At 62.3% G+C, this 99,297-nt stretch carries 100 protein-coding genes; 66 read left to right on the top strand and 34 right to left on the bottom strand.

The window, feature by feature from the left end; all coding sequences use genetic code 11:
* The first annotated feature begins 325 nt into the window (after positions 1–325).
* Entirely contained in the window at positions 326–1,510 is a 1,185-nt protein-coding gene (locus ASE71_RS08895) for a serine hydrolase domain-containing protein (protein WP_060517379.1), read from the top strand.
* Positions 1,511–1,557: 47 nt separating this feature from the next.
* Here ASE71_RS08895 and ASE71_RS08890 read toward each other — a convergent pair whose 3' ends face one another.
* Positions 1,558–1,827 (bottom strand): hypothetical protein, encoded by a 270-nt coding sequence (locus tag ASE71_RS08890; RefSeq protein ID WP_060516830.1) that lies wholly within the window; start codon positions 1,825–1,827, stop codon positions 1,558–1,560.
* 52 nt (positions 1,828–1,879) lie between these two features.
* Entirely contained in the window at positions 1,880–2,389 is a 510-nt protein-coding gene (locus ASE71_RS08885) for a peptide deformylase (RefSeq protein ID WP_060516833.1), read from the bottom strand.
* Positions 2,390–2,711: 322 nt separating this feature from the next.
* Between ASE71_RS08885 and mgtE the strand changes: the two genes are divergently transcribed.
* A complete protein-coding gene (mgtE, locus tag ASE71_RS08880) occupies positions 2,712–4,133 on the top strand; it encodes a magnesium transporter (protein ID WP_043624851.1) in 1,422 nt (473 codons plus the stop codon).
* A 71-nt stretch (positions 4,134–4,204) separates the two neighbouring features.
* Positions 4,205–4,591: a MerR family transcriptional regulator gene (locus tag ASE71_RS08875; protein ID WP_089044566.1), complete on the top strand. Its 387-nt coding sequence runs from the start codon at positions 4,205–4,207 to the stop codon at positions 4,589–4,591.
* Between the two features lie 80 nt (positions 4,592–4,671).
* On the opposite strand, the gene ASE71_RS08870 is transcribed toward ASE71_RS08875, so the two are convergent.
* From ASE71_RS08870 to ASE71_RS08860, 3 genes are all read right to left on the bottom strand, one after another.
* Entirely contained in the window at positions 4,672–5,145 is a 474-nt protein-coding gene (locus ASE71_RS08870; RefSeq protein ID WP_034796004.1) for a methyltransferase family protein, read from the bottom strand.
* Positions 5,146–5,148: 3 nt separating this feature from the next.
* Entirely contained in the window at positions 5,149–6,156 is a 1,008-nt protein-coding gene (locus ASE71_RS08865; RefSeq protein WP_060517381.1) for a heparan-alpha-glucosaminide N-acetyltransferase, read from the bottom strand.
* Between the two features lie 130 nt (positions 6,157–6,286).
* A complete protein-coding gene (locus tag ASE71_RS08860) occupies positions 6,287–6,979 on the bottom strand; it encodes a DUF599 domain-containing protein (RefSeq protein WP_034795992.1) in 693 nt (230 codons plus the stop codon).
* 746 nt (positions 6,980–7,725) lie between these two features.
* Here ASE71_RS08860 and ASE71_RS08855 point away from each other — a divergent pair.
* Together ASE71_RS08855 and ASE71_RS08850 are read left to right on the top strand one after the other, a co-directional pair.
* The gene (locus ASE71_RS08855; RefSeq protein ID WP_034795990.1) at positions 7,726–9,126 is read left to right on the top strand and encodes an L-serine ammonia-lyase; all 1,401 of its coding nucleotides are present in this window, start codon (positions 7,726–7,728) and stop codon (positions 9,124–9,126) included.
* A 120-nt stretch (positions 9,127–9,246) separates the two neighbouring features.
* Positions 9,247–9,684 (top strand): DUF1489 family protein, encoded by a 438-nt coding sequence (locus tag ASE71_RS08850; RefSeq protein WP_034795986.1) that lies wholly within the window; start codon positions 9,247–9,249, stop codon positions 9,682–9,684.
* A 181-nt stretch (positions 9,685–9,865) separates the two neighbouring features.
* Here ASE71_RS08850 and ASE71_RS08845 read toward each other — a convergent pair whose 3' ends face one another.
* The 7 genes from ASE71_RS08845 to ASE71_RS08820 all read right to left on the bottom strand — a co-directional run bounded on the left by ASE71_RS08845 (position 9,866) and on the right by ASE71_RS08820 (position 15,597).
* On the bottom strand, positions 9,866–10,135 hold the full coding sequence (locus tag ASE71_RS08845) for a hypothetical protein (protein ID WP_034795983.1): 270 nt from the start codon (positions 10,133–10,135) through the stop codon (positions 9,866–9,868).
* Between the two features lie 76 nt (positions 10,136–10,211).
* Positions 10,212–11,744, bottom strand: coding sequence for an SPOR domain-containing protein (locus ASE71_RS08840; protein ID WP_060516837.1), 1,533 nt, complete (start codon positions 11,742–11,744; stop codon positions 10,212–10,214).
* A 181-nt stretch (positions 11,745–11,925) separates the two neighbouring features.
* Entirely contained in the window at positions 11,926–12,660 is a 735-nt protein-coding gene (locus ASE71_RS08835; protein WP_060516839.1) for a hypothetical protein, read from the bottom strand.
* Between the two features lie 286 nt (positions 12,661–12,946).
* A complete protein-coding gene (locus ASE71_RS08830) occupies positions 12,947–13,555 on the bottom strand; it encodes a transglutaminase-like cysteine peptidase (RefSeq protein WP_034795974.1) in 609 nt (202 codons plus the stop codon).
* A 219-nt stretch (positions 13,556–13,774) separates the two neighbouring features.
* The gene (locus ASE71_RS35680) at positions 13,775–14,032 is read right to left on the bottom strand and encodes a hypothetical protein (RefSeq protein WP_156400714.1); all 258 of its coding nucleotides are present in this window, start codon (positions 14,030–14,032) and stop codon (positions 13,775–13,777) included.
* 217 nt (positions 14,033–14,249) lie between these two features.
* The gene (locus ASE71_RS08825; RefSeq protein WP_034795971.1) at positions 14,250–14,858 is read right to left on the bottom strand and encodes a PilZ domain-containing protein; all 609 of its coding nucleotides are present in this window, start codon (positions 14,856–14,858) and stop codon (positions 14,250–14,252) included.
* Positions 14,859–14,967: 109 nt separating this feature from the next.
* On the bottom strand, positions 14,968–15,597 hold the full coding sequence (locus ASE71_RS08820; RefSeq protein ID WP_244497360.1) for a PAS domain-containing protein: 630 nt from the start codon (positions 15,595–15,597) through the stop codon (positions 14,968–14,970).
* Positions 15,598–15,964: 367 nt separating this feature from the next.
* Between ASE71_RS08820 and ASE71_RS08815 the strand changes: the two genes are divergently transcribed.
* Both ASE71_RS08815 and ASE71_RS08810 read left to right on the top strand, forming a co-directional pair.
* Entirely contained in the window at positions 15,965–16,696 is a 732-nt protein-coding gene (locus tag ASE71_RS08815) for a rhomboid family intramembrane serine protease (protein ID WP_060516843.1), read from the top strand.
* A 261-nt stretch (positions 16,697–16,957) separates the two neighbouring features.
* Entirely contained in the window at positions 16,958–17,386 is a 429-nt protein-coding gene (locus tag ASE71_RS08810) for a CBS domain-containing protein (protein WP_034795965.1), read from the top strand.
* Positions 17,387–17,519: 133 nt separating this feature from the next.
* On the opposite strand, the gene ASE71_RS08805 is transcribed toward ASE71_RS08810, so the two are convergent.
* The 3 genes from ASE71_RS08805 to folE form a co-directional block, all read right to left on the bottom strand.
* Positions 17,520–18,479: a patatin-like phospholipase family protein gene (locus tag ASE71_RS08805; RefSeq protein WP_034795962.1), complete on the bottom strand. Its 960-nt coding sequence runs from the start codon at positions 18,477–18,479 to the stop codon at positions 17,520–17,522.
* Positions 18,480–18,877: 398 nt separating this feature from the next.
* Positions 18,878–19,330 carry a phosphoribosyl-AMP cyclohydrolase gene (gene hisI / locus ASE71_RS08800; protein WP_060516845.1) on the bottom strand — a complete coding sequence of 151 codons (453 nt, stop codon included), beginning with the start codon at positions 19,328–19,330 and terminating at the stop codon, positions 18,878–18,880.
* A 24-nt stretch (positions 19,331–19,354) separates the two neighbouring features.
* On the bottom strand, positions 19,355–19,972 hold the full coding sequence (folE, locus tag ASE71_RS08795; RefSeq protein ID WP_034795957.1) for a GTP cyclohydrolase I FolE: 618 nt from the start codon (positions 19,970–19,972) through the stop codon (positions 19,355–19,357).
* A gap of 340 nt (positions 19,973–20,312) precedes the next feature.
* On the opposite strand from folE, the gene ASE71_RS08790 reads away from it, so the two are divergent.
* The 6 genes from ASE71_RS08790 to ASE71_RS08765 all read left to right on the top strand — a co-directional run bounded on the left by ASE71_RS08790 (position 20,313) and on the right by ASE71_RS08765 (position 25,237).
* Positions 20,313–20,759 (top strand): iron-sulfur cluster assembly scaffold protein, encoded by a 447-nt coding sequence (locus ASE71_RS08790; RefSeq protein WP_034795955.1) that lies wholly within the window; start codon positions 20,313–20,315, stop codon positions 20,757–20,759.
* A 1-nt stretch (position 20,760) separates the two neighbouring features.
* A complete protein-coding gene (yidD, locus tag ASE71_RS08785) occupies positions 20,761–21,135 on the top strand; it encodes a membrane protein insertion efficiency factor YidD (protein ID WP_060516847.1) in 375 nt (124 codons plus the stop codon).
* Positions 21,132–21,560, top strand: coding sequence for a DUF2267 domain-containing protein (locus ASE71_RS08780; RefSeq protein WP_060516848.1), 429 nt, complete (start codon positions 21,132–21,134; stop codon positions 21,558–21,560). Before yidD ends, ASE71_RS08780 begins: the two co-directional genes overlap by 4 nt.
* 11 nt (positions 21,561–21,571) lie before the next feature.
* Positions 21,572–22,111, top strand: a complete 540-nt coding sequence (locus ASE71_RS08775; RefSeq protein ID WP_060517383.1) for a DUF1697 domain-containing protein — start codon at positions 21,572–21,574, stop codon at positions 22,109–22,111.
* Positions 22,112–22,335: 224 nt separating this feature from the next.
* Entirely contained in the window at positions 22,336–24,318 is a 1,983-nt protein-coding gene (gene thrS, locus ASE71_RS08770) for a threonine--tRNA ligase (protein WP_060516849.1), read from the top strand.
* 79 nt (positions 24,319–24,397) lie between these two features.
* A complete protein-coding gene (locus tag ASE71_RS08765; protein ID WP_060516850.1) occupies positions 24,398–25,237 on the top strand; it encodes a lysophospholipid acyltransferase family protein in 840 nt (279 codons plus the stop codon).
* A gap of 33 nt (positions 25,238–25,270) precedes the next feature.
* Here the strand turns inward: ASE71_RS08765 and ASE71_RS08760 are convergent, their stop codons facing one another.
* Positions 25,271–26,284 carry a hypothetical protein gene (locus tag ASE71_RS08760; RefSeq protein ID WP_060516851.1) on the bottom strand — a complete coding sequence of 338 codons (1,014 nt, stop codon included), beginning with the start codon at positions 26,282–26,284 and terminating at the stop codon, positions 25,271–25,273.
* Positions 26,285–26,384: 100 nt separating this feature from the next.
* On the opposite strand from ASE71_RS08760, the gene ASE71_RS08755 reads away from it, so the two are divergent.
* Complete coding sequence (locus ASE71_RS08755; RefSeq protein ID WP_034795936.1) at positions 26,385–26,969, top strand: nitroreductase; 585 nt, start codon at positions 26,385–26,387, stop codon at positions 26,967–26,969.
* The gene (locus ASE71_RS08750; protein ID WP_034795932.1) at positions 26,969–27,571 is read left to right on the top strand and encodes a flavin reductase family protein; all 603 of its coding nucleotides are present in this window, start codon (positions 26,969–26,971) and stop codon (positions 27,569–27,571) included. The genes ASE71_RS08755 and ASE71_RS08750 overlap by 1 nt, the downstream gene beginning before the upstream one ends.
* Before the next feature lie 22 nt (positions 27,572–27,593).
* Here ASE71_RS08750 and ASE71_RS08745 read toward each other — a convergent pair whose 3' ends face one another.
* Positions 27,594–28,292: a hypothetical protein gene (locus ASE71_RS08745; protein ID WP_060516857.1), complete on the bottom strand. Its 699-nt coding sequence runs from the start codon at positions 28,290–28,292 to the stop codon at positions 27,594–27,596.
* 74 nt (positions 28,293–28,366) lie between these two features.
* On the opposite strand from ASE71_RS08745, the gene ASE71_RS08740 reads away from it, so the two are divergent.
* On the top strand, positions 28,367–29,503 hold the full coding sequence (locus ASE71_RS08740) for a DUF2336 domain-containing protein (protein ID WP_060516859.1): 1,137 nt from the start codon (positions 28,367–28,369) through the stop codon (positions 29,501–29,503).
* Between the two features lie 30 nt (positions 29,504–29,533).
* The gene (locus ASE71_RS08735; RefSeq protein ID WP_244496859.1) at positions 29,534–30,241 is read left to right on the top strand and encodes an NAD-dependent epimerase/dehydratase family protein; all 708 of its coding nucleotides are present in this window, start codon (positions 29,534–29,536) and stop codon (positions 30,239–30,241) included.
* Here ASE71_RS08735 and ASE71_RS36870 read toward each other — a convergent pair.
* Both ASE71_RS36870 and ASE71_RS08730 read right to left on the bottom strand, forming a co-directional pair.
* Positions 30,238–30,438 carry a hypothetical protein gene (locus ASE71_RS36870; RefSeq protein ID WP_244496858.1) on the bottom strand — a complete coding sequence of 67 codons (201 nt, stop codon included), beginning with the start codon at positions 30,436–30,438 and terminating at the stop codon, positions 30,238–30,240. The genes ASE71_RS08735 and ASE71_RS36870 overlap by 4 nt on opposite strands.
* A gap of 128 nt (positions 30,439–30,566) precedes the next feature.
* Positions 30,567–30,980: a hypothetical protein gene (locus tag ASE71_RS08730; protein ID WP_060516861.1), complete on the bottom strand. Its 414-nt coding sequence runs from the start codon at positions 30,978–30,980 to the stop codon at positions 30,567–30,569.
* Between the two features lie 221 nt (positions 30,981–31,201).
* On the opposite strand from ASE71_RS08730, the gene ASE71_RS08725 reads away from it, so the two are divergent.
* Positions 31,202–31,669, top strand: a complete 468-nt coding sequence (locus tag ASE71_RS08725; RefSeq protein ID WP_060516863.1) for a GNAT family N-acetyltransferase — start codon at positions 31,202–31,204, stop codon at positions 31,667–31,669.
* 99 nt (positions 31,670–31,768) lie between these two features.
* Here ASE71_RS08725 and parE read toward each other — a convergent pair whose 3' ends face one another.
* Entirely contained in the window at positions 31,769–33,829 is a 2,061-nt protein-coding gene (parE, locus tag ASE71_RS08720; protein WP_034795915.1) for a DNA topoisomerase IV subunit B, read from the bottom strand.
* 212 nt (positions 33,830–34,041) lie between these two features.
* On the opposite strand from parE, the gene ASE71_RS08715 reads away from it, so the two are divergent.
* The 6 genes from ASE71_RS08715 (at position 34,042) to ASE71_RS08690 (ending at position 40,958) form a co-directional block, all read left to right on the top strand.
* The gene (locus ASE71_RS08715; protein ID WP_060539244.1) at positions 34,042–34,962 is read left to right on the top strand and encodes an alpha/beta hydrolase; all 921 of its coding nucleotides are present in this window, start codon (positions 34,042–34,044) and stop codon (positions 34,960–34,962) included.
* Between the two features lie 230 nt (positions 34,963–35,192).
* The gene (locus tag ASE71_RS08710) at positions 35,193–36,635 is read left to right on the top strand and encodes a UbiA family prenyltransferase (protein WP_060517386.1); all 1,443 of its coding nucleotides are present in this window, start codon (positions 35,193–35,195) and stop codon (positions 36,633–36,635) included.
* The gene (locus ASE71_RS08705; RefSeq protein WP_060516867.1) at positions 36,632–37,954 is read left to right on the top strand and encodes an FAD-binding oxidoreductase; all 1,323 of its coding nucleotides are present in this window, start codon (positions 36,632–36,634) and stop codon (positions 37,952–37,954) included. Before ASE71_RS08710 ends, ASE71_RS08705 begins: the two co-directional genes overlap by 4 nt.
* A gap of 93 nt (positions 37,955–38,047) precedes the next feature.
* Positions 38,048–38,488, top strand: coding sequence for an EamA family transporter (locus tag ASE71_RS08700; protein ID WP_060516869.1), 441 nt, complete (start codon positions 38,048–38,050; stop codon positions 38,486–38,488).
* Positions 38,485–39,495, top strand: coding sequence for an NAD-dependent epimerase/dehydratase family protein (locus ASE71_RS08695; protein WP_060516871.1), 1,011 nt, complete (start codon positions 38,485–38,487; stop codon positions 39,493–39,495). Before ASE71_RS08700 ends, ASE71_RS08695 begins: the two co-directional genes overlap by 4 nt.
* Positions 39,496–39,506: 11 nt before the next feature.
* The gene (locus tag ASE71_RS08690; RefSeq protein ID WP_060516873.1) at positions 39,507–40,958 is read left to right on the top strand and encodes an aspartate aminotransferase family protein; all 1,452 of its coding nucleotides are present in this window, start codon (positions 39,507–39,509) and stop codon (positions 40,956–40,958) included.
* 36 nt (positions 40,959–40,994) lie between these two features.
* Here ASE71_RS08690 and ASE71_RS08685 read toward each other — a convergent pair whose 3' ends face one another.
* Together ASE71_RS08685 and ASE71_RS08680 are read right to left on the bottom strand one after the other, a co-directional pair.
* Positions 40,995–41,594 carry a YceI family protein gene (locus tag ASE71_RS08685; protein WP_060516885.1) on the bottom strand — a complete coding sequence of 200 codons (600 nt, stop codon included), beginning with the start codon at positions 41,592–41,594 and terminating at the stop codon, positions 40,995–40,997.
* Entirely contained in the window at positions 41,591–42,211 is a 621-nt protein-coding gene (locus ASE71_RS08680; protein ID WP_060517388.1) for a cytochrome b, read from the bottom strand. The genes ASE71_RS08685 and ASE71_RS08680 overlap by 4 nt, the downstream gene beginning before the upstream one ends.
* A 193-nt stretch (positions 42,212–42,404) precedes the next feature.
* On the opposite strand from ASE71_RS08680, the gene ASE71_RS08675 reads away from it, so the two are divergent.
* The 6 genes from ASE71_RS08675 (at position 42,405) to ASE71_RS08650 (ending at position 47,814) form a co-directional block, all read left to right on the top strand.
* Positions 42,405–42,884 carry a hypothetical protein gene (locus tag ASE71_RS08675; RefSeq protein WP_060539243.1) on the top strand — a complete coding sequence of 160 codons (480 nt, stop codon included), beginning with the start codon at positions 42,405–42,407 and terminating at the stop codon, positions 42,882–42,884.
* 184 nt (positions 42,885–43,068) lie between these two features.
* The gene (locus ASE71_RS08670; RefSeq protein ID WP_060516887.1) at positions 43,069–43,554 is read left to right on the top strand and encodes a GNAT family N-acetyltransferase; all 486 of its coding nucleotides are present in this window, start codon (positions 43,069–43,071) and stop codon (positions 43,552–43,554) included.
* A 60-nt stretch (positions 43,555–43,614) separates the two neighbouring features.
* The gene (locus ASE71_RS08665; RefSeq protein WP_060517390.1) at positions 43,615–44,508 is read left to right on the top strand and encodes a class I SAM-dependent methyltransferase; all 894 of its coding nucleotides are present in this window, start codon (positions 43,615–43,617) and stop codon (positions 44,506–44,508) included.
* Between the two features lie 136 nt (positions 44,509–44,644).
* Positions 44,645–45,415 carry a triose-phosphate isomerase gene (gene tpiA / locus ASE71_RS08660; RefSeq protein ID WP_043617974.1) on the top strand — a complete coding sequence of 257 codons (771 nt, stop codon included), beginning with the start codon at positions 44,645–44,647 and terminating at the stop codon, positions 45,413–45,415.
* 131 nt (positions 45,416–45,546) lie between these two features.
* Positions 45,547–46,038, top strand: a complete 492-nt coding sequence (gene secG / locus ASE71_RS08655; RefSeq protein WP_034795875.1) for a preprotein translocase subunit SecG — start codon at positions 45,547–45,549, stop codon at positions 46,036–46,038.
* A 138-nt stretch (positions 46,039–46,176) separates the two neighbouring features.
* Entirely contained in the window at positions 46,177–47,814 is a 1,638-nt protein-coding gene (locus ASE71_RS08650; protein WP_082566349.1) for a CTP synthase, read from the top strand.
* A gap of 94 nt (positions 47,815–47,908) precedes the next feature.
* Here the strand turns inward: ASE71_RS08650 and ASE71_RS08645 are convergent, their stop codons facing one another.
* From ASE71_RS08645 to ASE71_RS08615, 7 genes are all read right to left on the bottom strand, one after another.
* Complete coding sequence (locus ASE71_RS08645) at positions 47,909–48,556, bottom strand: SdpI family protein (protein ID WP_060516895.1); 648 nt, start codon at positions 48,554–48,556, stop codon at positions 47,909–47,911.
* Positions 48,553–48,822 carry an autorepressor SdpR family transcription factor gene (locus ASE71_RS08640; protein WP_197067148.1) on the bottom strand — a complete coding sequence of 90 codons (270 nt, stop codon included), beginning with the start codon at positions 48,820–48,822 and terminating at the stop codon, positions 48,553–48,555. Before ASE71_RS08640 ends, ASE71_RS08645 begins: the two co-directional genes overlap by 4 nt.
* A gap of 152 nt (positions 48,823–48,974) precedes the next feature.
* Complete coding sequence (locus ASE71_RS08635) at positions 48,975–50,162, bottom strand: DUF418 domain-containing protein (protein ID WP_060516897.1); 1,188 nt, start codon at positions 50,160–50,162, stop codon at positions 48,975–48,977.
* A gap of 243 nt (positions 50,163–50,405) precedes the next feature.
* The gene (locus ASE71_RS08630; RefSeq protein ID WP_060516899.1) at positions 50,406–51,062 is read right to left on the bottom strand and encodes a CDP-alcohol phosphatidyltransferase family protein; all 657 of its coding nucleotides are present in this window, start codon (positions 51,060–51,062) and stop codon (positions 50,406–50,408) included.
* Positions 51,046–51,444, bottom strand: coding sequence for a hypothetical protein (locus tag ASE71_RS08625; RefSeq protein WP_060516901.1), 399 nt, complete (start codon positions 51,442–51,444; stop codon positions 51,046–51,048). Before ASE71_RS08625 ends, ASE71_RS08630 begins: the two co-directional genes overlap by 17 nt.
* Positions 51,441–52,391: a phosphatidate cytidylyltransferase gene (locus tag ASE71_RS08620; RefSeq protein WP_034795857.1), complete on the bottom strand. Its 951-nt coding sequence runs from the start codon at positions 52,389–52,391 to the stop codon at positions 51,441–51,443. The genes ASE71_RS08625 and ASE71_RS08620 overlap by 4 nt, the downstream gene beginning before the upstream one ends.
* Positions 52,388–53,032 carry a lysophospholipid acyltransferase family protein gene (locus ASE71_RS08615; RefSeq protein WP_060517392.1) on the bottom strand — a complete coding sequence of 215 codons (645 nt, stop codon included), beginning with the start codon at positions 53,030–53,032 and terminating at the stop codon, positions 52,388–52,390. The genes ASE71_RS08620 and ASE71_RS08615 overlap by 4 nt, the downstream gene beginning before the upstream one ends.
* A gap of 534 nt (positions 53,033–53,566) precedes the next feature.
* Here ASE71_RS08615 and ASE71_RS08610 point away from each other — a divergent pair.
* The 16 genes from ASE71_RS08610 (at position 53,567) to ASE71_RS08540 (ending at position 67,790) form a co-directional block, all read left to right on the top strand.
* Positions 53,567–54,379: a class I SAM-dependent methyltransferase gene (locus ASE71_RS08610; protein WP_060516903.1), complete on the top strand. Its 813-nt coding sequence runs from the start codon at positions 53,567–53,569 to the stop codon at positions 54,377–54,379.
* Positions 54,380–54,575: 196 nt separating this feature from the next.
* Positions 54,576–54,746 (top strand): hypothetical protein, encoded by a 171-nt coding sequence (locus ASE71_RS35675; protein WP_156134117.1) that lies wholly within the window; start codon positions 54,576–54,578, stop codon positions 54,744–54,746.
* Between the two features lie 181 nt (positions 54,747–54,927).
* Positions 54,928–55,818, top strand: coding sequence for a VOC family protein (locus ASE71_RS08605; protein WP_060516905.1), 891 nt, complete (start codon positions 54,928–54,930; stop codon positions 55,816–55,818).
* Positions 55,818–56,660, top strand: coding sequence for a 3-deoxy-8-phosphooctulonate synthase (gene kdsA / locus ASE71_RS08600; RefSeq protein WP_034795847.1), 843 nt, complete (start codon positions 55,818–55,820; stop codon positions 56,658–56,660). The genes ASE71_RS08605 and kdsA overlap by 1 nt, the downstream gene beginning before the upstream one ends.
* 137 nt (positions 56,661–56,797) lie before the next feature.
* Positions 56,798–58,072 carry a phosphopyruvate hydratase gene (eno, locus tag ASE71_RS08595; protein WP_060516907.1) on the top strand — a complete coding sequence of 425 codons (1,275 nt, stop codon included), beginning with the start codon at positions 56,798–56,800 and terminating at the stop codon, positions 58,070–58,072.
* A gap of 146 nt (positions 58,073–58,218) precedes the next feature.
* Positions 58,219–58,539 (top strand): FtsB family cell division protein, encoded by a 321-nt coding sequence (locus ASE71_RS08590; RefSeq protein ID WP_034795840.1) that lies wholly within the window; start codon positions 58,219–58,221, stop codon positions 58,537–58,539.
* Between the two features lie 136 nt (positions 58,540–58,675).
* Positions 58,676–59,722 carry a pyruvate dehydrogenase (acetyl-transferring) E1 component subunit alpha gene (gene pdhA, locus ASE71_RS08585; protein WP_034795824.1) on the top strand — a complete coding sequence of 349 codons (1,047 nt, stop codon included), beginning with the start codon at positions 58,676–58,678 and terminating at the stop codon, positions 59,720–59,722.
* Positions 59,723–59,739: 17 nt separating this feature from the next.
* Positions 59,740–61,110 carry a pyruvate dehydrogenase complex E1 component subunit beta gene (locus ASE71_RS08580; RefSeq protein ID WP_060516909.1) on the top strand — a complete coding sequence of 457 codons (1,371 nt, stop codon included), beginning with the start codon at positions 59,740–59,742 and terminating at the stop codon, positions 61,108–61,110.
* A gap of 15 nt (positions 61,111–61,125) precedes the next feature.
* Positions 61,126–62,463 carry a pyruvate dehydrogenase complex dihydrolipoamide acetyltransferase gene (locus ASE71_RS08575; protein ID WP_060516910.1) on the top strand — a complete coding sequence of 446 codons (1,338 nt, stop codon included), beginning with the start codon at positions 61,126–61,128 and terminating at the stop codon, positions 62,461–62,463.
* 66 nt (positions 62,464–62,529) lie between these two features.
* A complete protein-coding gene (locus ASE71_RS08570; RefSeq protein ID WP_034795815.1) occupies positions 62,530–63,171 on the top strand; it encodes an SGNH/GDSL hydrolase family protein in 642 nt (213 codons plus the stop codon).
* A 2-nt stretch (positions 63,172–63,173) separates the two neighbouring features.
* Positions 63,174–63,755, top strand: a complete 582-nt coding sequence (locus ASE71_RS08565) for a GNAT family N-acetyltransferase (protein ID WP_060516913.1) — start codon at positions 63,174–63,176, stop codon at positions 63,753–63,755.
* Positions 63,756–63,773: 18 nt separating this feature from the next.
* Positions 63,774–65,219, top strand: a complete 1,446-nt coding sequence (lpdA, locus tag ASE71_RS08560; RefSeq protein ID WP_034795808.1) for a dihydrolipoyl dehydrogenase — start codon at positions 63,774–63,776, stop codon at positions 65,217–65,219.
* A 74-nt stretch (positions 65,220–65,293) separates the two neighbouring features.
* Positions 65,294–65,545, top strand: coding sequence for a GlsB/YeaQ/YmgE family stress response membrane protein (locus ASE71_RS08555; protein WP_034795805.1), 252 nt, complete (start codon positions 65,294–65,296; stop codon positions 65,543–65,545).
* 131 nt (positions 65,546–65,676) lie between these two features.
* On the top strand, positions 65,677–66,648 hold the full coding sequence (gene lipA, locus ASE71_RS08550; protein ID WP_034795803.1) for a lipoyl synthase: 972 nt from the start codon (positions 65,677–65,679) through the stop codon (positions 66,646–66,648).
* A 92-nt stretch (positions 66,649–66,740) separates the two neighbouring features.
* The gene (locus tag ASE71_RS08545; protein WP_060516916.1) at positions 66,741–67,331 is read left to right on the top strand and encodes an AAA family ATPase; all 591 of its coding nucleotides are present in this window, start codon (positions 66,741–66,743) and stop codon (positions 67,329–67,331) included.
* Positions 67,332–67,340: 9 nt separating this feature from the next.
* A complete protein-coding gene (locus tag ASE71_RS08540; RefSeq protein ID WP_060516918.1) occupies positions 67,341–67,790 on the top strand; it encodes a type II toxin-antitoxin system RatA family toxin in 450 nt (149 codons plus the stop codon).
* Here ASE71_RS08540 and ASE71_RS08535 read toward each other — a convergent pair.
* On the bottom strand, positions 67,778–68,275 hold the full coding sequence (locus tag ASE71_RS08535) for a CinA family protein (protein WP_034795789.1): 498 nt from the start codon (positions 68,273–68,275) through the stop codon (positions 67,778–67,780). The two genes, ASE71_RS08540 and ASE71_RS08535, sit on opposite strands and share 13 nt — an antisense overlap.
* On the bottom strand, positions 68,275–69,480 hold the full coding sequence (locus tag ASE71_RS08530) for a bifunctional 2-C-methyl-D-erythritol 4-phosphate cytidylyltransferase/2-C-methyl-D-erythritol 2,4-cyclodiphosphate synthase (protein ID WP_200949870.1): 1,206 nt from the start codon (positions 69,478–69,480) through the stop codon (positions 68,275–68,277). Before ASE71_RS08530 ends, ASE71_RS08535 begins: the two co-directional genes overlap by 1 nt.
* A 148-nt stretch (positions 69,481–69,628) precedes the next feature.
* Between ASE71_RS08530 and dusB the strand changes: the two genes are divergently transcribed.
* The 9 genes from dusB (at position 69,629) to hflX (ending at position 81,172) form a co-directional block, all read left to right on the top strand.
* Positions 69,629–70,672, top strand: coding sequence for a tRNA dihydrouridine synthase DusB (dusB, locus tag ASE71_RS08525; protein WP_060516921.1), 1,044 nt, complete (start codon positions 69,629–69,631; stop codon positions 70,670–70,672).
* Complete coding sequence (locus ASE71_RS08520; RefSeq protein WP_034795779.1) at positions 70,669–71,820, top strand: two-component system sensor histidine kinase NtrB; 1,152 nt, start codon at positions 70,669–70,671, stop codon at positions 71,818–71,820. The genes dusB and ASE71_RS08520 overlap by 4 nt, the downstream gene beginning before the upstream one ends.
* Positions 71,817–73,271 carry a nitrogen regulation protein NR(I) gene (gene ntrC / locus ASE71_RS08515; protein ID WP_060516923.1) on the top strand — a complete coding sequence of 485 codons (1,455 nt, stop codon included), beginning with the start codon at positions 71,817–71,819 and terminating at the stop codon, positions 73,269–73,271. The genes ASE71_RS08520 and ntrC overlap by 4 nt, the downstream gene beginning before the upstream one ends.
* 221 nt (positions 73,272–73,492) lie before the next feature.
* Entirely contained in the window at positions 73,493–75,763 is a 2,271-nt protein-coding gene (locus tag ASE71_RS08510) for a sensor histidine kinase NtrY-like (protein WP_034795774.1), read from the top strand.
* The gene (gene ntrX / locus ASE71_RS08505; RefSeq protein ID WP_034795770.1) at positions 75,753–77,117 is read left to right on the top strand and encodes a two-component system response regulator NtrX; all 1,365 of its coding nucleotides are present in this window, start codon (positions 75,753–75,755) and stop codon (positions 77,115–77,117) included. Before ASE71_RS08510 ends, ntrX begins: the two co-directional genes overlap by 11 nt.
* A 48-nt stretch (positions 77,118–77,165) precedes the next feature.
* Positions 77,166–78,542 (top strand): Trk system potassium transporter TrkA, encoded by a 1,377-nt coding sequence (trkA, locus tag ASE71_RS08500; RefSeq protein ID WP_034795767.1) that lies wholly within the window; start codon positions 77,166–77,168, stop codon positions 78,540–78,542.
* 10 nt (positions 78,543–78,552) lie between these two features.
* A complete protein-coding gene (locus ASE71_RS08495; protein WP_060516926.1) occupies positions 78,553–79,416 on the top strand; it encodes a D-amino-acid transaminase in 864 nt (287 codons plus the stop codon).
* 109 nt (positions 79,417–79,525) lie between these two features.
* Positions 79,526–79,768, top strand: coding sequence for an RNA chaperone Hfq (gene hfq, locus ASE71_RS08490; RefSeq protein WP_003535434.1), 243 nt, complete (start codon positions 79,526–79,528; stop codon positions 79,766–79,768).
* A gap of 78 nt (positions 79,769–79,846) precedes the next feature.
* Positions 79,847–81,172, top strand: a complete 1,326-nt coding sequence (hflX, locus tag ASE71_RS08485; protein ID WP_060517394.1) for a GTPase HflX — start codon at positions 79,847–79,849, stop codon at positions 81,170–81,172.
* Positions 81,173–81,259: 87 nt separating this feature from the next.
* Here hflX and mazG read toward each other — a convergent pair whose 3' ends face one another.
* Positions 81,260–82,093 (bottom strand): nucleoside triphosphate pyrophosphohydrolase, encoded by an 834-nt coding sequence (gene mazG, locus ASE71_RS08480; RefSeq protein WP_034795753.1) that lies wholly within the window; start codon positions 82,091–82,093, stop codon positions 81,260–81,262.
* A gap of 5 nt (positions 82,094–82,098) precedes the next feature.
* Positions 82,099–82,686 carry a nucleoside deaminase gene (locus ASE71_RS08475; protein ID WP_060516928.1) on the bottom strand — a complete coding sequence of 196 codons (588 nt, stop codon included), beginning with the start codon at positions 82,684–82,686 and terminating at the stop codon, positions 82,099–82,101.
* A gap of 230 nt (positions 82,687–82,916) precedes the next feature.
* On the opposite strand from ASE71_RS08475, the gene cysG reads away from it, so the two are divergent.
* The 6 genes from cysG to ASE71_RS08445 all read left to right on the top strand — a co-directional run bounded on the left by cysG (position 82,917) and on the right by ASE71_RS08445 (position 89,644).
* Entirely contained in the window at positions 82,917–84,377 is a 1,461-nt protein-coding gene (gene cysG / locus ASE71_RS08470) for a siroheme synthase CysG (RefSeq protein ID WP_060516930.1), read from the top strand.
* A 10-nt stretch (positions 84,378–84,387) separates the two neighbouring features.
* Positions 84,388–84,702, top strand: coding sequence for a DUF2849 domain-containing protein (locus tag ASE71_RS08465; RefSeq protein WP_060516933.1), 315 nt, complete (start codon positions 84,388–84,390; stop codon positions 84,700–84,702).
* A gap of 14 nt (positions 84,703–84,716) precedes the next feature.
* On the top strand, positions 84,717–86,387 hold the full coding sequence (locus tag ASE71_RS08460; RefSeq protein ID WP_034795728.1) for a nitrite/sulfite reductase: 1,671 nt from the start codon (positions 84,717–84,719) through the stop codon (positions 86,385–86,387).
* Between the two features lie 17 nt (positions 86,388–86,404).
* The gene (locus ASE71_RS08455; protein WP_034795725.1) at positions 86,405–86,905 is read left to right on the top strand and encodes a DUF934 domain-containing protein; all 501 of its coding nucleotides are present in this window, start codon (positions 86,405–86,407) and stop codon (positions 86,903–86,905) included.
* Positions 86,906–87,052: 147 nt separating this feature from the next.
* Positions 87,053–87,865, top strand: a complete 813-nt coding sequence (locus ASE71_RS08450) for a ferredoxin--NADP reductase (RefSeq protein ID WP_034795721.1) — start codon at positions 87,053–87,055, stop codon at positions 87,863–87,865.
* Between the two features lie 258 nt (positions 87,866–88,123).
* Complete coding sequence (locus tag ASE71_RS08445; protein WP_060517396.1) at positions 88,124–89,644, top strand: acetyl-CoA hydrolase/transferase family protein; 1,521 nt, start codon at positions 88,124–88,126, stop codon at positions 89,642–89,644.
* Between the two features lie 69 nt (positions 89,645–89,713).
* Here the strand turns inward: ASE71_RS08445 and ASE71_RS08440 are convergent, their stop codons facing one another.
* Positions 89,714–90,331 carry a GntR family transcriptional regulator gene (locus ASE71_RS08440; protein ID WP_060516935.1) on the bottom strand — a complete coding sequence of 206 codons (618 nt, stop codon included), beginning with the start codon at positions 90,329–90,331 and terminating at the stop codon, positions 89,714–89,716.
* Positions 90,332–90,702: 371 nt separating this feature from the next.
* Between ASE71_RS08440 and ASE71_RS08435 the strand changes: the two genes are divergently transcribed.
* The 5 genes from ASE71_RS08435 to ASE71_RS08415 are packed head-to-tail and all read left to right on the top strand — an operon-like array spanning position 90,703 to position 99,223.
* A complete protein-coding gene (locus tag ASE71_RS08435; RefSeq protein WP_060517398.1) occupies positions 90,703–91,962 on the top strand; it encodes a ferric reductase-like transmembrane domain-containing protein in 1,260 nt (419 codons plus the stop codon).
* A 47-nt stretch (positions 91,963–92,009) separates the two neighbouring features.
* Positions 92,010–95,237 (top strand): c-type cytochrome, encoded by a 3,228-nt coding sequence (locus tag ASE71_RS08430; RefSeq protein WP_060539241.1) that lies wholly within the window; start codon positions 92,010–92,012, stop codon positions 95,235–95,237.
* Between the two features lie 10 nt (positions 95,238–95,247).
* Complete coding sequence (locus ASE71_RS08425; protein WP_060516939.1) at positions 95,248–96,147, top strand: OmpA family protein; 900 nt, start codon at positions 95,248–95,250, stop codon at positions 96,145–96,147.
* A gap of 2 nt (positions 96,148–96,149) precedes the next feature.
* Complete coding sequence (locus tag ASE71_RS08420; protein ID WP_162251814.1) at positions 96,150–97,697, top strand: caspase family protein; 1,548 nt, start codon at positions 96,150–96,152, stop codon at positions 97,695–97,697.
* A gap of 2 nt (positions 97,698–97,699) precedes the next feature.
* Positions 97,700–99,223: a caspase family protein gene (locus ASE71_RS08415; RefSeq protein WP_060516943.1), complete on the top strand. Its 1,524-nt coding sequence runs from the start codon at positions 97,700–97,702 to the stop codon at positions 99,221–99,223.
* Positions 99,224–99,297 lie beyond the last annotated feature (74 nt).

Below are 99,297 nucleotides of genomic sequence, written 5' to 3'. Positions count from 1 at the left end.
GCGCAGCGTTGAGGTCGCTGTGGGGCAACCCGTGGAAGTTCGAGTCTTCTCGACCGCACCAAATACCCGGCTTCGGCCGGTTTTTTGTTTCAAATCCATGTTTAGCTTCCCCGTTCTGGCACGCCCTGATCGGCGGCATCGTGTTGCCTTCTGGCAATCTGAGTCTCGCTCGTTTCGCGCTGAGTTGGCCGACGGCACTCTTTTTCCACAGCCGTTAGAAAATGGCTTGGGCCGCCCTTTGATGTTAAGATTTGCGCGGCGGTTCAACGTGAAGGGTGGCACGACCGCCACGCGTGTCGAAGCCTTGGCTGTGCGGGAGGTTCCTTTGTCCGGCGATCTCAAGACTGCTGCCGATGCAATCCTCAATGCCGCGGTCGCTTCCGCCGATGGCGTGCCAGGCGTTGTCGCAATCGCCACGGATCGCCATGGCAATTTTTACGCGGGCGCCACCGGAAAGCGCTCTTTGGCTGGCGCGACGGATATGACCATCGACAGCGTCTTTGCGATCTTCTCGATGACGAAGGCGATCACGGCGACGGTCTGCCTGCAATTGGTCGAGGAGGGCAAGCTCGATCTCGACGCTCCCGCCAGGCAATACGCGCCCGAAATCGGCACGCTGCAGGTGATCGAGGGGTTTGACCTCGCGGGGAATCCGAAACTCCGCCCGCCCAAACGGGACATCACCACGCGCATGCTGCTCCTGCACACGGCCGGTTTTGGCTACGATTTTTTCAACGAGACCTATGCCCGGTTGGCGCGGCAACATGGACAGCCGAGCGTGATCACCGCGTCCCATGCATCCATCCGGACGCCTTTGCTCTTCGATCCCGGCGACGACTGGGAATATGGGAGCAGCCTGGACTGGGCCGGGCAGGTCGTGGAGGGCATCACCGGCAAGCGGCTTGGCGCTGTGATGGCGGAACGCATCCTCCAGCCGCTTGGTATGGAGGACACCGGCTTTGCAATGACCGCATCCATGACATCCCGCGTGGTTACCTTGCACCAAAGGGACGATGCCGGACGTTTGTCGCCGTTGCCTGATTTCAGGCTCCCGCAGGCCCCGGAGGTCCAGATGGGCGGGCACGGTCTCTATTCGACGGCCGTCGACTACGCCAAATTTATCCGCATGTGGCTCAACGACGGGATGTCACCCGGCGGTCGCGTCCTGAAGGCCGAAACCGTCGAAATGGCGGCAAGGAACGGCCTCGGAGAAAGGAAGATCAAGAAGCTTCCGGGGGTGATAAAAAGCCTGTCGCACGACGCCGAATTTTTCCCCGGCATGCCCAAGTCCTGGGGGATAAGCTTCATGATCAACGATGAAGCAGCACCGACGGGGCGGCCAGCCGGTGCGTTAGCCTGGGCGGGGCTTGCGAACCTCTACTACTGGATAGACCGCCAAAACGGTCTCGGTGGCCTGTGGGCGACACAAATACTGCCCTTTGCCGATCCCGCTTCGTTCGGGAGCTATCTCGATTTCGAAACGGCGGTGTACGCGGCTCGAAATACATAGCGGCGACGGGCGACAGAGGTCGCTGCGCCCGTACGCCCTGATCCGTGTCAGTTGTTGCCGGCAGGTCCGCTCTGGTCCATGCGGCGGCGGACGAGCTTGTAGGTGCGGTCGGGCTGAACCTCGTAGGTCTCGTAGACCATCTGGCCTTCATACATGAAGCGGTTCTGGATCATGGCGCCCGGTGAGGCCTGTGTCTTCCTGTTGGCCGCGTTCTCGCCATAGGTCAGGCTCTGGGGCAGGGGCTCGAGATCTTGCTGGGCGCTGTTGCAGCCGGCGAGCGCGAGGAGGCCGATGAGGGCGAGATAGGTCGGTTTCATGGTTCGGTCCTTGGTGATTATGACGTGATGTTGCGAGCAGGGAATCGGTGCGCTAGCCGCGCGCCTGCTCCCTGGTCAGCTTTTCGAACTTCTTGATGGCGCGGTCGCGCTTCAGGCGCGAGAGCCGTTGTGTCCAGAAGATGCCGTCGAGCTGGTCGATTTCGTGCTGCAGGCAGGTGGCCATGAAGCCGTCGGCTTCCTCGTCGATCGTCTCGCCGCCAAGCGTCTGGTAGCGGACGCGAACGGCGCGGGGGCGCTCGACCTCTTCCAGGATGCCCGGCATCGAGACGCTGCCTTCCGTATGGGTCGCCTTCTCGTCGCTATACCAGATGACCTCCGGATTGACGAAGGTCCTGGCGCCGCTTTCGCGGTCGAGCTCGATCACCGTCACGCGCTCCAGGATGCCGATATGCGGCGCGGTAATACCGACGCCGGGGGCGCCCCGCATCGTGTCGAGAAGGTCCGCGGCCAGCGCCTCTAATGCCGCGTCGAAGCGGGTGATCGTCTCCGCCTTCCGCGTCAGCAGCGGGTTGGGAAAGCGGACAATGGGGCGAATGGCCATCAGATCTTCCTTGGCGGCGCCAAATGGGTGTTGCGCCTCCGATATCTCGACTGAAGTGCTAGCCGATCGCGCAGTCGATGTCGACTGTGTCGAGAAGCAGCCGGTTTTTCATGTATTTGCAACAGCTTGAATAAATCTGTTGTTGCGGCGCGCCCGGTGGTATCTGTGCTGTGGACCTCGGCAGGGCTTTGCGCTAGCAGGCTGTAAGGCCAGAATTCCCGCCCATGGCGGCGGATGAGGGTGAGGCAAACGTCAGTGGACGCATTCTTTCCGGCTCGCGAGGCGGACGGCCGGGAAGCAGCAAATCGTTTCGAGGGCGCGCATGAGCAATACTGGCGACGAAGACCGCGGCTCAGAAGACGTCAAGGCCTTTGACGGCTCGGACATTTATGCCGACGACGGTTCTATCCGCTCTGATTTTCTCATGCATGTCGGCGCGGCAATCGCCGACCGCGATACGATCTATCTGCGCCAGCACGTTGCCGGCCTGCACTCGTCGGAAATGGGTGACCTGCTCGAGGCGATCCAGCCCGATCAGCGCCTGGCGCTGGTTTCGCTGCTCGGCAAGGAATTCGACCTTTCGGCACTGACGGAGGTCGACGAAGCGATCCGTCTCGATATCGTCGAGCACATGCCGAACGAACAGATCGCCGAGGCCATCGGCGAGATGGATTCGGACGATGCGGTCTACATTCTGGAAGACCTGGACCAGGAAGACCAGGACGAGATCCTGGCGAAGCTGCCGTTTACCGAACGGGTTCGCCTGCGCCGCTCGCTGGATTACCCCGAAAGCACGGCCGGCCGGCGCATGCAGACCGAGTTCGTGGCGGTGCCGCCATTCTGGACCGTCGGCCAGACGATCGACTATATGCGCGAAGACGAGGACCTGCCGGAGAGTTTCACGCAGATCTTCGTGATCGACCCGACCTTCAAGCTGCTCGGCGCCATGGACCTCGACCGCATCCTCCGAACCAAGCGTTCGGTCAAGGTCGATGCGATCATGCACGATACGAGCCATGCCATTCCGGCCGAGATGGACCAGGAAGAGGCGGCCCAGCTATTCGAGCAATACGACCTTCTTTCTGCGGCCGTCGTCGATGACAATGGCAGGCTTGTGGGCGTGCTCACCATCGATGACGTCGTCGACGTCATTCAGGAAGAAGCCGAGGAAGACTTGCTGCGCCTGAGCGGCGTCGGCGACGAAGAACTCTCGGACTCCGTCGGGGAGGCATCGCGCTCGCGCGTGCCCTGGCTGTTCATCAATTCGATGACCGCCTGCATCTCCGCTTCGGTCATCGGCCTCTTCGACGCGACGATCCAGCAGATCGTGGCTCTCGCCATCCTGATGCCGATCGTTGCGGGCATGGGCGGCAATGCCGGTTCGCAGACGATGACCGTTACCGTGCGCGCGCTCGCAACACGGGGTCTCGACATTCACAACGCGCCGCGCATCATCCGGCGTGAAGCCGGCGTTGGACTGCTCAACGGCATGATCTTCGGCACGCTGATAGGGCTTCTTGCCGGTCTCTGGTTTCAGGACCCGAACATCGGCGGCATCATCGCAACTGCGATGCTGATCAACATGATGGCTGCGGCCCTTGGCGGCATCCTCGTGCCGCTCTGCCTCGATCGCTTCGGCGCCGACCCGGCGGTCTCTTCCGCCGTCTTCGTGACGGCCATTACCGATATCACCGGCTTCTTCAGCTTTCTCGGCATCGCCACTTGGTGGTTCCATGTCACGTAACGTGGCGCGTTGTTTGACTTTTACGTCAAGGTCAACGATAGTGCATGCCCAGGAACACATGGAATGGCAGCGTGGATAAATACTATAGCATCACCGAATTGACGCGGGAATTCGGCATTTCCACGCGAACGCTGCGTTTCTATGAGGACGAGGGCCTCATCCATCCGGAGCGCCGTGGTCGCACGCGCCTGTTCCGGCCGGCCGACCGGCGGCTCATTCAGGAGATTCTGCGAGGGCGCCGCATCGGCTTCACCATCGCCGAGATCCGTGAAATCATTCAGGTCTACAAGGACCCTCCCGGCGAGCTCGGCCAGCTTCAGCTGCTGATGTCGCGCGTCGAGGAAAAGCGCGAAGAGCTGCGCCAGAAGCGCAAGGACATCGACGATACGCTGACGGAACTCGACAATGTCGAGGAAGCGTGCCTGACGCGTTTGGCCGAAATCGGCGTCGGCACCTGAAGGGTCGCTGGTTTATGTCTGGAATTTTCGAAGGGTAGCGTTCGCGCTGCCCTTTTTGCTGCGTGTATCCCTGCCGGCGCTCAGATCCAACGGCTGGTATGCCGGCAGTAGCGCTCGAATTCGAAACCGAAGCGCGACAGCAGGTGCCGCTCTTCATTGCGGATGGCAAAGAGTGTGGTCAGCATCACGGCTGCAATCGCCATGATGAAGAACCACGGATTGAGCGTCGCCAGCCCAAAGCCGATCATCATCAAGGTGTAGCCGAGATAGATCGGATTGCGCGTGAAGCGGAACGGACCGTAGGTGACCAGGCATGTGGCTGATCGGTAGGGCATGACCGCCGTATGCCGATCGAGCAGCGTTTTGACGGCCCAGAGGGCCAGCCAGATCGCAACGATAATCAGGGCGCCGCCGCTGATCCAGGGAAACCAGCCGTGGCCATGTGCCACCGGAATGGGAAAATGTCGCGCCAGTAGAAGCGCCGCAAGAGTGGCGACCCCGTAGAGAAGGGCCGGCCATGGGAAGTTCAGCGGCTTGGCACGATAGGCATTCATGTCCTAGTCCCCTGATTGCACGTTCATTGTGCATTGCTGCGCGATTCGCGCAATGCGTTCATCGCTGCTGACGTTGATCTCTCCCCTGTTCAGGCTGTCGAACAGGTTCTGTTCCACCAGACGGTCGAGGGTACAGCCGCAGAAGCTGTCGCACGGCACGGCAGGATTTCCCTGGTTGCAGGCCGCAACGCAATTGCTGCGGTAGGCTTCCTTGGGATCCGGCAGTGTCGGCGGAGAGATCAGCGAGAAGAGATAGACCAGTCCGATGAGCACGGGCTGGTGAATGAGGTATATGGCCAGACTGTGACGGCTGCCGAAGACGAGGGGCGTCATCCACAGCCGCCCCTTGCCATCTGTGGAGGGCCGGCTTGCAAGCGCGGATACCAGCCGCGCGTGGAAGAGCTTGGCGGCACCAAGGCCGAGCAGAAACGGCCCGAGCCACGGCAACAGCGGCACGTAGTCGTTGGACCGTGGCAGCGTCTCGGACAGACCGACCCACCAAAGCCAAGGCGCATCGAAGATCGGCGAGCGCAGATAGAAGGGTGCCGCGATGGCCGCGGCGGCTGCGGCGAACGAAACGACGGCAGGAAGCCTGAGGAATATCAGACCGATCAGGCTTGCCGCGGCGATCGCATGCAGGATGCCGAAAAAGATGAAGGTGTCCGGGAAGGCAAAATAGGTGGCAATCGTGATCAGCGCTGCGGCGCCGGCGATCTTGGCGAAACGGCGCAGGAACGCATTGATGCGGATCGTCGGCCATTGTCCGAGCACGAGGCTGTAGCCGGCAAGAAACAGGAAGCTGCTGGCAATTAGCCGCGCAAAAATCTTCCAGCCGCCGGTGCCGGCCGTGCCTGCTGCGACATAGCCGAAGAACTCGAGGTCCCAGACGAAGTGATAGGTCGCCATGGCAAGCAGCGCCACGCCGCGCGCGACATCGATGAAGGCGAGCCGCCTGCCTGTCGGTTTCGCCGGGGTCTCTGCTGCCGGTGCGGTCACATGGATATCGGACATGGGCATTCGCCATCCTGTTGGCGTGAGGAAGAGTGGCAGGCCTGGCTTGCGCCAGGCACGCGTCCTTGATTGCTGATGGAACGCCGCGGCTGCGATCCGCAGCCGTCCGGCGCGCCGGTTGCGCGGACTGTCAGGGTGTTGCGTCCTTGAGGAGCGCGGAACGCGCTTCCGAGAAGAACTGTCTGCGGGTCAAGACGAAGATGACGAAGACGGTGAGCGCCACGAACACGTAGGGGCTGATGAACCAGCCGAGATAGCCGATCGAAAGAAAGATCGCCCGGAGACCGGCGTTGAAGTGCTTGGCGGCAAGCACGTTCATGCGGATCGCCCGTTCGGCCGCCTTTTCCGCCGCATGTCGATCCCGCTGCATGTCGGCGGTCATCGGGATGCCACCCATCAGGATCGAGCAATAGTTGAACAGCCGGTAGGACCAGCCGAACTTGAAGAAGGAGTAGCCGAAGAGGCAGGTGAGGCCGCCGACCTTCAGCTCGAACGCCGTGCGCCCGCCATGGAAGACATAGGGCATGTCGGCAAAGATCATCTGCGCCTGTTCGGTAGCGCCGAGCAGTGCGAAGCAGCCGCCGAGCGCGAAGATGGTCGTTGAAGCGAAGAAAGCGGTGCCGGCCTGGAGCCCCGCGATGATCTGCGTATCGATCATCTTCAGGTCTCGGTTGAGGGAATTGCGGATCCAGCGGCCGCGATGCTCGTTCATGAGGCGCGTAAGACTCACGCGTTTGAAGCCGCGCGTGCCATCGGTCGCCCAGCTGAAACCCGCCCAAAGCAGGATAAACACGACAAGCGCTATGTAATCTTCGAAGGTCATACACGTGTTTTTGGCATGGCTTTTGGAAATTGCAAGGTGGCCGGGGTGGCGTCGGAATCCGCGACGCGTCAACTACTGTGATGAAATTGCGGCGGAATTTCTTCCCGGCCGTACCGACCATTTGTGCGGTTTTCACCAGGATCCTGTGTTCGGTCGCACGGGCTTGACACCTTTCCGCCACATTCCCCCATTGCGCATTTACGCTTTCTTCAATATGCATGGCCCCAGACGCGGGCGCCCACTGTGCTGCCCGCGGCCGTTGAGAGTGTTTTCGGAGACATCATGGACAATACAATTCAGAAGTCTTGCTGGGGCGTAACTGCACGCGCCGTGGCTGGTTTCGCTGGCGTTCTTGTTCTTGCTTATCTTTTCGGCGGCCTTTGATATCTAGTATCTAGAAAAGTCCACTGATTGACGGCGCGGCTTCCCAAAAGCCGCGCCGTTTTTGATTCCAGGCAACCAGTGGCGCTACCCGGAGCCCTTGCGGGAGGTCAATGTCGCACGGACGGGATCGAATGTCGGTTGACCGCCTGACGGCCTGCTATGGGATCGCTTAGGCTTCGTTCCTATATCTGCTTGCGGATCTCCTTAAATCGGCACCGATCAAGGCGTAAAATCCACCAGCAAATAAGAGGGTATCACGCCGGTTCGCATAGACTTCGAAGCGTGGTATCGAGGCAATCGTGAATGCGGTGCCGGGCGATCATGCCCGTGCGTCGCGGGTCAGTCTCCGGGGCAGGCAGCTTATGTTTCTTTCCGTCTTCGACGTGTTCAAGATTGGTATCGGGCCTTCGAGCTCGCATACGATGGGGCCGATGTCGGCCGCCAATCGCTTTCTCGATCTCATCCTTTCCGACGACTGGCCACGTCCGTCCCATGCCTCCGTTGCGGCGATCAAGGTGAGCCTGCACGGTTCGCTCGCCCACACCGGCATCGGCCACGGAACGGGCAGGGCGGTGATCCTCGGACTCGTTGGCGAACGCCCGGATCTCGTCGATCCGGATCGTATGGATGCCCTCATCGATGAGGTCGAACGCACGGGCCGCATTACACCGCCGGGTCATCCGTCCTACGAATTCCAGCCGAAGACCGATCTGGTCTTCGACAAGAAGGTGCCGTTGCCCGGCCATGCCAACGGCATGTCGTTTTCTGCCTTCGACCGTGACGGCCGGCTGCTGTTGAAGCGGATCTACTATTCGATCGGCGGCGGCTTCGTCGTGACCGACACGGAACTTGAGGCCATGCGCGCCTCGAAGAACAAAGCGACGGGCGTCAAGGTGCCGTTCCCGTTCTCCTCGGCCCAGGAAATGCTGGACATGTCTGCGCGCTCCGGCTTGACGATTGCGCAGATGAAGCGGGCGAACGAAGAGGCGACGATGTCGCCGGACGAGCTGAACGCCGGGCTCGACCGCATCTGGGGCGCCATGAGCAATTGCATCGACCGGGGCTTGAGCCAGGACGGCATCATGCCCGGCGGCTTGAAGGTTCGCCGCCGCGCCCGCTCGATCCACGACAAGCTGCAGGAGGAGTGGCGTTCCAACAAGGCCAATCCTCTGCTCGCCAACGATTGGCTGAGCGTCTACGCAATGGCGGTCAACGAGGAAAATGCCGCCGGCGGCCGCGTCGTCACTTCGCCCACCAACGGTGCCGCAGGCGTGGTGCCGGCGACGATCCGCTACTACATGCATTTCCATGACGACGCCGACCAGGAAGGCATTCGCGACTATCTGCTGACGGCTGCCGCGATCGGCGGCATCATCAAGCACAACGCCTCGATTTCCGGCGCTGAGGTCGGCTGTCAGGGCGAAGTCGGCTCGGCGTCCGCGATGGCGGCGGCGGGCCTTGCTGCCGTTATGGGCGGTACCCCCGAGCAGATCGAAAATGCCGCCGAGATTGCACTCGAACATCACCTCGGCATGACCTGCGATCCTGTGGCCGGCCTCGTGCAGGTGCCCTGCATCGAGCGCAATGCGCTTGGCGCGGTCAAGGCGGTGACGGCCGCTTCTCTGGCGCTCAAAGGTGACGGCAAGCATTTCGTGCCGCTCGACGCCTGCATCGAGACGATGCGGCAGACGGGCGTCGACATGAACGAGAAGTACAAGGAAACATCGACTGGCGGTCTTGCGGTCAACGTTGTCGAATGTTGAGGCTTTCAAGCCTCTCGAAGCCCAGACGCCGGTATATCGACCGGACGTATTGCGGTGATTGTGGATGAACGACGTCTGGCCGCTTGACCGCAACGGCCGGACGGGTGTTCAAAAAAAGCCATGTCTCTACATCTCATAAAGCTTTGCGTCGGAGCGGAATCGATCGAGGACCTGCGCGAATGGGTTTCGCGCAAGGCGATGGCGGCCATGGCCGCCGGCCTCGAGCCGCATTCGTTCCACACGACGCGCATGGTGCCCAAACGCGTGGAGGAGTTGCTGGAAGGCGGCTCGCTCTACTGGGTGATCAAGGGCAGCGTGCAGGCGCGCCAGCCGCTCATCGGCATCGAGACCTTTACCGACGGCGAAGGTATCGGCCGTTGTAATCTGCTGCTGGGCCCGGAAGTGATCGAAACCGAACTGCAGCCGCGTCGCGCGTTTCAGGGATGGCGTTACCTGACCGACAAGGACGCCCCGCGCGACCTGGCGTCGCTATCGGGCGGCGGCTCCGAGATGCCGCTCGAACTGCGGCGCGAACTGGCCGAACTCGGGCTTCTCTAGAAGTCCTATGCCGCGGGCATTTTGCTGAGCTCTTGGCAATCGAGCGGCAACCAACGCGTCCTTGAAGGTGTCGCCTGCTTTCGCACTCTTCTGCGCGCGCGAAACGGTCCTACCGAGGCCGCACCATCATCCAGCCAGAAAGCAAAAAGGCGGCCGTGGCCGCCTTTCGAACTGTGAATGTTCAGGTGATCCGCATCTTCAGCGGATGGCGCCGGTTTGGCGCCGTCACGTGAAGGTGGATGCCCGCGCGCGGCTGGGTCGAGCGCCAGGCTCGAGCTCCGTGCGTCAAAAGCATGCCGACGAGATCGCGTGTCTTGGCCTTTGATCGATTGAGGCCGAGATCGGCGATGCGCATGGCCGCCTCGTGCAGGGGGTGCAGATTGATGCGCGACGGTTTAGCCCGTCGCCCCGGCAGCGGGGTGACACCCGGAACGTTCTCGTTCATTGCCATGTTTAACCTCGTTACGCTGTACAAATCCGAGGAAGGCGGCCGGAAAACAAACACATCCGGCCGCCAAATTTCGTCGTTACTGCTGGCTGGCCCAGCAGGAGATGCCTTTCTTCTTCAAGGCCTTGCAGGCGTTGACTGCCGAATTCTGGTCATCGAAGCCGCCGAAGCGGGCGCGGTATACCTGGCCGAAGGCGACGGTGAACGGCTGCGCGTTGCGCAGTGCCTTGCCACCCTTGTCCTTGGCGTTGCCGAGCAGCGTCATGGCCTGATCCTTGTCCGGAGTGGCACCGATCTGGATCACCCAGCCCTGCGGCTGCGCCGGCATCGGCTCGGCCTTTGCGACTTCAGCAGGCTCTGCCTTGGCAACAGCCTCTGCCTTCTTCGGCACGGAATTGGTGATCTGGGTGTCGACCATCGCTGCGGTCGCAGGCTGGCGAAGCTTCAGGCTCTGCGCGTCGAGCGTGTTGGGAACGATTTTCGGAGAAAGGACAGGGTTGTCCGATGCACGCTTGTTGCCGGCATAGGCCATCTGCACGCTGCTGGCGCTTTCGCCGTTGTAGCGGAAATCCGGAACGGGACCGGTGTTGGGCAAGTCATGGCCAGTGGCGACGGCTGCGACGACCGGCGTCTCGGCAACGGGCGCTGCGGCTGCAACCTGGGTCTCTTCGGCCGGAACGGGGGTCGGCTTCGTCTCGGCAATCAGGTTGCCGTTGCCGCGACGCGATGCGTCCGGCATGTACTTCGCGACCAGGCGGCGCATCTGTGCATCGCGGCTGGCGCCCGAGGTGCCGCCCATGACGACGGCGACGATGCTACGGCCGTCGAGCTGGGCCGAGGTCACGAGGTTGAAGCCGGAAGCGCGCGTGTAGCCGGTCTTGATGCCGTCGACGCCGCGCACATTGCCGAGCAGGCGGTTGTGGTTGCCGATGGTCTGCTTGCCGAAGCGGAAGCTGCGCGTGGAGAAGTAGTCGTAATACTGCGGGAAATGCTGGCGAAGCGCGAGCCCGAGGCGGGCCTGGTCGCGTGCGGTCGTGCGCTGTTCCGGATTTGGCAGGCCGTTGGCGTTGCGGTACGTCGTGCGCGTCATGCCGAGCGCGCGCGCCTTGTTCGTCATCATGCGGGCGAAGCGTTGCTCGGAGCCGCCGAGATACTCGCCAAGTGCCGTGGAGGCATCGTTGGCCGACCGTGTAACGAGCGAAAGGATCGCCTGTTCGACGGTGATCGACTGGCCGGCGCGCACGCCGAGCTTCGACGGGGGTTCCGCGGACGCATTTTTCGAGAAGGGAATCTGCGTGGACTTGCTGATCCGACCGGCTTCGAGCGCCTCGAAGGTGAGGTAGAGCGTCATCATCTTGGTGAGAGACGCCGGATAGCGCAATTCGTCGGCATCCTCGCCATAGAGGACCTTGCCGGTCTTGGCATCGACGACGATGCCCGAATATTTGGGATTGGCGTAGGTCGACGCCGCAAAGCCGGGCAACACAAAGGCGACCGAGGCAATGGTGCCTGCCAGGACGACCCGCTTTACCATCTTTGAAAGAGCGCCGAACGGGCGCTTCGCGAGATCAAAAAAACCGGTTTGGGACACTACGCTGCTCTTTATTCTCATGTCATGGGGTTGTCCGGACGCCGCCTCCGGGAACGACCGTTCTCGAGACAGTATCGGCATAGCGTTACCAATCGGTTTATGATGAATGATTGGTTTCCGGAATCGGACGCATTCGTACAAAGACAATTCCGGTGTAGCGCAATGATGCGGTGCCTGCCTGCACCACATCAGTTGGACGAAATCAGGGCACGATTCGGCTTTTGATGAAAGCTGTAATCGCGTGGTCGATTTCCTTCCATTGCGGCAACAGTTTATTGGCGAAGCGGTAGAGCACGACGAGGTCCTTGCCGGCATGAATGTCGCGCTGGCAGTCGGCGCTGGTCGATATGGTTTGCGCATCGGATTTCAGACAGCGCACCACGTAGGGCGCCTGGCCTGTCCGCTCCGCAGTATAAAAGACTTCGCCTGCGTAGCTGGAGGCAGCTTTGGTCGCATGTAAAAGCAGTCCGTTCGGCCCGGGGGATGGAGTGCCGTCGAAGACCTGCTTGTAGATCGGCTCCACCCGACCCGACATGTCGCGGGACATCGTGCTTTGCGAAATCTGCAGGAAGATCAGATTTTCAGGCGCGTCGACGTCGTTGAAGAGGTCGCGATTTTCGTCGCTGTAACCTTCAAGGCCGGGCCATGTCAGGTAGACATCGACACGCCCGACGATCGAGGTGGCACGTTGGGCCTCGAAGCGGATCATGTTCGCCGGCAGCCGCAGATGATCCTGTCCGATGAAGATATCGTAGGGCTCCCTGCTGGCGGTGTGACCGGCCAGCGCCAGGTTTTCGCCGAACCATCTTCCCGCGAACGCGATTGCCGCCGTCAGGGCTGCGAGCACAACAACGACCGCCGTCACCCGGTAGATGAAGCGGGCCGACAGCAGCGGCCGGAGTTCCGGTTCGTCTATCCCGTTTGGAGCGTTGCTCATGGTGGCCGTCCCGTCGCGTTGGCCGCGCCCAAGTCGAGTGTCGAGCCCTTGGTTGGCGGCGGACCGAAGTGTGGCGGACGCCGCTTGCCCGACGCTGGTCGAAGACGGTTAACTTTCGATGAATGCCCTATGCCTGCGTGCGTCCGGGGAGACAAGGCCGCATAAAAAAACGGCCGGTTCCGAGGGACACGGAACCGGCCGAGGCTCGGTCTGGACGGGGAAAATGGACTGACCGAGGCCCGTTGGGAGACGTCCGCCGGGTGGCGGCTCGCCTGTGTTTCAGATCTTACTGTGTGCGAACGCTACCGACGGCAACGGTGCGGCCGTCCTGAAGCTTGACCCAGCGGCCGGAATGCTCGGTCGATTGGCGCTTGAGGTAGGTGTATTCGGTATCCGACCACAGCAGCACCTTGTTGCGCATGTTGTCGAGGATGAAGTCGCCGCGGTCGGTGCGAACGGTGAGGACGGCATGGCCGTCGCCATTCGGCTGCAGCACGACGGTGATCAGCAGGTCGGATGCGGAGAAGCCGTTTTCGATCAGCTTGCGGCGCTTCAGGAGGACGTAGTCTTCACAATCGCCGACGGTTTCCGGATAGGACCACTTCTCTTCGACGCCATGGATTTCCATGTCGGTCATCGGAGTGATCGCCTGGTTGACGTCGTAGTTGATCTCGAGAATTTTCTGCCAGCCTTCGCGGGTCAGCACCATCGGGCCGCCATCCTTGCCGTTGGAGGTGCACTCCGACGCATAGATCTTGCAGAACTCGTAGTGGCCGATCGGCGGGTTGGTGGAGCCGGTCACGACCATGTTGGCCGGAAGCGCCTGAGCCGTGCCGAAAAGGCCGCCGGTGAAAAGGACCGCAACCGCGATCAGCTTGGTGATTGTCTTGAGCATGATTGTCTCCCCGTTATGGTTCGACAATGGCACAGACGTTTTTATCGCTCGCGAACTTGCGAGCTAAAAACAAGTACAAATGAAAGTCGTATAAGAATAAAACAAGAATAGAATTTTATTTGTATTTGAACCGAATTTGAATCAAATTTTATCGATTTTAGCTCCGCCCGCTGGTGGAGACGTAATTTGTTAAGCATTTAACCCGCTGTATTTGCTTGGTTATGCGGGAAACGAGCGACTGGGCGGTGCAAAAACTGCGGCGCGGCCACGGCAGGAGATGCGTCTTTGCAGCGTCTGTACTTGCCACTTCAGGAGAGTTTTGACTTGAAATATGCGTTTTCGCTTGAATTCCACCGGAAAAATATTTGCGGACGACGAGAGCATTTTGATCGCGGCGCCGGACTTGTCTCGAAATGATCCAGGCGCGGATGCGGCGCGCTTCTGCTCGCGAATACCGCTCCGGTTGCCACCGATCATCGTGTGTCTTCGGGCTCGGGGACGTAGGGCCTAAGCGAGCACGCCTTTAGCGCGTTCTCTCGGGCGTAGCCGAGCGGAGCGATGTGGGAGCGGGGGTTCTTTGCCGCACAAAAGAAGCACGAAGACGGTTTTATGTCTGAAGGACAGTTCGGGAGATGGGGGCTAGGAGCGTTGCTCAATGCAAGGCGGGTAGCCGAAGGACGGCGCAGGCGCGCCGTTAGAGGAATTCGGTCAGTGCCTCACGGGACTGGATGCCCAAGAACTCGATGGCGCAGCCTTCCTGGAAGTGACGGACGATCCGGCCCTTCATATTTCCCAGGAGGATGGCGGTTCCGATCGGCGGGCGGTTCTCGATGTCGACGGCAGCACCGGACAGCGAAAGGTCGATGATGCGGCACGGGAACTTCTCGCCGGTGTCGAGCGTCAATTCGGTTACCGTTTTGCGCGGCGCAAGGCGATCGTGGCGGCGGTCTTCGGGCAGGCCGAGCTCATGCTTGTTGGCGATCCAGGTGAGCTGGGCCGCGAGCTTCTCGCGCTTGCGCTCGGTCGCGTTGAGCTGGATGACGAAAGCGCCATCGGCGATGCGAGACACCGTGCCTTCGAGGCGACCGACGTGATCGACATAGGCGATGATGCGTTCGCCCGCGCGCGGCTGGGCCGGCGAGGAAAGCAGGACGTCGCCGGGCGACATGTCGATGGCGGTGCACTCGAACTCGTCACGATTGGCAAGCATCAGCCGCCCCGCCAGATTCACGGAAACGCGCTGGAACGCACCTTCGTGGTGCGGTTTCGGAGCGGTATTCTGTGCGTGCTGAAACGAGAACATGATGACTCTGTGGCGACATAGCTTGGCTGGCGGAGCTTAGCCTTTTCAAGTTAATAGAAGGTTCGTCCTCCGGTTGGTCCCTGACATCATCTCGGGACAGTGGGCGCGATCAATCGCGGCGCCCGCCCTCGAGGATGCGGAGATGCCCGAACTGGCGGAATTCGCGCGAAAATGCGCCGGTGGCAGGCGATTTCGCAAAGGCATCGCTCTGTCGTTCGGTTTCCTCGTCGCGAAAAACAGCGGTCCGATCAGGGTCAAGAACCTTCATGCCCGTCGCATCGAGACATTCGATTGAGGTTGCATGCAACCAATACGGGCGGGAAAGAGGTGAGAGGGCGCCAAGGACCCGGTCACTTTCGCCTTCGCTGGAGGCAAGCGGCAAAAGCAGGGTTTCGATATCGACTTCCCGCGCGTCGGCGGTACGGCCCTTGGCCGAAAGCACGAGCGGCACACGGTGCGTCATGACCTGGCCGGTGATGCGCTGCGTTTTCGCCGCCTGGCTGCCGAGCCAGAGCATGCCGAATTGCCGCCCGCGCAGCTCCTGCCCGAAGAGGGCGCACACCTGGGTTCCCGCCAGGCGAAACGAGATGCCGGCATTGCGGTCGCGCTCGAGAATGAACAGGTTCGGCAGCAGCGTTCTGATGTCGGAAGGTTCAAGCTCGTCGCGGCGCGGAAGCTCGCGTTTCCCGCGAATGGTGTTCCAGTATCGGAAAAGCTCCGTCGTCGTATTGCTGCGCATCGCTTCTTTCATTCCATTCCTGCGGCCCGTTGTGTCCCGGTTCGAGACATCTTCGGCCATGCATTTCGGTTCTGAGGATTAAGGAGCGAAAACCGTGCCAGCCGGAAATTAAGGTTAACAAACGGTTTCCGTTGCAGTGCGCCGCCGCAACTGGCAGGGGAGGACATCACTTTACGAAGCGTTGTCTTCGGCACTTGAACTGGAGCTCGGATCTGAGCTTGGCGACCGTTCAGTTTTTGCTGGACGGTCTTTTTTTGTTTGCTTATGGCTGGTCGCCCCAACTCCAGTCCTAATTCCGGTGATGCCATGCCATCGCCGCGATCGCACAGGAATGTGTGGGCCGCATTGAGAGGAGAATACAGCAACCATGGAACGAGATCAGACGGCGACGCCACCGGAAGCAGAGCGCGACAGCGCCGCGAGCCCGGCGCGCGAGCCGGCCTTCAATCTGCCGGCGGGGCTGACTTTCATCCTGCTGTTTCTGATCGCAATCCATGTTCTGCGAACCTACGTGCTGCCGCCGGCGATCGATCAGGAGATCATCTTCAACTTCGCCTTTCTCCCGGCCCGCTACGATCACCCATTGGCCGAGCAGGGGCTTGCCTGGCTGTGGAGCCCCGTCACCTATTCCTTCCTGCATGGAAGCTGGGAGCATCTGATCTTCAACATCTTCTGGATGGTGGCCTTCGGTGCGCCGGTCGTGCGACGGATCGGCATGGGGCGTCTCGCCGTGTTCTGGTGCCTGTCGGCGGCGGCCGCAGTCGCGCTGCATACGGCGTTTCACTGGGGGGAAATGATCGTCGTCGTCGGCGCTTCCGGCGTGGTGTCGGGATTCATGGGGGCTGCCGCGCGCTTCGTCTTCTCGCCGAGCGGACGCATCAGCCGGCAGTTTGCCCATCTCAATCGCCGGCTCGACGTCGGTGAGGCGCTGGCCAACCGCTCGGTCGTGGTCTTCGCCGGTATCTGGTTCCTGACCAATTTCCTGATCGGCCTTGGCATGTTTACCCCCGGCGGAGCGGGCAGTGTCGCCTGGGAAGCGCATATCGGCGGCTTCCTCTTCGGCTTTCTGCTCTTCAGCCTTTTCGATCCGCGTGACTGACGGAGCGAAAGATCGGCGGACGGCGCTTGTGAGCGCTTGATTTCCCCAAGGCGCTGGCGCACCATTTGTTACGGTCGCCCGTGATCCAAAGACTGGGCGACCCGTGTAGGCCGGGAATCGAATGCCATCCGCGTCTGAGGAGCACGCGAGACGGCTTTCGCAAGCGGCCAGGGTACAGGTTCCATCGCCCGACCGTACCGCACGTGAGATGGCTGGACCTATCCCTGCCGACCCGGTGTTGTCGCAACGGGAGATGTGCGCATGTCAGTAAAAGCCATACTCGATGAAAAGGGCCGGAATGTCGTAACGGTCGGCCCTCAGATGACAGTCCAACAGGCTGCCATCCTCTTGCGTGACAATCATATCGGTGCGGTCGTCATCCTCGACGCGGACGATCAGATCGCAGGCATCCTCACCGAGCGCGACATCGTCGCGGCGATTGCCAAGCAGGGTTCGACCTGTCTCGAAAGGCCGGTGGCAGCGGTCATGTGGCAGAATGTCTATTGCTGCACCGAGGACATGTCGGTTCAGACCCTGATGGAAATGATGAGCAAGCTCAGGGCCCGTCACCTGCCGGTGGAAAGGAACGGCCAGCTTGCCGGCATCGTCTCGATCGGTGACGTGATCAAGCATCACATCCGCGCCATCGAGCACGAGACCGAACAGATCAAGGCCTATATCGCCGGCTGAGAGAAAAGGGCGGCATTGCGCCGCCCTCTTAATCCCCTGGGAGCCGCGAAGCACCCGTGTGTTCAGGATGCACCCTGGGCGACCGGCAAAGTGCGCCGCTGCGTATCGCGGCTTTCATGTCGGGCACGCTCCGTCAGCGAACGAGCACTTCCTGCATGCGGCGAATTTCAACCAGCCTCGCTTTTGCCTCGTGGTAGCCACGATCGATGGCTTCGCCCGCGCGATGGAATTCCGAAAGACCGATGTCGTTGAGTTTCGGGTGCAGCGCCAGGTCCGGCGGGTCGCCGGCAAGCCGGGCGCGGGAAATCCGATCCTGAATGATGTTGAAGGCCTGGACCATGACGCTGGTCATACCGAGGCGCGACTGGTGCGGCGCTTCCTTGGCGGGCGCATCCAGGGATTCAGCGCCGGCGCTGTGTTTGACGACGGCCGAGCGGCCATAGAGATCGTAGTTGAGGTTCACCGCGACGACGAGTTGCTGCTCATGGGCGCGGCACACCGAAACCGGAACCGGATTGACGAGCGCGCCATCGATCAGCAAGCGTCCATTCGCCTTAATCGGCTCGAAGATGCCGGGCAGGGCGTAGGAGGCGCGGATCGCGGTGATCAGCGATCCCTTTTCAAGCCACACCTCGTGGCCGCTGTGAACTTCCGTTGCAACAGCAATGAACGGCCTGTCGAGGCCTTCGATGCTGAGGCCTTCCAGATGCTCCTGCATGCGCTTGGTGAGCCGCAGGCCGCCGAAAAGGCCGCCGCCGCCGATGGCGAAATCAAGCAGGCCGGCGATCCGGCGTACGGTGAGGGAGCGGGCGAAGGCTTCGAGTTCGTCGAGCTTGCCGGCAAGATAGCAGCCACCGACGAGCGCGCCGATCGAGGTGCCGGCGATCATGCCGACTTCGATGCCTTCTTCGTCGAGCGCGCGCAGCACGCCGATATGGGCCCAGCCGCGCGCGGCACCGCCGCCAAGCGCGATTGCGATCTTCGGTTTTTGCGGAGGTGGCGCCGGTTCAGGTGGCGTTGTCGAAATCGATGTTCCGTCCGGTCCGGACAGATCCGTAATCTGATTGTTACGCGTAAACGTCCAATTCAACATCCGGCACCTCCAACACCGCCGAATACTCCGCAGCGCGACACGTCGATGAGAATGCGCGAAGGTCGCTGTGGCAATTCATCGCTGACTAAACTTCCAGGGGTCGGGATTGATCCTGGAGAGAGGCAATTTCATGCGCGCGTCCTGGGGAGGCTCCGCCAAGCCGGCGCCGGTGCTGGCCTTGTCCGCTTCATTGCTGAAAGACTGGCACCTTTGTCTAAGGTATATCACCGATCCCACCGACGATTGCGGCACGACCGATAAACATTGGATACAGTTTGCAATACAGTTTGGAACGAGATCGTTCCGATTGCGCCGCATCCCTGCTTAAGGATTAGGCGCCCGGTTGGTTTCCAAAATATAAATATAGCATGCACCCGCGCCAAAAAGATGCGCGATGCTTAATTTTTATCATAGATCTCGGCGGGGTCGAAGTGCCTGTGGTCGTCGGTGATTTTGACCGAGGCCTTGCCGTCTTCGGTGCCGACGGTGCGGTAGAAACAGGAGCGGCGGCCGGTATGGCAGGTCGCGTCGTGGCCGGCGACGGAAACCTTCAGCCAGATCGCATCCTGGTCGCAATCGGTGCGGATTTCCTTGACTGTCTGCAGGTTCCCGGAGCTTTCGCCCTTCTTCCAGAGGCTCTTGCGCGAGCGGCTGTAGTAGTGGGCCACGCCGGTCTCGATCGTCAGGGCCAGGGCCTCCGCGTTCATGTGGGCGACCATCAGCAACTCGCCGTCCCTGACGTCGGTGACGACGGCGGTGATCAGCCCCTTTTCATCAAAACGGGGAGTGAAGGCCGGACCGGTTTCCAGTTCGGCCTTGTCTGAGGAGGGAGCGTCGAAGGTGAGCGTCATGGAAAGGCTCCGTCTGTCGGAGCCTTACTTGAAGCCCCTGATCATCGTCATGAACCGCGCCTGCTCGGCCGGTTCCGTCTGGAAGGTACCCGTAAATGTGGTCGTCAGCGTTGTCGAGCCTTGCTTCTGCACGCCGCGCATCGCCATGCACATATGCTCGGCTTCGATCATCACGGCAACGCCACGCGGGGCGAGCGATTCGTCGATCGCCCTGGCGATCTGCGCCGTCATCGATTCCTGCGTCTGCAGTCGGCGGCCGTAAATATCGACCACGCGGGCGATCTTCGACAGGCCGAGCACGCGCCCGTTCGGCAGGTAGGCGACATGTGCCTTGCCGATGATAGGCACCATGTGGTGCTCGCAATGCGAATAGAACGGGATGTCCTTGACGAGCACCATATCGTCGTAGCCGGCAACCTCCTCGAAGGTGCGGCCAAGCACGTCTTCGGCAGCCAGATCGTAACCGCTGAAAAGCTCGCGGTAGGACTTGGCCACGCGCGCGGGCGTATCCAAAAGCCCCTCGCGCTGCGGGTCTTCGCCAGCCCAGCGCAAAAGAACGCGCACCGCTTCCTCGGCCTCCTTCTGGGTGGGGCGGCCGCTCGCATCGTCGAGCACAGGAAAATTCTTCACTATGGCATCCATAATGGCCTCTTTTAGCAATACGGGATTGCTTGACGTTTTATCTTTCGGACAACTCGCCACTGGCCATTCGCCTAACCCTGCAGGCTTGGGTTCCGTTGGCGGGCTCCGGGGCTTTCCGGTCCTGGCTTAGCAGTGCACTGGACCTTCCGGCACGGTTTCCCAAACAACAGGCGACATTGTTCCTCTTGCGGAACTGTCGCCCCAACACGACATAGCATATAGTATGGTGCCACAGAGATGAAAGAGGCGGAGCGTGTCGCGTCGTGCTTTTTTCCCGTCTACCGGAGAAAATCATGCGTCGATCACTCAAAACCGCGAAAAATCAGTCGGATCGCGTCAAATGATGGATGACATCTACAACAGCCGAATTCTCGAATTCGCCGGCAACATTCCCCGTATCGGGACGCTCGGCGATGCCGATGCGGACGCGACGGCGCATTCCAAGCTGTGCGGCTCCAAGGTGCATATCTGGCTGAAGATGGATGGCGACGTCGTCACCGATTTTGCCCATGACGTCAAAGCCTGCGCGCTCGGCCAGGCGTCGTCCTCGATCATGGCGCGCCATGTCGTCGGCGCCGGTGCTGAGGAGATCCGCCAGGCGCGCGAAGACATGCTGGCTATGTTGAAAGCGGACGGTGAGGGGCCTTCGGGCCGTTTCGAGGACATGCGCTTCCTGCGTCCGGTGAAGGACTACAAGGCGCGCCACGCATCGACCATGCTAACCTTCGATGCGGTCGTCGATGCCATCGAGCAGATCGAGGCCAGGCGACTGCTCGCGGCCGTCTGAGATGTGCGGCGAACCGAATTGCCGGCACGCTGCACATGAAAAGGCAGCGTCAGCGGTCCGTGGCCGAAACTGGTCGGGTCCCTTTCGCAAGACCCCCGGGCGGCTCTTAGGCATGGCGCTCATCCGCGCCTATCAGCTCACGCTTTCGAGCTTTATCGGCAATTCGTGCCGACACCTGCCGACCTGTTCGGAATATGGCTATGAGGCGATTGCCCGCCATGGCTTCTGGGCCGGAGGCTGGATGACGCTGTTTCGCGTGGCGCGCTGCGGGCCGGGCGGAACGCATGGTTTCGATCCCGTGCCGGAGCGGCTTGAACCGCGCCTCGTATGGTACGCGCCGTGGCGCTTTTGGCGGCCGCGGCCGAAGATTGGATGACCGCCATGCCTATGCCGATGGAGTATCGTCAGGCTTCCTTAGACTTCGAGCGCTTCCTTCTCGATGCCCGCGACTTGGCCGGGCTGCAGACGACGAACCAGGCCTATACGATGGTCCAGGCGGTACTGCAGACGTTTCGGCGCCGGCTCGATATCGAGGATGCCATTCTGTTTGCCGACATCCTGCCGCCTGTCATCCGGGCGATCTTCGTTGCCGAGTGGGACCTTGAAGAGCCGCGGCTCCCGTTTTCGGGTCGTATCGCCATGACCCGCGAGGTACAGGCGCTGCGCCCGGATCACAATATTTCCCCGGACAGCGCCATTGCAGACGTCGCTGGCGCCTTGCGTCGCAACATCGACGAGGCGAAACTCGACCGGGTGCTCGCCCGGCTGCCGGCGGGCGCAGCGGATTTCTGGCGCGCCTAACAAGGGGAATGATGAACAGCTACGTCGCCTTGCTTTACAGCATCGTTCTCGGGCCTGGCCGCCGGGTCGTCATGGCTGACCTCAAGAAGATGGCGGAAGGGCTCGGCTATCAAGCGCCGCGGACGTTGGTCGCAACGGGTAATCTGGTGTTTCAGACCGGACAAACGTCCACTCGGAACCTCGAAATGCCGCTTGAGAAGGCCTTTGCCGAGACGTTTGGCCGGCACGTCGACATTCTTGTCCGGTCGGGCGCCGATTGGCAGACGCTTGCCGCAGCCAATCCCTTCCATAAGGAGGGCGAGGCGGACGCGACGCAGGTTCATGTCCGGGTGATGCGCGAACCTTTGACGGAAGCGGCGCTCGAAGGGCTTCGGCGCTACTGCACCGCCGGCGAGCGGCTGGCGATCGTCGATGGCGATCTCTGGGTGCATTTCCCGGGCAAGGCGAGCGAATCGAAGCTGCTCGGCGCCATGACCACCAAGCGGCTGGGCATCGGGACGTTCCGCAACTGGAACACCGTGAAGGGGCTTTGCGAGATGCTGCGCAGCTAGCGTCCGCCGCAGCCTTTGCCTTTACTCACTTTCGAAAACCCTTTATCAGGCTACGGCGTGTTTCCGCGGGTCGTCCTCCGGCTCGGGGAAAAACACGCAGCAATCCAAAGCACTACAGCGATCTCTGCGCGTCTGACGGATGCGACGCTGTATCGTCAATTCACCGGCCTTGCCGGTCAACCATACCACCCGCATTCGTTGGCGGGACTGGATAGGAGATCACTATGTCGAATCCTGTTTCCCTTACATTTCCTGATGGCTCGGTGCGCGAATATCCCTTCGGCACGACCGGCCGCGACGTGGCAGAATCGATTTCGAAGTCGCTCGCCAAGAAGGCGGTTGCGATCACGCTCGACGACGAGCTGCGCGATCTGTCCGATCCGGTGACCAATGGTCGCCTCGAAATCGTCGTTCGTGACGACAAGCGCTCGCTCGAACTGATCCGCCACGATGCCGCGCACGTGATGGCGGAGGCCGTTCAGGAACTGTGGCCGGGAACGCAGGTGACCATCGGCCCGGTCATCGACAACGGCTTCTATTACGACTTTGCCCGCAACGAGCCCTTCACGCCCGACGACCTGCCGCTCATTGAAAAGCGGATGAAGGAGATCATCGCCCGCAACAAGCCTTTCACCAAGGAAGTCTGGTCGCGCGATAAGGCCCGCCAGGTGTTTGCCGACAAGGGCGAGGCCTACAAGGTCGAACTCGTCGACGCGATCCCCGAAGGGCAGGATCTCAAGATCTACTATCAGGGCGACTGGTTCGATCTTTGCCGCGGCCCGCACATGGCCTCGACCGGCCAGATCGGCACCGCCTTCAAGCTGATGAAGGTGGCCGGCGCCTATTGGCGCGGCGACAGCAACAACGCGATGCTGACCCGCATTTACGGCACCGCCTGGCACACCCAGGAAGAGCTCGACCAGTACCTGCACGTGCTCGCTGAAGCCGAAAAGCGCGACCACCGTCGCCTCGGCCGCGAAATGGACCTGTTCCATTTCCAGGAAGAAGGCCCGGGCGTCGTCTTCTGGCATGGCAAGGGCTGGCGCATGTTCCAGACGCTGGTTGCCTATATGCGTCGCCGGCTCGCCAACACCTATCAGGAAGTCAACGCGCCGCAGGTGCTCGACAAGTCGCTCTGGGAAACCTCGGGTCACTGGGGCTGGTACCGGGACAACATGTTCAAGGTGACCGTTGCCGGTGACGAGACCGACGACGAGCGCATCTTTGCGCTGAAGCCGATGAACTGCCCGGGCCATATCCAGATCTTCAAGCATGGCCTGAAGTCCTATCGCGAACTGCCGGTGCGCCTCGCCGAGTTCGGCAACGTTCATCGCTACGAGCCGTCGGGCGCCCTGCACGGGCTGATGCGCGTGCGCGGCTTCACCCAGGACGACGCGCATGTCTTCTGCACTGACGAGCAGATGGCGGAAGAATGCCTGCGCATCAACGACCTCATCCTCTCGGTCTACGAGGACTTCGGCTTCAAGGAAGTCGTGGTCAAGCTCTCCACCCGTCCGGACAAGCGCGTCGGTTCCGACGAGCTCTGGGATCGCGCCGAAAGCGTGATGACGGACGTCTTGAAGACGATCGAGGCGCAGTCGGAAGGCCGAATCAAGACCGGCATTCTGCCGGGCGAGGGCGCCTTCTACGGTCCGAAGTTCGAGTACACGCTGAAGGACGCGATCGGTCGCGAATGGCAGTGCGGCACGACCCAGGTCGACTTCAACCTGCCGGAGCGTTTCGGTGCCTTCTACATCGACAAGGAATCCGAAAAGCGTCAGCCGGTGATGATCCACCGCGCGATCTGCGGCTCGATGGAACGCTTCCTCGGCATCCTGATCGAGAACTTCGCCGGCCACATGCCGCTCTGGGTTTCGCCGCTGCAGGTCGTCGTCGCGACGATCACTTCGGAAGCCGACGACTACGGTCGCGAGGTTGCCGAACTCCTGCGTGACGCAGGGCTGACTGTAGAGACCGACTTCCGCAACGAGAAGATCAACTACAAGGTCCGCGAACATTCGGTCACGAAGGTTCCGGTCATCGTGGTCTGCGGCAAGCGCGAAGCCGAAGAGCGCTCGGTCAACATCCGCCGTCTGGGCTCGCAGGCCCAGACCGCCATGTCGCTCGACGAGGCGATTGCATCGCTTGCGCTCGAAGCCATGGCGCCGGATCTCAAGCGCAAGGCAGAAAAGAAAGCTCGGGGTTGAGACCCCGAGCACTTGCTTTGTCAGCAAACTGTCATATTAGCGGAATATCCGGATAAGATCGTATCCATCGGAGATTTCCGTGCAGTTCAAAGAGCTGTCCTACGCCAATGAGAACGACCGGCGCCTGAAGCGCTGGTTCATTCGCTCCATGGAAGGCCTGTCGGGCCGCAACCGCTATGCCAAGCTTTATACGCGCTGGCGGTCCGACATCGTCGGCAAGAGCGAGCGCGTCTTCGGGGAGATGTTGCAGCTCATCGATGTGACGCTGCAGACAAAAGGCGAGTGGCCGCCGCGGAACCTGCCCGATACGCCGATCGTCATCATTGCCAATCATCCTTTCGGCATCGGCGACGGCATCGCCGTGCTGGCGCTTGCCGAACAGCTCGGCCGTCCCTTCCGCGTCCTCATCAACAACGAACTGCTGAAGGTGCCGGAAATGGCGCCTTACTCGCTGCCGGTATCGTTCGAAGAGACGAAGGAGGCGCTAGCGGTCAACATGGCGACGCGCCATGAGGCGCTGCGACTGCTCAAGGAAGGCGTGACCATCGTCATCTTCCCGGCCGGCGGCGTGGCGACCGCGCCGAAGGGTTTCGGCCGGGCCGAGGACCTGCCGTGGAAGATCTTTCCGGCAAAGCTCATTCAGGCGGCGCGGGCGAGCGTGATCCCGATCTACTTCGAAGGACAGAACGGGCCGTTCTTCCATCTGGCGAGCAAGATTTCACTGACGCTGAGACTGTCGCTCTTGATCCGCGAATTCCGGCGTCTGTCGGGAACGACGATCGCGGCGCGCATCGGCGGCGTTCTCACGCCCGAAGATCTCGGTGCCTGTGGTGATCGCAAGGACCTTTTGGCGCGCATCTATGAAGCGGTCTTTTCCATGGCGCCGCCGCGTCGGCGGTTCATGCGACGGGCAGGCTGACGTTAGGTCAACTGCGTTCCGTCACGTCGAAGCTCAGTCCTGTGCTTCCGACACAACGCTCGCATTGGTGTTCGCATTGTTGCCGCCGCTGCTGAGCAGCACTTCCACGTCCATGTTGACGCCGGCCTTCACGGTGAAGTCGCGCTCGTAGATCTTGTCCTTGTAGCGCGCCACGGCGGAATAGCTGCCTTCGAGCAGAACCTGCGTCGGGAAGGCGCCGTTGGCTTCGCTCACCGTATCGCCGGCGGAGGTGAGGATCGTCCAGGCGGTGTTGGCGATCGCTTCGCCGCCCGGTTCCGAAACCAGCTTGAGCGTGAGCTTGGCGGCGCGGTGCTGCATGGTTGCTTCGGTCAGCTTGCCCGCTTCGACCTGGATGTCTGCCGCGGTCGAGGCGTTGGTCGTGCCGCCATAGCTGGAGGTCACGTGATAGGTTCCGGCACCCAGCCGGACCACCGTGTTCGGCTTGACGTCCTCGACAATGAGCGCCCGTTCGCCGTCGCTCTTGGTGTCGGCGGAATAGACGTCGAAGCTGAGTTCGGCCGGTGGGATGCGCACGTCGCTGCCGGAGACGGCATTGAGCTTCATGCCGCCGGCATCAAGCACCAGCACCTGCTTGTCGAGCGCACCTTGCTCCGGCACGCGGACCTTGCGCGTGGCCGAGGCGCGTCCGAAGGAGACATTGACGAAATATTCGCCCGGCACCAGATTGAACGCTGTCGAGCCGCCTTCCGACGTTGCGAGAAGCGGCAGCTTGCCGTCGCTTCCGGGGATCGGGCTGAACACACGCCAGGTGAGCCCAGCCTCCACTGGGCCGCCTTTTTCGGTCAGCAGCGCCTCGAGCTTGATATCCTTCAGCGTGCCGTCCGCCAGCGGATCCGATGTCATCGGGCTGAAGCCCGTCAGCTTCGGCATCTTGCGCGGGCCGGCGATCGAGGGGAAACTTTCAAACGCCTGGGTCGCATCCTCTGCGAACACATTTCCCGTAGCGGTGCCGGCGACAAGGATCGCAAGACCGGTCTGAAGGAAAATACGAGAGAGTGCACGCATGAGAACAGTTGACTTCCTGACTGAGTGACTCCACTTGGGACGCCGGTATGGCATTTTCGTGGCTGCCTGTGGGGCGGCAAATTAGTGGAATTCATCTGACATGAAAACCGAAATTAAGCTCGTCGACTACCTGACGTCCCGTCGCTCCATCCCCGCTTTCCAGATGGGAGGTCCCGGTCCCGGCAAGGCCGAGGTCGAGGAAATGCTGAAGCTTGCTTCGCGCGTGCCGGACCACGGCAAACTCGCGCCCTGGCGCTTCATCGTCTATCGCGGCGAGGAGAGGGTACGCATCAGCGCCAAGCTGAAGGCAATGGCGCTTGAGCTGAAGCCGGATCTGTCGGAAGAGATGATCAAGGTGGAGGAAACCCGCCTGTCGCGTGCGCCTGTGGTCGTTGCCGTCGTCAGCACCGCCGCGCCGCATTTCAAGATCCCGGAATGGGAACAGGTCATGTCCGCTGGTGCCGTCTGCCTCAACCTGCTGATGGCCGCCAACGCCCTCGGTTACGCATCCAACTGGCTGACCGAGTGGTATGCTTTCGACGAGCGCGCCTATCCGCTGCTGGGCGTGAAGCCGGGCGAGAAAATTGCCGGCTTCATCCATATCGGTACCGCCATGGTGCCACCGACGGAGCGGCCGCGGCCGGAGCTGGCCGAGATCGTCACCTGGGTTGGCGAGGAAGCCTGATGTTTTACGATACGACCTCGAACAGTCACGGTCTGCCGCATGATCCTTTCAAGGCGATTGTTTCGCCGCGGCCGATCGGTTGGATTGGCACGCGGTCGGCCGAGGGCGCGCTGAACCTCGCGCCCTATTCCTTCTTCAATGCCATCAGCGACCGGCCGAAGCTCGTGATGTTTTCATCGAGCGGCTATAAGGATTCGGTTCGCAACATCGAGGCAACCGGCGAGTTCACGGCGAGCTTCGCCAGCCGTGACCTGGCGGCCGCCATCAACAAGACGTCGATCCCGGCGCCGCATGGCGAGAGCGAATTCGAGATCGCCGGATTGACGCCGGTCGACGGCGCGCTGGTTGGGGCGCCGTTCGTCGGTGAAGCCTATGCCGCGCTCGAATGCCGGATGACCGAGATGTTCCAGCCCAAGGATCTGGATGGTGCATTGTCCGACAACTACGTCGTCATCGGCCAGGTCGTCGGCATCCACATTCGCGAAGACGCGATCCGCGATGGCCGTTTCGACATGGCGACGGTCAAGCCGCTCGCCCGCCTCGGCTACATGGACTATTGCGACGGCGGTGACGTCTTCCAGATGACCCGCCCGACGCGCTGACGGTTACCGCGCCGGCTGGGCGTCATACGCTGCCGGCGATGACTGCTTGCTCGGGCGAGCGGCAGACGACCGAAGCGAATCCGTCGTTCCTGCTTTGTGAAAGCGCCCAGCGTGTGGCTGCCGCATCGGCGGTGGGCGGCAGCACCTCATAGGCGCGGATGCCGGCCTCGTGGGCCCTTAGCACCACATTGGCGCGACCCGCGAGCACGGGCGCGGCCACGCCCTGATGCGCGGCACTCGCCGGCTCCTTGCAGCCGACTGCCTTTGCCAGCGCCGAGCCGTTGAAGATCAATCCTTCCAGTCGCTGCGAGCACCCCGCCAGTGTGTGCGGCGACAGCAGGCCTTCGGGTGCTGCGCCGTATTCGGCGTAAATCCGGGTGCGATTGGCTGGAAGGCCAATCCTTGCTTCGGCAACCCGCAGCATCACGTCGAGCTTCTGTATGTCCGCGCGGCCGCGGCATCCGGTAAGCACGACGCCATCGATGCCGCTATCAAGCAGCCAGTGTACGTCGTCTTCATGGAGCAGCCCGACCGGTTCCACACAGGCGAGCAGCGCGAGATCGCGTCCTTCCATCCGGGCGAGGCCAAGACGCGTTTCGCGGCCGAGGCCGGCAGTCAGGATCAGCCCAGCCAATGTGTTGAGAACGCTCACGTCCAGGCTAAGCGCGTCGTCGTCCGCAAACAGCAGCGGCCTTATGGTTTGGAGGCGGTTAACAGACATGGTGAACCAATCTTAAACCTTTGCTCGCTAGGCTCAGAACATCGGTGGCATTGGCGTGGTCTAGTGGGGCGTAGGTGATCATACAAGCATTTCTTCGCTGGGTGGAAACGGCGAGAACAGGCGAACGCATTCGCGCCGCCAGCGCGCTCGGCCGCGCCTATGTCGATGCGCAACTGAATGGCCTCGATCGTCGCGCCGCCGAGATGGCGATGACCTTTCTGCTGGACGATCCGTCGCCCAAAGTTCGCCTTGCCTTGGCCGAAGTCCTTTGCGGTTGCTCTTCCGTGCCGCGCGCCATCATTCTTGGTCTTGCAGGGGACCAGCCTGAAATTGCCTATCTCGTCGTTTCGCATTCTCCCGTCCTGACCGACGACGACCTGGTCGACCTCGCGGCTCGGGGAACGCTGGAGACCCGCGCGCTGATCGCGGCGCGCAGTTTCGTTTCGCGCGGGGTCGCCGCTGCGATCGCCGAAATCGGCGACGAAGACGAAATGCTGATCCTGCTCGAAAACCCCGGCGCTCTTCTGTCGCGCCGTTCGCTGAAGCGCATTGCCGAGCGTCTTGGCCATTCGGCTTCGGTTCGTGACCTGCTTCTTGCGCGCGACGACCTGCCGAGTGCCGCCCGCCACGCGCTTGTCGAAGAAGTCGGTGCAGCACTTGCCGCCTTCGGCCTCGTACAGGTGACGATTGGAGAAGGTCGCGTGCAGCGGGTCACCCGTGAAGCCTGCGATATCGCTGCCGTCGGCATGGTTGGAACGACAGCCGTCGAGGAGCTGCCGGACCTCGTCACGCATCTGCGCGAGACCGGCCGCCTGACGCCCGCCTTCCTGCTGCATGCGCTCGTGACCGGCCGTGCAGAGTTTTTCTCGGCCGCAATCGTCGACCTCTCCGGCGTCAGCGAAAAACGCGTGCGCTCCATCCTGTCCGGTGGGCGCGTCCACTCGATCCGTGCCCTGTTCGAAAGCGCCGGGCTCGGCCGCGACGTCAGCGAGACGTTTGCGACAGCGGTCCTCCTGTGGCGTCAGGACGGGCCGGGTTCAATCGGCGGCCACGCGACGGTCTCGGCCGAACTGCTCGTGCGCCTGCGACGTGGACGGGCAACATCGCCGACCGACGCAGCGATGATCGATTTGCTCGAGCGCCTGGCATTCGCCGAGGAGCGCCAGTCGGCCCGTGACTACGCGGAACTTGCTGCACGCCAGGCCGCCTGATCGCGACCCGTTTTAGCGAGGAATGGACCCATGAACGCGAGGACCGCGACCGTTGCCGTGACCGGAATCGGCGGTTTTGTCGGACGGCACGTCGCGCTCGCCTTGCTGCGCGAAGGTTATCCTGTGCACGGCACGGTTCGCGCGCTCGGGCGCGCCGAGGAGATCGAGCGATCCATTCGCGCGGCCGGTGGTACGGATGCCGCGCGTCTGACGTTTGGAGAGGCGGATCTCCTGAAGGAGCGGGGCTGGGCTGAGGCCTTTGCCGAGGTTTCTTACGTCGCCCACATCGCCTCGCCATTTCCGGCTCGCTTGCCTGCCAATGAAGATGACCTGATCGGGCCGGCCCGTGACGGCACGCTGCGTGTGCTCAGGGCAGCCCATGCGGCCGGTGCCAAACGCGTCGTGCTCACGTCGTCGGTCGCCGCGGTCATCTACGGGGCAGGGCGCGCGCCGTTTACGGAGGACGATTGGACCGATCCGCAGTCATCGCTTGCGACACCCTACTACCGCTCCAAGACCTTCGCCGAACGCGCGGCCTGGGACTATGCGGCTGACAGCGGCCTGGAGCTTGTGGTCATCAATCCCGGAATGGTCCTCGGGCGGTTCTTGGCCATGAGATCGGCACATCCGTCGCCGTGGTGCGAAACCTGCTCAAGGGGAACTATCCCGCCTTGCCGAAGTTCGCCGTGCCGGTTGTCGACGTCCGCGACGTGGCGGATGCGCATGTGCAGGCCTTAAGCGTCGCCGCAGCGGCAGGCGAGCGTTTCCTGATTGCGGGAGAGGCGCTTTCCCTTGCGGATATCACGGCCATCCTCCGGCGCAGGTTCCCTGAACATGCGGGCAGGCTTCCGAGGTTCGTGCTGCCCAATTGGCTGGCAGGGCTTGCCGCCCCCTTCGATGCGGGCCTGCGCCTCATCGTGCGCGAACTCGGGCATGACCCCCGCATTTCCAACGAAAAGGCGCGCCGTGTTCTCGGGGGCAGCCGCGCTCTGCCGAAGAGGCCGTCGTGGTCTCGGCGAACAGCCTGATTTCGGCCGGCCTCGTCTGAGGCGTGCTTGGCGCGTCAGTCGGTAAAGCGGCGCGCGACCCAGGAATAGCCATCTTCGACATAGCGCACCGGCTTCGTGACGATGGTCTTCAGCTTCTCCCGATCGGGGATGGCGCCCGACAGGAGAGCCAGCGTGCGTTTCGGCAATCCTTGCTCGGGTTCCGGCTCCGCTGCCGGAACGGGCAGCGCCTGGTTCTGCTGGGCGCCGGGTGGCGGCGCGGGGATTTCGGCGACGCTGGGCGCCGAGCTCTCGCATACCGCAACGACGACCGGATAGTTCGCATTGGAAAACCTCGGCAGTTGCGCGTTCGAAGCCGTGTCGCACTGCGCGATCGATGGCCAGCTGCCGTTGACCGTCGAGATGTACTGGCATTGGCTGACGTCGTGGTCGCAGCCGAGAATGGTCATGACTATCAGCGCCGCTTGCATCGCATTCCCATCGTCTTTGCAGGTTGTGGTGGATCAACCTATGCCTGCATGATTCTCCTCGAAATAGGGCGATGTTGCCGGCAGCGCGGAACAAATTGTTTCAGCCTGTTAGGCGGATTGATGGTGAGGCACGCGAGCCTGCGCCATTTGACGTATTGGTCCGGCCGACGTGCAGCGGTAGCTTGGCGCAAAACCACGCCTGAATGAAAAGGACGACTCGATTGCCTGCCGTAATCATAGCCCAGGAGACGCCGCGCCAAGCTGAAGTTCTGCGTCTCCTGGAACTCTCCGACGCCCACGCCGCCTCGCTCTACCCCGCCGAGAGCAATCACATGGTCGATCTGTCGAGCCTGGAAAAGCCGGAGACATCGTTCTTCGTCGCACGGCGTGACGGCGATATCGTCGGCTGCTGCGCTCTGGTCGATGCCGGTGACGGGACGGCGGAAATCAAGCGCATGTTCGTCGATCCCGGGGCGAGGGGGCTGAGGGTCGGCAAGTTGTTGCTGCAGGCGCTGGAGTCGCGCGCGGCGCAACTCGGACTGGTGGCAATCCGCCTCGAAACAGGCATCTATCAGCCCGAAGCGATCGGCCTTTACAAGGCGGCCGGCTACGTCGAGCGCCCGCCGTTCGGGGAGTATCAGCCGGATCCGCTGAGCCTCTTCATGGAGAAGCCCGTTCACGTTGCGTAAGCTCGAGCAGCCTTCAAACCCTGAATACAGAAACGGCGGCCTGTGAGCCGCCGTTTCTGTATGGATTATTGTGATCCTGCTTGCCGGCAAAAAGCCGGCTCAGATGTCCAGGTTGTCCGCAAAGACAGCGCGCTCCTGGATGAAGCGGAAGCGGGCATCCGCCTTCGTGCCCATCAGGTTGTCGACCGCTTCGCGCGTGCCCTCGAAATCGACATCGTCGATCTCGACCTTGAGCAGCGTGCGGAACTTCGGATCCATCGTCGTTTCCTTGAGCTGCGCCGGCAGCATCTCGCCGAGACCTTTGAAGCGGCCGATCTCGACCTTGCCGCGACCGGCAAACTCGGTGCGCATCAGCTCCTCGCGGTGCGCGTCGTCGCGGGCATAGAGCGTCCTTGCGCCCTGGCTGATGCGATAGAGCGGCGGCACGGCGAGATAGAGGTGACCGCCGCGGATCAGTTCGGGCATCTCCTGATAGAAGAAGGTGATCAGCAGCGAGGCGATATGTGCGCCGTCGACGTCGGCGTCGGTCATGACGACGATGCGCTCGTAGCGCAGATCCTCTTCCCGGTACTTGCTGCGGGTGCCGCAGCCAAGCGCCTGGATGAGGTCGGCAATCTGCTGGTTGGCGCCGAGCTTTTCGCGACCGGCGCTCGCCACGTTGAGGATCTTGCCGCGCAAGGGCAGGATCGCCTGGTTGGCGCGGTTGCGCGCCTGCTTCGCCGAGCCGCCTGCTGAGTCCCCTTCGACGATGAAGAGTTCGGCGCCTTCAGCGGTGTTCTGCGAGCAGTCGGCAAGCTTGCCTGGCAGGCGCAGCTTGCGCACGGCCGTCTTGCGGTTGACTTCCTTTTCCTTGCGCCGGCGCACGCGCTCCTCGGCGCGCTCGACCACCCAGTCGAGCAGCTTGTCGGCCTCGGCCGGATTGTCGGTAAGGTAGTGGTCGAAGGGGTCACGCAGCGCATTTTCGACGATGCGTTGTGCTTCGACGGTCGCTAGTTTGTCCTTGGTCTGGCCGACGAATTCCGGTTCGCGGATGAACACCGACAGCATTCCGGCGGCCGAGATCATCACGTCATCCGTGGTGATGAGCGCTGCACGCTTGTTCTGCTTCAGCTCGGCATAGTTCTTCAGTCCCTTGGTCAGCGCGATGCGGAAGCCCGCCTCGTGCGTACCGCCCTCAGGCGTCGGAATCGTGTTGCAGTAGGAATGAACCTGCTGGTCGCCGCCATACCAAGTGACCGCCCATTCGAGTGAACCGTGACCGTTGGCCTTCTCCGATTTGCCGGCAAAGATCTCGCGGGTAACGGTGAATTCCTTGCCGAGCGTCGCCGCCAGATAGTCCTTCAGGCCGCCAGGGAAGTGAAAGACGGCCTTGTCCGGGATCTCCGAACCTTCCTGCAGCAATGACGGATCGCAGGACCAGCGGATCTCGACGCCACCGAAGAGATAGGCTTTCGAGCGCGCCATGCGGAAAAGCCGGCCGGGCTCGAAATGCGCGTGCGGTCCGAAAATATCCGGGTCCGGATGGAAGCGGACGCGCGTGCCGCGGCGATTGTGCACGTCGCCGAGTTCCTCGAGCCCGCCCTGCGGAATGCCTCGGGAGAAGCGCTGGCGATAGAGCTTGCGATTGCGGGCGACCTCGACTTCGAGCGCGTCGGAGAGCGCGTTGACGACGGAAACGCCGACGCCGTGCAGACCGCCCGAGGTCTCGTAGGCCTTGCCATCGAACTTGCCGCCGGCATGGAGCACCGTCATGACGACTTCGAGCGTCGACTTGCCGGGGAATTTCGGATGGTTTTCGACCGGGATGCCGCGGCCGTTGTCGGTGACCGTCAGGAACCCGTCCGCGTCGAGATGGACCTCGATGAAGTTCGCATGGCCGGCGACCGCTTCGTCCATCGAGTTGTCGATGACTTCGGCAAAGAGATGGTGGAGCGCCTTCTCGTCGGTGCCGCCGATATACATGCCCGGACGACGACGGACCGGCTCAAGGCCCTCGAGCACCTCGATCGCCGACGCATCGTAATCGCTGCCATCGCTGCCTTTCGGGGCAGGGCGCGGCTCTTCGCGCGCGATGGGGGCTGCAGCCACGGCCGGCTTGGCGCTCGGCTGTACGGCCTTCGGTTGCTCGGGCATTGAGAAGAGGTCGCTGTTGTCGTCCATGGGGCCGTTCGGATCGTTCCTGTCGTTCGGGAATGCCAGAGGCCATAGCAAGCCCCAGGCTCTGCCGCCATCCCCCGGCGGTCGAATCACCTGAATTCTGCCAGACTCTCACAGGATACGCGAACAAAAGGAGAATTTCTGGCGCCGGCCGCCGATGATTTTTCGCACGAACGGCCGTGTTTCGGGCCAAGTGTTGCTTTGCGGTGCGGCCAATGGCAAGGCTTGCGGCGAAAGAGGGAGCCCGTCATTTGGCCGTGTCCACAGTTGTTTTTCCGTTTCGTGCCTGCCTGTTCGCCCTGGCCTTGGCAATTGCCGCCTCGCCGGCAGAGGCGCAGACGCTCAAGCCCTACAAGGACGATCTGTTCTCCTATGCCAAGGTGCTTGGCCAGGAGGATGGCGGTGACGATCTGACGATCGACTACCAGGAACTGCGGGATATCAACGAACGCGACGAAATCCCCGAACGCCGGGTGAAGCGCGCCTATGTGTCGCTTGGCGTGAAGAACGAGCAGGCCAATGAAACGCTCGATATCGGTGGCCGCGCGCTCGACGTGACCCGTGTCGGCCCCGATCGCGGCGCCGGCTTCTCGGTCATCTTCATCCATGGCCGCGGCGGCGACCGTCGGCTCGGTGCCAACGACTTTTCCTTCGGTGGAAACTTCAACCGGCTGAAGAACCTCGCCGTCGCAAATGGCGGCGTCTATTACGCCCCGAGCGTCCGGTCCTTCGATACGGCAGGTGCCGCCGATATCGCCGGCCTGGTTCGATACGCGTCCGAACGTTCCGGAGGCCGTCCGGTCGTGCTCGCCTGCGCCTCGATGGGAAGCTTCATCTGCTGGGGTGTCTCTCGCGACGCCTCCGCCGTCGCAGCACTCTCCGGCATGATGGTCATGGGCGGCGTCAGTGATCCGGACTTCACGAAAAGTGCCGCCTACAAGGCGAAGCTGCCGATGTTCTTCAGCCATGGAAGCCGTGACAGCGTCTATCCCGCCGAAGGCCAGAAGGCGCTCTATCGCTCTCTCAAGGCCAAGGGCTATCCGACGCGCTTCGTGCTTTTCGAAACCGGCTCGCACGGAACGCCAGTGCGCATGACCGACTGGCGCGATGCGCTGAACTGGATCGGCAGCCGCTAATGCATGTCGCGCAAAAGTGTGCAGCGGTTTTGCGGCAGCGACATGCATCAAAACAAGAGCCTAAGGCCTAGCGTGTGAATCTTCGTTCACGCGACAGGCGATAGGCGTCGCCCTGCTGCTGTGGATTTGTTAACCAGCCCGCCAATTTGCGAGCGAAACCAAGGCCTACGTTTCCACTCTGGAAAGTTGAAGTCGTGATGATACCGGCAACTATGGCTGGGATGGACTTCATGGACGCGCGAACCGAGACACGGCACATTCCGCTGTGTGTGGATCTTGACGGCACTTTGCTGGCCGCCGACACCCTGTGGGAAGGGGCGGCGATCATCCTGCTGCGCAATCCGCTGATGCTGTTTCCGATGCTGGTCTGGCTGGCAAAAGGTAAGGCACGCCTGAAGCACGAAGTGGCCCTTAGATCCGGCCGCCGTGCGGAAGACTGGCCTTATCGGCAGGCCGTCATCGACCGGCTCATGGAGGAAAAGAAGAGCGGGCGAGAACTCGTGCTCGTCACCGGCGCAGCACCGTCCGTCGCAAAAGACATTGCCGCCCATGTCGGCATGTTCTCCTCGGTCATGCATTCGACCGACGCGCTCAACCTGACGAGCAGCAACAAGCGCCGGGCGCTGGTAGAGCGGTACGGCGACGGCGCCTTCGACTACATGGGCAACAGCCGTGACGATATCGCCGTCTTTGAGGTGGCACGCCGCGCGATCGTGGTCTCGCCCGATGCGGCCGCGGAAAAATGGCGTCGCACCCATGATGCCGAACGGCTCGATACCGGCAAGGTCAGCGTGCTTGCGCCGCTGAAGTCGATCCGCGTGCATCAATGGGCGAAAAACGTGCTCATCGGCGTGCCGATGATCCTCAACCACGAGGTGCTGCATTTCGATGCGATCGTCAGCGTCATCATCGCCTTCTTTGCCTTCAGCTTCCTCGCATCCGCCGTCTACGTCATCAACGATCTCTCGGACCTTGCCAACGATCGCCGCCATGCGAAGAAACGTTACCGGCCGCTCGCGAGCGGCCAGATGTCCGTGCCGACAGCGCTGGTGCTTGCAGGCTGCCTCATCATCGCGTCCGTGGCGCTGACCCTTCTGTTGCCCTGGAAGTTTGCCGGGGTGCTCGCCTTCTACGCCTGCGCGACGACGGCCTATACCTTCGTGCTGAAGCGCAAGCTGCTCGTCGACGTGTTCACGCTCGCCGGCCTCTACACCACACGCATCGTCGCTGGTGCGGCCGCGACCGGCACGGAACTGTCCTTCTGGCTGGTGTCCTTTGCGATCTTCTTCTTCCTGAGCCTCGCGCTGGTGAAGCGTTACGTCGAGCTGCACGAATTCGAGGACAAGGACGGTGGCAACGTGCCGGGGCGTGGCTATCTCGCTGTCGACTTCGAGATGGTCGGCCAGGCCGGCGTTGCCTCCGCCTTCACCTCGGCCCTGGTTCTGGCGCTCTACGTGCACAGCAAGGAACTGCAGGAGATGTACACCACGCCCTGGGCGTTGTGGCCACTCTGCCCGCTGGTGCTCTATATGTTGCTGCGCATCTGGATGCTTGCACGCCGCGGCATGCTGCATGAGGATCCGGTCGTCTTCATCATGCGCGACTGGCGCAGCCAACTGACCATGCTGATCGGCGCGCTGCTGATCCTATTTGGAGCCATCGGGCCGCAATGACCCTGCAAGACCATGAAAGCTGGGGCCGCATCGACAATCGCGTGCGGCCTGGAATTTCGCCTGACGACTATGAAGACCGGCTCGGCAGCCTTGAGGCCGAAGGCTATCTGCCTTTCGGCAACGGACGCAGCTACGGCGACAGCTGCCACAACGATCGCGGTACGCTGATCGAAAGCAACCTTCACGGCCGAATACTCGCCTTCGATCCCGGCACCGGCATGATGACCTGCGAGGCGGGGGTGACGCTGCGCCAGGTGCTGGAACGGGCGATCGAGTATCGCTTCTTCCTGCCGGTGACGCCTGGCACGGCGTTTGTCACCGTCGGCGGCGCGGTCGCCAACGACGTGCACGGCAAGAACCATCACGCGCGCGGCACCTTCGGCAATCACGTGACGCGTTTCACGCTGCTGCGCTCGACCGGCGAACGGCTGGCCTGCTCGCCGGTCGAAAACCCGGAACTCTACGCCGCGACCATCGGCGGCATGGGTCTGACCGGGCTGATTCTCACCGTGGATATCCGGTTGATGAAGGTGCCGTCGCCGCATGTGCAGCAGCACGCGATCCGTTTCGAAAACCTGGACCAATATTTTGCCCTCGTCGACGGCGTCGATGCCGAGCATGAATACTCCGTCGCCTGGATCGACCAGCTCGCAAAGGGATCTCGAATGGGCAGGGGGGTGCTGCTCGCCGGTGATCATGCCGATGGTTCCTGCGAACTGCCCGACATCCCCAAGGGATTAAAGCTGTCCGTGCCGTTTTCGCCGCCGTTCAACCTCCTCAACCAGGCAACGCTCAAAGGCTTCAACGAGTATTACTTCCGGAAGGTGAAGCCGGGCGAGACGGTGACGACCGTTCCCTGGACGTCCTATTTCTATCCGCTGGATGCGATCGGCGCCTGGAACCGGCTCTATGGCCCGCGCGGGCTCTACCAGCATCAGAGCGTCTATCCCGCGGAAAACGCACCGGAGATCACGGCCAAGCTCATGGAAACCGCCCGCCAGGCCGGCCATGCGTCGTTTCTGACGATCCTGAAGCGTTTCGGCGACATCGGCTCCCGGGGCATCCTGTCCTTCCCGCGTCCCGGTTTTACTTTGACGCTGGACTTCGCCAATCAAGGTGAACGGACAGTAAAGCTGCTCGATGCGCTCGATCGCATCGTAATCGAGGCCGGCGGTGCGATCAATCCGTACAAGGATGCCCGCATGAGCCCGCAAGTCTTTGAAAAATCTTTTCCTTTCTGGAGAAAGATCGAAACGTTGCGCGACCCTGCGCTGGTTTCGAACTTCTGGAAACGCACGGCTCTGGCTTTGCCAGAATGAGAATGCAGACAATTTTATTCAATTAAATGCGCAAACTTCACGGAATATCCGTCTCTTGCCCGTAAGTAGAGTTTCGGGACTGGGAGTAAAACTATGAAATATATTCCATTCATTCTCTTTACCGTGCTCACCAACGCCGCCGCTCAGCTGATGCTGAAGCAGGGCATGATGACGCTCGGACCGATTTCGATGACTGCCGAAACCGCGATCGTCCGGCTGTTTCAGATCGTCTTCAACCCATGGGTCTTTGCCGGTCTTGCGACCTTCGTCATCTCGATGGCGTCGCATCTTTATGTGCTGTCGAAGGTCGAGCTTTCCTTTGCCTATCCGTTCCTGAGCCTCGCTTACGTTCTCGTTGCTGTCTTCGCCTATTTCGTCTTTCGCGAAGACCTCAATGCCTGGCGTATCGCCGGCATCGCGCTGATCTGCGCCGGAACCGTTCTTATCGCCCAGTCGGGCATCTCATCCAGCGCCGACGAGAAAACGGCTGATGCCGCCGGGGTGAGCACCGCAGAATTCGGGAGCAAGTCATGAAACACATCATCTTTGGTGGCGACGGCTTCGTTGGCCGTCATTTGGCGGAACGCCTCGTCAAGGAAGGCGAGGACGTCGTTGTCGCCGATATCGTCAAGTCCGACCTGCCGCACTACGGCCGCGTCCGCTTCGTCCATTGCGACGTCACCGATCTGGAAGCCGTCCAAAAGGTCGGCATCGGCGCCGACGACATGATCTACAACATGGCGGCGAAGATGCTGTCACCGTTGCAGGTCCGCGCCAAGCGCTGGGAGTTCTTCTGGCCCGTCAATTATTACGGTGCCGAAAACATCATGAAGGCGATGGATGCCGCCGACGCATCACGCCTGGTGCAGTTCACCACCGACATGATCTATGGCCACACCGTCCAGTCGCCGCAAACCGAGACCCATCCGGCAAAGCCGCTCGGCGAATATGGCAAGTCGAAATGGGCAACCGAGCAGCTGGCCATGCAGTGGCGCAAGCAGGGCATGAACATTTCGATCTTCCGCCCGCGCCTGATCATCGGTCCCGGCCGTCTCGGCATCCTCGAGAAATTGTTCAAGCTGATCGACCTGAACCTGCCGGTGCCGATGATCGGCTCGGGCAAGGTGCCCTACCAGTTCATCTCGGTCTTCGATTGCGCCGAAGCTGCGCGCCTTGCCTGGAAGGGCGGCGTGCCGAACGAAGCCTACAACCTCGGCTCCGACAATCCGCCGTCCGTGCGCGACCTGCTCGGCAACCTGATCAAGCATGCCGGCTCGAAGTCGTTCCTGCTGCCGACGCCGGCCTTAGCGGTCAAGCAGACGCTGGCTTTCTTCGACCTGATCAACAAGCCGATCATGGACCCGGAACAGTACCTGATCGCCGACGAAATGTGCGTGCGCGAAACCGGCAAGCTGAAGCGCGAGCTTGGCTGGCGCGCGGAATACAACGATGGCGACATGCTGATTGCCGCCTATGACGAATATCGGGCCAAGAAGATGGGCGCCGCAGTTCCTGCAGCTGCCGCCGTGCCGGCCGAATGAGGGGAAAGATCATGCTGGACAGACCGAACCGTATCGCCGTTGCCGCGCCGTCGCTCGACGGTGGCGTCGCCAAGCCCGATCTCATCACCGTCGAACAGGCGAAAGCCATGTCGATCGGCGACATCACCTCCGCGTTCAAGGAACACCTGAACCCGGGCCAGCTCCACTTCATGAAGCTGCTCGGTTTCCACAAGGTGAAGATCGAGAGCGCCGAGGGTATGTTCTACACCGACCAGAATGGCCGCCAGATCCTCGATTTCTTCGGCGGATTCGGCTCGCTCGCCTTCGGCCACAACCATCCGCGCATTCTGGGAGCCCGACAGAAATTCCAGGACGAAAAGCGCCACGAGATCGCGATCGCCTTCATGTCGCAATATGCGGCGGCGCTGGCGAAGAACATCGCGGCCTGCTCACCGGGTGATCTCGACATGGTGTTCCTCGGCTCTTCCGGTTCGGAGGCCATGGAGGCTGCCGTCAAGCTTGCCGAACGTGCCGCCGGCCTGAAGCGGCCGAAGGTCGTCTATGCGGAGAATTCCTTCCACGGCAAGACCAAGGGCGTGCTCGCCATCACCGATGGCCAGCTTTACCGCGCCGACTTCAAGATCACGGACAACACAGTGCGCGTGCCCTTTGCCGATATCGACGCGGTGGAGAATGCCTTCAAGTCCGACCCGGAAATCGGCGTCATCGTGCTCGAAACCATTCAGGGCGGCGGCGGCATCATCCAGGCACCGGCGGAGTACTGGCAGAAGCTGCGTGCGCTCTGCGACAAATACGGCGTGCTCTGGGTCGCCGACGAAGTGCAGTGCGGCTATGGCCGCTCCGGCCGCTTCTATGCCTTCGAGCATTACGGCGTCGTGCCTGACGTGACGGCGCTCGCCAAGTCGCTCGGCGCCGGCAAGGCCGCCGTCGGCGCGATGATTGCCCGCCGTGAGGTCTACATGAAGGCTTACGGCACGCCGAAGACCGCCATGATCCATGCGATGGCCACGTTCGGCGGCATGGGCGAGGCCTGCGTCACGGCGATTGAAGGCATCAATGTGCTTTACGACGAGCACCTGATCGACCGCGCCGCCGACAGCGGCGACTATCTGCTCGAGCGTCTGCAGGCGCTGAAAGAGAAGTATCCGAAGATCATCAAGGACGTCCGCGGCAAGGGCTTGATGGTCGGCCTGGAATTCCAGGACTTCAGCCAGACGCTGCCTATGGTGCTGCGTCCTGTTGTCTCGATGCTCGACGACAAGCTCAAAGGCTCGCTCTCCGGCTTCATCGGCGCGCTGCTCCTGCGTGACTACGACGTGCTGGTGGCCTTCACCGAATACAATCGCAACGTCATCCGGCTCGAACCGCCGCTGATCTGCGAGCGCGCTCATGTCGACCAGTTCATCGCCGCCCTCGACGACCTGCTCGGCCGCGGCATCGTGCGGATCGTCAAGGATTTCGTCGGCAGCCAGATCGGTTGATCGAGAAGCCTATCGACTTGCAAAGGGCAGGGGCGTTCAGCGCCTCTGCCCTTTGATGTTCATGTCGAACTCGACGACGTTGGAATAGATCGGCGTGCCGACATCCATGCCGTAGGGTGATCGGTGGATATTGCCGCGGATGTTGAAGGCGATCGAGCCGCGGTTCCAGTCAAGCAGCGTTACCGAGAAGCGCTCCTTTCGCGACGTGCCGCGCGCCGTCAGCGTTCCCTCGACCGCGGCCGTGTCCGGTCCGGTCTGTTTCACGGTCGTCGAATGGAATGTGACGGTGCTGAAGTTTGCGGTATCGAAGACGGCGCTCGACTTCAGGAAGTCCTCGATCCGCTTTTCTCCGGTTTTCACGCTCTCCGGGTAAAGCGTGAATTCGACCGTCGAATGGCCGACATCATTTCGGTCGATGCGGAAATTGCCGGAAAACTTGGCGAAATCGCCGACAATGCCGCCGCCGCCCGCTTGCGCAACGGTGAAATGGATACGCGAAGCCGGCGTGATCCCGTAGTTGCCGGCAGCATCGGCAAGGTCCGGCGCGGCTGCCGTGGCGGGCGACGGAATGCTCCCGAGCGCCAGCAGCAGCGTGAAGGCAATGGCCTTTGTTGGTGATTGCGAGTGCAGTGTCATGGTTTCTTCCTTCCGGCGATAACCGGATCCGAACCAGCCGCTTGGGAGGAAGCGCGTTGGCGTGATCCGGTCTGAAGCATGCGGACGAGGACGTCGTCGCGGCGTGCGAAGTGATGGTAGAGGGCGGCCAGGACGTGAAGCGCGACGAAGCAGAGCAGGAGATAGGCGAGCGTCATATGGACGAGCGTCCAGAGGTCTTCGGCCGCTTCCGATTTCGCCATCGGCAGGTGGGGGATGACGATCCAGTTGAAATAGAAGCTCGGTATGTTCAGCGTCGATGTCGAGGCCACCGCCCAGCCGGCAAGCGGAACGGCGAGCGCGAGGAGGATGAGCACCACATGGGTGGCGCTGGCTGCACGGCGCTCGAGCGCGTTGAGGCCGGCCGGCGGACGCGGACGAACCTCGACCAGGTGCCAGAGCGCGCGGATTGTCGCCAGACCGAGTGCGGTGAAACCGAGCGACTTGTGCCATTGGTAAAGCGAAAACTGCAGCGCCGGATCGACGGGCGTTCGCCGCATGATGAAGCCGAGGCCGAGTAGGGTGAGGATCAATGCCGCAATCGCCCAGTGAAGGACGATGGTGATCCACCCAAAACCGGCTTTGTCGTTGCGCAGCATGTTCGACCCCATGGTCGCTCGCCCGGCCGCTATTGGCTCGGCGACTGCGGTAAGACTCATGAGTTCGTGCTTTTATTCGCCTAGAATACCATAAAATTGCACTGAGATCTTGTTGATCTCGGCAAGCTATGGTCCATTTGCTGGTGGAGGGGACACGGAGGGGTTGTTCCTGGGAGCATGTGGACTGGCGTACATGACAAAGAAGAAAACGACACCAATGAACCCGCACGAGCGGGAAGCCTACGAACACGGCCGCGCGGGCATCCGGCTTGGAACCGAAGGCAACTATGGCGAAGCGGTCGACGCCTGGCGTCTGGCATCCAACATAGCCGATGTCCACCTCGCTTTTACGGACATGTATTATTGGGTCAAGAGCGGCTACGGCGCCGCCCTTTGCGATGCCGGGCACCATCGGGAGAGCATTGCCGTCTCCCTGCTTGCCCGTGAGTGGACGCTCGCGCGGCGCCAGCCGCTTTCGTCGCTTTCGATCGCGCGCGCTTATCTGGCGCTCGGCGAAGGCGAGGCGGCAGCACCCTATCTCCGCGAGGTTCACGCCCTGATCGGCGACGCGATCTTCGAGCAGTTCGACGAGGATGCTGAAGCCGACGTTCACGCGGCGATCGCCGGCTTGGAGAACGGGGGCAATCAGCCGACGGCCGGCCGCCCGAAGTGAAGGCGGGCGTATAGCCTAGTAACAGCGGTGCCGGAATCTGGCGAGATACCGGCAGTTCTGACTTTGGCGTTTTCTCGCCATGATTTCATTTTATCCGCCGATTGCCCCTTTAACGGGTGATTCGAGGTCCGCCGTTCTGGTTCGGGCCCTTTTTTAACATTTTGATTTTTCTAAGGAGTTTCCCATGAGTGAAACCGTATTGCCATCAGATGCCGAAATTACCCTTCGGCGCATATCAGCCTTGACCGTCTGCGACGTCTGCGAACTCAGCGAGACGCTGAGCGACGAACAGCGCAACATGGTGGCGGACAACGGCACCTCGATCGCCGAGGCGCATTTTTCCGAGAATGCCTGGTTCCGTGCGGTCTATGCCGATGAGACGCTCATTGGCTTCATCATGCTGCACGAAGGATCCGACTGGGATGACGGCATCGATTGCCCGGGTGTCTATCTCTGGCGCTTCATGATCGCCCGACCTTTCCAGGGCAAAGGGTATGGCAAGCAGGCGATTGCCCTTGTCTTGCGCGATCTGAAGGCGCGGGGCCTGCATGAACTCTACACGAGTTACGGACAGGGCCCTGGCAGCCCCGAGGGCTTTTACCAAGGCCTCGGCTTCAAGCCGACGGGCGAGTACTATGATGACGAGCTTGAGGCTGTGCTGAAATTCTAAGGGCGCCGGGATACGGGGAAAAACCTCCCGTGTCTCTCCCAGATGTTCAAGAGTTGGAACATGAGTATAGATCTTCACGAGGCCAATCGCCTCTCGTGGAATGCCGCGACCGTCGCGCACAACAGTCACAAGGGCGACCAGGCCGCTTTCTTCCGCGCCGGCGGCTCCACGCTCTATCCGGAAGAGATCGAGTTGCTGGGCGATATCGCTGGTCTCGACGTCCTCCATCTGCAATGCAATTCCGGCCAGGATAGCCTGAGCCTGGCGCGGCGCGGCGCGAACGTGACCGGCGTCGATATCTCGGACGAGGCGATCGCCTTTGCCACAGGGCTTTCGGCGGAAAGCGGCATCGCAGCCGCCTTCGAGCGGTCCGACCTGTTCGGCTGGTTCGACGACGCCCGCAAGGCCGGCCGCCGGTTCGATCGCGTCTTTGCTTCCTATGGTACCATTTGCTGGCTATCGGACCTCGGTGTCTGGGCGCGTGGCATTGCCGATGTGCTGAAGCCCGGCGGGCGTTTCGCCTTCGTTGAATTCCATCCCTTTGCGATGGTTTTCGATCAGGGCTGGAAGCCACACTACGACTACGCGCCCAAAGACCCGGTCGCGGAAGCGGGCGTCGGTGACTATGTCGCCGACTCGGGCGCAGGCCTTGCCCATGGAGGCTATCAGGAGGGCGTGGTGGGATTCACCAATCCGCACCCGTCCTTCGAGTTCAACTGGGGTATCGCCGATGTTGTGCAGGCACTGATCGACGCCGGGCTCCGGATGGAAGTCCTGAAGGAATACCCCTATGCCAACGGCTGGGTGGCGTTTGAAGGCATGCGCGACCTTGGCGGCGGGCGCATGGCGCCGCCGGCGACCATGCCGAGCCTGCCGCTGATGTATGCGATTGTGGCCGCAAAGGTCGGATCGACGGCGGAATATCGCGAGAAGGCAGGGCGTCCTTCGTCATGATGCTGGCGACGCGCAACGCCTGACGGCGGGGCAGGGCAACCGGCCCCGCGGCCCATGAATAATCGCCGGTGGTGCTTTTATTTGCCGGCTGCATTTGCTAGGCCGCTTCCGGAGAAAAGTACCCGGAGGAAATAGCATGACGCCCGATATCCGCCCGCTCGTCGCCGGCAACTGGAAGATGAACGGAACCCGCGCTTCGCTCGATCAGATCAAGGCGATGGCCGAAGGGGTCAAGGGCGAACTTTCCGCCAAGGTCGAAACGTTGATCTGCCCGCCGGCAACGTTGCTCTACGTGGCGACGGCGCTTTGCGACGACAGCCCGCTGCTGATCGGCGCGCAGGACTGCCACCAGAAGCAGTCGGGCGCCCACACCGGCGACCTTTCCGCCGAGATGATCGCCGATTGCTTCGGCACCCACGTCATTGTCGGCCATTCCGAGCGCCGCACCGATCATGCCGAAAGCGATGCGCTGGTACGCGCAAAGACGGAAGCGGCCCATTCGGCCGAACTCGTCGCGATCGTCTGCATCGGCGAGACCGGTGATGAGCGCAAGGCCGGCAAGACGCTCGATGTTTTGAAGCGTCAGCTGGCCGAAAGCCTGCCGGATGCAGCAACCGCGGAAAACACCGTGATTGCCTATGAGCCCGTCTGGGCGATTGGCACCGGCTTGACGCCGACGGCTACGGACGTCGAGGAAGCCCACGCCTTCATGCGCAAGGAGCTGGTCGCACGCTTTGCCGACGCCGGCGCCAAGATGCGCATCCTCTATGGCGGCTCGGTGAAGCCGTCCAATGCGAAGGAATTGATGGGCGTTGCCAATGTCGACGGCGCACTGATCGGTGGTGCAAGCTTGAAAGCCGAAGACTTCCTCGCCATCTACCGGGCTTATGAAGAATTGACGGCCTGATCGCCCGGGTTACCGGGCAGGGGCTTGGAATGGCGCACGGCATGGTATAAAGAGGCGCGAAAATTGCGCCCGGCCATGCCGAGTTTGCGCAGGGTTTGATTCGTGTGCCCCAAGGGCAGGACTGGAAGCTGATGCAGACCGTACTACTCGTCATCTATCTCATGGTCGTCGTCGCCCTGATCGGCGTCGTACTCATTCAGCGTTCCGAAGGCGGTGGCCTGGGCATCGGCGGCGGCTCGGGCTTCATGTCCGCGCGCGGCACGGCCAATGCGCTGACCCGCACGACGGCGATCCTTGCCGCGCTCTTCTTCGTCCTGGCGCTCGGCATGGGCATTCTCGCGCGTTACCAGCCGCAGGCGACCGACATCCTCGACCGTATCCCGGGCACCAGCTCGAACGGCGGTGGCGTTCTCAATTCGCTCGGTGGTGGCGCTCCGGCTCCGGCTGGCGGTGCGACTGGACAGCAGCCGGCAACCGGCAACGCCGCTCCGGCCGACAATGGCGTTCCCTCGACGACCGCACCGGCAACGACGGGCGAAGCCCCGGCCGGCGGCGCAACGACCCCGGCGCCCGCCGCTGGCGCCAACAGCAATACGGGATCGCAAGTTCCCAGCGGCCAATAAGGTCGCAATTCTGAAGAACCCGCCGGCGGATGTTTCATCCGCCGGTTTTGTTTTGTGTGAAATCTGCCTCCATCCCGAGACGAAAAGTTCTGGAACATGAATTTTTCGGTGGCGGAATCATTTGTTAAAAGGTATCCGGTGACTCCCATGGCGCGATATGTATTCATCACAGGCGGCGTGGTTTCCTCCCTCGGAAAAGGCATCGCTGCAGCGGCTCTCGGAGCACTGCTGCAGGCGCGTGGCTACCGGGTGAGACTGCGCAAGCTCGACCCCTATCTCAACGTTGACCCGGGCACCATGAGCCCGACCCAGCACGGTGAGGTTTTCGTAACCGACGATGGCGCGGAGACCGATCTCGATCTCGGCCACTATGAACGCTTCACAGGGCGTTCGGCGACGAAGACCGACAACATCACCACGGGCCGGATCTATAAGAACATCATCGACAAGGAACGTCGCGGCGACTATCTCGGCGCAACCGTTCAGGTGATCCCGCACGTTACCAACGAAATCAAGAACTTCGTTACCGAAGGCAACGACGACTACGACTTCGTGCTGTGCGAAATCGGCGGCACCGTCGGCGACATCGAAGCGATGCCGTTCATGGAGGCGATCCGCCAGCTCGGCAACGACCTGCCGCGTGGCACCGCCGTCTACGTCCATCTCACTCTGATGCCCTATATCCCGGCAGCCGGCGAACTGAAGACCAAGCCGACGCAGCATTCCGTCAAGGAACTGCAGGCACTCGGCATCCACCCTGATATCCTCCTCGTTCGTGCGGACCGCGAAATTCCGGAGGCCGAGCGTCGCAAGCTCTCGCTCTTCTGTAACGTCCGCCAGTCGGCAGTCATCCAGGCGCTGGACGTTGCCTCGATCTACGACGTTCCGATCGCCTACCACAAGGAAGGCCTCGACAACGAAGTGCTGGCAGCCTTCGGCATCGAGCCGGCGCCGAAGCCGCGCATGGACGCCTGGGAACGGGTTGCCGATCGCATCCGCACGCCGGAAGGCGAAGTCACGATCGCGATCGTCGGCAAGTACACCGGCCTCAAGGATGCCTACAAATCGCTGATCGAAGCGCTTTACCATGGTGGCATCGCCAACCGGGTGAAGGTCAAGCTCGAGTGGATCGAATCGGAAGTCTTCGAGAAGGAAGACGCAGCGCCCTACCTTGAAAAGGTACACGGCATCCTCGTTCCCGGCGGTTTCGGCGAACGCGGTTCCGAGGGCAAGATCAACGCGGCGCGCTTTGCCCGCGAACGCAAGGTGCCGTATTTCGGCATCTGCTTCGGCATGCAGATGGCTGTCGTTGAAGCTGCCCGCAACCTCGCCGGCATCGAGAAGGCGTCCTCCACCGAGTTCGGTCCGACCAAGGAACCGGTCGTTGGTCTGATGACCGAGTGGGTGAAGGGCAACGAACTCGAGAAGCGTTCCGCATCGGGTGATCTCGGTGGCACGATGCGGCTTGGCGCCTATCGCGCATCGTTGAAGGCCGACACCAAGATTGCCGAGATCTACGGTTCGACCGAGATCTTTGAGCGTCACCGCCACCGCTACGAAGTCAACGTTGACTACAAGGATCGGCTTGAGTCCTGCGGTCTGGTGTTTTCGGGCATGTCGCCGGACGGCATCCTGCCGGAGACGGTCGAGTATCCGGATCATCCGTGGTTCATCGGCGTTCAGTACCACCCGGAACTGAAGTCGCGTCCGCTCGATCCGCATCCGCTGTTTGCAAGCTTCATCGAAGCTGCACTGGAACAGTCGCGTCTCGTTTGAGGCGCACAGGAAAGACAAGCAAAAGGCCGGTCGCAAGACCGGCCTTTTTCATTTCTGCCGTTGCGCTGCGGCCGAGCTGCGACGCCTGGAGCCACTAACTGCGACGGGCGATGTGGTAGCTATAGAGCGTTGCAATTGCGACCGGCAGCAGCAGCGCGGCGATCGTCGCTGCGGCAAGCGCTGGACCGGTGCTCATGACGAGGGCCAGCAGCGCCAGGGTGATACCGGCGCAGACCATCAGCAGGCCCGCAAGCCGGTGCGTTGCCCGCCAGTTGGCGTTATCGGCGAGCGTCCACGGTAGCCGAATGCCGGCAAGGCCGTTCGGCTGCGATTTCGGCAGGACGTTGCCGACGACGATCGACAGAAGTCCGAGGCCGAAGGCGATCACGCGCGTCATCGAGAGGTCGACGCCAAGCCCGATCAGCACGATCACAGTTTGAATGGCGGCAAAGAGCGCGAGGATCGCGGGGAGGGTGACTTCGGCGATATGCCGGCCCGCCTGAAGCTCGGCCTGTGGTGCGATCCGACCGACGGCGAACGAGAATGCGGCAAGCACGGCGACCGCCACAGGCGCCAGCGCCAGCGCCCGGTCGCGCGGCCAGAAGGCATCGGCCGTGCCGTCAACACCCCAATGGATCGGAAGCAGCGCTTCGGCGGGGATTGCGAGATAGCCGACGAGCGTCGCGGAAAAAAGTATGCCGCCAGCGACCAGCGCGATCGGGGAACGCAAAAGCAAGGTCATGGTGCTTGATCCCTTGTGCTGAGGAGACCGCCGAGCGCCTCTTCGAGAATGGACATGTTGAGGTGGTAGATGAGGCTCGTGCCGCGCCGCTCGACCGCGACGAGTTCTGCCTCGCGCAGCTTGTTGAAATGCACGGAAAGCGTCGGCTTGGTCAGGTCGAAATGCTCGGCGAGTTCGCCGGCGCTCATCGGCCCGGCCTTCAACAGTGCCAGGATCTGCCGCCGCACGGGATGAGAAAGCGCTTCGAAAACCCTGTTGATCCGCATCGTCTCCGCTCGCTTGTTGTCTCTATATTTAGACAAACATCTAATTAGAGTCAAAGCGAAATAGTGCCGAACTGCGTCTCAAGCCAGGAAGCGAAAATGCCCAGCGCCGAAGGCGCCGGGCAGCATTGGTTGCGGGAATTGGCTGGTGTCCGTCAGCGCGCCTCCGCCGGGCGGCGCCACTGCGGCACGCGGCCGATGGTGATGAAGCGCAGGATCCATTCGAGCGGGCCATAGGCGAAACGGGCCATCCACCAGTGGCTGATGAAGAGCTGGGCGGCAAAGATCGCAAGCGCGATCAGCACGCTTGCCAAAGGCGCGACCTGGCCGATGAGACCAAGGCCGTGACCATGGAAGATCAGCGCCGCGATCAGCGACTGCAGCAGATAGTTGGACAACGCCATGCGGCCGGCAGGCGCCAGCAGGTTGCGCAGGCTGTGGCCGGTTTCGGATCCGAAGAGCAGCATCATGGCGCCGACATAGGCGCCGGTGAGAAGCGGGCCGGTGGCGAGCCCGATCGAAAGCGCGATGACCGCGATTGGCGATTCGGGCATCTCGACGCTGACATAGGCATAGATGACGGCGCCAGGCAGGCCGATCCAGAGACCGGTACGAACGAGGCGCTGGAACAACGCCGTGTTCTCCTCCGGCCGCGCCAAGGTCTTGCGACGCCCGGCGATCAGGCCGAGCAGGAACATCGCCAGCGCGCACGGCGCTTGCAGCAGGACGAGGATGATCCAGACCGAGTTGAGCTCCGTCAGGTGCTGACCGATGACGGCTTGCCAGTCGCCTTGGAAGGCAAGCTCGGCCGCCTCCGCGGCGGAAAGAATGGCAGACCGATCGAGCGGTACCGGATCCAGCGTGATGAGGATGCCGAGTGTGCCCCAGACCACTGCAAGGATAAGGACGAGCCATTTCGCCAGGCGGAAGAGGGCCCCATCGCTGCGGTTTCTGAGCATCAGGAGGACGATGCCAAGCACCGCGTAGGTGGTGAGAATATCGCCATGGAAAAGCAGGACCGCATGGGCAAGCCCGATCAGCCAGAGGCCCATCTGTCGGCGCAGGAGCCTGGGAACGAAGGCCTCGCCGGATTTTTCCGCCGAACGCATCTGCAGGGTGAAGCTGTAGCCGAACAGGAACGAGAAGAGCAGGTAGAATTTCATTTCGAAGAACAGGGCGATCACGAAATGCACGCTGCGATCGAGGATGCCGCCGAAGGCGGGGTCGGAAATTTCCAGCCCGTAGAAGGCGGAGGCGAAGGCCATGATGTTGACAAGGAGGATGCCGAGCAACGCAAAGCCGCGCAATGCATCGACGTCGTCGATGCGGTCTGGGGTACTCATTCGTGTTCTCCGTTACGGGAGGCGCTATAAATTTGCGCCGTAACCGATTGAAAAAGTTTGCTTTCATGAGGCAGCGACCATGACCTGATCGCCGCCGATCTTGGTGCGCGCGAGCATTCGTTCATCGTCGACACGCGTGGCATTTAATAAATAGACTAATCAATCTAATAATTGGCATGGACATACGTCAAGAGGGCCGCGCGATGTTGCGGCGGCCTCGTTCATGGTGCGTGAAGCGGGTGTTTAGCCTTTGTGGGGAGCGTTTTGCCGAAGCCAGGCAATCTGGCGACGGGCGCGCAGAAGGGCCGTAAGCACAGCCCCAGTCGAGATCGCAAGGAGCGCGATCCACAGCAGTTCGCCATCGCCGAGCCAGAGGCCTTCGAAGGCGGACACCACGGCGGCCAGCGCCATCGTCGCCATGCGGTGTTGTTTGGCCATCGGGCCGGAGAAGTCGCCCGGCGCTCCATTGGCACGGCCGAGCTCGCGCACATAGGCGGTCAGCACGCCGAAGGTGGCCGCGGCAAAACCGAGAGCCGGCACGCCGATGGCAAATCCGGCGCCGACGAAGATGAAGATGTCGGCGATGCGATCGGGAAACTCGTTCCAGAAGGGACCATCGGCCTCGCCCTTGCCACCCTCGACGGCGACCATGCCATCGAAAAGGTTGCAGAGCAGGCGCAACTGGCAGAAGAGCGCGGCGGCGATGAACAGGCTCGCCCTTACGCCGTCCTCGCTTTCGCCCGTGAGCCAGAAGGAAAGGCCGGCAAGGGCGGCCGCCAGCATGCTTGCCTGCGAGATCCGGTTTGGCGTGAGGTTCATCGATGCCAGGCGGCGCGCGGTGGCCTGCGCCCAGCGGGTGTTGCGGCTCGCGAGCGGCCTGCGGTCACCGGTCTCGGTCATGTTCGCCTCGGCTGATGGAATAGTTGTAGATGGCGGCGTAGGTGGTCGAAACCGTGAGCGGCAGCGCAATCGTTTTCAGGATCTCGGGCGTGCCGCTGGTGGCGTGGATCGCGATCAGAATTGCAGACGAGCCGAGGCACGCGAAGAGCGGTGGCAGAACCAGGCGCCTGGCGCCGTTGAACCGCCTGGAAAGCGCATCGATCGCCGTCTTGAGGTAGAGGGTAAGCAGCGCCGAAAGCGTTCCCTGGACGAGGCCGGCAACAAGCGGCTTGGGCATGGGGTGATGGCGGTTGGCGAAAAGCGCCCAGCCGCCCATGGCGAAAAAGGCGAAGGCCACATGTACGACCCCGCTTGATGCCAGCCCCTTCAGTTTCGCGCTCATGTCAGCGACCACCAGTAGCGCGTCAGGTGGAAGAAGATCGGCGCGGAGAAGACGACGGAATCGAGCCGGTCGATCAGCCCGCCATGGCCTTCGATCAGATGGCCCCAGTCCTTGACGCCGCGGTCCCGCTTGATCGCCGACATGACGAGCCCGCCGAAGAATCCCATCAGGGTTATGATGAGCGACATCAACGCGGCTTGCGCCGGGGTGAACGGGGTAATCCACCAGAGCGAGGCGCCGATCAGCGTTGCGCTCGCAACGCCGCCGACGAAACCCTCGACCGTTTTCGACGGCGAAAGGGTTGGCGCGATCTTGGTTTTGCCGAAGAGCTTGCCCCAGACATATTGCAGCACGTCGCTCGACTGAACGACGATGACGAGGAAGGCGATGAGAAGCACGTTGCGTCCCTCATAGCCCGGAATCTGCAGCGTTAGCAGCGCCGGCACGTGCGAGGCGCAGAAGACGCAGATCATCAGCGCCCATTGCACCTCGGAGATCCGGACCAGGAAGTCGCGGGTGTCGCCGCGAAGAACCGCGACGATCGGCATTAGCAGGAAGGCGTAGACCGGCACGAAGATCGAATAGATGCCGTATTGCTCGGCCCAGAGCAGGAAGTAGTTGATCGGCAGGACGACGAAGAAGGCGCCGGCGATCGCCCAGTGGTCGCCGCGCCGCGTGTTGATGAGCGTGATGAACTCGCGCAGCGCCGCAAACGAGCAGAAGGCAAAGAGCAGGAGCACGCCGACCCGTCCGGCAACGAAGGCGATGGCGATCAGCACTACCATTGCCCACCACGCCTTGATGCGGGCGTTGAGGTTCTCGATCGAGCCGTTCGACCCGTCAGGCGACAGCTTCTGCTTGAGCATGTAGCCGACGCTTGACGCCAGCACGAGAACGCCGCCGACGCCGAAGAGCAGCTTGAGCATGTCCAGGCTGGCCGCGCTCATGCGCCGTCATCCGTCGATGAAGGCGCGAGCGAAAGCAGGGCGGTCTCGGCGCGAGCGATAAACTCTTCCTTCGTCTCCTGCGCCTTGAGGCGCATCGGTTCGCCGAAGTTGACGGTGCAGATGAGCGGGATCGGCACGAACTCCCCCTTGGGCATGACGCGGTTGAGATTGTTGATCCAGACGGGAACCAGCGCCACGTCCGGGCGCTTGCAGGCGAGGTGATAGAGCCCGCTCTTGAACGGCAGCAGTCGCGCTTCGGTCTGGTTGCGCGTTCCCTCGGGAAAGAGAATGAGCGACGATCCGTCGTTGAGCACGGCCGTCATCTGCTCGACCGGGTCCTGCGTGCGCGCTTCCGGGTCGCGCTCGATCAGCACCGCGTCGAAGACGTCGCGGCCGATAAAGGTCGAAAGCTTCGATTTCAGCCAGTATTCGGCACCTGCGACCGGCCGCGCGCGTTCCCTGAGCCAGGGCGGCAAGACCGCCCAGATCAGCACGAAATCGCCGTGGCTGGAGTGGTTGGCGAAATAGATGCTCTGCTTCGGCGGCAGGCCGGTCTCATGCCAGATGGCGCGCGCCGCCGTCAGCGCCCGCGCAAACATCATGATGGCGATGGAAGCCAGCTTGGCCATCATCTCGCGCATCATGTGGTTTTGTGCCCGGTTGGGAGCCGAGCCAGTGTGCCGAAGCGCCCTTTGGCGTGACTCGGCCGTGCCCGGATGCGTTTCTTGTCTTGCGACTCAATAATCAAATGCTGCCCCTCAGCCCGCTGCCCGGCATAACTCCAGGCTGCAATGACGAATTTTACGCAATTGTGACGGCTTCTCAAGCGGTTGAAATCATGCGCAACATGATAACGCGCAGACCATGCCGGATATTCGTTCGTCGACACCATGCCGGAGAAACCATTGCGGCGGCACGTCGCAGCCGTTGGCCCCCGTTCGCGTTGACCATCCGCAACCTAGCCGCTAGCTTGCGGCTTCCAGTAAGGGGAGCGTCGTCCAATGCGCCAGTAATGCCCGGTGAAAACCGAATCGCCTCAACTTCGCTTGCGAAGAGGATGGACGATGGCATTGCTGCGATCCGCATCGACGGACGAACGCTAGGGCATTTCTGCCTGCGATCTCCATTCGCCTTCGTGAGCGGTCACATCAGGACAAAGTTTCCAGGGACCGAACATGCAAGACATTTCCTCCTCCAATCTCGATATCATCGATCACAATCGCCAGGCGTGGGACAGGCAGGCAAGCCAGGACTGCGAATGGTCCCGCCCGGTCACACGCGAGTTGATCGCCGACGCCCGCAAAGGGCAGTGGCGGGCGCGGCTGACGCCCGGCGATCTGCCTGTGGGCTGGTTGCCCGACGTCAAGGGCAAGAAGATCCTCTGCCTGGCGTCCGCCGGCGGGCAGCAGGCGCCGATCCTGGCCGCCGCCGGTGCGGACGTTACGGTCTTCGACCTCTCCGAGGGACAGCTCGAAGAGGATCGGCGCGTCGCCGAACGCGAAGGGCTGTCGCTTTTGACCGTGCAGGGCGACATGCGGGACCTCGCGACCTTTGCGGACGAAACCTTCGACATCGTCTTTCATCCGATCTCGAACCTCTATGTTCCCGACATCCAGCCGGTCTGGCGGGAGTGCCACCGGGTGCTGAAGACCGGCGGTCGGCTGCTTTCGAGCTTCTACAATCCGATCGTTTTCGTCGGCGACCGCGATCCGGCCCATGCGGAAAAGGGCCTTATCCGCCCGGCTTACCGGCTCCCCTTTGCCGAGGTGGAGCATCTCGCGCCCGATGTCGTGCAGGCCAAGGTCGATCGGGGCGAGGCCCTGGTCTTCGGACACAGCCTTTCTGCGCAGATCGAGGGGCAGCTGCAGGCCGGTTTCCTGTTGGCCGGCTTTCACGAGGATTGGCAGCCGTCGGCTCGTTTCCTGATCGACAGGTTCGTGCCGACCTTCATCGCCACCTTTGCCATCAAGAGCGATCTTCATCCCTGATGCGGCAGGCCCGGCGCTCTGTTCGGGCCCGCAAGCTCGCACGCAACGAGGGCAATCGCAGCGGCCGGAAGGCGCTGCGGTTGTTGATCCCGGCTTCCGCAGCGCCTTTTTACCTCGCGTTACTGTTACGTACTCGCCAACGCATCGGTTTCGTACTTTGCTGTTCGTCAGCGAAACTGGAAAGGGGTCAATCCGTATGCGCTTCATCGCTTTGTTGTTCGTGCCTTTGGCGGTCGCCGTGCTGGGGCTTTCGGGTTGTGCCTCGACGTCCTCGACCAATACATCCTACACGCAGCCCCAGACGTTCGCCCCCGGTCTCGGTGCGGGGAACACGGCGAACGCCACGACGGCGCCGGGCTACTACTGACCTTCCGGCGGTTCGTGTCCCGCTGACAGGCATAATCCGCGGTGGGCGCAGCCGGCCGCGGACGGTTCACTTTTGCGGCAACGGCCCGAAGCCGGATGGCCGATCCGGTCCCTGGCGGTGACCCGGCTTGCATTCGCCGGCCAAAAGTTGCAAACAGCGGCGAACCATCAGGGAACACGCCATGAGCCTCTCCAAGCGCACCACCCGCCCGCTCGATCACCTCGTGCTGCCGGTGGATACGCTTACCCAGGCGCGGCGTCGGCTTTCCAATCTCGGCTTCACCGTCGCCGACGATGCCCGCCATCCCTTCGGCACCGAAAATGCCTGCGTCTTCTTTGCCGACGGCACCTATCTCGAACCGCTAGCCATAGCGTCCCGCGAGGAGTGCGAGGCGGCGGCACTCGACGGCAACGCCTTTGTGGCGCGTGATCAGGCGTTTCGTTTCCGCCAGGGACCGGAAGGCCTCTCGGCGCTGGTCTTCGGCACCGAGGATGCGGCGAGCGACCACATCCGTTTTCGGGCGCGGGGCATCTCCGGCGGCGACATGCTGGAGTTTTCCCGGCCGATGAAGCTGCCCGATGGCCGCGAAGGACTGGGCTCGTTCCGTCTTGCCTTTGCGGCGGACCTGCGCGCGCCGGATCTCTTTCTTTTCAATTGTCAGCGCGTTCGCGCACTCCCGACCGACCGGGCGGCGCTGGAGCGACACGACAACGGCGTGATCGGCATAAGCGAAGTGGTGCTGTCGGAAGCCAATCCGACTGATTTCCAGTATCTGCTGCAGGAAGCGGTCGATGAGCGCGAGGTTTCGGCGCATTCCTTCGGCATGGACGTCGCGACCACCAACGCCAAGATCTCGGTGCTGAACGCCGCCGGCATGGAAGCCTTCTTCGGTCGCTCGGTGCGCGGTGCCGAACGGGGCCTTCGCGGACGGGCGGTCGTCTTCCGTGTTGCCGATCTCGAGGCAACGCGGGCGCTCTTTGCCGAGAACGATATCGAATTTGCAGAAATGGGCGGGCGCCTCATTGTCCCCGAAATGCCGGGGCAAGGGGTGATCTTCGCGTTTGGAGCTTGATGATGAAAACCAATGCCAGAGTCGTTGTCGGTGAGGGCGCCCGTCAGGTCGCCTTCGCACAGACCGAGAAGTTGTCGCTGATCGCCGGCCCCTGCCAGATGGAGAGCCGTGAACACGCCTTCATGATGGCGGGCGCGCTCTCAGAACTCTGCAACAAGCTCGGCCTCGGCCTCGTCTACAAGTCCTCCTTCGACAAGGCCAACCGCACCTCGCTTTCGGGCAAGCGTGGCATCGGTCTCGACAAGGCGATGGAAATCTTCGCCGACCTGAAAAGGGAATTCGGCTTTCCGGTTCTGACCGACGTGCACACCGAAGAGCAATGTGCTCTGGTCGCGCCGACGGTCGATATCCTGCAGATCCCGGCCTTCCTGTCGCGCCAGACCGATCTTCTGGTCGCAGCCGCCAAGACCGGCCGCGCGATCAACGTCAAGAAGGGCCAGTTCCTGGCGCCCTGGGACATGAAGAACGTGTTGGCGAAGTTCACCGAGAGCGGCAACCCCAATGTCATGCTCTGCGAGCGTGGCGCTTCCTTCGGCTACAACACGCTGGTCTCCGACATGCGCTCGCTGCCGATCATGGCTTCGCTCGGCGCGCCGGTCGTCTTTGATGCGACCCATTCGGTTCAGCAGCCGGGCGGGCAGGGCGGCTCTTCGGGCGGTCAACGAGAATTCGTCGAGACCCTGGCGCGTGCGGCCGTGGCGGTTGGCGTCGCAGGTGTGTTCGTCGAGACGCACGAAGACCCGGACAACGCGCCCTCGGACGGCCCGAACATGGTGCATCTGAAGGACATGCCGCGGCTGCTCGAAAAGCTGCTGGCTTTCGACGCGATCGCCAAGGGCTGAGACCCGCGCGACGCTTCGTGAAATTTTCATGAACCGCAATGGCGCGGTTGTTTTTGCATATTGCGCGCCATTGTAATTTCGAGGCCTTGGCGTATGACAGGCCCCGACCACCCACCGTCCTCAACAGGGAAGAGATCATGACTGCAATCATCGACATCATCGGCCGAGAAATTCTGGACAGCCGCGGCAACCCGACCGTCGAGGTCGACGTGTACCTGGAAGACGGAAGCTTCGGCCGCGCGGCAGTCCCGTCGGGCGCCTCGACCGGTGCCCATGAGGCTGTTGAGCTGCGCGATGGTGGTACGCGTTACCTCGGCAAGGGCGTCGAACGTGCCGTCGAAGCCGTCAACGGCGAGATCTTCGAAGCGATCGGCGGTCTCGATGCCGAGAACCAGATCCAGATCGACAAGACCATGATCGAGCTCGACGGCACGGCGAACAAGTCGCGCCTCGGCGCCAACGCCATTCTCGGCGTTTCGCTTGCCGTTTCCAAGGCTGCCGCCGAAGCTGCCGGCCTGCCGCTCTACCGTTACGTCGGTGGTCCGAACGCCCACGTGCTCCCGGTTCCGATGATGAACATCATCAACGGTGGCGCGCACGCCGACAACCCGATCGACTTCCAGGAGTTCATGATCGTTCCGGTTGGCGCTGACACGATGCGTGATGCGGTTCGCATGGGCTCGGAAGTGTTCCACACGCTGAAGAAGCAGCTTGCAGCCGACGGCCACAACACCAATGTCGGCGACGAAGGCGGCTTCGCGCCGGGTCTCGCGTCCGCTCCGGCAGCGCTCGACTTCATCATGAAGTCGATCGAGAAGGCTGGCTACAAGCCGGGCGAAGACATGTTCATCGCGCTCGATTGCGCCGCAACCGAATTCTTCAAGGACGGCAAGTATGTGCTCGAGGGCGAAGGCCGCACGCTGGAGCCGGGTGCCATGGCTGAATACCTGGCGGAACTCGCCGCCAAGTACCCGATCTTCTCGATCGAAGACGGCATGGCCGAAGACGACTGGGACGGCTGGAAGGCTGTGACCGACCTCATCGGCAACAAGTGCCAGCTCGTCGGCGACGACCTGTTCGTCACCAACTCTGCGCGCCTGCGGGACGGCATCAAGATGGGCGTTGCCAACTCGATCCTCGTCAAGGTCAACCAGATCGGTTCGCTGTCGGAAACGCTCGACGCCGTCGAGACCGCGCACAAGGCGCGCTACACCGCCGTCATGTCGCACCGCTCGGGCGAAACCGAAGATGCGACGATCGCCGATCTCGCGGTTGCCACCAACTGCGGCCAGATCAAGACCGGCTCGCTCGCCCGTTCGGACCGGCTCGCCAAGTACAATCAGCTGATCCGCATCGAAGAGCAGCTCGGCGTGCAGGCCAAGTACGCCGGCCGCTCGATCCTGCGTGGCTGATCGCCGCCTGATTTTTGTCTGAAGACTGAGCCCGCCCACACGGCCCCGTGTGGGCGGGTTTCTATTTTCCTGCCGTTCATGGTCAACGGTCGGTTAATCAATCGACGCTAATCTGATTGCCGTACTGCGTATCAGGGCGGGAATGCATGTGGACACGGCATCATAAGAAACGGAAACTGGGTCGGCTGGTGATGCCGCTGATCGCGGTCGCCTTTCTCTCCTACTTCGGCTATCATTCCATTCACGGCGGCTATGGCCTGAAGGCGACCGAGCAATTCGATCGTCAGATCGTCGAGCGGCAGGCGCGGCTGGATAAGCTCACGAAGCAGCGAATGATCCTCGAAAAGGAGGTTCAGCTGATGAGTGATGGGTCGCTGGAACGGGACATGCTGGATGAAAAGGCTCGCCTCGCGCTGAACATGTCGCGAAGTGACGAGATCGTTATTTTCCACCGTGCCGCAAATTAACCTGAATTCAGTTAATTGGAATTTGTGAAGTAAAATCAATCATTTGTACGGAATGCGAGCCATGCAAATATGGCATTGCTGTGTCTGCTTTCTTTCCCTATGGTAACCGCAAAAGGCTAACCATTGGGAGGAACGAATGGCTCCGCGAAAATCCGCGTCCGTTTCCAGCCGCAAGAGTGCCGCAAAGCCGGCGAAGAAAGACTTCAACGGCGGCACGTTCGCCGACTTCTCCAAACAGGAAGATCTGAGTGCCTACCGCGAGATGCTGCTGATCCGGCGTTTCGAGGAAAAGGCCGGCCAGCTCTATGGCATGGGCTTCATCGGCGGCTTCTGTCACCTCTACATCGGCCAGGAAGCCGTTGTCGTCGGCATGCAGATGGCGCTGAAGGAAGGCGACCAGGTCATCACCGCCTACCGTGATCATGGCCACATGCTGGCCTGCGGCATGAGCGCCCGCGGCGTCATGGCCGAACTCACCGGTCGTCGCAGCGGTCTTTCCAAGGGGAAGGGCGGCTCGATGCACATGTTCTCCAAGGAAAAGCACTTCTATGGCGGCCACGGCATCGTCGGCGCCCAGGTGTCGCTCGGCACCGGTCTTGCTTTTGCCAACCGCTATCGCGGCAACGACAATGTGTCCGTTGCCTATTTCGGTGACGGCGCTGCCAACCAGGGCCAGGTCTACGAAAGCTTCAACATGGCGCAGCTCTGGAAGCTGCCGGTGATCTACGTGATCGAGAACAACCGCTACGCCATGGGTACTTCCGTTTCGCGGGCTTCGGCACAGACCGACTTCTCGCAGCGTGGCGTCTCCTTCAACATTCCGGGCTTCCAGGTCGACGGCATGGACGTGCGCGCGGTCAAGGCCGCCGGCGACGAGGCGGTCGAGCATTGCCGCTCGGGCAAGGGTCCGATCATCCTTGAGATGCAGACCTATCGCTACCGCGGTCACTCGATGTCCGACCCGGCGAAGTACCGCTCGAAGGACGAAGTGCAGAAGATGCGCTCGGAGCATGACCCGATCGAGCAGGTGAAGGCGCGTCTGACCGAAAAGGGTTGGGCGAACGAGGATGAGCTGAAGCAGATCGACAAGGAAGTCCGTGACATCGTTGCCGACAGCGCCGATTTTGCCCAGGCCGATCCGGAGCCGGATGCATCCGAGCTCTACACCGACATCCTGCTTTGATCCGGGGAGGGACAAACATGCCAGTAGAAATTCTTATGCCCGCCCTTTCCCCGACCATGGAGGAAGGCACGCTCTCGAAATGGCTGAAGAACGAGGGCGACAAGGTGTCCTCCGGCGACGTCATTGCCGAAATCGAGACCGATAAGGCAACGATGGAAGTCGAAGCCGTCGATGAAGGCACGATCGGCAAGCTCTTGATTGCTGCCGGCACCGAAGGCGTCAAGGTCAACACCCCGATCGCCGTGCTGCTGCAGGACGGCGAAGGCGCTGGCGACATCGCCGCTCCGAAGGCCGAAGCGCCGAAGGCAGCCGCTGCTGAAGCGCCGGCCGCTTCCGCGCCGGCTCCGGTTGCAGCCCAGCCGAAGGTCGAAGTCGCTGCTGATCCGGCGATCCCTGCCGGCACCGAAATGGTGACGATGACCGTTCGCGAAGCACTTCGCGACGCCATGGCCGAAGAAATGCGCGCCAGCGACGACGTCTTCGTCATGGGTGAAGAGGTCGCCGAATATCAGGGCGCCTACAAGATTACCCAGGGCCTGCTGCAGGAATTCGGCGCCCGTCGCGTCATCGACACACCGATCACCGAGCACGGCTTTGCCGGCGTCGGCGTCGGCGCTGCCATGACCGGGCTGCGCCCGATCGTCGAGTTCATGACCTTCAACTTCGCCATGCAGGCGATCGACCAGATCATCAACTCCGCCGCCAAGACGCTCTACATGTCCGGCGGCCAGATGGGCGCGCCGATCGTGTTCCGCGGCCCGAGCGGTGCGGCTGCCCGCGTGGCCGCGCAGCACTCGCAGTGCTACGCCGCCTGGTACAGCCACATCCCTGGCCTCAAGGTGGTCATGCCCTACACGGCAGCCGACGCCAAGGGCCTGCTGAAGGCGGCGATCCGCGATCCGAACCCGGTCATCTTCCTCGAAAACGAAATCCTTTACGGTCACTCCTTCGAAGTGCCGAAGCTTGACGATTTCGTGCTGCCGATCGGCAAGGCCCGTATCCACAAGGTCGGCAAGGACGCAACGATCGTTTCCTTCGGTATCGGCATGACCTACGCCGTCAAGGCGGTTGCCGAACTCGAAGCCCAGGGCATCGATGTCGAACTGATCGACCTGCGCACCATCCGTCCGATGGATCTGCCGACGGTCATCGAATCCGTCAAGAAGACCGGCCGCCTCGTCACCGTCGAAGAAGGCTACCCGCAGTCTTCCGTCGGCACCGAGATCGCAACCCGCGTCATGCAGCAGGCCTTCGACTACCTTGACGCCCCGATCCTGACGATCGCCGGCAAGGATGTGCCGATGCCTTACGCCGCGAACCTCGAGAAGCTCGCGCTTCCGAACGTCGCAGAGGTTGTCGATGCGGTGAAAGCCGTTTGCTACAAATAAGGGGAGGGCCCTTCGATGCCTATCAACATCACAATGCCTGCCCTCTCGCCGACGATGGAAGAAGGCAATCTGGCCAAGTGGCTCGTCAAGGAAGGCGACAAGGTCAAGTCCGGTGACGTGATTGCCGAGATCGAGACCGACAAGGCGACGATGGAAGTCGAGGCCGTCGACGAAGGCACCGTTGCCAAGATCGTCGTTCCCGCCGGCACCGATGGCGTCAAGGTCAATGCGCTGATCGCCGTTCTCGCCGCCGATGGCGAGGATGTCGCCGCCGCCGCCAAGGGCGGCAACGGCGCGGCAGCACCGGCACCCGCCGCCAAGGCCGAAGCGCCTGCACCGGCAGCGCCGAGCGCTCCGGCTGCGGCTCCTGCCGCTGCACCGGCTGCAGCCCAGCCGGCCAAGGCCGAGGGCGGCGCACGCGTCTTCTCCTCGCCGCTCGCACGCCGCCTGGCAAAGGACGCGGGCATTGACCTGTCGGCAGTTGCCGGCACCGGTCCTCATGGCCGCGTCGTCAAGAAGGACGTCGAAGCCGCCGTCTCCGGTGGCGCTGCCAAGTCCGCCGCCGCACCGGCCGCCGGCGCTGCTGCTCCTGCAGCCGCACCGCTTGCCAAGGGCATGTCGGAAGACGCCGTTCTCAAGCTGTTCGAGCCAGGTTCCTACGAACTCCTGCCGCATGACGGCATGCGCAAGACGATCGCCAAGCGTCTCGTCGAATCCAAGCAGACGATCCCGCACTTCTACGTGTCGGTGGACTGCGAACTCGACGCGCTGCTGGCACTGCGTGCGCAGCTCAACGCAGCGGCTCCCGAGCAGGGTGGCAAGCCGGTCTACAAGCTTTCCGTCAACGACATGGTCATCAAGGCTCTGGCGCTGGCACTGCGCGATGTTCCGAACGCGAACGTCTCGTGGACCGAGAGCAACATGGTCAAGCACAAGCACGCCGATGTCGGCGTTGCCGTGTCGATCCCGGGCGGCCTGATCACCCCGATCATCCGCCAGGCGGAACTGAAGAGCCTGTCGGCCATCTCCAACGAGATGAAGGACCTCGGCCAGCGTGCCAAGGACCGCAAGCTGAAGCCCGAAGAATACCAGGGCGGCACGACTGCCGTCTCCAACATGGGCATGATGGGCGTCAAGAACTTCGCCGCCGTCGTCAACCCGCCGCATGCCACGATCCTCGCGGTCGGTGCCGGCGAGGAGCGCGTCGTCGTCAAGAACAAGCAGATGGTCATCGCCAACGTCATGACCGTCACGCTTTCGACCGACCATCGCTGCGTCGATGGCGCGCTCGGTGCCGAACTGCTCGGTGCCTTCAAGCGCTACATCGAAAACCCGATGGGCATGCTGGTCTGAGTTGGATGAGGACCGGCCTTCGGGCCGGTCCGTTCCTTTTCGCGCAGTCGAAGGCGGGCCCGGACGATGAAAACAGTTCTCTGCTATGGCGACAGTCTGACCTGGGGCTACGATGCCACCGATGGCGGTCGACATGCGCTTGCCGATCGCTGGCCGAGTGTCTTGCAGAAGGCGTTGGGGCCGGACGTCCAGGTCATCGCCGAGGGGCTGAACGGCCGCACGACCGCCTACGACGATCACCTCGCCGATTGCGACCGCAATGGTGCGAAGGTGCTGCCGACGCTGCTGCACAGCCACGCGCCGCTCGATCTCATCATTCTTCTTCTCGGCGCAAATGACATGAAGCCGGTGATCCACGGAACCGCCTTCGGCGCCGTCAAGGGCGTCGAGCGGCTGGTCAATCTGGTGCGCCGGCACGATTGGCCGGTTGAGAGTGAGGACGGCCCGGAGATCCTGATCGTGTCGCCGCCGGTGCTTTGCGAAACCGCCGACGCCGGCTTTGCCGCAATGTTCGCAGGCGGCATCGAGCAGTCTTCGATGCTGGCGCCCCTTTACCGCGATCTCGCCGACGAACTCGATTGCGGCTTCTTCGATGCCGGATCTGTGGCGGTGACGACGCCGCTCGATGGCGTGCATCTCGATGCGGAAAACACGCGTGCGATAGGCCGGGGTCTGGAACCGGTCGTGCGGATGATGCTCGGGGTCTGAGAATGGTCGGGGGCGTCACCATACGTCCGGCCGAAAGACGTGAGGCGGCGGAACTCGCCATCCTCGTCGATATCGCCGCGCATGGCTTTGCCTCCTGGCTCTGGTACGGCGCCGTCCAGCATGGGGTGACGGATACGGCTTTTGAGCGCGGGCGCAACAAGCTGCGCGAAGAGCCGGGTCCGGGGAACTGGCGTGATGCGCTGGTTGCCGAGGTCGATGACGAGGTTGCCGGACTGTCGCTCGGCTATGGGGTCGGGCCGGAAGCGGCTGAGATTGTTGCCGGGCACCCGGTTCTCGAGCCCCTGCTGGCGCTGCAGCGGCAAATCGTCGGGCACTGGTTCATAGAGAGCCTGGGCGTCTATCGCCATCAGCGCGGCCGGGGGATCGGCAAGGCGCTTCTGGCAAAGGAATTCGAACGCGCCGGATCGGCGCCGGTGAGCCTGATCACCGAGAGCCACAACGGCTGGGCTCAGGCACTATACAGGGCAAACGGTTTCGGCGAGGCAGCGCGCGCCGAGGCGGTTCCGCTCTTTGAGGAAAGCAAGAAACACGACTGGGTGCTCTTCACCCGCAAGGTCGCTTGAGACAAAGGCAGGAAACACATGGCTGAGAATTACGACGTCATCGTCATCGGTTCGGGTCCGGGGGGCTATATCGCCGCCATTCGTGCGGCACAGTTGGGTCTCAAGACCGCGGTCGTCGAGCGCGAGCACCTGGCCGGCATCTGCTCCAACTGGGGCTGCATCCCGACCAAGGCGCTGCTGCGCTCCGCCGAAGTTCTGCACTACGCCCAGCACCCGGGCAGCTATGGCATCAAGATCGAAGGCACCGTGACGCCGGACCTGAAGGCGATCGTTGCACGCTCGCGCGGCATTGCCGAGCGCATGAATGGCGGCGTCGGCTTCCTGATGAAGAAGAACAAGGTCGATGTGATCTGGGGTGAAGCCAAGCTCACGAAGCCCGGCGAAATCGTCGTCGGCAAGTCGACGAAGCCGGTCGTCCAGCCGCAGGCGCCGCTGCCGAAGAACACCAAGGGCGAGGGCACCTACACCGCCAAGCATATCATCATCGCGACCGGCGCCCGCCCACGCGCGCTGCCGGGCATCGAGCCCGATGGCAAGCTGATCTGGACCTACTTCGAGGCGATGAAGCCTGAGGAAATGCCGAAGTCGCTGCTGGTCATGGGCTCGGGCGCGATCGGCATCGAATTCGCCTCCTTCTACCGCACCATGGGTGTGGACGTGACGGTCGTCGAAGTGATGCCGAACGTGATGCCGGTCGAAGATGCCGAGATTTCGAACATCGCCAAGAAGCAGTTCGAAAAGCAAGGCATGAAGATCCATCTCCAGGCCAAGGTGACGAAGGTCGAGAAGGCTGCCAACTCGATCACCGCCCATGTCGAGATGAAGGACGGCAAGGTCGAGAAGATCACCGCTGACCGCATGATCTCGGCCGTCGGCGTTCAGGGCAACATCGAGAACCTCGGCCTCGAAACGCTCGGGGTCAAGACCGACCGCGGCTGCATCGTCATCGACGGCTACGGCAAGACCAACGTTCCCGGCGTCTACGCGATCGGCGACGTCGCCGGACCGCCGATGCTCGCCCACAAGGCCGAGCATGAGGCCGTCATCTGCGTCGAAAAGATCGCTGGCCTGCCGAACGTCCACCCGATGGACAAGCTGAAGATCCCGGGCTGCACCTATTGCCACCCGCAGGTCGCCTCCGTCGGCCTTACGGAAGCCAAGGCCAAGGAACTCGGACGCGACATCCGCGTCGGCCGTTTCCCCTTCGTTGCCAACGGCAAGGCGATCGCGCTCGGCGAGGACCAGGGCATGGTCAAGACGATCTTCGACAAGAAGACCGGCGAACTCTTGGGCGCCCACATGGTCGGTGCGGAAGTCACCGAACTGATCCAGGGCTTCGTCGTCGCGATGAACCTCGAGACGACCGAAGAAGATCTGATGCACACGATCTTCCCGCATCCGACGATCTCCGAGACGATGAAGGAAAGCGTGCTCGACGCCTACGGCCGCGCGCTCAACGCCTGATGGTTTCGGCGCCGGCGCTTTTGGTGTAGCTTTGGCATTGATAATGGGCGCATTTTCAATGCACGGAGACCAAAATGAGCGTGAACGGCGTCGGTATTTTGGCTGCGATCATCGTCGGCGGTTTGGCCGGGTGGCTCGCGGAGAAGTTCATGGGCAGCAGCATGGGGCTGATCATGAACATAGTGCTCGGCATCATCGGTGCGGTGGTGCTGAATTTCGTCCTGGCGGCCTTCGGCATGGCCTATGCCGGCTGGGTCGCCTACCTGATCATCGGCTTCATCGGCGCATGCCTGTTGATCGCCGCTGGTCGGGTCGTGAAACGATAGTCCGTCGGGCCATCTGCGCTTCCGTCGGGCTTCGAAAATAGACGGCCTGACATTTCCGGTCGGGCCGTCTATATAGAGCGAAAATGGGTCATCCGGCCTGATGCCGGATCCGCCGCGACGAGGAAGACAGTATGGTAACGGTGTTCGATGCCGTCTCTGACCGGGCGCAACGCGTCCGCCACCCGGAAAAGGCCCACAAGCCCGACACGGAAGTGATGCGCAAGCCGGAGTGGATCCGCGTCAAGGCGCCGATGTCCAAGGGCTACCAGGAGACGCGCGAGCTGGTGCGTTCGCACAAGCTCGTGACCGTGTGCGAGGAAGCCGGTTGCCCGAACATCGGCGAATGCTGGGACAAGAAGCACGCCACGTTCATGATCATGGGCGAGATCTGTACCCGCGCCTGCGCCTTCTGCAACGTCGCGACCGGGAAGCCGAATGCGCTCGACATGGAAGAGCCGGCCAACATCGCCAAGGCCGTCAAGCAGATGGGCCTCAGCCACGTCGTCATCACTTCGGTCGACCGTGACGATCTGGAAGATGGCGGCGCCGAACATTTCGAGAAGGTCATCTGGGCGATCCGCGAGGCCTCGCCGACGACGACCATCGAGATCCTGACGCCGGACTTCCTGAAGAAGCCGGGCGCTCTGGAGCGCGTCGTTGCCGCCAAGCCCGACGTCTTCAACCACAATATGGAAACGGTTCCCGGCAACTACCTGACGGTCCGCCCCGGTGCGCGCTACTTCCACTCCGTCCGCCTGCTGCAGCGCGTGAAGGAACTGGACCCGACCATGTTCACCAAGTCCGGCATCATGGTCGGCCTCGGCGAAGAGCGCAACGAAGTGCTGCAGTTGATGGACGACCTGAGGACCGCCGATGTCGACTTCCTGACGATCGGCCAATACCTGCAGCCGACGCGCAAGCACCACAAGGTCGAAGCGTTCGTCACGCCCGAGGAGTTCAAGTCCTACGAGACTGTCGCCTACACCAAGGGCTTCCTGATGGTGTCGTCGAGCCCGCTGACGCGCTCGTCGCACCACGCCGGCGACGACTTTGCGCGGCTGCGTGCAGCCCGCGAAAAGAAGCTGGCGGCCGTGGCAGGCTGACGGCTCGGCCGCTCAAAAAAATACCGAAACTCCGGCCCCGAGCCGGAGTTTCGCATTGGGTTTACTTGTTCCCGAGTTCCGCGGGAGTTTCCATGGACCTGCCGTCAAAACCGGCAATCGTCAACTATGTCGACGATGCCGTTGCCGCCGACCATATTCGCAGGGCCAGGCGCATCCTCGTGGTCGGATGCTCCGGCGGCGGCAAGTCAACGCTTTCACAGAAGCTCGCCCGTCAGTTCCAGTTGACCTACATCTCGATCGATCGCGATATCCGGTGGTTGCCGGGTTGGGCAGAGCGTGACCGGGCGGAGCAGCGCCAGCGCATTGTCGAGAGGATCGCCGCCGATCGCTGGGTCATGGATGGCACCGGTCCGTCCACATTCGATATCCGGGTGCCGAGAAGCGACATCGTGATCTGGGTGCGCATGCCGCGGCTTGTCTGCATATGGGGCGTCGTCACCCGCTGGCTGAAACATTTCGGCCGCACCCGCCCGGAGATGGCGCCGGGCTGCATCGAAAAGGTCGATTGGGATTTCCTTCAGTTCATCTGGACGTTTGAGCAGAAGTTTACGCCGCACATCGTCGCAGGTCTGGCGAAGCACGGCCCTGACGTGCCAGTTCTGCAGTTGAAATCGCGGCGCCAGATGCGCAGGCTCCTTGATCTTCTCGGTTCTCCCGCTTAACTCCCCTTTATGCCGCATTTCGAAACCAACCACGTCGTCAAGCACACCGCAGACCAGATGTTCGACCTCGTTGCCGACGTCGAACAGTATCCGCAGTTCCTGCCGCTCTGTGAGGCGCTGACGGTACGCTCGCGCAAGGAGCGCGATGGAAAAGTGCTTCTGCTTGCCGATATGACCGTCGGTTACAAGGCGATCCGCGAGACCTTCACGACGCAGGTGCTGCTGAACAAGGCAGAGCGGACGATCGACGTCAAATACATCGACGGGCCGTTCAAATATCTCGACAACCGCTGGCGCTTCGAGCCTTCGGGCGAGGGGCAGTCGATCGTGCACTTCGACATCGACTACGAGTTCAAGAGCCGCATCCTCGGGGCCTTGATGGGCTCGATGTTCGACCGTGCCTTCCGCATGTTCTCCGACGCCTTCGAAAAGCGCGCCGACAGCATCTATTCGGCCTGAGCGATCTGCGTGAGCAGATCGAGTGCGGTGCGGATGGTCGCAAGCCTTATGTTGCTGCGGCCGATATCGCCGTAGCGCATCTCGCGATGCAGCAGCGCGCCGTTTCGCCCTGCCGCAGCGAGATGCACAAGGCCGACAGGCTTTTCAGCCGAACCACCGCTCGGCCCGGCGATGCCGGTGACGGCAACGGCGAAGTCAGCCGCCGAATGCGCGATTGCGCCCTGTGCCATCTCGATCGCCGTCTGCCGCGAGACGGCACCATGGGCGACGAGCGTCGCCGTCTCGACGCCGAGCATTGCGACCTTTGCCTCGTTGGAATAGGTGACGAAGCCGCGGTCGAGGACTGCGGACGAACCGGAGATCTCGGTCAGCGCACCGGCGATCAGGCCACCAGTGCAGGATTCGGCGGTCGCGACCTTGCGGCCATTTGCCGTGAACTGCGCGATGATCTCACCGGCTTTGACTTCGATGTCGGCGGACCACATCACGAAAGGTTCCCATAGACGACCGTCGCCGTGGCGATCGCGGCGATGCCTTCGTCGCGGCCGACGAAACCAAGGCGTTCGTTGGTCGTTGCCTTGACCGAGCACCGGTCGAGTGAAATCCCCAGCATGTCCGAGAGATTTTCGCGCATCGTCAGGCGGTGCGGCCCGACCTTCGGCGCTTCGGCGATCAGCGAAACGTCTGCATTGGTGATGATGCCGCCGCGCTCGCGCACGATTTTGGCCGCGTGCTCCAGGAAAATGCGAGACGGCGCGCCCTTCCATTGCGGATCGGACGGCGGGAAATGATCGCCGATGTCGCCGGCGCCACAGGTGGCGAGCAGCGCGTCGGTGAGCGCATGCAGCGCCACGTCGGCATCGGAATGGCCGGAAAGTTTCTTGGTGTGCGCAATGAAGACGCCACAGAGCGTGACGCCGTCGCCCTCCACGAGCTGGTGCACGTCGTAGCCGTTGCCGGTGCGCACATCGGGCAGGGCAATCCGATTGAGTTTCTCGTCGGCCATGGCGATATCCCTTTTCAGCGTAAGCTTGACGTTGTCGACGGCGCCTTCGACGAGCACGACCTTGAGGCCGGCCCATTCAGCGATCGACGCGTCGTCGGTAAAATCCGTGCGGCCGCTTCTCGCCGCCTCCCGGTGAGCGGCAAGAATGGCCTGGAGATCGAATGTCTGTGGCGTCTGTGCGCCGTAGAGGCCGTCGCGCGGCACGGTTTCCGTGACCATGCCATCCTTGCCGGCACGCTTCAGCGTGTCTGCGACGGCGACCGCCGGCAGTACGGCCCTGACGTCCTCACTCAATGCCGCAGCGCACCGCGACAGCAGCGCGTGATCGGCAAAGGGGCGCACCGCATCGTGGATCATCACGCGGCGCGCGCCGATGTCGGCCAGGGCTTCGAGGCCGGCGAGCACCGATATCTGCCGGGTCGCGCCACCGTGGACGATGATCACGTCGCTGGCCACGGAGCGCTTGCATGCAGCGTCGAACAACGCCTCGTCGTCCGGATGGATGACGACGACGATCGGACCGGCGCCCGGCCATGTCGCGAAAGTGTCAAGCGTATGGGCGATAACGGGGCGGTCGCCGATGGTTCGGTACTGCTTCGGGCCCTCGGCGGATTGCCCGGCGCGTTCGCCGCGTCCTGCCGCGACGATAACCACGCCGCACTTGAACTGTTCTTGAGGCTGCATTTTCTGTATGAGGTCCCGCATTCGCCGATCTTCGCCGTGATGTACCGCGAAGGGTCGTGCTTTGCCAGCTGAGCTTAGAATTTTGCGCGGCGCGCCGAAATCGCTTGGCAAGTCCGAGAACAATGTCTAAAAATAGTGCAGGAACAACATGTGCCTGAAAGATATGCATTTGCCAATTCCGGCTCTTTCGTCTCCGCTTCGCATCGGATCCATCGAAATCCGCAACCGAGTTGCGCTCGCGCCGATGTCCGGCGTCACCGATCTCCCATTCCGGCGGCTTGCCTGGCGCTTCGGTGCGGGTTTCGTCGTGACCGAAATGGTGGCGAGCCGTGAACTGGTCGGCAATGCCCAGGAATCCTGGGCGCGGCTGAAGAACTCCGGGATCAAGCCGCACATCGTCCAGCTTGCGGGCCGTGAGGCCCACTGGATGGCGGAGGCCGCGAAGATCGCTGCCGACAATGGCGCCGACATCATCGACATCAATATGGGCTGCCCGGCAAAGAAGGTGACGGGCGGCTATTCCGGCTCGGCGCTGATGCGCGATCCCGATCACGCGCTGTCGCTGGTCGAGGCAACCGTCAACGCCGTCGATGTGCCCGTGACGCTGAAGATGCGGCTCGGCTGGGATGAAAACTCGATCAATGCGCCGCTGATTGCCAAGCGCGCCGAAGAGGCGGGCGTGAAGGCGATTACCGTGCACGGCCGCACGCGCATGCAGTTCTACAACGGTAAGGCGGATTGGGATGCGATCCGATTGGTCCGCGAGGTCGTCACCGTGCCGCTGGTCGCCAATGGTGACGTGGAGACGGTCGCCGATGCGGAAGAGATTCTCCGCCGATCGGGCGCGGACGCCGTCATGGCCGGCCGGTCCTCGCAGGGGCGCCCGTGGCACGTCGGGCTTCTCGCCGGGGCGGTCACGCATCCGTCACCGGCGGAGGTCGCCGATATCTTTGCTGAGCACTACGAGATGATGCTCGAATTCTATGGCGTTGAGGTCGGCCTCCGGCATGCCCGCAAGCATGTCGCCTGGTATCTCGATCGCGCTGCCCCCGACATGGCGGGGCCGGAAAAGGCCGCAATCCTGACATCGACCGATGCCCGTTTCGTCCGTGACAGGGCCCGTGCGGCGATGCTCGACGCCGCCTCGAGTAAGCCGGAAGGCGAGGCGGTCGAAGAAGGAATTGCCGCATGACCGAGAAACCGAGCATGCCGGATGCCGTCGCCAACGGTCTGTCGATGGCGGTTCTGAACGCCATCCAGAACCCGGTGATCATGGTGGATGCCAAGGGTCTCGTCGCCTTTGCCAACTGGGAGGCCGAATCGTTTTTCGGCGCCAGCGCCAACCACCTGGCGCGCCATGACATCAGCGCCTTCATTCCCTTTGGTAGTCCGCTGCTGACGCTGATCGAGCAGGTGCGCGAGCGCAAGGCGCCGGTCAACGAGTATCGCGTCGACCTGAGTTCGCCGCGCCTTGGGGCCGACAAGCTGGTCGATCTCTATGTCGCCCCTGTACTGTCCGAGCCGGGTGCGGTCGTCGTGGTCTTCCAGGAGCGTTCGATGGCCGACAAGATCGACCGGCAGCTGACGCATCGCGGCGCTGCCCGTTCGGTGACCGGTCTCGCCTCGATGCTGGCGCATGAAATCAAGAACCCACTCTCAGGCATCCGCGGTGCGGCGCAACTGCTGGAGACCTCCGCCAACGACGAGGACCGCGCGCTGACGCGGCTGATCTGCGACGAGACCGACCGCATCGTTTCGCTGGTCGATCGCATGGAGGTGTTTTCCGACGAGCGCCCCGTCGATCGCGTGCCGCTGAACATCCATTCGGTGCTCGACCACGTGAAGGCGATCGCCAAGGCCGGCTTCGCCCGCCACATCAAGTTCGCGGAGCACTACGATCCGTCGCTGCCGCCCGTCTATGCCAACCGCGATCAGCTGGTTCAGGTGTTCCTGAACCTGATCAAGAATGCGGCCGAAGCGATCGGCGAACGCCACGACGGCGAAATCCTGCTGACGACCGCCTACCGGCCGGGCATTCGCCTGTCGGTTGCCGGGACGCGCGAGAAGATCTCGCTGCCGCTGGAATTCTGCGTGCACGACAATGGCCCAGGCGTCCCTCAGGACCTGCTGCCGCTCTTGTTTGACCCCTTCATCACCACCAAGACCAATGGTTCAGGCCTGGGTCTCGCTCTGGTTGCCAAGATCATCGGCGGCCATGGCGGGATCGTCGAATGCGACAGCCAGCAGAACCGCACCACCTTCCGCGTGCTGATGCCTGCCTCCAAGGGCCAGGCCGCGGATGACGACGACATGCCGATGACAAAAGGAAACCTTGCATGACCGGTGCCACGATCCTCGTCGCGGATGACGATGCCGCCATTCGCACCGTGCTGAACCAGGCGCTCAGCCGCGCCGGATACGATGTCCGCATCACCTCCAACGCGGCGACGCTGTGGCGCTGGATTGCGGCGGGCGATGGCGATCTGGTCGTGACCGACGTGGTGATGCCGGACGAAAACGCCTTCGATCTTCTCCCGCGCATCAAGAAGGCGCGCCCCGACCTGCCGGTGCTGGTCATGAGCGCCCAGAACACATTCATGACGGCGATCAAGGCCTCGGAGAAGGGCGCCTACGACTATCTGCCGAAGCCTTTCGACCTGACCGAGTTGATCGGCATCATCGGCCGGGCGCTGTCGGAGCCGAAGCGCCGGCCGGCAAAGCTCGACGACGACACCCAGGATGGCATGCCGCTGGTCGGCCGCTCGGCTGCGATGCAGGAAATCTACCGGGTGCTGGCGCGCCTGATGCAGACCGACCTGACCCTGATGATCACGGGCGAGTCCGGCACCGGCAAGGAGCTTGTTGCCCGCGCGCTGCACGACTATGGCAAGCGCCGCAACGGCCCTTTCGTGGCCATCAACATGGCGGCGATCCCGCGCGACCTGATCGAATCGGAACTGTTCGGCCACGAGAAGGGCGCCTTTACCGGTGCGCAGATGCGCTCGACCGGCCGCTTCGAGCAGGCCGAAGGCGGAACGCTCTTCCTCGACGAAATCGGCGACATGCCGATGGACGCGCAGACGCGTCTTCTACGCGTCTTGCAGCAGGGGGAATATACGACCGTCGGCGGACGCACGCCGATCCGCTCCGACGTGCGTATTGTCGCGGCAACCAACAAGGACCTGAAGCAGTCGATCAATCAGGGCCTGTTCCGCGAAGACCTCTACTATCGTCTGAACGTCGTGCCGCTGCGGTTGCCGCCGCTGCGCGACCGTGCCGAGGACATTCCGGACCTCGTGCGCCACTTCGTCCAGCAAGCGGAAAAGGAAGGCTTGGACGTCAAGCGCTTCGACCATGAGGCGCTGGAGCTGATGAAGGCGCACCCCTGGCCGGGCAACGTTCGCGAGCTGGAGAACCTGGTGCGGCGCCTGACGGCACTTTATCCACAGGATGTCATCAGCCGCGAGATCATCGAAAACGAGCTTCGCTCCGAGATCCCGGATAGCCCGATCGAGAAGGCGGCGGCGCGTCCGGGCTCGCTGACGATTTCGCAGGCGGTCGAGGAAAATATGCGCCAGTATTTCGCAACCTTTGGCGAGGCCTTGCCTCCGGCCGGCCTTTACGACCGGGTACTTGCGGAAATGGAGTATCCGCTGATCCTCGCAGCGCTCACCGCCACCCGCGGCAACCAGATCAAGGCGGCCGATCTGCTCGGCCTTAACCGCAACACGCTGCGCAAGAAGATCCGCGAGCTCGGTGTTTCGGTCTATCGCAGCTCACGCAGCGCTTGACTTGGTCGCACCCACCGTTGCATTTTCGCCACAATGCGTTGCTTGAACGGATAACGGCCGCCGAATCGCGCGTCGTTGCCGTCCTGTTCAATCGATTTGACCCAATCGATTGACGGGGGTGCAGCGCGGCAGCCCATCTGGGTGGTGAGGTCAACCTTTGACCCGAGAATGCAAGCAAGAGATGCCGTCGCCGGCCGGCGACGGTTGGGGGAACGCTTTTCATGGTGGACGCAATGGCCTTGCCGCTGGGCACAGATGAGGGACTGGCGGCGCAGGATCGCCGTGGCTCCTTTGCCCTGCCGGGCCTGATGTTGGCAACCGGCGCGCTGATCTGTGCGACCGTTTCCCTGCTCGTGCTTCTCGGCCTGACGCCAATCAAGCTCGAACGAAATATCGTCATCGCCTGTGCGGCGATCAACAGCCTCTTCGTCGTCGGCCTCATCTATCTGATCGCCCGTGAAATCCTGCGTCTCCTGCGCGCCCGCCACAAAGGCCGTGCCGCAGCGCGACTGCACGTGCGCATCGTCGCGCTGTTTTCAATCGTGGCGATCACGCCGGCGGTTCTCGTCGCGATCTTTGCCAGCATCACGCTCGATGTCGGCCTTGACCGCTGGTTTTCGCTCCGAACCCAGGCGATCGTCCGCTCCTCGATCAACGTGGCGCAGGCCTATGTGCTCGAGAATGCCAGCTATCTCCAGGGCCAGACCGTGTCGATGGCGAACGACCTCGAGCGCAACCGTCAGCTCTACAGCCTCGACCGCACGGGCTTTGCCGAGCTGATGACCCGCCAGGCGCGCGGACGCGGTATGCTGGGCGCCTTTCTTGTGCGTGCCGACGGCAGCCCCATCGTGCAGGCCAACATCTCGACCGATCGGCCGCTGCCGGCGATCCCGCCGGATGCGTTGAAGAGTTCCGTCTCTGGCCAGCCGACTCTGATCCCGCCGGGGATTACCAACCTTGTCGGCGCGGTCATCCCGCTCGACGACATCCCGGGCACCTTCCTCTACACGGTTCGCAACGTCGATCCGGAGGTGATGCGCTCGCTCCGGCTGATGGAGGAGAACACCGCCGAGTACAAGATGCTCGAGGCCGGGCGAACCTTCACCCAGATCGCCTTCGGCGTCCTCTATCTCGGCTTTGCCCTCATCGTACTGCTTGCCGCGATCTGGACCGCGATCGCAGTCGCTGACCGGATTGTCCGGCCCATCCGCCAGCTGATCGGTGCCGCCGACAGCGTCGCTTCCGGCAATCTCGATGTCGTCGTGCCGGTGCGCGCCGTCGATGGCGACGTCGGTAATCTGTCACGAACCTTCAACAAGATGGTTTCTGAGATCCGCAGCCAGCAGGAGCAGATCCTGGAGGCCAAGGACGAAGTCGACCACCGCCGCCGCTTCATCGAGGCGGTTCTGTCGGGCGTGACCGCGGCTGTCATCGGTGTCGGTCGTGACCGCCAGATCACCATTGCCAATCCGTCGTCCGAAGATTTCCTGAAGAAGGCCGCGCCGGATCTTCTCGGTGCCGATCTCAGGCAGATCGCGCCCGAGATCGAGGAGGTCCTGGTCGAGGCCGAAGGGCGCCATCGCAACGATTACCGCAAGCAGATCAACGTTATGCGCGGCGGAACCGAGCGCACGCTGAACGTTCAGGTGACGCGCGAAGAGGGCGGCGAGGCGAACGAATCCTACGTCATCACCATCGACGACATCACCGATCTCGTCATCGCCCAGCGCTCGACCGCCTGGGCGGACGTGGCGCGCCGCATCGCCCACGAGATCAAGAACCCGCTGACGCCGATCCAGCTTTCCGCCGAGCGCCTGAAGCGGCGCTACGGCAAACAGATCAATCAGGACGACAAAGCCGTGTTCGACCAGTGCACGGACACCATCGTGCGCCAGGTGGAGGACATCGGACGCATGGTGGACGAGTTCTCGGCCTTCGCGCGCATGCCGAAGCCGACAAAGGAACGGGCGGATCTTCGCGCGATCCTGAAGGATGCAGTGTTCCTGCGCGAAATGGGCAACAACCACATCAACTTCGTGCGCGATCTCGGCGAGGAGCCGCTTGAGGGCTCGTTCGACGGGCGCATGCTCGGTCAGGCCTTCGGCAACATCGTCAAGAATGCCGTGGAATCGATCGAGGCGGTGCCGGCAGATGCGGTCCGCGGCCAGCCTGTCGTCGTGGCGCGTGCGCGAACCGATGCGGCGACCGGCCAGTTCGTCGTCGATATCATCGACAACGGCAAGGGCCTGCCCACGGAAAACCGGCACCGTATTCTGGAGCCATACATGACGATGCGCGAGAAGGGCACGGGCCTGGGTCTCGCCATCGTCAAGAAGATCATCGAGGACCATGGCGGACAATTGGAATTGCACGACGCGCCTGCCGAATACGACGGCGGTGTCGGGGCGATGATCCGCGTGATCCTGCCGCCTGCCGGAGAAACCGGGGGCGAAGAGAGTTTGAAGGATAAGGGTGCGAGCGATGGCCGCTGATATTCTGGTTGTGGACGATGAGGAAGATATCCGCGAGATCGTGTCGGGTATCCTGTCCGACGAGGGGCACGAAACGCGCACCGCCTTCGACAGCGACAGCGCGCTGGCGGCGATCAGCGATCGCGTGCCGCGGCTGGTCTTCCTCGACATCTGGATGCAGGGAAGCCGCCTCGACGGCCTGGCGCTGCTCGACGAGATCAAGGGGCGGCACCCGGATCTTCCGGTTGTCATGATTTCCGGTCACGGCAACATCGAGACCGCGGTCAACGCCATCAAGCGCGGCGCCTATGATTTCATCGAGAAGCCCTTCAAGGCCGACCGTCTGATCCTGATCGCCGAACGGGCGCTGGAAAATTCCAAGCTCAGGCGCGAAGTCTCGGAGCTGAAGAAGAAGTCCGGCGATCCGGTCGAGCTGATCGGCACGTCCGTTGCCGTCTCGCAGCTTCGCCAGACGGTCGAAAAGGTCGCGCCGACCAACAGCCGCATCATGATCCAGGGGCCCTCGGGTTCCGGTAAGGAACTGGTCGCGCGTATGATCCACCGCAAGTCGACGCGATCGACGGGCCCCTTCGTGGCGCTGAACGCAGCGGCGATCACGCCGGACCGAATGGAAATCGCGCTCTTCGGGACCGAGGGCACGCCGGGCCAGCCGCGCCGCACGGGCGCGCTCGAGGAAGCCCATGGCGGCATCCTTTATCTCGACGAGATCGGCGAAATGCCGCGCGAGACGCAAAACAAGATCCTGCGCGTGCTCGTCGACCAGCAGTTCGAGCGTGTCGGCGGCACCAAGCGCGTGAAGGTCGACGTCCGGATCATCTCTTCGACGGCCTACAATCTCGAAAACATGATCTCCGAGGGCCTGTTCCGCGAAGACCTGTTCCACCGGCTGGCGGTCATTCCGGTTCGTGTTCCGGCACTCGCCGAGCGGCGCGAAGACATTCCGTTCCTCGTCGACATGTTCATGCGCCAGGTCAGCGAGCAGGCGGGCATCCGTCCGCGCAAGATTGGCGACGACGCGCTGGCGGTGCTGCAGGCGCATGACTGGCCGGGCAACATCCGCCAGCTTCGCAACAACATCGAGCGGCTGATGATCCTTGCCCGCAGCGACGGTCCGGATACGCCGATCTCGGCCGACATGCTCCCAACCGAAGTGGGTGACACCCTGCCGAAGATTTCGGCCCAGGGCGACCAGCATATCATGACCTTGCCGTTGCGCGAGGCTCGCGAAATGTTCGAACGTGATTATCTGATCGCGCAGATCAACCGATTCGGCGGCAATATTTCGCGCACGGCGGAGTTCGTCGGTATGGAGCGGTCGGCGCTGCATCGGAAGCTGAAGTCGCTGGGCGTCTGAACCGGAATTTCCGGCCAGCCCGCCCGCGCTCGCATGTGAAAGAACGACATGAAGGTAGTCATTTGTGGCGCGGGGCAGGTCGGTTACGGCATTGCTGAGCGACTGGCGCAGGAAGACAACGACGTTTCGGTGATCGATACGTCGGCGGCGCTCATCGCCAACATCACCGAGAGCCTCGACGTGCGCGGTTACGTCGGCCATGGCGCGCATCCGGATGTGCTCGCCAAGGCGGGTGCTGACCAGGCCGACATGCTGATTGCGGTCACGCTGTCCGACGAAGTCAACATCGTCGCCTGTGAAGTGGCGCACGCGATCTTCAACGTGCCGACGAAGGTTGCGCGCATTCGGGCGCAGAGCTATCTCGCGCCTGAGTATGCGAACCTGTTTTCGCGCGAGAACGTGCCGATCGACGTCACCATCTCGCCCGAAGTCGAGGTCGGGCGGCTCGTGCTGCGGCGCATTTCCTTTCCTGGCGCGATCGACGTCGTGCGTTTCGCCGATGACCGCATCGCCATGGTCGCCTTCGAGTGCCTGGAAGATTGTCCCGTCGTCGGCACGCCGCTGCAACAGTTGAGCGAACTGTTTCCTGACCTGCTTGCGACCGTCACCGGCATTTTCCGCAACGGCAAGGTGATCGTGCCCCATTCCGACGACCAGTTGCAGGCGGGCGATATCGCCTATGTCGTTTGCGATCGGGATCATGCGCGGCGCACGCTGACGCTCTTCGGCCACGAAGAGCAGGAGGCGCGGCGCATCATCATTTTCGGCGGCGGCAATGTCGGCTATTTCGTCGCCAAGACGATCGAGGAACACCAGCCGCGCACGCGGGTGAAGCTGATCGAGAGCGATCGCGACCGCGCGGTGATGATGGCCGACAAGCTGAGCAGCACGGTCGTCCTCAACGGGTCGGCCATGGACCAGCGGATCCTCGCGCAGGCCGATGTCCAGGACGCCGATCTCGTCGTGGCGCTCACGAACAACGACCAGATCAACATCCTCGGCAGCATGATGGCGAAACACCTGGGTGCAAAGTCCACACTCGTCCTCATCAACGAACCGTCCTACCAGGATTTTGCCGCGACTGCCGGCGTCGACGCCTATGTGAACCCGCGCGCGGTGACCATTTCGCGCGTGCTGCAGCATGTCCGCAAGGGCCGCATCCGCTCGGTCTATGCGGTGCAGAAGGGCATGGCCGAGGTGATCGAGGCCGAGGCTCTGGAAACGTCCCCGCTCGTCGGCAAGGCCCTGCGCGACCTCGAACTTCCCGACGGAATCCGCATCGGCGCGCTCTATCGCGACAAGACGTTCATCCGCCCCGATGGCGCCACCCGGATCAAGGCGAAGGACCGCGTCGTGCTCTTTGCCACCGCCGATGCGGTGCGCCATGTCGAGCAATTGTTCCGCGTCAGCATTCAGTATTTCTAAGGTCGAGACGATGTCCCGAATTGCCTATGTCAACGGCGCCTACGTGCCGCACGCGGACGCCAACGTCCATATCGAGGACCGCGGCTATCAGTTTGCGGACGGCGTCTACGAGGTCTGCGAGGTGCGTCACGGCTATATCGTCGATCTCACCCGTCATCTCGATCGCCTCGGCCGCTCGCTCAGCGAACTGCGCATCGACTGGCCGATGACAAGGGCCGCGCTCGTCCACGTGATCCGCGAAGTCATCCGGCGCAACCGGGTGAGAAACGGCCTGTTCTACATGCAGGTCACGCGCGGCGTGGCGCGCCGCGATCACGTCTTTCCCGTAACGGAAACACGCCCGTCGATCGTGGTGACGGCGAAGCGCACCGACGCTGCAGCCATTGCCAGGAAGGCGACCCATGGCATTGCGGCGATCACGGTGCCGGAAAACCGTTGGGATCGTGTCGACATCAAGTCGGTCGGGCTTCTGCCTAACGTGCTGGCGCGCCAGAAGGCCAAGGAGGAAGGCGCACAGGAGGCGATCTTCGTCGATGCCGACGGCACGGTGAAGGAAGGCGCAGCGACCAATGTCTGGATTGTCGATCGCGACGGAAACCTGCGCACACGACCGGCAGAACACGGCATCCTCAAGGGAATCACCCGCACCACCTTGATGGATGTGGCGGTGCCGCTTGGGCTTAAAATCGAGGAGAGGGCGTTCTCGGTCGATGAGATGCTCGCGGCGCGCGAAGTCTTTATTACGGCCGCCACCAGCATCTGTTTTCCGGTCGTTTCGATCGACGGCAAGCCGATCGGCAACGGCCATCCAGGAAGCATAGCACAGAATATTCGCGAAGCCTTTTTCGGCGTTGCGGAAAAGACATTGATTTGATACCAACTCTGAAGAGGTGTCGGGGAAGGTACTTGTGGCGCCTCTGATTGCTGAATTTGACAAAAATGCACCGGCGCAAAACGCCGGCAAATAAGAAAGAAGCGGCGCGATGGCGGAACGTTCTCAAAACTTGCAGGATCTCTTTCTCAATACGGTCCGCAAGCAAAAGATTTCCTTGACAATTTTTCTCATCAACGGCGTCAAGCTTACCGGCGTTGTGACCTCGTTCGACAACTTCTGCGTCCTGCTGCGTCGCGACGGCCACTCGCAACTGGTCTACAAGCACGCGATCTCGACCATCATGCCCGGCCAGCCGCTGCAGATGTTCGAGAACGAAGAAGCTGCATCCTGACGGGACGTTAGGCACATTACCAAACGTGATTCAAAATTGTCGTCGATCATTCCGGAGCTCGAGAAGCTCCGCGACGACATGCGCGCGGTTGTCATCGTTCCGGTCTTGAAAAAGACCGGACGGCAGTCCGCAGATATGCTCTCGACCACCACGACGCGCTCGGACGAAAGTCGCCTCGAAGAGGCGACCGGTCTCGCCATGGCGATCGATCTTGAGGTCGTGCATGGCGCCATCGTTCCGGTGGCGCAGCCGAAGCCGGGCACCTTGCTTGGTACCGGCAAGATCGAAGAGATTGGCCACATCCTCGTCGAGCTCGATGCTGGTCTTGTCATCGTCGACCATCCGCTGACGCCGGTGCAACAGCGCAATCTCGAGAAGGAATGGAACGCCAAGGTCATCGACCGTACGGGCCTCATTCTCGAAATCTTCGGCCGCCGCGCCTCCACCAAGGAAGGCACGCTGCAGGTCGATCTCGCGCATCTCAACTATCAGAAGGGCCGCCTGGTCCGAAGCTGGACCCACCTTGAGCGCCAGCGCGGCGGTGGCGGCTTCATGGGCGGTCCGGGTGAAACCCAGATCGAAGCGGACCGGCGCTTGCTGCAGGATCGCATCGTCAAGCTCGAGCGCGAGTTGGAGCAGGTGCGCCGCACACGGCAGTTGCATCGCTCCAAGCGCAAGAAGGTACCGCACCCGATCGTCGCCCTCGTCGGCTACACCAATGCCGGCAAGTCGACGCTGTTCAACCGCATGACCGGGGCAGGCGTTCTGGCCGAGGATATGCTGTTTGCGACGCTCGACCCGACGCTTCGGCGACTGAAGCTGCCGCATGGCCGGATGGTCATCCTCTCCGACACTGTCGGCTTCATTTCCGACCTGCCGACCCATCTCGTCGCCGCGTTTCGCGCGACGCTGGAAGAGGTGCTGGAGGCGGATCTGATCCTGCATGTCCGCGACCTCTCGGACCCGGACAACCAGGCACAAGCAAGCGACGTTCTCAGAATCCTGTCCGATCTCGGCATCGACGAGAAGGAAGCCTCCGAGCGCCTGATCGAGGTCTGGAACAAGATCGACCGGTTGGATGACGAATCACGCGAGGCATTGCGCGGCAAAGCGGCGACGTCCAACAACACGGTTGCCGTTTCCGCGATCACCGGTGACGGCGTCGACGAACTACTCGCCGAAATCGGCCGTCGTCTTTCCGGCGTCCTGACGGAATGCACTGTCGTTCTCGGCATCGATCAGCTGCAGCTTCTGCCCTGGGTCTACCAGCACGCGATCGTCGACGGTCGCGAGGACCTGGAAGATGGGCGGGTGAGCCTTGATCTCAGGTTGACCGAGAACGAGGCCTCCGAGCTGGAGCGTCGCCTCGGAAACGGGCCGAAGCCCGTCGAGGAAGACTGGTAAGCCATAGCTTTCCCGGGGTTGGCGGCTAGCCGCTGTCGGCCTCAGCTTTGGGAAAGGGCACGCTGGCGGGCACGCGTCCCGCTCGTTCTAGCCCAGCTGTCGCTCGATCGCCTTGGCTGCCTGCCAGAGCTCTTCCATCCGCTCCAGCGTTGCCTCATCCAGCGTCTCGCCGGCCGCGCCGAGTTCCCGCTCGATATGGGCGAAGCGGCGGCGGAATTTGGTGTTGGTGCCGCGAAGCGCCATCTCCGGATCGGTGCCGACATGGCGCCCGATGTTCACCACGGCAAAGATCAGGTCGCCCAGTTCGTCGCTGACTTTGGCGCGGTCCTTTTCTCGCAGAGCCTGGCGCAACTCGCCGATTTCCTCCTCGATCTTGTCGAGGATCGGTTCCGGCTCCGACCAGTCGAAGCCGACTTTTGCGGCGCGCTCCTGCAGCTTCAGGGCTTCTACGAGCGCCGGAAATGAGCGCTGCACCGAGCCCAAATGGTTTGCGGCTGCATCAGGCGCGAGGCCGCGCTTGGCGCGCTTTTCTTGCCGCTCGGCCTTTTCGGCCTGCTTGATCTCATCCCATTGCAGCTTCACCGCCTCGGGCGTATCGGCGTCGGATCGGGCAAAGACATGCGGGTGCCGGCGGATCATCTTGCGGGTCACCGCCTCAACGACGTCGCCGAAAGCGAAGTCGCCGGCCTCTTCGGCCATACGGGCGTGGAAGACCACCTGCAGCAGCAGGTCGCCGAGCTCGTCGCAGAGGTCGTGCATGTCGCCGCGCTCAATGGCGTCGGCAACCTCATAGGCCTCTTCGATCGTATAGGGCTTGATGGTCTCGAAGGTCTGGACGATGTCCCAGGGGCAGCCGGTCTCGGGCTGGCGGAGCGCCGCCATGATGTCGAGCAGGCGCGTTATGTCGCGTGAAGGTTCCATGGATCTCAGTTCAGCGGAATGGCGTTGTCGTCCTTGCCCGACTGGTAGCTGTCGGAAAGGCTCTGGTAGCGGGCGCGGATGCGGGCATCCTGGGCGGAAAGCCGATCGCGGGTTTCGGCATCGGCGTCTTTCGAGAGTGCAGCAATCGAGGCCGAGTGCCAGAAGGCGTTGTCTTGCGCGTAGCCACCCGGTTCCAGCCGGAAGACCTCTTTCAGGATCTTCAGGTCGTGCGGGATCGCAAAGGCGTCGCGCGAATCCTCGTGGCTGAAGAAGTAATAGAAATTGTCGAAGCCGGCCCAGGTGATGGCCGAAAGGCACATGGAGCAGGGCTCGTGCGTCGAGAGAAAGATGAGGTCGCGGGTATCAGGCTTGTCCACCATCTCGTAGAAACGCTTCAGCGTGTGCACTTCGCCGTGCCAGAGCGGATTTTCCGTCTCGTTGTTGGTTTCGGCAAGCACCAGCGACAGATCGGACTTGCGCAGGATCGCGGCGCCGAAGACCTTGTTGCCGGCGGCAACACCCTTTTCGGTAAGCGGCAGGATATCCTGCTCGATGACGGTCAAAAGCCGTTCGGCGAGTTCGGGTTTTGTCATGTCTTGGGCCTCCGGCAGGTCGTTGACGGCATTTAACGGAGGTTACCCATGCGGCGCAATGGCCGCGCCCAGGTCGGCGATTGAACAGGCTCGGAGATATTTGCTCAAAATGGTGCACCGCCGAGCAAAACAATACGTGCCTGGAAAGGCATTGAAATTTCTGTTCCTTCAATTGTCGTGCGCCATAAGGGATATTCGCCGCAGCCTGTAGAAGGAATGACCGCAAGACCATGTCGCAGCAGCTCGCCGTTTTCCCCGCATTCTTTCGCGTCGCGCAAAAGCGCGTGGCGGTTTTCGGCAATGGCGACGAAGCCTTTGCCAAGGTGCGGCTGCTGCTGAACACCGAAGCGTCGATCGTCGTCTTCGCCGACGCGCCGGAAGCGGAGTTCGCACAATACCTTCGTGACCGTGGGATCGAACATGTCGCGGCCGCCTTCGCACCCGAGCAGCTCGACGGCGCTATTCTCGTTTTTGCCGCCACCGGCAATGCCGTCGAGGATCAGCGCATCGTCCGTGCAGCGCGTGAACGCAAGATCCCGGCAAATGCCGTCGACCAGCCCGACTTCTGCGACTTCTTCACGCCGGCGCTCGTGAACCGTGCCCCCGTTGCAGTCGCCATCGGGACCGAAGGGGCAGGACCCGTTCTGGCGCAGATGATCCGTGCGCAGATAGATCAGCTGCTGTCCCCCTCGCTCGGCGTCGTTGCTTCGCTTGCCGCGAGCTATCGCGAGGCCGTCGATCGCCTGGTGCCGCGCGGCGTTGCCCGCCGCATGTTCTGGCGCCGGTTTTTCCAGGGGCCGGTGGCAGACAAGGTCGCCGGCGGCGATCTGGCTGCTGCCCGCCGTGAGGCTTCGCGTCTGCTCGATGCGCCCGAGAAGGCGAGGGGCCATGTCTGGCTCGTCGGTGCCGGTCCAGGCGCTGAAGACCTGCTGACGCTCCGCGCCCAGCGCGTGATGATGGAAGCCGATGCGATCGTTTATGATGCGCTGGTGCCGCAGACGATCGTTGATATGGGTCGTCGTGACGCCGAGCGCCTGTCGGTCGGCAAGCGCAAGGGCTGCCACACCAAGTACCAAGACGAGATCAACCAGCTGCTGGTGACGCTGGCTGCCGAAGGCAAGCGCGTCGTCCGTCTGAAGTCCGGAGATCCTTTGGTTTATGGCCGCGCCGGCGAAGAGATGGCGGCGATGCGCGAAGCCGGTATCAGCTACGAGATCGTCCCGGGTATCACTTCGGCCTTCGCCGCGGCGGCCGATTTTGAACTGCCGCTGACGCTTCGCGGTGTTGCCTCCTCGCTGGTCTTTACGACCGGCCACGATCTGACCGGCGAAGTCCTGCCCGATTGGGCGCGGCTTGCCGTCTCGGGCGCAACGATCGCCGTCTACATGGGGCGCACTGTTGCGGCGTCGGTCGCCGGTCGTCTGATGCAGGCAGGTCTTCCGCCGGAAACGACGGTTGCCGTTATCGAGAATGCCAGCCGCGCCGATCGTCGTCTGCTGCACGGCACGCTGAAGGACCTTCCGGATCTTGAAAACCGCAGCGAGCTTGCAGGTCCGGTGATGGTCATAATCGGCGAAGCCGTCGCCGGCGCCAATTTCGAGCGGTCCGAACCGCTCGTCGCAGGCAAGGCGCGTGGCGAGAAGAAAAACATTGAAGCCGCTTTCGGGCGCGACGAACAGATTTTGAACTGAGGAAGAGGTCATGGTGAGCAAGGTTTTGACGGCAAATCGACTTTCGGACGGCATTTCCGTCTGGCTGGATGCCGCGGGCAACTGGGTCGAGCAGCTTCAGGATGCCTTCATCGCTCGCCACGCCGAGGCCGTGACGGCGCTCGAAGCCACCGGCAAGCGGGCGTTCGATGACAACAAGGTCGTCGATGCCAACGTCGTCGACGTCGAAGAGATCAACGGCACACTTCGCCCGCTACGCATGCGCGAGCGCATCCGCGCTGAAGGCCCCTCGATCCCCTACGCTGCCGGCTACAATGGCCTTTCCGGCCCGAAACACGCTGCCTGAGGAACCGATACCCGATGTACCGTTACGATGAATTCGACCACGCCTTCGTTTCCTCCCGCGTCGAACAGTTCCGCGATCAGGTCGAGCGGCGACTGAGTGGCGAGCTTGCCGAAGACGCCTTCAAGCCGCTGCGCCTGATGAACGGCGTCTACCTGCAGCTTCACGCCTATATGCTGCGCGTCGCCATTCCCTATGGCACGCTGTCGAGCCGCCAGATGCGCATGCTCGCCCATATCGCGCGCAAATATGACCGCGGCTACGGCCACTTCACCACGCGCCAGAACATCCAGTACAACTGGCCGCGTCTGTCCGACACGCCGGATATCTTGCAAGAGCTCGCAAGCGTCGAGATGCATGCGCTCCAGACCTCGGGCAACTGCATTCGCAATGTGACCGCCGATCACTTTGCCGGCGCGGCCGCCGATGAGGTCGCAGACCCAAGGCCTTACGCCGAGATCTTGAGACAGTGGTCGAGCGTACATCCGGAATTCTCGTTCCTGCCGCGCAAGTTCAAGATCGCCGTCACTGGCGCTGAGCGCGACCGCGCCGCAATCCAGGTCCATGATATCGGTCTGCACCTGAAGAAGGACGAAAACGGCCGCATCGGCTTTGCCGTCTATGTCGGCGGTGGTCAGGGCCGCACGCCGATGATCGCCAAGAAGATCCGCGACTTCCTGCCGGAGGAGGACCTGTTGTCCTACACGACGGCGATCATGCGCGTGTACAACCTGCACGGCCGCCGCGACAACAAGTACAAGGCCCGCATCAAGATCCTCGTACACGAGACCGGCGCCGAAGAATTGTCGCGTCAGGTCGAAGTCGAGTTCGCGGCCCTCAAGGACACCGAGCTGAAGCTGCCGGAGACCGACATCCAGGCGATCTCCACCTATTTTGCGCCACCGGCCCTCGAAAACCGTGCTGAAGGCTGGGAGAGCCTCGCGCGCTGGAAGAAGACCGATCCCGAGTTTGCCCGTTGGGTGCAGCAGAATGTGCAGCCGCACAAGCACCCGGACTACGGCATGGTGACGATCTCGCTGAAGCCGATCGGCGGCATTCCGGGCGACGCCAGCGACGCGCAGATGGATGCCGTTGCCGATATTGCCGAGGAATACGCCTTCGACGAAATCCGAGTCAGCCACGAACAGAACCTGATCCTGCCGCATGTGGCGCTGGCCGATCTCGAGCCGGTCTACCGCGCGCTGGTCGCCTCAGGTCTTGCCACTGCCAATGCCGGCCTGATCACGGATATCATCGCCTGTCCTGGGCTGGACTACTGCGCACTTGCCAATGCGCGCTCCATCCCCGTGGCGCAGGAAATTTCGACCCGCTTCGGTTCGCCCGAGCGTCAGGCCGAGATCGGTGAGTTGAAGATCAAGATCTCCGGCTGCATCAATGCCTGCGGTCATCACCATGTCGGCCATATCGGGCTGCTTGGCGTTGAAAAGAAGGGTGCGGAACTCTATCAGATTACGCTTGGTGGCTCCGGCGACGAGAACACCTCGATCGGCGAGATCATCGGCCGCGGCTTCGAACCCGAGAAGGTGACCGACGCCGTCGAGACCATCGTCGACACCTACTTGGGACTGCGCCGCGACGGTCAAGAGACCTTCCTCGAGGCCTATCGCCGCGTCGGCCCCCAACCCTTCAAGGATGCGCTCTACGGCAGCGCGCAGGAAGCTGCCTGAGGCGCTGAGGAACGGAAATGACGAAAATCTGGAAGGAAACCGGTTTCGTGGGCGATGATCCCTGGGTCATCGAGACGGAGGAAACCAAGGCAGGCTCGAACGAGAAGGCGATCGTCGGTCTCGACGCGTTCCTGGCCAAGGTTGCAGACAGCGACGAAACCGGTCTTGGCGTGGTCATCGCGCCGGCAGACGACGTGACGAAGCTCGCACCACACCTTGATCGCCTTGCGCTGGTAGCCGTCGCGTTCCCGGCGTTCAATGACGGCCGCGCCTTCAGCCATGCGTCGCTGCTGCGCGCGCGGCTTGGTTTTACCGGCGAGGTGAGGGCGGTCGGCGACGTGCTGATCGACCAGATCCCGCTGATGCTGCGCTGTGGCGTCGAAAGCTTCGCTGTCAGCAATGCGACAGCGCTGAAGCGTTTGTCCGAAGGACGCCTGCCGGGCATTGCTGTGCACTACCAGCCGACCGCCAAGCCTTCGACTGATGCTAAATCCTATAGCTGGCGCCGGGTGTCATAGGGTAGGGTTGGCCGCGACAGTGTGAAGCACGCCGAAATCCCCAAAAGCGACTATATTTGGAAGAGATTTCCTTTCAACAAGGCGCAGCTTGGAATATCGGCTTATTGTTGATAGACAGGGTCATCATTTACAGGACTTGTAGCTAAGATGAATGCTCCGGCAAAAACGGAAGATTTCGCGATCCAGGCACCGGCAGGCGTCTACGTCGAGACGGTGACCAGCGTTGAACACTATACGGATCGGCTCTTCCGCTTCCGCATGACCCGCCCTGCCGAATTCCGCTTCCGCTCGGGCGAATTCGCGATGATCGGCCTGATGGTCGGCGACAAGCCGGTCTATCGCGCCTATTCGATCGCTAGCCCCGCCTGGGACGAAGAACTCGAGTTCTTCTCGATCAAGGTGCCGGATGGCCCGCTGACCTCGCACCTGCAGGGGATCAAGCCGGGCGACAAGGTGCTGATGCGCAAGAAGCCAACCGGTACGCTGGTGCTCGACGCGCTCGTTCCCGGGCGCCGTCTCTACATGTTCTCGACCGGCACCGGCATTGCGCCCTTCGCAAGCCTGATCCGCGATCCCGAGACCTATGAAAAGTTCGAGGAAGTGATCCTCACCCATACCTGCCGCGATGTTGCCGAACTGAAATACGGCTTCGATCTCGTCGAGGAAATCCGGAACCACGAGTTCCTGAACGAGATTGTCGGGGACAAGCTGCGCCACTACGCGACGGTGACCCGCGAAGACTTCCCGTTCAAGGGCCGCATTACCGACCTGATGGTAAACGGCAAGTTCTTCTCCGATCTCGGCCTGCCGCCGCTCGATCCGGCGGTCGATCGCGGCATGATCTGCGGCTCGACCGCGATGCTGAAGGACACCAAGGAAATCCTCGAGGCCGCTGGTCTCACCGAAGGTGCCAACAACAAGCCGGCCGAATTCGTGATCGAACGCGCCTTCGTCGGCTGACCCTTTTTTGTGCAGTTTATCGTTCGAGGGGCGCGCCAAGGGTGCGCCCCTCGTCGTTTAAGGCGAAATGCCATCGAGCTATGCGTCGGCGGTAGTTCCGCCTTGCCCATTCTGCGTACCGCCCTGCGGTCCGAGCGGCTATCGTGCTCCTGCAAATCTTCATAGCGTGCGCACGCAGACATGCGAAAATAAGCGCACGACGAACCAAGCCCGCGCCGTCCTGATATGAGCCTCGTGGGCCATTTCTGGGAGTGCCCGATGAGTCATGTTCCGCCAACCGACCTGGAAGCCAGGATCCGCTGCAAATCGCTGCGTGATCGCATCGCTACGCCGGAAGAGGCGGCCGGGCTGATCAAGGACGGCATGACCATCGGCATGAGCGGCTTCACCAAGGCCGGTGACGCGAAGGCCGTGCCGCTTGCCATGGCCGAACGGGCCGCACGGGAGAAGTTTCGCATCACGCTGATGACGGGCGCCTCGCTCGGTCATGACATCGACAAGACGCTGACAGAGGCCGGTGTTCTTGCCCGGCGCCTGCCGTTCCAGTCGGACCCGGTTCTGCGAGCGGCGATCAACCGCGGCGAGGTGATGTTCATCGATCAGCACCTCTCGGAAACCGTCGAGCAGTTGCGGTCCGGCCAGATCAGCCCGATCGACTATGCGGTGGTCGAGGCGGTGGCGATCACCGAAGACGGCGGCATCGTTCCGTCGACATCGGTCGGCAATTCGGCAAGCTTCGCGATCCTGGCGAAGAAGGTGATCGTCGAGCTCAATCTCAGCCACAGTCCCGAACTCGAAGGCCTGCACGATATCTTCATTCCGGCGAAGCGACCGAGCCGCACGCCGATCCCGGTCGTTGCCTGCGATAGCCGTGCGGGCTCGCCCTACATTCCTGTCGATCCGGAAAAGATCGTCGCAATCGTCGTCACCGAGAAAGAGGACAGCGCCGCACGGATCTCTCCGCCGGATGCGGAGACGACGGCGATCGCCGGCCACCTGATCGCCTTCTTGCAGGAGGAGGTGCGCAAGGGCCGCCTCGACATGACTCTCAACCCGCTGCAGGCGGGCATCGGCGTCATCGCCAATTCGGTGCTGAGCGGCCTGGTCGACAGTCCGTTCCATGATCTGCGTATGTATAGCGAGGTGCTGCAAGACAGTACGTTCGAGCTTTTCGAGGCCGGCAAGCTGAGCTTCGCCTCGGCCTCGTCGATGACGCTTTCCAGCGCCTGGGCTGATCGCGTGTTCCGCAACATCCGCGCCTACAAGGACAAGCTGGTGCTGCGGCCGCAGGAGGTGAGCAATCATCCGGAGATCATTCGGCGCCTCGGTGTCATCGGCATCAACACGGCGCTCGAATTCGATATCTACGGCAACGTCAACTCGACCCATGTCGGCGGTACCGACATGATGAACGGTATCGGCGGCTCCGGCGATTTCGCCCGCAACGCCTTCCTGTCGATCTTCGTCGCCAAGTCGGTTGCCAAGGGCGGGGCGATATCGTCTGTCGTGCCGATGGTGTCCCATGTCGACCACACGGAGCACGACGTCGATATTCTGGTGACCGAGCATGGTCTTGCAGATCTGCGCGGCCTGGCGCCGCGGGAGCGCGCACCCGTCATCATCGAAAACTGCTGCCACCCGGCCTATCGGGAGCTTTTGTCGGATTACTTCAATCGTGCGGTCGCCACCCGTGGCGGACAGACCCCGCATATTCTGGAAGAGGCTTTCGACTGGCATGTGCGCCGGCTGAAGACCGGCAGCATGATGCCGACGGCCTGAAGTGTGTTGAAGAAACAACCGTGAAAGCAATCGCTTGCCGTTGTTTCTTCTCGTGCAGGCAAGGTTTCTTCAGGCGTCTGATAGATAGCTCATCAGGTCCGCCATCGCGGCCGACGCGCCTTCAGCGTCGGCCCGCTCGATCGCATCGATCACCGTGACATGGCGGCGGACCGATCCGGCCATCTTTTCAGGCGAGGACGAAGCAAACCAGATGCGGCGCGCATGTGTCTGCAGCGGGGCAAGTGCTGCGGTCAGGAACCGGTTGGGGCAGGCTTCTTCCATCAGTTCGTCGAACACCTTGTCGGCGACGAGAAAACCCTCCATTTCGCCCGCATCAAGACAGGTGGCCATCTCCGCACCGCAAGCTTTCATCGCGCTTCGCTCCTCGGCGCCTGCGTGCGTTGCGACGAGGGCGGCGGCAAGCGGCTCCAGCTTCTGGCGCGTCTGCATGACATGCACCTGGTCGTCCGGCCGGATCGTGGTGATTTGCAAGCCGACACGGGGACGGATATCCATGAGACCCTGCCACGCCAGCTTCTGGATCGCCTCGCGAACCGGTGTTCGCCCGAGCCCGGCAAGTTCGATCAACTGTTTCTCGGTGACCAGGGCGCCGGGCTCGAGCTTCAGAGTGACGATCAGGCGTTCGAGCGCGAGATAGGCGAGGTGAGCCTGGGATTGCGGTGACATGCCGTTCCTTTGGTTCTGATATATCAGTAGCTTGCACGATTTCCTGCAACCAGGCAAGCGCGTCGATTGCCTGGATTTGAGCAGGTCAAAGGGGGTGGTTTGCCCGTGTGGGCACTAAAATAAGCGAATGCTTAAAAAATACGAATTTCAAAGGCATGAATAAACCAACCTCATAGGACGTTTCCAATAGGAATCGTGTTGACGAACCGGGAGGTGCTTGCCACTCTCCCAACAAAGGCCCCCGCGTGAAAGAGGCGCGTGGGCCGTTGCGGCAAGAACCTGGTTGCATGTTTCCTTGGTCGCTAGGGGTCGAAGGCAACAGGCACAAGGCAAGGCAACAACCGTCAGCCATCGGCGTTGAGGGGCGCAAGATGCAAGTGGGCGCGTTTCTGGTCTGGTCCTTGATGGCATTTGCGGCGCTGCTGGCCGTACCCGCAGTCAGTCACACCAATGCATTGACGACATTCTCGCTGATGGCGTCGTCGGCGGCCTTTGTCGGCATGGCGGTCGCGCAGTTCATGGCCGCGCGCCCGCCGTTCGTCGAGGCTCTCTTCGGGGGGCTCGACCGTGTCTATCATTTTCATCGCAGGATAGGCATCTCGGTGCTGTGCCTCATCCTCGTGCACTATTTCCTGAGACCAGACTTCAAGGGCCTGGCGCTGACGAGCGGTCTGAACCAGCTTGCTGCATCCGCCGGCAAATATGCCTTCTACGGTTTCGTCGTGCTGCTCGTTCTCAGTATCGTCAAGATCATACCGCGGACGAAGATCGAGATCCCCTACCATCTGTGGCGCTACACGCACCGCTTCATTGGCCTGCTCTTCGTGATGGTCGCCTTCCATCAGATGTTCATCAAGCGCCCCTATGACGGTACCGCGCTTCTGGCGGTCTACCTCAACGCCTTCGCAGCACTTGGCATCCTGAGCTACACCTATACCCAGCTGCTGCCCTGGCTCCGAACCCGCGGCTACGAAGTCTTCGATGTCGCCCGGGAGGACGGGGCGACGGTGATTGCGGCGCGGCCGCTGCGCCGTGCCTTGCGCGCCAAGCCCGGGCAGTTCGGTTTTCTGCGGGTGCTGAAGCCTGGGCTGCGCGAGCCGCATCCGTTTACGATCGCTGGTATCGAGCCCGACGGGGTCGTGCGCTTCGCGATCAAGCCGCTTGGCGACTACACCCAGGCCCTGCGCGACGGAATCGCTGTCGGCGACCGGTTGAAGCTCGAGGGTGGCTATGGCCGCTTCAACCACCGCCGTGGCGGCAAGAAGCAGATCTGGCTCGCCGGCGGCATCGGCGTTACACCGTTCCTGGCGATGGCGCGGCATCTCAATGGCGACGAGGGGCAGGACATCCACATGGTCTATTGCGTGCGCGACCGGCGCGAGGCGATCGGGCTGGAGACCTTCGAGGGGCAGGCCGGAAAGCTCGGCAACTTCACTTTTGTCCTGCACGATTCCTCCGTGGACGGGCGCCTGGATGCGGCCAAACTCGCGAACGGCAGCGCGATCGATCCGGCGGAAGCCGATCTCTGGTTTTGCGGCCCGCCACCTCTCAGGGAGGCGATCGTCAAGGGCCTGAAAGATCTCGGCAAGCGGCCGAAGCGGGTTGAATTCGAGCGATTTCAGTTTCGATAGTGCAGCGGATTTCAGTAGCGATTCTATTGTTTTAGGGAGTGGGTTTCATGCGCGGTCTGCAGAGAAAGCGAGAAGGCGCCTCGTCATTGTCCGGTCTTGGCAGCGGATATTGGGCCGTTTCATTCGCGGCGCTGGTCGCAGTCTCGCTCTGTCCCGCGGGTGCCTCGGCGCGCGATGCCTTCGCTGAGGATGCCTTCTCCACCTACAAGGCCAATGTCGACAACGGCAAATACATGTTCAACGCCGCAGGCTGCGGCGCCTGCCACGGCTCCGGCGACAACACCGAACTGCTCTCCGGCGGCATGGAGATGAAGACGGCGATCGGCACCTTCTATGGGCCGAACATTTCGCCGCACGCCAATGGCATCGGCGGCTGGACCAATGCGCAGTTTCTGAATGCGGTTCTGGTCGGTCTCGATCGGGAGGGCAACAACCTCTATCCGGTTATGCCCTACACCTCCTATGGCGGCATGAAGCCGGAGGATGCGCTCGACATCAAAGCCTATATCGAGACGTTGCCCGAGGCGGATGCAGTGTCGAAAGAGGATGAGATTGCTTTTCCGTTCAGTCGCCAGACGACGATCACGCTCTGGAAGCGCAGCCACTTCACGGTGCCGGCCTACCAGCCGCGCGAGGAGACGCAAGCCGAGCGCGGCCGCTATCTGGTCGAGAATGTCGGCGGCTGCGGCGATTGCCACACACCGCGCACCACAACCTATGGGCTCGACCTGGAGCGCGCCTATGAGGGCGAAAAGGATTTGAGCGGCGCGGTCGCGCCCGACATCAGCAAGACGAAGATGGCCGGTCTTGCCTCGCCCGACGTTTTCACCAGGGGCCTGATTGAGGAAGGCAAGAAGCTCTCGGGCGCGCCGATCAGCGATCCGGTGATGCGGCGTATAGCCAAGGGACTGAGCGTTCTTTCTGACGACGATCGCCGCGCGATCTATGCCTTCCTTGCCGATCGTGAAGTGAAGGCCCCCGCGCCGGTGGCGCAGTCGGTCACGGCCGTCTGCAAGGAGAATACGGCGACTGAAGCGCTGGGCGGCGGCAATGCGGCGCTGGCGCAGCAGGCAGATGCCTTCATCGGCAGATACTGCCGCAACTGTCACGGGCCGGGCGAAAGTTCGCAGGGGAGCTACCCGGCGGGCGAACTCGCCTCGATTGCCGCCGACGCAAACTTCGTGACCCCCGGAGATGCCTCGAAGTCACGGCTCTACGCGACTGTCGTCAGCGGCCGCATGCCGCTTGGCAAGCGCCCCTCTGCCGAAGAGATCAAGGTGCTGGAAGACTGGATCAACGCACTGAACGAAAAGAGCCTGCCGCAGGCGGTGGCCGCAAAACCGGCGCGCGCCCGCCCGATGTTGGGTTATGGCCAGTTCGTCGATGCGGCGCTGAAGGACATCGAGACGGTCAGCGCCCTCGACCGCCCCTACATGCGCTACTTTTCCTATCGCGACCAGTACAACGGCATGATGGGCTGCGAGGACGACCAGACCTTCATGAAGCGCATGGACGTGCTTGCCGGCGGCTTCACGAAGCTGCTGAATTCGCTGTCCTACGGGCCAAAGCTGGTGCTTCCGACAGAGGTCGACGGCACCAATGGCTTGCTGGTTCGCGTCGATCTGCGCGAACTGCAATGGGACGCGGCGGACTATGACTTCCTGATCAAGCGCTATTTCTATGGGATTGATCCCGAGAGCGACGCGTCGCTTTCGGCCCTTTCGAAGGAAACGGCGACGCAACTGCCGATCATGCGGGTCGACTGGTTCATGAGCAACGGCGCGCGCCCGGAGATCTACAACCGGCTGATGAAGTTGCCGACCGAGATCGCCGAACTCGAAAAGCGCTTCAAGATCGACGTGGCCGGCAACATTCGCAGGCGCGATGTGTTGCGGGCCGGTTTCGCCGACGGCTCGTCCGGGGTTTCCGACCACAACCGCATGCTCGAACGGCACGACATGCCGTTCGGCGGCTACTACTGGAAGTCCTATGATTTCGGCGGCGACGTCGGCAAGCAGGTGCTGAAGCGCTTCCCGCACGGGCCTCGGGAATTGGCACCGCTCGACGCGGGCCTCGTGCCCTTCGAGCACGACGGCGGCGAAATGATCTTCTCGTTGCCGAACGGCCTGCAGGGCTACTACCTCTCGACGTCAGCAGGAAAGCAGCTTGATGTCGGGCCGACCACCATCGTGTCCTTCCGCAAGCGCCCGATCGGCAAGGGCGTCGAGATCATCAACGCGCGATCCTGTGTCGATTGCCACGCCGATGGCATCCTTTCGAAACGCGATCAGCTGCGCGAGCAGATCGAGACGTCGACGCTGTTCAGCAAGGACCAACAGGACGTGCTGCTTGCCATGTATGTGAAGCAGGAGGAACTGGACGAAACCTATCGCAAGGACCGCGAGCGCTTCGTCAACGCGTTGAAGGTGCTCGGCATCACCGAGCCGACGCCTGATGGGGGCCTCCAGAGCAAGCATGCGCCGGGCGAGGCGGAGCTCATCACCTACTTTGCCGACAAGTACGAAGACGAGCTCGACTTCGATGCCCTGGCGGCCGAGTTTGACATGACGCCCAAGCAATTCTCAGAAGCGATCAAGCGGGTGACGAACACCGATGTCCTGCGCCTCGGGCTCGACTGGGTGACGACGCTGGAAGCGGGCGGAACCATTCCGCGCAACGAGGTCGAGCAACAATATGCATTGCTGATGGCGCCGCTCACCCAGCGCCGTCCGCTCGACACGACGGCGATCGTCATTGCCGGTTCCGAGCCGATGGTGGACGACAGGCCGCAGTCGATCGCAGCCGCCGTGCCGGACTATCGCAAGGAGGATGCGGGGACTGGCCACAAGCTCGAGCTGGCCCTGAACGTGAAGTCGACGACGGCGAAGGTTGGCGACGAGCTTTCCTTCGAACTCAGCGCCAACCAGGCCTGCGAGCTGCAAATCCTCTATGTCGAGGAGAACGGCAACGTCGAGGTCATCCCGGACGTGATGATCGGCAACACCACGCTTAAGCCGGGCGAGCGGCGCCTGATCCCGCAGCCGGGCACGGGCACGCTCACCTTCGACACACCTGCGCCCGCCGAAACGATGCTGGCCTTCTGCCGTGCCGGCGGGCTCGGTGACCAGAAGCTGACGGTGGAGAAGGCACGCCAATATGTCGCGACGTCGCGGTTGCCGCCGACACGGGGACTGGCGATCAACCTGGCCAAGCGGGCGCAGGGTGACGCGGGTGCCAGCAGTGTTCAGATGGTGACGTTCGAGATCAAGGATTGATGGTCGAGTCATGGTTCAGCTACGAGCATTTCTCCTCGCTTCGGCGGTTCTGGCGGTCTTCACCGCGCCGGTCATGGCCTGCGACGGTCTTCGCCTGGCCTCCGAGGCGCTGAACCGCGCCGACGAGGCCGGCACTAAGGTGGCGGCCGACCCCGTAAACATGAAGGGTTGCTCGGCGACCGAGATCGCGCTCACCCGGCGCATCGCGGCGCTCGCAACCTTCAACCGGGTTGCAGCGGCAGTGGGGCAAGGCGCGAAGCTTGAAACCTTCGAAGCGGAACTGACGGCCGCAAGCCGCGACGCCGGCGGCCCCTGGCAGATCCTCGATGCGCTCGGCGACATCAAGCGCGAGCGCAAGGATTACGACGCCGCGGCGACCTCCTATCAGCAGGCGCTGGAAGATGCGGCAAACGAGGAACTGACGCCCGATTGGATGGCGCCGGACAAGGCCTATATCGAACGGCTGGACCGCCTGGCTTCGGAAATGCGGCTCGCTGCAACCAAGCCGGTCAAGCTCGCCGCGCGCGGTGCCTGCAAGTTCTCCTATCGCGGTGTTTCGATCCGGAAGAAGGCGACGCCGGTGCGCTACGTCTTCGGCACGGCCGAGTTTACGCCCGAAGGCCTCGAGTCGGCCAGGGACCTGTTCGAGTGCCTGAAGTCGGCAAAGCCGGCCGCGATCACCCTGATCGGTCACACCGATCCGGTAGGTACCCCCGAGGCGAACATGGCGCTCTCGCTCGCCCGTGCAAAAGCGTTGGCTCAATACCTCGTCGACGCCGGTTATCCCGGCACCTGGACAGTCGTCGGCAGGGGCGAGGACGAACCGTTCAAACCCGATGATCCGACCGCCTATAGCGAGGAGATGTTGCACCAGCTCGACCGGCGCGTGGATGTGGATGTGGGGAAATGACAGTGCTGTGCAGAACCCTGCTTGCGATGAGCTTGCTCGCATTGCCGGTGGCCCCGGCGATGGCCTCGACCTCGGCGCTGGTCGTCGGGGTGGACAAGTATCCGCACGAAGTAAGCCTCGATGGTGCCGTCCGCGATGCGCAAGACGTCACGCAGGCGCTGAAGGCGGCGGATGTCGCCCCGATCCGCCAATTCATCAATGAACAGGCGACCAAGGATGCAATCCGTGCAGCCTGGGTCGAGCTCGTGGCGGCCGCTGAGCGCGGCGATACGATCGTCTTCACCTATGCCGGGCACGGCGCGCAGATGCCGGAGCTGGTCGCCGGCAGTGAGGAGGACGGGCTCGACGAATTCCTGGAGTTGCCGGGCTTCGACCGGGCGCGTGCTGAGGGGACGGCGAGCGAAATCATCGTCGACAACGAGCTCAGTGCCTGGTTCGCGGAGGCGGAAGCCAAGGGCATTTATGTCCTGTTCGTCTCGGACAGCTGTTATTCAGGCGGCATGAACCGCTCGATCTCCGGCAAGACGCGGCTGGCGCCGATGGTGCGCGCCAAGCTGCCGCCGCCATCCAAGGAGGCGCTGTCCGGCGCCAAGGTGAGGGACGTAGAGCTGTCGCAGGTGACGATCCTCGCCGCATCGCTTGAAAGCCAGCCGACGCCGGAAGTGGTGATCGGCGGCGAGCCCCGCGGCGCCCTGAGCTGGAGTTTTGCCCGTGCATTGGAAGGTGCCGCCGATCGCGATGGCGACGGGCGGATTTCGCGGGTCGAACTCGAAGACTACGTGTTTTCCAACGTCAAGCTGCAGTCGGAAGCCCTGCAGGTGCCGAACTTCACGCCACAACTGGCGCGCTCCGACAAGGAAATCGTGCTGTCCCTGCCGCGCAGCGCCAAGGTCGGCGTGGCGCCAACAGTGAGCGGCACGAAGCATGCACTGAAGTCGCCGCGCGAAACCGGATGGACGGGCAAGTTGCCATTAAGCGTCGTCGGTGACATGCCTGATCTTGCCAATATCGGTGGCGACGGCGTGCCCTACCGGTGGGAGGCGGCATCCGGTGTCTTCTATACGCCGAACGGGGACGTCGCCGCGGAACATGTCGCGCCCAAAAGGCTCCAGGGCGTGGTCGACAAATTCATCCTGGTGGATTTTCTGAAAGCACTTGCGGCGCAGAGCCCGGGAGCCGTTTCGCTGAAGCCCGTCAAGGACATCTACTTTGCCGGCGACCGCCTGAACGTCGAGGCGCCGCAGGGCGGCTATGCCAACATGCTGGTCTTCAACCTCGCCAACACAGGCGAAGCGCAACTGCTCGACGTGCAGATTGCCGGCAGCGAAAGCCATGCCTTCAAGCTGCGTGACCTGGAGGTGGTCAAGCCCTTCGGTGCGGACCATCTGGTCGTCATCGCGACCAATGCGCCTGTCGACGCGATCGCGGCCGCCTTTGCCAATTCGGACCTCGACGCAGCGGCCTTGCTGCGCTTGCTCGAAACGCGCCTGGAAGGGAGTGAGAGTACGATCGCGGTTCAACCGCTTTACACGAGAGGTCAGGGCCAATGAGCATGGGCGCCAGATCGCGGCTGTCGTTCCTTCACGCCCTTGCGTGTTTCATGCTGCTGGCTGCGCCTGCGGTCGCCGGAGATCGGGCTTTACTGATCGGGGTCGGCAACTATCAGAACCTGCCGACGGAGTTTTCCCTGCCCGGGCCGGCGAACGATCTGGTCGCGATGCAAAGGCTGCTCACGGAACGGCTCGGCTTCGACAGTGCCTCGATCCGCGTGCTGAAGGATGGGCAGGCGACCAGAGCTGAAATCCTGTCATCCATGAACGGCTGGCTTGTCGATGCGACGAAGCCCGGCGATCGCGTCTATCTCTATTTTTCAGGCCACGGCCTGCAGGTGAAGGATGCGGATGGCGACGAAGCGGATGGGCTGGATGAAGCGATCGCACCTGCCGACATTGCCGCCGGTGAAACGGACTGGCAAGGCGCTGTCCTCGACGACGAGATCGATGCGGTGCTGGAGCGCCTGAAGGGGCGCGCTGTGACGGTCGTGATCGACGCCTGTCACTCCGGCACGATCTCCCGGTCGCTGTCCGAGGACATCAAAAAGCCTATCGACGGCGCCCGCTTTCTCCCGCGTCCCGATGCCAAGCCGGTCGAGCAAGCGCTGACCCGCGGCCTTAGGATCGATCTTGCCCTCGTCGACAAGCCGAAGCTCGTCGATGCCGGGGTGACCGCCTGGAGTGCGGCGGCGCCCTATCAGGTCGCCTGGGACGATGTCCGGTTACCGACAGCGGATCGGCACGGGGTCTTCACCGCAGCCTTCGTCGCCGGCCAGACCGGCGACGCTGCCGATGGCAATGGCAACGGATTGACGAGCAACGCCGAGCTTCTTGGATATGTAAAGGCGCAATCTGCCTCCTACTGCGCCTTGCAGGAGCAATGCGGCAATCTCGACCCGCAGTTGGAAGGCAAACCCGAGGCGCTCGGCGACAGCGCGCTGGTGCCGGAAAAGCGCGATGCGGATGGCAGCGGGCAGGGCGGTAATCAGCACGCCAATGCACCGAATGCAGCGGTGCCGAGCTATCAGGCGGCCAACCCCATCGATGCCGTCGGTGATATCATCGGCAAGAGCGAAGCCGGCGATGTCACGCTCTCTATCGACAAGCCGACCACCATGAAGGCCGGCGAAGTCTTCAAACTGACGGTCAACAGCCACACGGCCGGCAATCTCCTGCTTTTCGATGTCAACAGCCAGGGCAAGGCAACACAGATTTTCCCGAACGAGTTCGCGCAAAAGATCACGACGTTGGCGCCGGACGTGCCGCTGACCTTGCCGGATGAATATTACGGTTTCGATTTCGAGGCCTCGGGCGAGGGCGACGGCATTTTCGTGGCGCTTGTCGTCAGCGATGCTGTCGACTTGAGCGATCTTGCGCCGATATCGCGGGGCCTCAAGGTGGAGGTCGATGCGCGCGAGACCTTGAGCGAGATCATCGCGCGGCTGCAGAAGAACTGGACCGAAGATCTCGACACGCGCGGAATCCATTGGTCAGTCGGCACCCTGCGCTATCGCGTCGAGTAGGATCGATAACGGACAGAACGAAAAAACCCGCCTCGATGAGGCGGGCTTCTTTTTGTGTCGTCTCGTCCGGTCCT

The organism is Ensifer sp. Root954, from assembly GCF_001429005.1.
Lineage (GTDB): Bacteria > Pseudomonadota > Alphaproteobacteria > Rhizobiales > Rhizobiaceae > Ensifer > Ensifer adhaerens.
This window is presented reverse-complemented; position numbering and strand designations above follow the sequence as displayed.

Bases quoted from the DNA above. Each gene is read 5' to 3' on its own strand.
- ASE71_RS08890 (WP_060516830.1), bottom strand. From the start codon at position 1,827: ATGAAACCGACCTATCTCGCCCTCATCGGCCTCCTCGCGCTCGCCGGC.
- ASE71_RS08885 (WP_060516833.1), bottom strand. From the start codon at position 2,389: ATGGCCATTCGCCCCATTGTCCGCTTTCCCAACCCGCTGCTGACGCGG.
- mgtE (WP_043624851.1), top strand. From the start codon at position 2,712: ATGAGCAATACTGGCGACGAAGACCGCGGCTCAGAAGACGTCAAGGCC.
- ASE71_RS08870 (WP_034796004.1), bottom strand. From the start codon at position 5,145: ATGAATGCCTATCGTGCCAAGCCGCTGAACTTCCCATGGCCGGCCCTT.
- ASE71_RS08865 (WP_060517381.1), bottom strand. From the start codon at position 6,156: ATGTCCGATATCCATGTGACCGCACCGGCAGCAGAGACCCCGGCGAAA.
- ASE71_RS08860 (WP_034795992.1), bottom strand. From the start codon at position 6,979: ATGACCTTCGAAGATTACATAGCGCTTGTCGTGTTTATCCTGCTTTGG.
- ASE71_RS08855 (WP_034795990.1), top strand. From the start codon at position 7,726: ATGTTTCTTTCCGTCTTCGACGTGTTCAAGATTGGTATCGGGCCTTCG.
- ASE71_RS08850 (WP_034795986.1), top strand. From the start codon at position 9,247: ATGTCTCTACATCTCATAAAGCTTTGCGTCGGAGCGGAATCGATCGAG.
- ASE71_RS08845 (WP_034795983.1), bottom strand. From the start codon at position 10,135: ATGGCAATGAACGAGAACGTTCCGGGTGTCACCCCGCTGCCGGGGCGA.
- ASE71_RS08840 (WP_060516837.1), bottom strand. From the start codon at position 11,744: ATGAGAATAAAGAGCAGCGTAGTGTCCCAAACCGGTTTTTTTGATCTC.
- ASE71_RS08835 (WP_060516839.1), bottom strand. From the start codon at position 12,660: ATGAGCAACGCTCCAAACGGGATAGACGAACCGGAACTCCGGCCGCTG.
- ASE71_RS08830 (WP_034795974.1), bottom strand. From the start codon at position 13,555: ATGCTCAAGACAATCACCAAGCTGATCGCGGTTGCGGTCCTTTTCACC.
- ASE71_RS35680 (WP_156400714.1), bottom strand. From the start codon at position 14,032: ATGATCGGTGGCAACCGGAGCGGTATTCGCGAGCAGAAGCGCGCCGCA.
- ASE71_RS08825 (WP_034795971.1), bottom strand. From the start codon at position 14,858: ATGTTCTCGTTTCAGCACGCACAGAATACCGCTCCGAAACCGCACCAC.
- ASE71_RS08820 (WP_244497360.1), bottom strand. From the start codon at position 15,597: ATGCGCAGCAATACGACGACGGAGCTTTTCCGATACTGGAACACCATT.
- ASE71_RS08815 (WP_060516843.1), top strand. From the start codon at position 15,965: ATGGAACGAGATCAGACGGCGACGCCACCGGAAGCAGAGCGCGACAGC.
- ASE71_RS08810 (WP_034795965.1), top strand. From the start codon at position 16,958: ATGTCAGTAAAAGCCATACTCGATGAAAAGGGCCGGAATGTCGTAACG.
- ASE71_RS08805 (WP_034795962.1), bottom strand. From the start codon at position 18,479: ATGTTGAATTGGACGTTTACGCGTAACAATCAGATTACGGATCTGTCC.
- hisI (WP_060516845.1), bottom strand. From the start codon at position 19,330: ATGACGCTCACCTTCGACGCTCCCTCCTCAGACAAGGCCGAACTGGAA.
- folE (WP_034795957.1), bottom strand. From the start codon at position 19,972: ATGGATGCCATAGTGAAGAATTTTCCTGTGCTCGACGATGCGAGCGGC.
- ASE71_RS08790 (WP_034795955.1), top strand. From the start codon at position 20,313: ATGATGGATGACATCTACAACAGCCGAATTCTCGAATTCGCCGGCAAC.
- yidD (WP_060516847.1), top strand. From the start codon at position 20,761: ATGTGCGGCGAACCGAATTGCCGGCACGCTGCACATGAAAAGGCAGCG.
- ASE71_RS08780 (WP_060516848.1), top strand. From the start codon at position 21,132: ATGACCGCCATGCCTATGCCGATGGAGTATCGTCAGGCTTCCTTAGAC.
- ASE71_RS08775 (WP_060517383.1), top strand. From the start codon at position 21,572: ATGAACAGCTACGTCGCCTTGCTTTACAGCATCGTTCTCGGGCCTGGC.
- thrS (WP_060516849.1), top strand. From the start codon at position 22,336: ATGTCGAATCCTGTTTCCCTTACATTTCCTGATGGCTCGGTGCGCGAA.
- ASE71_RS08760 (WP_060516851.1), bottom strand. From the start codon at position 26,284: ATGCGTGCACTCTCTCGTATTTTCCTTCAGACCGGTCTTGCGATCCTT.
- ASE71_RS08755 (WP_034795936.1), top strand. From the start codon at position 26,385: ATGAAAACCGAAATTAAGCTCGTCGACTACCTGACGTCCCGTCGCTCC.
- ASE71_RS08750 (WP_034795932.1), top strand. From the start codon at position 26,969: ATGTTTTACGATACGACCTCGAACAGTCACGGTCTGCCGCATGATCCT.
- ASE71_RS08745 (WP_060516857.1), bottom strand. From the start codon at position 28,292: ATGTCTGTTAACCGCCTCCAAACCATAAGGCCGCTGCTGTTTGCGGAC.
- ASE71_RS08735 (WP_244496859.1), top strand. From the start codon at position 29,534: ATGAACGCGAGGACCGCGACCGTTGCCGTGACCGGAATCGGCGGTTTT.
- ASE71_RS36870 (WP_244496858.1), bottom strand. From the start codon at position 30,438: ATGCCCGAGTTCGCGCACGATGAGGCGCAGGCCCGCATCGAAGGGGGC.
- ASE71_RS08730 (WP_060516861.1), bottom strand. From the start codon at position 30,980: ATGCAAGCGGCGCTGATAGTCATGACCATTCTCGGCTGCGACCACGAC.
- parE (WP_034795915.1), bottom strand. From the start codon at position 33,829: ATGGACGACAACAGCGACCTCTTCTCAATGCCCGAGCAACCGAAGGCC.
- ASE71_RS08715 (WP_060539244.1), top strand. From the start codon at position 34,042: ATGGCAAGGCTTGCGGCGAAAGAGGGAGCCCGTCATTTGGCCGTGTCC.
- ASE71_RS08710 (WP_060517386.1), top strand. From the start codon at position 35,193: ATGGACGCGCGAACCGAGACACGGCACATTCCGCTGTGTGTGGATCTT.
- ASE71_RS08705 (WP_060516867.1), top strand. From the start codon at position 36,632: ATGACCCTGCAAGACCATGAAAGCTGGGGCCGCATCGACAATCGCGTG.
- ASE71_RS08700 (WP_060516869.1), top strand. From the start codon at position 38,048: ATGAAATATATTCCATTCATTCTCTTTACCGTGCTCACCAACGCCGCC.
- ASE71_RS08695 (WP_060516871.1), top strand. From the start codon at position 38,485: ATGAAACACATCATCTTTGGTGGCGACGGCTTCGTTGGCCGTCATTTG.
- ASE71_RS08690 (WP_060516873.1), top strand. From the start codon at position 39,507: ATGCTGGACAGACCGAACCGTATCGCCGTTGCCGCGCCGTCGCTCGAC.
- ASE71_RS08685 (WP_060516885.1), bottom strand. From the start codon at position 41,594: ATGACACTGCACTCGCAATCACCAACAAAGGCCATTGCCTTCACGCTG.
- ASE71_RS08680 (WP_060517388.1), bottom strand. From the start codon at position 42,211: ATGCTGCGCAACGACAAAGCCGGTTTTGGGTGGATCACCATCGTCCTT.
- ASE71_RS08675 (WP_060539243.1), top strand. From the start codon at position 42,405: ATGACAAAGAAGAAAACGACACCAATGAACCCGCACGAGCGGGAAGCC.
- ASE71_RS08670 (WP_060516887.1), top strand. From the start codon at position 43,069: ATGAGTGAAACCGTATTGCCATCAGATGCCGAAATTACCCTTCGGCGC.
- ASE71_RS08665 (WP_060517390.1), top strand. From the start codon at position 43,615: ATGAGTATAGATCTTCACGAGGCCAATCGCCTCTCGTGGAATGCCGCG.
- tpiA (WP_043617974.1), top strand. From the start codon at position 44,645: ATGACGCCCGATATCCGCCCGCTCGTCGCCGGCAACTGGAAGATGAAC.
- secG (WP_034795875.1), top strand. From the start codon at position 45,547: ATGCAGACCGTACTACTCGTCATCTATCTCATGGTCGTCGTCGCCCTG.
- ASE71_RS08645 (WP_060516895.1), bottom strand. From the start codon at position 48,556: ATGACCTTGCTTTTGCGTTCCCCGATCGCGCTGGTCGCTGGCGGCATA.
- ASE71_RS08640 (WP_197067148.1), bottom strand. From the start codon at position 48,822: ATGCGGATCAACAGGGTTTTCGAAGCGCTTTCTCATCCCGTGCGGCGG.
- ASE71_RS08635 (WP_060516897.1), bottom strand. From the start codon at position 50,162: ATGAGTACCCCAGACCGCATCGACGACGTCGATGCATTGCGCGGCTTT.
- ASE71_RS08630 (WP_060516899.1), bottom strand. From the start codon at position 51,062: ATGACCGAGACCGGTGACCGCAGGCCGCTCGCGAGCCGCAACACCCGC.
- ASE71_RS08625 (WP_060516901.1), bottom strand. From the start codon at position 51,444: ATGAGCGCGAAACTGAAGGGGCTGGCATCAAGCGGGGTCGTACATGTG.
- ASE71_RS08620 (WP_034795857.1), bottom strand. From the start codon at position 52,391: ATGAGCGCGGCCAGCCTGGACATGCTCAAGCTGCTCTTCGGCGTCGGC.
- ASE71_RS08615 (WP_060517392.1), bottom strand. From the start codon at position 53,032: ATGCGCGAGATGATGGCCAAGCTGGCTTCCATCGCCATCATGATGTTT.
- ASE71_RS08610 (WP_060516903.1), top strand. From the start codon at position 53,567: ATGCAAGACATTTCCTCCTCCAATCTCGATATCATCGATCACAATCGC.
- ASE71_RS35675 (WP_156134117.1), top strand. From the start codon at position 54,576: ATGCGCTTCATCGCTTTGTTGTTCGTGCCTTTGGCGGTCGCCGTGCTG.
- ASE71_RS08605 (WP_060516905.1), top strand. From the start codon at position 54,928: ATGAGCCTCTCCAAGCGCACCACCCGCCCGCTCGATCACCTCGTGCTG.
- kdsA (WP_034795847.1), top strand. From the start codon at position 55,818: ATGATGAAAACCAATGCCAGAGTCGTTGTCGGTGAGGGCGCCCGTCAG.
- eno (WP_060516907.1), top strand. From the start codon at position 56,798: ATGACTGCAATCATCGACATCATCGGCCGAGAAATTCTGGACAGCCGC.
- ASE71_RS08590 (WP_034795840.1), top strand. From the start codon at position 58,219: ATGTGGACACGGCATCATAAGAAACGGAAACTGGGTCGGCTGGTGATG.
- pdhA (WP_034795824.1), top strand. From the start codon at position 58,676: ATGGCTCCGCGAAAATCCGCGTCCGTTTCCAGCCGCAAGAGTGCCGCA.
- ASE71_RS08580 (WP_060516909.1), top strand. From the start codon at position 59,740: ATGCCAGTAGAAATTCTTATGCCCGCCCTTTCCCCGACCATGGAGGAA.
- ASE71_RS08575 (WP_060516910.1), top strand. From the start codon at position 61,126: ATGCCTATCAACATCACAATGCCTGCCCTCTCGCCGACGATGGAAGAA.
- ASE71_RS08570 (WP_034795815.1), top strand. From the start codon at position 62,530: ATGAAAACAGTTCTCTGCTATGGCGACAGTCTGACCTGGGGCTACGAT.
- ASE71_RS08565 (WP_060516913.1), top strand. From the start codon at position 63,174: ATGGTCGGGGGCGTCACCATACGTCCGGCCGAAAGACGTGAGGCGGCG.
- lpdA (WP_034795808.1), top strand. From the start codon at position 63,774: ATGGCTGAGAATTACGACGTCATCGTCATCGGTTCGGGTCCGGGGGGC.
- ASE71_RS08555 (WP_034795805.1), top strand. From the start codon at position 65,294: ATGAGCGTGAACGGCGTCGGTATTTTGGCTGCGATCATCGTCGGCGGT.
- lipA (WP_034795803.1), top strand. From the start codon at position 65,677: ATGGTAACGGTGTTCGATGCCGTCTCTGACCGGGCGCAACGCGTCCGC.
- ASE71_RS08545 (WP_060516916.1), top strand. From the start codon at position 66,741: ATGGACCTGCCGTCAAAACCGGCAATCGTCAACTATGTCGACGATGCC.
- ASE71_RS08540 (WP_060516918.1), top strand. From the start codon at position 67,341: ATGCCGCATTTCGAAACCAACCACGTCGTCAAGCACACCGCAGACCAG.
- ASE71_RS08535 (WP_034795789.1), bottom strand. From the start codon at position 68,275: ATGTGGTCCGCCGACATCGAAGTCAAAGCCGGTGAGATCATCGCGCAG.
- ASE71_RS08530 (WP_200949870.1), bottom strand. From the start codon at position 69,480: ATGCAGCCTCAAGAACAGTTCAAGTGCGGCGTGGTTATCGTCGCGGCA.
- dusB (WP_060516921.1), top strand. From the start codon at position 69,629: ATGTGCCTGAAAGATATGCATTTGCCAATTCCGGCTCTTTCGTCTCCG.
- ASE71_RS08520 (WP_034795779.1), top strand. From the start codon at position 70,669: ATGACCGAGAAACCGAGCATGCCGGATGCCGTCGCCAACGGTCTGTCG.
- ntrC (WP_060516923.1), top strand. From the start codon at position 71,817: ATGACCGGTGCCACGATCCTCGTCGCGGATGACGATGCCGCCATTCGC.
- ASE71_RS08510 (WP_034795774.1), top strand. From the start codon at position 73,493: ATGGTGGACGCAATGGCCTTGCCGCTGGGCACAGATGAGGGACTGGCG.
- ntrX (WP_034795770.1), top strand. From the start codon at position 75,753: ATGGCCGCTGATATTCTGGTTGTGGACGATGAGGAAGATATCCGCGAG.
- trkA (WP_034795767.1), top strand. From the start codon at position 77,166: ATGAAGGTAGTCATTTGTGGCGCGGGGCAGGTCGGTTACGGCATTGCT.
- ASE71_RS08495 (WP_060516926.1), top strand. From the start codon at position 78,553: ATGTCCCGAATTGCCTATGTCAACGGCGCCTACGTGCCGCACGCGGAC.
- hfq (WP_003535434.1), top strand. From the start codon at position 79,526: ATGGCGGAACGTTCTCAAAACTTGCAGGATCTCTTTCTCAATACGGTC.
- hflX (WP_060517394.1), top strand. From the start codon at position 79,847: ATGCGCGCGGTTGTCATCGTTCCGGTCTTGAAAAAGACCGGACGGCAG.
- mazG (WP_034795753.1), bottom strand. From the start codon at position 82,093: ATGGAACCTTCACGCGACATAACGCGCCTGCTCGACATCATGGCGGCG.
- ASE71_RS08475 (WP_060516928.1), bottom strand. From the start codon at position 82,686: ATGACAAAACCCGAACTCGCCGAACGGCTTTTGACCGTCATCGAGCAG.
- cysG (WP_060516930.1), top strand. From the start codon at position 82,917: ATGTCGCAGCAGCTCGCCGTTTTCCCCGCATTCTTTCGCGTCGCGCAA.
- ASE71_RS08465 (WP_060516933.1), top strand. From the start codon at position 84,388: ATGGTGAGCAAGGTTTTGACGGCAAATCGACTTTCGGACGGCATTTCC.
- ASE71_RS08460 (WP_034795728.1), top strand. From the start codon at position 84,717: ATGTACCGTTACGATGAATTCGACCACGCCTTCGTTTCCTCCCGCGTC.
- ASE71_RS08455 (WP_034795725.1), top strand. From the start codon at position 86,405: ATGACGAAAATCTGGAAGGAAACCGGTTTCGTGGGCGATGATCCCTGG.
- ASE71_RS08450 (WP_034795721.1), top strand. From the start codon at position 87,053: ATGAATGCTCCGGCAAAAACGGAAGATTTCGCGATCCAGGCACCGGCA.
- ASE71_RS08445 (WP_060517396.1), top strand. From the start codon at position 88,124: ATGAGTCATGTTCCGCCAACCGACCTGGAAGCCAGGATCCGCTGCAAA.
- ASE71_RS08440 (WP_060516935.1), bottom strand. From the start codon at position 90,331: ATGTCACCGCAATCCCAGGCTCACCTCGCCTATCTCGCGCTCGAACGC.
- ASE71_RS08435 (WP_060517398.1), top strand. From the start codon at position 90,703: ATGCAAGTGGGCGCGTTTCTGGTCTGGTCCTTGATGGCATTTGCGGCG.
- ASE71_RS08430 (WP_060539241.1), top strand. From the start codon at position 92,010: ATGCGCGGTCTGCAGAGAAAGCGAGAAGGCGCCTCGTCATTGTCCGGT.
- ASE71_RS08425 (WP_060516939.1), top strand. From the start codon at position 95,248: ATGGTTCAGCTACGAGCATTTCTCCTCGCTTCGGCGGTTCTGGCGGTC.
- ASE71_RS08415 (WP_060516943.1), top strand. From the start codon at position 97,700: ATGGGCGCCAGATCGCGGCTGTCGTTCCTTCACGCCCTTGCGTGTTTC.